The 115,343-nt window shown below is 35.7% G+C and carries 65 protein-coding genes (2 of these 65 cut by a window edge); 16 read left to right on the forward strand and 49 right to left on the reverse strand.

The annotated features are described in order from the left end of the window. The 4 genes from RC62_RS10755 to RC62_RS10770 form a co-directional block, all read right to left on the reverse strand. On the reverse strand, positions 1-521 hold the 5' portion of the coding sequence (locus tag RC62_RS10755) for a methionine ABC transporter permease MetI (RefSeq protein ID WP_055095226.1). The gene continues 133 nt to the left of window position 1, outside the view; 521 of the gene's 654 nt are visible here — the first part of the coding sequence; it begins with the start codon at positions 519-521; the stop codon falls past the left edge of the window. Then, positions 514-1,545 carry a methionine ABC transporter ATP-binding protein MetN gene (gene metN / locus RC62_RS10760; protein ID WP_055095418.1) on the reverse strand — a complete coding sequence of 344 codons (1,032 nt, stop codon included), beginning with the start codon at positions 1,543-1,545 and terminating at the stop codon, positions 514-516. The genes RC62_RS10755 and metN overlap by 8 nt, the downstream gene beginning before the upstream one ends. A gap of 564 nt (positions 1,546-2,109) precedes the next feature. Continuing rightward, positions 2,110-3,033: a PorP/SprF family type IX secretion system membrane protein gene (locus tag RC62_RS10765; protein ID WP_082421272.1), complete on the reverse strand. Its 924-nt coding sequence runs from the start codon at positions 3,031-3,033 to the stop codon at positions 2,110-2,112. 56 nt (positions 3,034-3,089) lie between these two features. Next, positions 3,090-11,153, reverse strand: coding sequence for an MBG domain-containing protein (locus RC62_RS10770; RefSeq protein ID WP_055095228.1), 8,064 nt, complete (start codon positions 11,151-11,153; stop codon positions 3,090-3,092). Positions 11,154-12,195: 1,042 nt separating this feature from the next. Between RC62_RS10770 and RC62_RS10775 the strand changes: the two genes are divergently transcribed. From RC62_RS10775 to RC62_RS10790, 4 genes are all read left to right on the forward strand, one after another. Further along, positions 12,196-13,674 (forward strand): ankyrin repeat domain-containing protein, encoded by a 1,479-nt coding sequence (locus tag RC62_RS10775; protein WP_055095229.1) that lies wholly within the window; start codon positions 12,196-12,198, stop codon positions 13,672-13,674. Positions 13,675-13,768: 94 nt separating this feature from the next. Further along, positions 13,769-14,251 (forward strand): DUF2271 domain-containing protein, encoded by a 483-nt coding sequence (locus RC62_RS10780; RefSeq protein ID WP_055095230.1) that lies wholly within the window; start codon positions 13,769-13,771, stop codon positions 14,249-14,251. A gap of 127 nt (positions 14,252-14,378) precedes the next feature. Continuing rightward, positions 14,379-16,568, forward strand: a complete 2,190-nt coding sequence (locus tag RC62_RS10785) for a PepSY domain-containing protein (protein WP_055095231.1) — start codon at positions 14,379-14,381, stop codon at positions 16,566-16,568. A 357-nt stretch (positions 16,569-16,925) separates the two neighbouring features. Then, positions 16,926-17,933, forward strand: a complete 1,008-nt coding sequence (locus tag RC62_RS10790; protein ID WP_055095232.1) for an FAD:protein FMN transferase — start codon at positions 16,926-16,928, stop codon at positions 17,931-17,933. Positions 17,934-17,952: 19 nt separating this feature from the next. Here RC62_RS10790 and RC62_RS10795 read toward each other — a convergent pair whose 3' ends face one another. Beyond that, on the reverse strand, positions 17,953-19,179 hold the full coding sequence (locus tag RC62_RS10795) for a DUF4272 domain-containing protein (RefSeq protein ID WP_055095233.1): 1,227 nt from the start codon (positions 19,177-19,179) through the stop codon (positions 17,953-17,955). Between the two features lie 122 nt (positions 19,180-19,301). On the opposite strand from RC62_RS10795, the gene RC62_RS10800 reads away from it, so the two are divergent. Next, positions 19,302-19,928: a hypothetical protein gene (locus RC62_RS10800; RefSeq protein ID WP_157472487.1), complete on the forward strand. Its 627-nt coding sequence runs from the start codon at positions 19,302-19,304 to the stop codon at positions 19,926-19,928. 68 nt (positions 19,929-19,996) lie between these two features. On the opposite strand, the gene RC62_RS10805 is transcribed toward RC62_RS10800, so the two are convergent. The 31 genes from RC62_RS10805 to RC62_RS10950 form a co-directional block, all read right to left on the reverse strand. Further along, a complete protein-coding gene (locus RC62_RS10805) occupies positions 19,997-22,423 on the reverse strand; it encodes a sugar-binding domain-containing protein (protein ID WP_055095235.1) in 2,427 nt (808 codons plus the stop codon). Positions 22,424-22,587: 164 nt separating this feature from the next. Continuing rightward, a complete protein-coding gene (locus RC62_RS10810; protein WP_055095236.1) occupies positions 22,588-26,118 on the reverse strand; it encodes a malectin domain-containing carbohydrate-binding protein in 3,531 nt (1,176 codons plus the stop codon). Between the two features lie 231 nt (positions 26,119-26,349). Then, positions 26,350-29,112, reverse strand: coding sequence for a glycoside hydrolase family 20 zincin-like fold domain-containing protein (locus RC62_RS10815; protein WP_245176813.1), 2,763 nt, complete (start codon positions 29,110-29,112; stop codon positions 26,350-26,352). A gap of 116 nt (positions 29,113-29,228) precedes the next feature. Then, positions 29,229-30,125, reverse strand: coding sequence for a sugar phosphate isomerase/epimerase family protein (locus tag RC62_RS10820; protein WP_055095237.1), 897 nt, complete (start codon positions 30,123-30,125; stop codon positions 29,229-29,231). A gap of 96 nt (positions 30,126-30,221) precedes the next feature. Beyond that, entirely contained in the window at positions 30,222-31,367 is a 1,146-nt protein-coding gene (locus RC62_RS10825; protein WP_055095238.1) for a sialidase family protein, read from the reverse strand. Between the two features lie 137 nt (positions 31,368-31,504). Then, positions 31,505-34,264 (reverse strand): glycoside hydrolase family 78 protein, encoded by a 2,760-nt coding sequence (locus RC62_RS10830; protein WP_055095239.1) that lies wholly within the window; start codon positions 34,262-34,264, stop codon positions 31,505-31,507. Positions 34,265-34,441: 177 nt separating this feature from the next. Further along, on the reverse strand, positions 34,442-36,010 hold the full coding sequence (locus RC62_RS10835) for an MGH1-like glycoside hydrolase domain-containing protein (protein ID WP_055095240.1): 1,569 nt from the start codon (positions 36,008-36,010) through the stop codon (positions 34,442-34,444). A gap of 171 nt (positions 36,011-36,181) precedes the next feature. Next, positions 36,182-38,647: a glycosyl hydrolase family 95 catalytic domain-containing protein gene (locus RC62_RS10840; protein WP_082421273.1), complete on the reverse strand. Its 2,466-nt coding sequence runs from the start codon at positions 38,645-38,647 to the stop codon at positions 36,182-36,184. A 183-nt stretch (positions 38,648-38,830) separates the two neighbouring features. After that, the gene (locus tag RC62_RS10845) at positions 38,831-40,252 is read right to left on the reverse strand and encodes an alpha/beta hydrolase family protein (RefSeq protein ID WP_245176814.1); all 1,422 of its coding nucleotides are present in this window, start codon (positions 40,250-40,252) and stop codon (positions 38,831-38,833) included. Between the two features lie 299 nt (positions 40,253-40,551). Then, a complete protein-coding gene (locus RC62_RS10850; protein WP_055095242.1) occupies positions 40,552-43,302 on the reverse strand; it encodes a glycoside hydrolase family 78 protein in 2,751 nt (916 codons plus the stop codon). Positions 43,303-43,462: 160 nt separating this feature from the next. Next, entirely contained in the window at positions 43,463-45,328 is a 1,866-nt protein-coding gene (locus tag RC62_RS10855) for an exo-alpha-sialidase (protein WP_055095243.1), read from the reverse strand. A gap of 187 nt (positions 45,329-45,515) precedes the next feature. Then, a complete protein-coding gene (locus tag RC62_RS10860) occupies positions 45,516-46,436 on the reverse strand; it encodes a glycoside hydrolase family 43 protein (RefSeq protein WP_055095244.1) in 921 nt (306 codons plus the stop codon). Between the two features lie 65 nt (positions 46,437-46,501). Further along, a complete protein-coding gene (locus RC62_RS10865) occupies positions 46,502-48,070 on the reverse strand; it encodes a glycoside hydrolase family 28 protein (RefSeq protein ID WP_055095245.1) in 1,569 nt (522 codons plus the stop codon). A 172-nt stretch (positions 48,071-48,242) separates the two neighbouring features. Beyond that, the gene (locus RC62_RS10870; protein ID WP_055095246.1) at positions 48,243-49,637 is read right to left on the reverse strand and encodes a glycoside hydrolase family 140 protein; all 1,395 of its coding nucleotides are present in this window, start codon (positions 49,635-49,637) and stop codon (positions 48,243-48,245) included. A gap of 132 nt (positions 49,638-49,769) precedes the next feature. After that, positions 49,770-52,931 carry a DUF6298 domain-containing protein gene (locus RC62_RS10875; protein WP_055095247.1) on the reverse strand — a complete coding sequence of 1,054 codons (3,162 nt, stop codon included), beginning with the start codon at positions 52,929-52,931 and terminating at the stop codon, positions 49,770-49,772. A 124-nt stretch (positions 52,932-53,055) separates the two neighbouring features. Continuing rightward, positions 53,056-54,765, reverse strand: coding sequence for a hypothetical protein (locus RC62_RS10880; protein WP_055095248.1), 1,710 nt, complete (start codon positions 54,763-54,765; stop codon positions 53,056-53,058). Between the two features lie 134 nt (positions 54,766-54,899). Continuing rightward, positions 54,900-55,571, reverse strand: a complete 672-nt coding sequence (locus tag RC62_RS10885; RefSeq protein WP_055095249.1) for a DUF3826 domain-containing protein — start codon at positions 55,569-55,571, stop codon at positions 54,900-54,902. Between the two features lie 115 nt (positions 55,572-55,686). After that, positions 55,687-57,390 (reverse strand): hypothetical protein, encoded by a 1,704-nt coding sequence (locus RC62_RS10890; RefSeq protein ID WP_055095250.1) that lies wholly within the window; start codon positions 57,388-57,390, stop codon positions 55,687-55,689. 104 nt (positions 57,391-57,494) lie between these two features. Then, on the reverse strand, positions 57,495-59,480 hold the full coding sequence (locus tag RC62_RS10895; protein ID WP_055095421.1) for a RagB/SusD family nutrient uptake outer membrane protein: 1,986 nt from the start codon (positions 59,478-59,480) through the stop codon (positions 57,495-57,497). 19 nt (positions 59,481-59,499) lie between these two features. Continuing rightward, positions 59,500-62,883, reverse strand: coding sequence for a SusC/RagA family TonB-linked outer membrane protein (locus RC62_RS10900; protein WP_055095251.1), 3,384 nt, complete (start codon positions 62,881-62,883; stop codon positions 59,500-59,502). A gap of 664 nt (positions 62,884-63,547) precedes the next feature. After that, positions 63,548-63,925 carry a pectinesterase family protein gene (locus RC62_RS23185; RefSeq protein WP_262494065.1) on the reverse strand — a complete coding sequence of 126 codons (378 nt, stop codon included), beginning with the start codon at positions 63,923-63,925 and terminating at the stop codon, positions 63,548-63,550. Next, on the reverse strand, positions 63,922-64,533 hold the full coding sequence (locus tag RC62_RS23190; RefSeq protein ID WP_262494066.1) for a pectinesterase family protein: 612 nt from the start codon (positions 64,531-64,533) through the stop codon (positions 63,922-63,924). Before RC62_RS23190 ends, RC62_RS23185 begins: the two co-directional genes overlap by 4 nt. A gap of 153 nt (positions 64,534-64,686) precedes the next feature. Beyond that, positions 64,687-66,708, reverse strand: coding sequence for a glycoside hydrolase family 127 protein (locus RC62_RS10910; protein WP_055095252.1), 2,022 nt, complete (start codon positions 66,706-66,708; stop codon positions 64,687-64,689). Between the two features lie 141 nt (positions 66,709-66,849). Beyond that, positions 66,850-69,303 (reverse strand): polysaccharide lyase family 1 protein, encoded by a 2,454-nt coding sequence (locus RC62_RS10915; RefSeq protein ID WP_055095253.1) that lies wholly within the window; start codon positions 69,301-69,303, stop codon positions 66,850-66,852. Between the two features lie 7 nt (positions 69,304-69,310). Then, entirely contained in the window at positions 69,311-71,641 is a 2,331-nt protein-coding gene (locus RC62_RS10920; RefSeq protein WP_055095254.1) for a DUF5703 domain-containing protein, read from the reverse strand. A gap of 185 nt (positions 71,642-71,826) precedes the next feature. Beyond that, entirely contained in the window at positions 71,827-73,260 is a 1,434-nt protein-coding gene (locus RC62_RS10925) for a sialate O-acetylesterase (protein ID WP_055095255.1), read from the reverse strand. Positions 73,261-73,497: 237 nt separating this feature from the next. After that, on the reverse strand, positions 73,498-76,953 hold the full coding sequence (locus tag RC62_RS10930) for a glycosyl hydrolase (protein ID WP_082421275.1): 3,456 nt from the start codon (positions 76,951-76,953) through the stop codon (positions 73,498-73,500). Positions 76,954-77,036: 83 nt separating this feature from the next. After that, entirely contained in the window at positions 77,037-80,381 is a 3,345-nt protein-coding gene (locus RC62_RS10935; RefSeq protein ID WP_245176815.1) for a glycoside hydrolase family 2 TIM barrel-domain containing protein, read from the reverse strand. Positions 80,382-80,718: 337 nt separating this feature from the next. Further along, positions 80,719-81,846, reverse strand: coding sequence for a glycosylase (locus RC62_RS10940; protein ID WP_055095256.1), 1,128 nt, complete (start codon positions 81,844-81,846; stop codon positions 80,719-80,721). Between the two features lie 226 nt (positions 81,847-82,072). After that, a complete protein-coding gene (locus RC62_RS10945) occupies positions 82,073-83,749 on the reverse strand; it encodes a hypothetical protein (protein WP_055095257.1) in 1,677 nt (558 codons plus the stop codon). Between the two features lie 167 nt (positions 83,750-83,916). Continuing rightward, positions 83,917-86,103 (reverse strand): family 78 glycoside hydrolase catalytic domain, encoded by a 2,187-nt coding sequence (locus tag RC62_RS10950; RefSeq protein ID WP_055095258.1) that lies wholly within the window; start codon positions 86,101-86,103, stop codon positions 83,917-83,919. A gap of 265 nt (positions 86,104-86,368) precedes the next feature. On the opposite strand from RC62_RS10950, the gene RC62_RS10955 reads away from it, so the two are divergent. Together RC62_RS10955 and RC62_RS10960 are read left to right on the forward strand one after the other, a co-directional pair. Then, positions 86,369-86,710 (forward strand): hypothetical protein, encoded by a 342-nt coding sequence (locus tag RC62_RS10955; protein WP_055095259.1) that lies wholly within the window; start codon positions 86,369-86,371, stop codon positions 86,708-86,710. A gap of 68 nt (positions 86,711-86,778) precedes the next feature. Continuing rightward, positions 86,779-87,246: an HAD domain-containing protein gene (locus RC62_RS10960; protein WP_055095260.1), complete on the forward strand. Its 468-nt coding sequence runs from the start codon at positions 86,779-86,781 to the stop codon at positions 87,244-87,246. 29 nt (positions 87,247-87,275) lie between these two features. On the opposite strand, the gene RC62_RS10965 is transcribed toward RC62_RS10960, so the two are convergent. Further along, the gene (locus tag RC62_RS10965; protein ID WP_055095261.1) at positions 87,276-87,506 is read right to left on the reverse strand and encodes a SymE family type I addiction module toxin; all 231 of its coding nucleotides are present in this window, start codon (positions 87,504-87,506) and stop codon (positions 87,276-87,278) included. Positions 87,507-87,669: 163 nt separating this feature from the next. On the opposite strand from RC62_RS10965, the gene RC62_RS10970 reads away from it, so the two are divergent. After that, positions 87,670-87,885, forward strand: a complete 216-nt coding sequence (locus tag RC62_RS10970) for a helix-turn-helix transcriptional regulator (RefSeq protein ID WP_055095262.1) — start codon at positions 87,670-87,672, stop codon at positions 87,883-87,885. Positions 87,886-88,017: 132 nt separating this feature from the next. Here the strand turns inward: RC62_RS10970 and RC62_RS10975 are convergent, their stop codons facing one another. From RC62_RS10975 to RC62_RS10985, 3 genes are all read right to left on the reverse strand, one after another. Beyond that, a complete protein-coding gene (locus RC62_RS10975) occupies positions 88,018-89,598 on the reverse strand; it encodes a sodium:solute symporter (protein ID WP_055095263.1) in 1,581 nt (526 codons plus the stop codon). Further along, a complete protein-coding gene (locus tag RC62_RS10980; RefSeq protein WP_055095264.1) occupies positions 89,595-90,659 on the reverse strand; it encodes a Gfo/Idh/MocA family protein in 1,065 nt (354 codons plus the stop codon). Before RC62_RS10980 ends, RC62_RS10975 begins: the two co-directional genes overlap by 4 nt. 151 nt (positions 90,660-90,810) lie before the next feature. Beyond that, positions 90,811-93,327: an L-rhamnose mutarotase gene (locus RC62_RS10985; RefSeq protein WP_055095265.1), complete on the reverse strand. Its 2,517-nt coding sequence runs from the start codon at positions 93,325-93,327 to the stop codon at positions 90,811-90,813. A 393-nt stretch (positions 93,328-93,720) separates the two neighbouring features. Here RC62_RS10985 and RC62_RS10990 point away from each other — a divergent pair, with 393 nt between their 5' ends. Further along, positions 93,721-95,409 carry a glycoside hydrolase family 28 protein gene (locus tag RC62_RS10990; RefSeq protein ID WP_055095266.1) on the forward strand — a complete coding sequence of 563 codons (1,689 nt, stop codon included), beginning with the start codon at positions 93,721-93,723 and terminating at the stop codon, positions 95,407-95,409. Between the two features lie 103 nt (positions 95,410-95,512). Here RC62_RS10990 and RC62_RS10995 read toward each other — a convergent pair whose 3' ends face one another. From RC62_RS10995 to RC62_RS11015, 5 genes are all read right to left on the reverse strand, one after another. Further along, positions 95,513-96,343 (reverse strand): amidohydrolase family protein, encoded by an 831-nt coding sequence (locus RC62_RS10995; RefSeq protein ID WP_055095267.1) that lies wholly within the window; start codon positions 96,341-96,343, stop codon positions 95,513-95,515. Between the two features lie 5 nt (positions 96,344-96,348). Next, positions 96,349-97,146, reverse strand: coding sequence for an SDR family oxidoreductase (locus RC62_RS11000; RefSeq protein WP_055095268.1), 798 nt, complete (start codon positions 97,144-97,146; stop codon positions 96,349-96,351). A gap of 152 nt (positions 97,147-97,298) precedes the next feature. Further along, a complete protein-coding gene (locus RC62_RS11005; protein WP_055095269.1) occupies positions 97,299-98,312 on the reverse strand; it encodes a zinc-binding alcohol dehydrogenase family protein in 1,014 nt (337 codons plus the stop codon). Between the two features lie 18 nt (positions 98,313-98,330). Further along, the gene (locus RC62_RS11010; protein WP_055095270.1) at positions 98,331-99,185 is read right to left on the reverse strand and encodes a fumarylacetoacetate hydrolase family protein; all 855 of its coding nucleotides are present in this window, start codon (positions 99,183-99,185) and stop codon (positions 98,331-98,333) included. A gap of 228 nt (positions 99,186-99,413) precedes the next feature. Continuing rightward, positions 99,414-100,178, reverse strand: coding sequence for an SDR family NAD(P)-dependent oxidoreductase (locus RC62_RS11015; RefSeq protein ID WP_055095271.1), 765 nt, complete (start codon positions 100,176-100,178; stop codon positions 99,414-99,416). Positions 100,179-100,514: 336 nt separating this feature from the next. On the opposite strand from RC62_RS11015, the gene RC62_RS11020 reads away from it, so the two are divergent. The 7 genes from RC62_RS11020 to fucP all read left to right on the forward strand — a co-directional run bounded on the left by RC62_RS11020 (position 100,515) and on the right by fucP (position 108,370). Beyond that, positions 100,515-101,663, forward strand: coding sequence for an ABC transporter substrate-binding protein (locus tag RC62_RS11020; protein ID WP_055095272.1), 1,149 nt, complete (start codon positions 100,515-100,517; stop codon positions 101,661-101,663). Beyond that, complete coding sequence (locus RC62_RS11025; RefSeq protein ID WP_055095273.1) at positions 101,660-102,808, forward strand: CaiB/BaiF CoA transferase family protein; 1,149 nt, start codon at positions 101,660-101,662, stop codon at positions 102,806-102,808. Before RC62_RS11020 ends, RC62_RS11025 begins: the two co-directional genes overlap by 4 nt. Then, the gene (locus tag RC62_RS11030) at positions 102,805-103,944 is read left to right on the forward strand and encodes a CaiB/BaiF CoA transferase family protein (RefSeq protein WP_055095274.1); all 1,140 of its coding nucleotides are present in this window, start codon (positions 102,805-102,807) and stop codon (positions 103,942-103,944) included. The genes RC62_RS11025 and RC62_RS11030 overlap by 4 nt, the downstream gene beginning before the upstream one ends. Next, positions 103,944-105,206 (forward strand): extracellular solute-binding protein, encoded by a 1,263-nt coding sequence (locus RC62_RS11035; RefSeq protein WP_055095275.1) that lies wholly within the window; start codon positions 103,944-103,946, stop codon positions 105,204-105,206. The genes RC62_RS11030 and RC62_RS11035 overlap by 1 nt, the downstream gene beginning before the upstream one ends. Before the next feature lie 35 nt (positions 105,207-105,241). Further along, entirely contained in the window at positions 105,242-106,309 is a 1,068-nt protein-coding gene (locus RC62_RS11040) for a Gfo/Idh/MocA family protein (RefSeq protein WP_055095276.1), read from the forward strand. A 169-nt stretch (positions 106,310-106,478) separates the two neighbouring features. Further along, a complete protein-coding gene (locus RC62_RS11045) occupies positions 106,479-106,922 on the forward strand; it encodes a MaoC/PaaZ C-terminal domain-containing protein (protein ID WP_055095277.1) in 444 nt (147 codons plus the stop codon). Positions 106,923-107,068: 146 nt separating this feature from the next. Continuing rightward, a complete protein-coding gene (gene fucP / locus RC62_RS11050) occupies positions 107,069-108,370 on the forward strand; it encodes an L-fucose:H+ symporter permease (protein WP_055095278.1) in 1,302 nt (433 codons plus the stop codon). 80 nt (positions 108,371-108,450) lie between these two features. Here the strand turns inward: fucP and RC62_RS11055 are convergent, their stop codons facing one another. From RC62_RS11055 to RC62_RS11070, 4 genes are all read right to left on the reverse strand, one after another. Then, positions 108,451-109,950, reverse strand: a complete 1,500-nt coding sequence (locus tag RC62_RS11055) for an aminotransferase class V-fold PLP-dependent enzyme (RefSeq protein ID WP_055095279.1) — start codon at positions 109,948-109,950, stop codon at positions 108,451-108,453. 24 nt (positions 109,951-109,974) lie between these two features. Next, positions 109,975-111,981 (reverse strand): protein-disulfide reductase DsbD family protein, encoded by a 2,007-nt coding sequence (locus RC62_RS11060; protein ID WP_055095280.1) that lies wholly within the window; start codon positions 111,979-111,981, stop codon positions 109,975-109,977. 251 nt (positions 111,982-112,232) lie between these two features. Beyond that, complete coding sequence (locus RC62_RS11065; RefSeq protein WP_055095424.1) at positions 112,233-115,019, reverse strand: M16 family metallopeptidase; 2,787 nt, start codon at positions 115,017-115,019, stop codon at positions 112,233-112,235. A 110-nt stretch (positions 115,020-115,129) separates the two neighbouring features. After that, positions 115,130-115,343 carry the 3' end of a TlpA disulfide reductase family protein gene (locus RC62_RS11070; RefSeq protein WP_055095281.1) on the reverse strand. 920 nt of this gene lie beyond the right edge of the window, so only the last 214 of its 1,134 coding nucleotides appear in the window; its start codon lies beyond the right edge, outside the window — the gene reads right to left on this strand; it ends in the stop codon at positions 115,130-115,132.

The raw sequence follows: 115,343 nt of genomic DNA on the forward strand, positions 1-115,343 counted from the left end.
TGTCCTAAACCACCAGCACCAACAGCACCACCCATTGCAGAATATCCTACAAGTGTAATTAATGTTATAGAAGCTGCGTTTATTAAAGATGGCAAAGCTTCCGGTAGCAATACTTTGTATACGATCTGGAAAGGTGTTGCACCCAAAGCTCTTGCTGCTTCGATTAATCCTGAAGGCAATCCTAAAAGACTATTTTCTACAAGTCTGGCAATAAATGGAGCGGCACCAATACTTAAAGGAACAAGTGCTGCACTTACACCAATAGAAGTTCCTACCAATGCACGTGTAAACGGAATCATCCAGACAATTAATATAATGAACGGAATTGAACGAAAAATATTCACCAAAACCGATAAAGTCCTGTTTAAAACCGGTTGATCCAGAATTTGATTTTTTCGGGTAAGAAAAAGCAAAATACCGGTTGGAAGTCCCAATACAAAACCAAAAAATCCCGAAACAAATGTCATCACGATGGTTTCCCAGGTTCCTTTTAATAATAAGTCAATAATTGAATCAGACATAACCTATAATTTCTGTTTTAATATGTTTAGAAATAAAATACTCAATTGCAGCTTCATAATTCTCGCGCTTTCCCGACAGTTCAATCAGCATAACGCCAAAATTTACATCTCCGGCCTGATCCATTTGTGCACTAACAATCTTAAAGTTAGTATCAAACAATCGCGAAACTTCAGAAATAACGGGCTCATTAACAGATTTTCCAGTCATTTCAAGTCTCAACAACGGATTTAAGCCTTCGCGATCTTCTTTTTGTAACCTTTCCTGATACACTCTTGGAATATCAAGATGAAGTGAAGACGCGATAAATTCTTTTGTTAATTCATGTTTAGGATCGGCAAAAATTTCGCCTACACTTCCCTGTTCTATCAGTTTTCCGTGGCTGATTACAGCAACCTCATCACAAATCGATTTCACAACTTCCATCTGGTGTGTGATCAAAAGAATCGTAATGTTCAAACGACGATTAATATCTTTTAATAAATTTAGGATAGATCTTGTAGTTGCCGGATCAAGCGCACTTGTAGCTTCGTCGCACAACAATACTTTTGGGTTATTTGCCAATGTTCTGGCAATGGCAACTCTTTGTTTTTGACCTCCTGAAAGGCTTGCAGGATAATCATTTGCTTTTTCAGCCAAACCTACCAATTGCAGTAATTCTAAAACACGAGTCTGAATATCTCCTTTTGGAACTCCAACAAGCTCCAACGGAAAAGCCACATTCTCAAAAACTGTACGTGATGAAAGCAAATTAAAATGCTGAAAAATCATTCCTATTTGTCTTCTTTCAATCGCAAGCTGTGCATTTGATAATTGTATCAAAGATTTTCCGTCAACGATAATTTCTCCTGAAGTTGGTCTTTCCAGCAAGTTTACACAACGAATTAAAGTACTTTTTCCAGCTCCCGAAGTTCCAATTACACCAAAGATTTTTCCAGGTGGAACTTTAAGCGAAACATCGGACAAAGCCGAAACAATTCGGTTTTTCTGATGAAAATTCTTGGTGACATTTTTTAGTTCAATCATTTTTTTATTCAAGTTAAGTCTGATATCTACAGACATAAATACTTAGCGGTTCTGAAATTGCCAAAATAAAATCAAAAAGCCTTTCATAAATATTGAAAGGCTTTAGAAATAAATAATTTTATTTTTATATATAAGCCAGTTTATACCATTGCATAGTTCCACAACAATTGTTGCAGCTATAATAATTGGTATTCTGGTTATTGTTTTTCATTGCTGCGGCAAATTTAAAGAGATAATTTGAATTTCAATGCAAAAAATCATAAACTTTTTTTACCCTATCAATCTAATAGACTGTTTTAGGCATTGGAGCTGTTTCCTGCTGTCTGCTGTATCTTTACTTGCTTAAAGAAAGCAAGCAAAGGATGCCGCTCCCATCAGGGCTATTGAACTAGTTTTTACAACAACTATTCTTTTTATAGACAAGCATTACAGATTTAAATATATTTTCGTGATAATCTTTTATAAAAAAAGCAAACCCTATAATAAATAGGGTTTGCTAATTCTCAAAAAAAAACCAAAGTGTTCAATAAAAATCCCAAGTCTTTTCTATAAATAACTAAACTACTATTCTAAAAATTTATAACGAAGTCCCAATTCAAAAACATCATTTGCGAAAGCACCTGAGTTGCCTATATAATTGGAATAAGACAAAAAGATTCCTAATTTTTCCAGTGAAATTCCAAAAGAACCTGAGATTACTTCATTAGTATGATACATAGCAGATATATTCATATGGTACTCCGGCATATTAAAATTTGTTCCTATATCTAATATATCCTTATATCCTCTGATACCTCTAAAAGCAACAAGAGGTTCAATATTAAAGTCGTTAATCCTGCTGGATACATACAACTTATAACTTATGGCAGAATAAAACACCTGATTGTCTATATATTTCCTTTCCCCATTATCATTATCAAAAAAAACATTGTTCAAATTTGGAACAGCAGCCTGAATGGTTAATAATTTTGAGGTATATGAAATACCAAAATCGCCATCTAAAGCTCCTCCTTCATCAAAATTCTGAACCGAAGGATCGTCAATATTACCATTAATCTTGCTTTTATCAAGAGATAAAAATCGGGCTCCAAGCGAAAGTCCGAAATTTATTTTTTGATCCTCTCCGTCAATTGGCAAATGATAGGCAAAAGTTCCCAAAATTCTTGAGTTGGTAATCAAACCTGCTCTGTCACTATTAAAATTAAGACCGTAAGCAAGTCTGCTATCCGGGTTATATTCTGCAGTTGCATACATTAGAACCGGATTTCCGGGCACCTGATTCCATTGTCTCTGGTACCCAATATTTAAGTTCACACCTTTATTTAACCCCGCCATCGCAGGATTTCCCAAATATTGATTTTGGTAATACATGGCTTCAAATTTGTTTAATTGTGCATTAGCCAAGTTTGTAAACAAGAATAGTACACTCAAAAACAAGATTGGCCTGATAGTCGATAATCTCATAAATATTTTTTTACTTGTATTCATATCTATATGGTTATGATATAACAATTTTATTATTTTAAACTTTTTAGCTCTGGATCTTAATCCCTGATCACGGTAATAAATCCTTTGATTTTAGGTAAATTATCTCCCAGATCAATTAGATAATAGTAAGTATCATTATTTAGCGGAGAACCACTGTAAGATCCATCCCATTCATTACTGTATGACTTTTTAGAATACACTATTCGACCCGCTCTGTCGTATACCGTCACAGTATTATTTGGGTACAAAACAATATCCTTAATTTCCCAGAAATCATTTTTTCCATCTCCATTTGGCGAGAGAATATTATTTGCTGTAACCTGATCCGGTGAAGCACCTTTATATACAGTAATAGTATAGGTTTGCTTTGTTACACCATCTTGAGCTGTAATTATTGTCTGAATGATATTCTCTCCTAATTTCAGCGCGATTGGCGTACTTTGAACTGAATTCGATACAGGTAATCCGTTTACAGTTATTTTAGATGCAGGATCCGTAACGGTTGGAGTAACTGTTATAGAATTTACATCATACTTAACAGCTGCACTATAATTATATACATCTGATTCGAATTCTGGATTTAATGTGCCTTCACTAATGGTTAAATCAGATAAAGAGGCCGTATCAGAACTTTCCCTTGTAACATTTAGAATGTATGTTTTGGTCGTTAAACCATCTTCTGAAGTTACTTTTATAGCTATTGTATTCAATCCTGCCAATAAAGGAACTGAAGTTATAGATCCGCCATTTGAAACTATAATTCCATTGATTGTTATTGTTGCCAAAGGATCATCAGACGTCACTGTTATTGTCTCTGTGTCAACATTACTTCCTACAGTTACATTATATAAAAGAACATCTGGTGAGAAAGCAGGAGTTAAAACTCCGTTATTAATAGTAAGACTTGCTAACTTAACATCGTTCGCAGATGTTACAGTCAACACTCCCGTAACATATATAATGCTGTAATTAGAATCTATCGCACCACTTGCTGTAATAGCATAAACCCCTACTGGACTTGTTGCATTTGCAATAGTAGAAATAGTTGGCGCAGTGGATAAACTTGTAACTGTATCCCCATTTACAAAACCATTATAACTTGCTGTTAACATAGGATTTGGCATGCCATAAGCTCTTGTTTTATTATCAGCCGTAATGGTCAAAGTTGCCTGGGTTACTGTTAAACTTCCCGCAACATAACTAATGATGTAATTGTTATTTACCGCTCCAATTGCCGTAATTGGGTATGTTCCCACAATGCTGGCATTATCCGCTGTTGTGGTGATTGTTGGCGGAGTCGTTAAACTCGTTGCCGTATCGCCGTTTACAAATCCCGCATAACTTGCCGTTAAAGTCGGATTTGCTGAACCATACGTTTTGGTTTGCGCATCGGCTGTAATGGTCAAAGTTGCCTGGGTTACCGTCAAACTTCCCGCAACATAACTGATGCTGTAATTGTCATTTACCGCTCCAGTTGCCGTGATTGGGTATGTTCCCACAATGCTGGCATTATCCGCGGTTGTGGTGATTGTTGGCGGAGTCGTTATACTCGCCGAAGTATCCCCGTTTACAAATCCAGCATAACTTGCAGTTAAGGTAGGATTTACCGATCCGTAAATTTTGGTTTGCGCATCGGCTGTAATGGTCAAAGTTGCCTGAGTTACTGTCAAGCTTCCCGCAACATAATTGATGATGTAATTATCATTCACCGCTCCTATTGCCATGATTGGATAGGTTCCCACAATACTGGCATTATCCGCGGTTGTGGTGATTGTTGGCGGAGTCGTTATACTCGCCGAAGTATCCCCATTTACAAATCCCGCATAACTTGCCGTTAAAGTCGGATTTGCTGAACCGTACGTTTTGGTTTGCGCATCGGCTGTAATGGTTAAAGTTGCCTGGGTTACCGTCAAACTTCCCGCAACATAACTGATGCTGTAATTGTCATTTACCGCTCCTGTTGCCGTGATTGGGTATGTTCCCACAATGCTGGTATTATCCGCTGTTGTGGTAATTGTTGGAGGAGTTGATAAACTTGCCGAAGTATCGCCGTTTACAAATCCTGCATAACTTGCCGTTAAAGTCGGGTTTGCTGATCCGTAGATTTTGGTTTGCACATCAGCCGTAATGGTCAAAGTTGCCTGAGTTACTGTCAAACTTCCTGCAACATAATTGATGATGTAATTATCATTCACCGCTCCTGTTGCCGTGATTGGATAGCTTCCCACAATACTGGCATTATCAGCTGTTGTGGTAATAGTTGGCAGAGTCGTTAAACTTGCCGAAGTATCACCATTTACAAATCCTGTATAACTTGCTGTTAAGATAGGATTCGCTGAACCGTAAGTTTTGGTTTGCGCATCTGCCGTGATGATCAAAGTTGCCTGTGTTACTGTCAAACTTCCTGCAACATAACTGATGATGTAATTGTCATTCACCGCTCCGATAGCCGTGATTGGATAACTTCCAACAATACTTGCATTATCTGCAGTTGTGGTAATAGTTGGCAGAGTCGTTAAACTTGCCGAAGTATCGCCGTTTACAAATCCTGCATAACTTGCCGTTAAGGTAGGGTTTGCTGATCCGTAAGTTTTGGTTTGCACATCGGCAGTGATGGTCAAAGTTGACTGGGTTACTGTCAAACTTCCCGCAACATAACTGATGATATAATTGTCATTTACCGCTCCAGTTGCCGTGATTGGATAGGTTCCCACAATGCTGGCATTATCCGCGGTTGTGGTGATTGTTGGCGGAGTCGTTAAACTCGCTGCTGTATCGCCGTTTACAAATCCCCCATAACTTCCCGTTAAAGTTGGGTTTGCTGATCCGTAAGTTTTGGTTTGTGCATCTGCCGTGATGGTCAAAGTTGCTGGATTAACAGTTAAAGTCCCATCAGTATATTCAATCGTATAATTTGCACTAACTGCACCACTTGCCGTTACGGGATACGTTCCAACTGGACTACTTTGAACAGCTGTCGTGGTAATTGTTGGCAAGGTTGTTAAACTGGTCTCTGTATCGCCGTTCACAAAACCAACATAACTAACTGTCAAAGCAGGATTTATATCTCCGTATATTTTATTTTGATTATTTGCAACAATCGTCAATAAAGTTGTAGCAGTTACAGTTAATGTTCCATCAATATGATTAATTATATAATTAGAATCTGTTGTTCCACTTACTGTAATTGGATATGTTCCAACAGAACTTGCCGCGGTAGCCGATGTGCTAATCGTTGTTTGCGTGGTTAAACTTGACACTGTATCTCCGTTTACAAATCCTGCATAACTTGCCGTTAAGGTAGGATTTGTATCTCCGTAAACTTTACTTTTATTGTCTGCTGTTACCGTCAAAGTTGCCTGGGTTACTATCAAACTTCCCGCAACATAATTGATAATGTAATTATCATTCACCGCTCCAAGTGCTGTGATTGGATAGGTTCCCACAATGCTGGTATTATCCGCGGTTGTGGTGATTGTTGGCGGAGTCGTTAAACTCGCTGCCGTATCCCCGTTTACAAATCCAGCATAACTTGCCGTTAAGGTAGGATTTACCGATCCGTAAATTTTGGTTTGCGCATCGGCTGTAATGGTCAAAGTTGCCTGTGTTACTGTTAAACTTCCCGCAACATAACTGATGATGTAATTATCATTCACCGCTCCAAGTGCCGTGATTGGATAACTTCCAACAATACTTGCATTATCCGCGGTTGTGGTAATAGTTGGCAGAGTGGTTAAACTTGCTGCCGTATCCCCGTTTACAAATCCAGTATAACTTGCCGTTAAGGTAGGGTTTGCTGATCCGTAGATTTTTGTTTGTGCATCTGCCGTAATGGTCAAAGTTGCCTGAGTTACTATTAAACTTCCCGCAACATAACTGATGATGTAATTATCATTTACCGCTCCTGTTGCCGTGATTGGATAGGTTCCCACAATACTTGCATTATACGCGGTTGTGGTGATTGTTGGCGGAGTCGTTAAACTTGTCGAAGTATCCCCATTTACAAATCCCGCATAACTTGCCGTTAAGGTAGGATTTACCGATCCGTAAGTTTTGGTTTGCGCATCTGCCGTGATGGTCAAAGTTGCCTGTGTTACTGTCAAACTTCCTGCAACATAACTGATGATGTAATTATCATTTACCGCACCAGTTGCCGTAATTGGATAGGTTCCCACAATGCTGCTATTATCCGCTGTTGTGGTAATTGTTGGCGGAGTCGTTAAACTTGTCGAAGTATCCCCATTTACAAATCCCGCATAACTTGCCGTTAAGGTAGGATTTGCTGATCCGTAAGTTTTGGTTTGCGCATCTGCCGTGATGATCAAAGTTGCCTGTGTTACTGTTAAACTTCCCGCAACATAGCTGATGATGTAATTATTATTCACCGCTCCTGTTGCCGTGATTGGATAGGTTCCCACAATACTGGCATTATCCGCGGTTGTGGTGATTGTTGGCGGAGTTGATAAACTTGCCACCGTATCGCCGTTTACAAATCCCGCATAACTTGCCGTTAAAGTCGGGTTTGCTGATCCGTAGATTTTTGTTTGTGCATCAGCCGTAATGGTCAAAGTTGCCTGAGTTACTGTTAAACTTCCCGCGACATAATTGATAATGTAATTATTATTCACCGCTCCTGTTACCGTGATTGGATAGGTTCCCACAATACTTGCATTATCCGCGGTTGTGGTGATTGTTGGCGGAGTTGATAAACTTGCTGCCGTATCGCCGTTTACAAATCCTGCATAACTTACCGTTAAGGTAGGATTTGCTGAACCGTAAGTTTTGGTTTGCGCATCGGCCGTGATGGTCAAAGTTGCCTGAGTTACTGTTAAACTTCCCGCAACATAATTGATGATGTAATTATCATTTACCGCTCCTGTTGCCGTGATTGGATAACTTCCCACAATGCTGGTATTATCTGCAGTTGTACTGATCGTTGGCACAGTGGTTAAACTTGCTGCCGTATCCCCATTTACAAATCCCGCATAACTTGCCGTTAAAGTTGGGTTTGCTGATCCGTAGGTTTTGGTTTGCGCATCTGCCGTAATGGTCAAAGTTGCCTGGGTTACTATCAAACTTCCTGCAACATAACTGATGATGTAATTGTCATTCACCGCTCCGATTGCCGTAATTGGATAACTTCCAACAATACTTGCATTATCCGCGGTTGTGGTGATTGTTGGCGGAGTTGATAAACTTGCTGCCGTATCGCCGTTTACAAATCCTGCATAACTTACCGTTAAGGTAGGATTTACCGATCCGTAAGTTTTGATTTGCGCATCGGCTGTGATGGTCAAAGTTGCCTGAGTTACTGTTAAACTTCCCGCAACATAACTGATGATGTAATTGTTATTTACCGCTCCGATTGCCGTGATTGGGTATGTTCCCACAATACTGGCATTATCTGCGGTTGTGGTGATTGTTGGCGGAGTCGTTAAACTCGCTGCCGTATCGCCGTTTACAAATCCTGCATAACTTGCTGTTAAGGTTGGGTTTGCTGATCCGTAAGTTTTGGTTTGCGCATCGGCGGTGATGGTCAAAGTTGCCTGGGTTACTGTCAAACTTCCTGCAACATAACTGATGATGTAATTGTCATTTACCGCTCCTGTTGCCGTGATTGGATAGGTCCCCACAATACTAGCATTATCCGCGGTTGTGGTGATTGTTGGTGGAGTCGTTAAACTTGCTGCCGTATCCCCGTTTACAAATCCTGCATAACTTGCCGTTAAGGTAGGATTTACCGATCCGTAGATTTTGGTTTGCGCATCTGCCGTGATGGTCAAATTCGCTTTGTTAACTGTACTTAAAACTGTGGGCAAATTAATTGTTGTGGCACTATTACTAGTCAAAACTATATCTCCTGAATAATCTCCTGCCGGAATTGTTCCTTTTAATCGAATGTAAACTGGTGTATCTATAATAGTTCCTGCTCCTCCTATTGTAATACTGTTCGTAAAAGTAGTATCATCACTACTTACTTCAAATCCTGAAGGTGCTGCAATTAAAATCCCTTCGAACATATCAGTACCTGAAACATTAAAAGGAGCAGATAATGATGATGTTCCATAAATAGTGGTTAGTGCCTGTAAAGTACCGCTTGTTATAATTGTTGGCGGTGCAGTTCTGTTTACCGTTACCGTATAAGTTTCTATTGTCGTTCCATCCTGAGCTGTTACAACTGTAGTAATAACATTTGGTCCAACTGCCAAAGCAATGGCTGTTGAAGGATTTCCGCTTATAACTGCCAAACCATTTACAGTAATAGTTGCATTAGTATCTGTAGCTACAGGCGTAACAGTTAAACTTGTAATGGCATTGGCTACAGTAGCTGTATAACTTGTGGTACCACTCGCAAAAGCAGGGTCTAAAGTACCTTCACTTATATTTAAATTATTTAATGTAGCAATATTATTAAGGGTGGTAACTCCTGACGGATTTCCTGTACTTAATTCAGACAGATAGATTTCACTTCCCGATAGACCATTGTATTCAGCTGTCATAACCTGATATGTTGTAGCAGGAGTCAAACCAGTTATATTAACTGTTGTTCCAGTACCATTATAAATACAATACCAGCCTGTTGTACCAATTTGACTTCCCGAACCAAAAACAGTATTTGATGTATAAGTTGTAAAATCTATCGGCGCTGCACTGCCATTTATACCCTCATACATAAACACAGCTCTTGAAGAACCATTACCATTTAACCAACTTGCGGTTGTTGTAGTTCCTGTTGTTCCCGAAAAAACAACATTTGTTGCCTGAACTGAAGGAGCTGATAGTGTTTGAAAAGTAAATACAGCGCCTGTTGAAAAATCAACATTATTAAATGAAACCTTATCTCCAGAAAGAGATACTGCGTTGTATTTTACGACACTTCCTCCACTAAAATCACCTGTACCTGTTGGATCGACTAATAATACATAATCATTGGCATTTTGTCCCGAATAAGTTAAGCCATTAATATCATAACTTAATGTTACGGTTCCAGGATTTCCTGAACTTTGAATTTTCCATATTCTTTGTACTCTTTTCGTTGGACTACCTGTTACAATAACGTTTGCTTCTGTAAGTGTAGCTGCGTCATGACCAATCAGTAAAAACCCATTATTAACTAATGAGGATGGGTTAGTAATTATAATATTTCCTTTTCCTGCTTGTCCCGTACCATCACCACTTCCATTATTGGTACTATTAGATTGCACTTGTAATAATCCTGACAAATCATCCTGTGCAATTCCAAATACATCATTATGATAAACACTATTTGCAGTTGCATCCCAAACCACATTTCCGGCACTATCAAGATAATTACCCTGTTTATGTATACCATATTTTATGGATAGGTAAGATTCTATACTTGCTGCTGTTGTACCCGTAATTAGTGAAGGATACATTATTATCTCAGCTATATTACCTCTCCATTGTTCGTTTCCAGAATTTACGAAAGAACCTATTCTTCCACTATTTGTTGCGAGTAATGTATTCCATGTTACTTGACTGGCAGTTCCAACTGAGGTTCCAGCATCAAAATAAGATATTGTTGGTGCACTATAAGTAATAGTAGCCAATTTTGGCACATTGGCAGCCCAGAAAGCCGTAGAAGATTGTGTACCACTACCAAAAATACTTAAATACAAAGGTGTTGCATTTAATAATTTTCCAACATTAAAAGAGCGTGAAGGATTACCCGTTCCATAACCATATATCCAGCTATTACCTGTTTGTGTATTAGTAGAAGTCCCCACTATAAATAAAGAACGGGCACTATTTGCTGCAGGAAAATTGTTTGTTGGTGCAATCAAATAATTACTTCCTGAGAAAGTAAGAGATTGATTAAAATTGATACTATTAGAAGTATAAGCTGGCTGACTAGCTGCTGTAACTTGTACCGCATCATTCAAATTTCCGCTAGAATCACTCCATTGTGCTACATTGTTTGCATTTAGACTAATGCCAGCGTTTGCTTTATACCACATAACCTCTCCCGAAACTCCTCCTGGACTTTGAGCAATTCCATGAAAGGGAAATGCTAAAATAATAATCCAAAGAAAAATAGAAAAAAGTTGTATTTGTTTAAAAGAAATCGAAATAGAAGGAAAAGTAGATATTCTAATCATGCTAAATAATTTTAAAAGTTTCAAAAAATCACATATCAGATCTTAAATATTAAATTTAATACATAACAATTTTTATTGAGTTTAGTCCTGTTATTTATTGTTTTCATTTACAAAATAAAACACGGCACTCATAAAACAATTAATACTAAATGGTCACATTTAAGAATAAATATTATATGATAATCATTATTAATATTTTACTATGTCAAATATTATTGTTAATCGATTTTGTTTCTTACCACGATACGTTTTAAAACTAACAGTTTAAGACATTTTATAAGGTTTATGTTTTAGACGTATACTCTGGATATCAATTACCTCAAAAGACAATTGTTTTTTATTCATTTTTAAAATCAATAATTATTAAATGCCTTTTTATAGAGTCCGTTTTTGTATACAATAATTTTATTCGAATAATTTTAGGCAAATTTTGTTATCTCAACTGAGATGCTTTTGAGGCACAAACAAAATAAGTTATGATAAAGAGGAAAGATTTTAAATCTTATATAAGTAAAAACAAGTACGACCCTAAAATATTGATTATCATAAAATAAAGATAGATCAATTAGTATCTGCTCTATTATTCTTATTGTTTCATTCTATAACTTGCACCAATTTTAGAAGTTTAAAATCATCTTATTTTTCTTATAAATCAGAATATTACTTTAACCATACTCCAGAAAATTTAACAAAACCATCTTAAGGTTTAGTGTGAGAATAGACCTTACAAGATCTTTTGTATAAAAGAGACGTATTTATTTAAAACATTCCTTTAAAAATATTTAAAGAGGAATTTATGTTATGATTTAATTCATAAAAAATGGCGGAATGAACCTTTAAAATGGAAATTGCAACATACAAATTGATCTTAAAATCTTAAAATTGGATTAAAAATGCCGTTTCACCCTTAAATAAAATTGATTTACTCATATTAATTTTTACATTTGCGTTATTTTTATTTGTTCTAAATAGCTTTGAATTATAAGCCGCTTCTAGTAAATAAAATAACCTTAAACGAATTTAAAACAGTAAACACCTTAATATGAAAAAGAATATTTTTATCTCTTTTGCATTAGCCGCTACTTTATTTGTTAGTGCCCAACAAAAAAATACTTTACTAGAACAATCTTTTTGGAAAACTGCACCGGATGTCACCACAGTCAAAACAGAAATTGCAAAGGGAAATAATCCTTCAGAAGCTAATGCAAATGCTTTTGATGTTACCACAATTGCTATTAATAATGATGCTCCTCTGGCAAGTATACAATTTTTACTGGACCAACCCGGAAATCCGGTTACAAAATCCACACATGACAATCGTATCTATTTGCATTGGGCAGCATACAAAGGAAATATTGAATTGACCCAATATTTGATTTCCAAAGGTTCAGATGTTAATCTTGAAGACAGTCACGGAACTACTCCGCTTGCTTTTGCTGCCGCTAACGGACAAACGAATCCAGCACTTTATGAGCTTTTTTTCAAAGCAGGAATCGATCCGAAGAAAAAATATAATGATGGCGCGAATCTATTATTAATGGCTATTCCGTCAGACAAAGATCTTGTGTTAACAGATTATCTTACTACAAAAGGATTATCTCTTAAAGATGTTGACAATAACGGAAGTACTGCATTTGATTATGCGGCAAGAACAGGAAATATTGCGCTATTAAAAAAATTATTAGACAAAAAAGTAAAATATACAGACAATGCACTTCTTATTGCAAGCCAGGGAAACCGCAGAGAAACAACTTCGCTTGAAGCCTACAAATTTCTAGTTGAAGAAGTAAAAATAAAAGCAACAACTACAAATAAATCAGGAGAAAACGTATTTCATTTCCTGGCTACAAAACCAAATCAGAAAGACATTATTGCTTATTTTCTGGCAAAAGGTGTTGATGTAAATAAGATTGATAAAGAAGGAAATACTCCTTTTATGATTGCTGCCGGTGCCAGAGAAAATGGTGCGTTAGAACAATTATTGGCAACCGCTAAAAATATTAATCTTCAAAATACAAAAGGAGAATCAGCTTTGACAATTGCTGTAAAATCAGGAACTCCAGAAGCAGTTTCGGCACTTTTAGCAAAAGGCGCAGATGTTAAAGTAACCGATAAAGACGGTAACAATTTAGGCGTTTATTTAGTACAGTCTTTCAGACCTGGACCAAAACAAGAATCTTTTGACGCTAAAGTAAAACTTCTACAGGAAAAAGGATTAAATCTTGCAGCTGCACAAAAAGATGGTAATACTTTATACCATTTCGCAATCGCTAAAAATGATCTTAATCTGGTAAAAAAATTAGCCAGCCTGAACATCGATATAAATGCTAAAAACAAAGATGGTATGACTGCTTTGCACAAAGCTGCAATGATTGCAAAAGATGATTCGATATTAAAATACCTGGTTGCACTTGGTGCTAAAAAAGACATCAATACAGAATTTGACGAAAGTGCTTATGCATTAGCAAAAGAAAATGAATCATTAACTAAAAACAATGTTTCTGTTGAGTTTTTAAAATAGTTTTTTAATTATTTGCAAAAGGCTGAAGAACGAAAATCTAAAAATCCAATAACCAACAGTTCAAAATTCACAATTTATAATCCACAATTCACACATGAAATCAATATTCAAAATACTATTTACATTCACATTAATTTGTTTAATCTCTTTTCAGGCAAATGCTCAGGCAAGCAAATACAAATGTATGCTGCAAATGGCCAATTATATGGGAGAAGGCGCTTACATCGTAGTTTCATTAATCAACCCGAATGGTGAGTACGAAAAAACCCTTTATGTAATGGGTGATGATAAAAAATGGTACAAATCATTGAAAGAATGGAATAAATTTCAAACGTCGAAACCAGCTGATATCAGTGCCAGAACCGGTGCATCAGTTACTGGTGGAGATCGCAGCATTACAACCATAGAAATTGATGATTCTAAAATTAATAAAGGATATAAATTAAGATTTGAATCTGCTGTAGAAGATCAGAAATATTATGTAAGTGATATTGAAATCCCTCTTACAACGCAAGGACTGGCTGACAAAACAGAAGGTAAAGGGTACATTAGATATGTAAGATTAAATAAGATTTAACAAATCGACCTATAGCTTAGTCAAAGTTGCCACAGATTAAAAAGATTTTTATACAATACCAAAAAGATGTAAGAATATTTTAATCTGTGGCAAAAAACCGCAATTACATTTCAATAGATTACACTCCATGACTCTTTCCTTTTGGCGTTACACACACTTAGCCCTGGCTTTGTTTTCTTCTTTATTCTTAATCGCAGCATCTGTAACAGGTATTATTCTCGCAGTCGATGCCATGCAGGAAAAAACGCTTCCGTACAAAACGGCTGATTTTGATAAAATAACGCTGGCACAAACTTTAACTGTAGTAAAGAAAACTTATCCTGAAATAACTGAATTAAGTGTAGATCACAATCAATTTGTAACCCTTCAGGCAATTGATGAAGACGGTAATGATATCAATGCTTATATAAATCCTAAAACTGGCAAACAATTAGGTAAACCAATAAAAAAAAGTGAATTTATTCAATGGGTTACCGGATTTCATCGTTCTTTATTTCTGCATGAAACCGGACGATTCGTTGTTGGTGTGATCTCTTTTTTATTACTACTGATTGCTCTTTCGGGTTTTGCTTTGGTCCTGAACAGACAAAAAGGAATCCGTAATTTTTTCTCGAAAGTAATCAAAGAATATTTTGCCCAGTATTATCATGTTGTATTAGGAAAACTAGCTTTGATTCCAATTCTTATTATTGCTCTTACAGGAACTTATTTATCTCTGGAAAGATTTAATTTTTTCATGGAAAAAAATAACAAGCAAAAGGAAAAAACAGAGATTGTAAAGCCTTCAAAAAACAAAACCGTTTCTGTATTTACCACTACCCTATTAGCAGATGCAAAGAAAATTGAATTCCCTTTTACAGATGATCCCGAAGAATATTATATCATTCAGCTAAAAGACCGTGAAATCGAAGTTAATCAGGTTACAGGCGCTGTTGTTACAGAAAAACGCGCTCCAATGACGGGTCAGTTGTCTGATTTGAGTCTTAATCTTCATACCGGACGAACAAATGCAATTTGGGCTTTTATACTTGCAATTGCTGCTGTAAATATTCTCTTTTTTATTTATTCCGGTTTTGCGATTACTTTAAAACGAAGATCAAGCCGAATCAAAAATAAATTCAAAGCCGGCGAAAGTGAATTTATACTTTTAGCAGGTTCTGAAAACGGAAGCACATTAAGATTTGCAAATGCCATCCTGAAACAATTAATTGGTGACGGTAAAAAAGCTTTTCTTTATGAATTGAATAGTTTTACTGTTTTCCCAAAAGCACAACATATTATCGTTTTTTCCTCAACGCACGGATTAGGTGATGCTCCGTTTAACGGAAGTAAATTTTTATCTCTTCTAAATAAAAATCCACAACAACAAAAAATCCATTATTCTGTAGTGGGATTTGGTTCAAAAGCCTATCCTGATTTTTGTGAATTTGCTTTTGAAATTGACAAGCAATTAGCCAGTCAAAATTGGGCAGAACGCCTTTTAGAAGTACAGACAGTAAACGACAAATCGGCTGCTGAATTTGTAGAATGGATAAAATTATGGAGCAAAGAAACCGCAATTCCATTATCAACAACACCATCTTTGTACAATCATGTTCCTAAAGGTTTACAAAAACTGATGGTTTTAGATAAAACAATTGTCTCTGAGAACGAACAGACTTTTATATTGACTTTGAGAGCAAATATGCGAGCTAAATTCAATTCAGGTGATTTACTGGCCATTTATCCTGCAAACGACACCAGAGAACGCCTCTACTCTATCGGGAAACATTCCGGAAATATACAATTGGTAGTAAAATTGCATCCAAACGGATTAGGTTCTCAATTTCTAAATAACCTAATTCCGGGAAATACAATCAAAGCAAGAATCATCAACAATAAAGCATTTCATTTTCCTGAAAAAGCACCAAAAACAGCCTTAATCTCAAACGGAACGGGAATCGCTCCTTTTCTTGGGATGATTGAGCAAAATAAAACCAAATCTGAAACGCATTTATATGCGGGATTCAGAATGGAAACAGAAACGGTTTCTGGATACAAAAAGTTCACCGAGGAAATGATCCGTAAACAAAAATTACATAGTTTTCATCTGGCGCTGTCACGCGAAGCAGAACATTTTTATGTAATGGATTTAATCAAACGTGATACTGATTTCTTTATCGATTTATTACAACATGGAGGTGTCATCATGATTTGTGGTTCGCTTGCCATGCAAAAAGATGTTGAAGCAATTTTGGATAATTTATGTCAGGAAAAGAAAATGAAAAGTATTTCTGAATATAAAAATAATGGTCAGATATTGACTGATTGTTATTAGGGTTGAATTTTAGATTTTAGATCATAGAATATAGAATTAAGATTATAGATTTAGGATTGTCTAAATAAAGAACTTAGTTTTGATTTGTCATTCCGAGGAACTAGGAATCTCCGCAAGTAGCTCCACACTGAAAAGCGCCGATCTTTGTCATTTCGACCAGAGGGAGAAATCACACGAGTAATTCGACAAAGAATGGCGAATATAGCAACGGAGATTCTTACGGAGATTCCTAGTTCCTCGGAATGACAATATTAAGCTGATAAAATCCGTTTTAATCTGTGTTTTCGCAAAGCGAATCCGCGTCATCCGCGTTCTATATTGTCGCAAACAGTATTACAACAAGTAAAATAATCTTTCATGAATAAATCAATCCCATATAAACTCCTATTTCTCTCCATATTAATATCTGGATTATCCGGCAAAGCACAAGTTTTGCGAAAAAGAACCACTTTGCTTATGGGCGGACGTTTTGATATTACAATCGTCGCCAAAGATTCTCTTGCCGCAGAACAAAATATCGATGAAGTTATCGCAGAAATTACCCGAATTGAGAATCTAATATCCGACTGGAAACCAGACTCGCAAGTATCACAAGTAAATCAGAATGCGGGAATTAAACCCATAAAAGTCGATCGTGAAGTTTTTGAACTTACCCAAAGAGCCATACAATTTTCTAAAGCTACAAATGGCGGCTTTGATGTAAGTTTTGCCGCAATGGACAGAATCTGGAAATTTGACGGATCAATGACCGAAATGCCTTCGGCGGAAGCCATACAAAAATCTGTAGAAAAAGTAGGGTATAAAAACATCATTTTAGACTCTGTTCAGTCAACGATTTTTCTAAAATTAAAAGGAATGAAAATTGGTTTTGGCGCTTTGGGCGAAGGATATGCAACAGATAAATGCCGAAACATAATGCTCGCCAAAGGTATTAAAGCCGGAATTGTAAACGGTTCCGGAGATATGACCGCCTGGGGAAAACAACCCAACGGAAAAGACTGGAATATTGGTATGACCAATCCGTTTCATCCCGATACTCTATTTGCAGTAGTACCGCTAAATAATGGCGCTGTTACTACTTCGGGAAGTTATGAAAAGTTTGTTGTTTTTAATGGTAAACGATATTCACATATCATAAATCCTGCAACAGGTTATCCCGCAACAGGATTATGCAGTGTGTCTGTTTTTGGCCCAAATGCAGAAACAGCAAATGCTTTAAGCACTTCATTAATGGTTTTAGGGCGAAAAGAAGGTCTTATTCTGCTAGAAAAATATCCGCAGTACAGTTGCCTTATGATTACCGATAATGGTAAAATCGTGAAATCAAAAAACTTTAAAATCACGAAATTTAAGGCAAAACTGTAAAACTTTTCTCTTTTAAATCTTAGGTATCACAAGTAATATAATCCCAATCCTGCTCCATATAATTTATAAGCCAGTTTAAGGCATATTGTCTTTCATAAACAATTCCCGGATTAATCGCTTCCATTTCCCTGCCATTAATTCTTTCATCAACACAAGCCCAATTAAACCTGTAGTACAAATCATTGGCATCTAAAATTTCACTTTTAGATCGTATTGCTGTTATCGAATCAATAAAAATATTAGGGTCTTTATCCTCACCAACCGGATAATCATCAGGATCTATGTTTTCGATATCACAAAACTCATTAGGAAAATCTAGTGTATCAATTTTATTCAAAGCCCACATTAAAACCCAGATACCCTCACATTTCCAGCTTTCGTTTGCCTTTTTGTCATCTGTAGGATTTGCCAGGAATTCCTTTTCTTTTTCGGTCGTAAACTCCCAAAGCTTATAATTTTGTAAATAATCTGTAGCTTCTTCCGGCGAAATACTATTAAATGCAACTAAATTCACTACCGCCAAAATGCTAACTCTTTGCGCAATTTCTTTTGGAGTCCTTAAAGTCGTCTCACTTTCAGATTCTATACAAGGTAAGTTTCTGTTGATTTTGATGTTATGAGTCTCCAGAATTTTTTCGTTATTCTCTTTTCTCTCCATTTGATCCTCTGTCAGTTCACTTTGATCTCCATCAAAATAAATAGAATTGATTTTTACATCTAAGTTTTCAATTTCACAATTTCCTTCTGTGTCAATAATCAAATCTAAGTTTTTATCCAGAAAATGTTGTCCATTAGATTTACTGATCACAGTATCCGGCTGTACAAATAAAACAGCATCAAGCTCGTTTGCTATATTTTTTAGGATTGATTTTAGATCTTTTACTTCTCCCTTTTCCTGAGTAATCGTAAACTCACAATTTAAGGTAAGTATTTTTTGAAGAAATAAATCTTTGACTTTCTCATTTACAGTTGGCAGCGAATCTACAAAACCATAAAGCCCTTTTAGATTTGCCGTTAAGGCTGAATCATCAATTTCAGGGATTTGATAAGAAGGTATGGCGCGTTCCCGATAAGAGATTACTAGTTTTTGTGCAGCACTTAAAATTCCTTCTTTAATTTCTAATTCGATGATATCAGATTCATCATCATCTTTTACGTTTGAAATTTTTGCATTGGTAATATTGGACTGAAGTATTTCTTTTATTCTTTCAAGACCTAATTGGTGTGAATAAATGGTACAAATCATTTTACGGCTTTTAAATATTATCTATGCTAATATAAGATTAATTCTATAAAAAATGCAAACATAATATTTACATTCTGAAATGTATTTGTGTCTTTTTAAATTAATTCTCTACTTTTACTTTCATGCAAAATATACTATCCCGAACAAATTACATGAAAAAATTAGTGCTTTACACAGTTGTGATTCTTGCTTTTTGCAATTGCCAAAACAAAAAAGAAACAAAGAACATAAATCCTGAGAACATTAAAGATATCAACCAAATTGTTGAAGCAATCATAATCCAGGACAGTTTAAAGGTTTTTTCAAAAAGTGAAGATTCTATTATGTTTTGCAGTGAACTTAGAAAACTCAATATATATATTCCGCCAAGTAATAATCCTGACTATATACTAATTCCCAGATTAGATGGCATGTACATTACTCAATTAATACCTGGTATTATAAAAGGAATTACTTTTTTCTCCTCTAAGGATTCTTTGCATTTGTTAGACCAAAATTCAAATCCAGAAAAGTTGCGTATCGAAAAAAATATAATTACTAAATTGAATAGTACAACAATTGAAAAGATTAAAATAAGACGTAAAAACAAAAAAAGATCAAGATTTTATGAGATGACAATTCCTGTTTTTTCTGTTGATCGAAAATGCGCTTACGTCCAATTAGATTATCAATGCGGTGGTTTATGCGGAAGTGGACAAGCTATATATCTAAAAAAAATAAAAGGGAAATGGCAAAACTGGATTGGCTAATACATAAAACAAACCATATAAGTTATATAAGATGATTTAAGTTTTTATCTTATATGGTTCAAAAAACTTCACTGCACTTTTACTTCAATTACAGAGGGCTGTAAACTTCCAGTTTTTGCTTTCAACTGAATGTTTTCTTTCCTTCCATTCGACTGAATAATCGCAATACATTTGCCATTAAATAATTTACAGGAATTGGCTTTAAAAGAATCCAGATTCGCCTGATAACCATTATCAACACCAACAAGTTTTCCTCCGCCGATAACTTCAAAATTAATTAAATCATCAGCATTCGGAAGTAAGTTACCATCTTTATCTACAATAGAAACTGCAACATAAACCAAATCATAAGTATCATTTTTGAAAATCGTTTTATCTGCTTTCAAATCTATTTTAGACGCTTCTCCCGCAGTATGAATTTCTTTTTCGAGAACCACTTTCCCGTTTTTTCTGGAAATTGCTTTTAGCGCTCCCGGTTCAAATTTTACGCGCCATGAAATATGTAAATCATCATTTTGTTTGGCTTTTTTACCAAGAGATTTTCCGTTTAAGAATAATTCTACTTCATCTGCATTATTATAGTATGCCCAAACATCAACTTCCTGACCCGGTTTCCAGTTCCAATGCGGAAAAATATACAACACCGGTTTAGTTGTCCATTCGCTTTGATACATATAATACACATCTTTAGGAAATCCGGCTAAATCGATGATTCCAAAATAAGAACTTCTCGCGGGATAAGGATATGGATCCGGTTCGCCAATATAATCAAAACCTGTCCAGATAAAAGTTCCCGCCATGAAATCCTGTTTTTTGATGGTTTTCCAATTTTCCTCATGTGTTGCGCCCCAATATGATTTTACCTGATCGTAAGCCGAAACTGTCCAATCTGCATTTCCGTCAAACGGAGCATTGTGTTTTGGAGGCCACGCTTTAATTCCATCTGGAAAATCATAATGTCCGCGCGTTTCCAATGCCGAAACACTCTCTGAAGCCAGTATTTTTTGTCCTTTAAAACGTTCCGGAAAATCCTTATAATCTTCATGTTTATAATTAAACCCTAAAAGATCCAAAGCTCCCGATTGATAAATAAAATTTTTCTCTATAACATTCTCCGTCAAAGCCGAAGTTACCGGACGCGTTATATCCAGAGATTTTACAATTTTTGCCAATTCTCTTGTAATCGCAATTCCCGTACTGTCAAATTGTTCCCTGATTTCGTTGCCAATACTCCACATCATTACAGATGGATGATTTCGATCTCTTAATATAAAATCTTCTAAATCTTTTTTGTGCCACTCGTCCCAGTCTTTATGATAATCATTCGTCACTTTTTTCTTTTTCCAGACATCAAAAGCTTCATCCTGAACGATAAACCCCATTTCATCACACAATTGCATCATTTCTAAAGAATGCGGGTTATGTGACATTCTAATCGCATTCGCTCCCATTTCTTTTAGTAAAACTAATTTTCTTTTTACGGCATGAATATTTTCTACAGCGCCAAGAGCACCATTATCGTGATGCAGACAAACACCTAATATTTTGGTTGGTTTTCCGTTTAATGAAAATCCTTTTTCAGCATCAAAACTAAAGAAACGGAACCCAAGCGGAGTTTCATAATGATCTGCTATCTTAGATTTCTCATAAATTGTGGTTACCACTTTATACAAATACGGATTTTCTGTACTCCATAATTTTGGCTTACTTAAAGTTAAATCATGAATCTTTTTTTCAGAAGTTTTCACTCCTATTTTTTCTGTCGAACTAAAATTAGCAACTTCAATATTATCTGCATTCAAAATTGAAGTAACCAGCTTAAATTCTTTTGCCGTATCATTGTCATTATCAATGGTAACTTCTACATGTATTTTTGATTTTTCTGTCGAAACTTCAGGAGTTGTTACATAAGTTCCCCATTTTGCCACGTGCAATTTATTGCTGGCAACTAAACGCACATTCCTGTAAATTCCGGAACCTGTGTACCATCTTGAATTGGGCTGTGCATCATTATCAACTTTTACGGCAATATTATTTTCTTTTCCAAAATTCAGATATTTTGATAAATCATAACCAAAAGAAATATAACCATTTGGTCGCCTTCCCAGTAAATGCCCATTTATAAAAACTTCACTATTCTTGAAAACACCATCAAATTCAATAGAAACACTCTTATTTTTCCAATTTGCAGGAACCGTAAACACTTTACGATACCAGCCTTTTCCTGCCGGCAAAAAACCTTGCGCCTGTTTTGTTGGATTCTCTTTATTAAAAGCACCTTCGATACTCCAATCATGAGGCAACTGAACCGTTCTCCAATCTTTTGCATTAAAACCAGACTGAATTGCCATGGGATAATCTCCTAATTTGAAGCTCCAGTTTTTATTAAAATCCTCTACGATTCTGACTTGTTTTCCTTGGGGAAAAGACGCTGCCCAGAATAATAATAGTATCGCAATTGCGGTATTTTGTAAAATGTTTTTATGTTTAATCATTACAATTATTTTTTATTCTTTTCTAGTTTACGCAACATTTTGTAGAGACGCACTGCTGTGCGTCTAACATACAGTATGGATAATTGGACGCAGACGCACTGCTGTGCGTCTCTACAATAAAAACCTTTGTCCCTTTGTTGCTCTGAACCTTTGCACCTTTATCATCACTGAAACTCAAAATTATCCAATAATAATCCTTTCAGATCTTCTGCTTCTAATGTGATTTTATACGTTCCGGCATTGATATATCCGCCGGAAGTTGTATTTAACACCTTCCATTTTTCTGCCGAAGGAAAGAATTCAATACTATCATTTCGCATTAAAATTCCGTAAGCGTCTTCCATTTTGAATTTTACTTTTAACGGGCTTTCATTCCGATTCATAAAACGAAAACGCATCAGATAGATTCCGGCAACTCCCGGTTTCACTTCAAACTCAATTGTGTTATTTGTCTTTTTTGTAAACTCAATATAATCTGCTTTCTTAAAATTTCGTCTTTCAATTCCTATTCCCGTTGTTTTGGTATTTTCTGCTTCAATAACAACTACAGGTCTTGAATCATCTTTTTCGCCCATATCATAGTTTGGAACTACAATTACAGACCCTAAAAATTCTGACTGATCAAAAGAAATTTTATCTCCTTTTTTTACTTTTTTAGAAAAAATATTAAATGTTGTGTTTTTACTGTTTTTTGCAATTTCTTCTGATTTTTTATATTCCGATAACCAGCCCGTTGTTTTATTTTCTTTCTGATCTGTAAGAATATAAATATCAGAATCTTCTTTGACGGTAAACGAACCCGAAGTTTTTGACTGAGACGAAAACTGCAAATAATCAGCTCCAAAAACCTCCGATGGTAATTGTGTAAAAACAATTTCTGAATCTGAATATTGCTTTGAATTAATATCCAGCCACGATCTGGTTTTAACAGAAATATAATTACCTGAATTTAAAACCAGGTTCTGAATATTTTTTGGTGATTCATTTACCGGTTTCACATTTTTGTCTTTAGTTGAAATGGCAATCGCAGCTATAATCGCCTGTCCAGCTTTTACATTTGGAAATGAAATATTAATTGAACCATTTTGGCTTTTTACCACAAATGTTTTCTTCAGAGCTTTATCGTGTCCAACTTCTGACCAAATATCTAAATCTTTCAAAACTGTGTTATTGTTGATTGCAACATCAAACAAGCGCCAGCCTTTGCAATCTAATCCACCTCCGGTTCCGTACCAGGGTTCTGCAAAATAGAGTTCGACCAGATATTCGCCATCGGGTGCAGGAAATTCATAACTTAGTTTATCAACTCCATATCTGAAACTTTGAAATAATTCAGGATCTTTTGTACCTGTTATCGGGTCAAAAGTACTGCGCTGACTGGCATAAAAATCCGGCAGTTTTTCAAATTTATCTGTCCATGACAATGATCCCCACGTATTTTGACCACTTTTATGCGTATCTGCCAACCAGTTTTTTCCATCTGAATCTGTGAACTCAGAACCTCCGCAATTGACTCTGTAAATATAATTATATCCTTTTTTAGGTTCTAAAATATCCGATTTATCCGTGTATAATGTCTTTAAATTTGGTGCTTTTGCAAGTGTATTCAGTACAATATAATCTTTGGCTACAGCCACACCATTTACACAACCCACAGCATATAAAACATTATACTGAATATTGACATTATTCCATTGAAAATGATTTCCTAAACCCGGATTTTTTAATTTGCCTAAAGAGATTTTATTTACATCGTTAAACAGTTCTACTTCATCACAATTAGAGTAAATATCGATGCCGCTTTTTATTCCTGCCGCATCCCAACGGCTTGGCCACGTGTGCGAAACAATATAAACCATAGGATTTGTTTTGTTCGAAACATAATTGGCGCGGTACATATAATATGCGTCAAGAGGTTCTCCCCAAATGGTAAAAAGTCCTTTGTAATTTACCGGACCAACTTTGTCGATATCCCTAAAACCCTCACCATTTTGAACGCGTCCCGGGTTTTCATGCGATGCAAAAAGCCAATTGAATTGTCCTGCAATTTTATCTTTTACAGATTCGGCCTCACGGACTTTGATTTCCATTAATTGCGAAAATCTGTTTTCGCTCAGGATTCCTTTTTGGTCAAACTCGCCTTCTGTGTGTAAATCTGCTGTTCGCCACGCACCATATTCTCCGTTTAGCAGTTGCGTGCTCATTTCGAGATGATATTTTAAAGGATCACCGCCATATGTTCCGGACCAGTTTTGAACCACATTCCAATCTGTTCCTTCACCTCCGTTACAAGTGGTTACGATGCGTTGCGAAGCAGAAATGGGATCCATTTCGCGAATGATTTTAGTACATTCTTCAGCAAATTCTTTTGGGATAGTGCTTTCATTCTGCAATCCCCACATCACGACAGAAGGGCTGTTTCTGCGTTCTTTGATCCATTCGCGCAATAAGGTTTTAAAATTCTCCTTAAACTCCGGTGTATCATACCAAATATGTGCTGAAAACTGGCTCCAAAACAAGATTCCGTTTTCATCCAGTTCTTTTTGGTACAGTAAATTATGAGGTTGATGCGCTTCTCTGAATGCATTGAATCCCGCTGCTTTTATCTGCTCGATCCTGGAATGAATCTGCTCGTTTGAAAACGAATGACTGTTGCCTATTAAATGTTCATATTCGCAGGTTCCGTTGATAAATAAAGGTTCGTCATTGATATAAAACCTATTGTCTTTTCCGTCTCTGCTTATGGGCCAGCTTACCCAACGAATTCCGTAAGGCGTTTTTAGTTCGTCTATTTTCTTTCCGTTTTCATAAACCGCTGTTACCAATTGATACAAATACGGATGGGATGGTGACCACAATTTTGGCTGTGTTATTTGAGGAAGTGATTGGGCGATTTCCCTGGTTTCTCCTGCGGCATTTTTAACGTCACTTTTTACTGTAACTACTTTTTTTCCTGAAGCATCAAAAAGGATATTTTCGAGGGTTAAATTTCGGTTTGAGTTGCCGTAATTTTTGATTTGGGTTGTAATATTCAGAATAGCGCTTTTTTTAGAAGTCGAAGGATCATTCCAGATATGAACGCCAAAAGGTTCTATGCGAACTTCATTAGTAATCACTAAAGAAACCGGCCTGAAAATCCCCATTGGCTGTGAACCTTCAGAAAATCCCCATTCTCCGGAACATCCTCCGCAAACCCATGGAAGATCTGCAATAAAAGAGGGATGCGCAGCTTTGACAACGATATTGTTTTCTTTTTCGAAAGTCACAAACGGAGTAATATCTACTGTAAATGTGGTTCTGCCGCCTTTATGTTCACCAGCTTTCTTGCCGTTTACCCAAACGGTTGCATATGAATTTACTCCTTCGAAATAAAGAAAAAATCGTTTTCCTTTAGTCGATTTATCCAGTTTAATTGATTTTTGATACCAGGCAGTTCCGTGCAAATTACCATGTTTGGTTCTCCTGAAACCATAATACTGATCCCAGTTGTGCGGCACATTTACTTGCTGCCATTTTGCACCAATTTTTGGATTGTTTACAAAATCTTCTTCTTTTGCAGGAAGCGTCTCCAGAACAGTAGTTGCCCAAGATGAGTTCAGCGAAACTTCTTTACGAAATTCCGCTGACCCTTTATTGCTTTGACTCCAAACAAAGCAACTACTTAAATAAAAAATAAAAAAAACTATTTTCTTCATATCTTTTTACTTAAACCATATAAGTGATATAAGGTAATTAAGCTTTAACTTTTTGTATTTTATTCCTTCAATTACACCTGACAGTCCCGAAGCCTCTGGATTAAAATCCTGTCAGGTCAAAATTAACAACGAGTTCGCGTGAGGGATTGAGGCGGTATCCTTTTATGAAGCTTTAGCGAAATAAAAGATATAGCCGAAAGCCCGACCCGAAGGGACACGCCCAAAATATCATTAATAAAACAACCAGTCTATTGCACCTTTTTCTCCTGCATCGATATAACCAACATCGCGTGGGGTTATGGTTTGATTTGCATCTGTAAAACCTAAAATTAAAACTCTTCCTTTGCCTAAATCCAGTTTATTTTCTCCCGGTTCAAAAGTATAGGTATGAATATTAACTCTTGGTAATTCCTTAAGGTTCATGGCACTTGCCAAAATAACTTCGGCCTGACCGTTTGCATTTCCGGCAGCATCAGTTTCTAAACTTGGCGGAAATAAAAACCTCTTCTGATCTGAATTAAAATAACCTACAACCAATTTTACGGCTTTTGTATTTTTAAATTTCAAATGAGTTCCATTCTCATTTTGTGCAATTTCATCGAATGCAATTCCTTTCAGGTTTTGCAATTCAGGTGCTACTTTTATAAGTTCAGAAATTGGTGTTCCGTATACTTTTGTTCCGTTTTTTACAGCGTAAGTTCCTTTGCTTTCACTTAATAAAGTTACTTCTGCTGGTTGCCACGGTTTGCCTTCTTTGGTTTCTATTTTACCATCTTTAGATGATTTCAATAATTCTAAATTTCGTTTAAAGTTAACCAATTCACGTTCGTAGTGCGGTAATAATTCTTTCCAGGTTTTGTTATTTCCATCATCACCGCCAATCGGGATTCGGCGTTGAGCAGTTTGCATACTATTAGCATAGAAATAAGTGTCTTTTGTTAAATTTACTAAAAGCTCATAATATTCGATACTTTTTTCTAAATGCGGCAGCGCTTTATCAAGATCAGCAATATCATTAGAATAACTGTATCTGAGCACCAACAACGCTGTTTTTACTTTTTCTGAAAAGAAATCCGCAAAAGCCTTATAAGCATGAATATCGTTTTTAAGGCGCAAAAACTCTTCTTTGTCTTTGGTTACTTTTGACTCTGCTTTATCAATGGCGCTAACAGCCAGTCGGCCATGTTCTGTAATTTCTGCAATAATCTGAGTTGGAAGTTCACCTGAATGCGGCTCGAGATTCCACTCTTTTTTTGCATATTCCAAAAGAAGTTCGCCAGCAGGTCCGCACGATTCATGAAACCCGGGATAAACACGCCATTTTGATGGATTTACCAACTGGCTTTCGAACATTCCTAATAATAAGGTCTGACGGTTTCCTTCGGTAATTCCAAAACGTCTTAAGGTTTTTGGAGCGATTTCTCCCGTTTCTTCGTAGGCTTTTAAAATGTTATTTGCTGCCTCTGAATCTGTTCCGTATTTAGCTGCTAAATCTTTGTCCCAGAATTTAACCTCTTCATTTCGGTCTCGTTTACTGTCCCAAGCATATCTTGCCCAGGCTTTGTACCAGATCCAGTCACGGTCCATCTCCAGAATTCGTTCACCAGTTTTGGTTTTATCAGCAGAGTAAGGCCAGTCCCAATACGATGCCTGAGGATATAAATGTAAAGCATTTGCTCCGTGTACGCTATGCATGGCTTTAACCGTTTTCTGGATAAAATCAGGCGAACCGTATCTAAAAGGTTCCAGATTTGCGAGAATATGAACATTCTCAATATGAATAGATTTCAAGGCACTTAACTGTTTATGAGTTTCTCCCCAAGGTCCTCCGGGTGTGTAAGTTGTTAACGATTCTCCGGTATATTTACTTTCTGTATACAGGTTTTTATACAATGGCAGCGATTTTTCCATAACCAAAGGGCCATCAGTATCATGCGAACGCAAAATAATTGGCGGTTCATCTGTTCTTCCTAATGCTTTTAATCCGTCCTGAACTCCCGGAATAATGGTTTTGGTAAACCATTCTACGTCATCATCAATTGTATTTATGGCTTCGCCAAGGCAAACCAGCAATCCTACATTTGGATATTTTTCTATAAATGCTGCAATAGACTTTCTCGTATAATCAGAAAGTAACGGAGTTATTGGTCTGGATCGATCCTGCGTTTTAATGTTATAATGTTCTGCAAAAGGTTTAGAAACAATAATATTGTAAAACATCTGAATCACCCAGATTCCTCTTTTATTCGCTTCTTCAGTCAGGAATTTATAGATTTCTTCATTTTTTTTGAAATCTTCTTCGCTTACTTCCAACGCAAACGGATAATCTTTTAGTTTTACCAAAGACGCAAATGGATGCCCGTTCCATAAATACAAAGAGTTCATTCTATTATCGACCATCATATCCAAATACTTCGTCCATAGTTTTTTATCATAAAACCAAGGAAAAGTTTCAGGCGTATACGGATATTCGTAAACGTCCCTGCCCGGAAGATATGTCGTTTTCTGCATTCCGATACAAGCGCCTCTCAAAACCATTTCCGGACTGTCTTCGATATTGATTTCTGACGGGATTAAACCTGAAGCCTTAATACGATCTGCCAGTTCCATTGCACCATATAATACTCCTGATGCATCAGTTCCTTCTATATATATGATATTTTTTTGAGTCCGAATTTGAAAACCTTCTTTTTTGATGAGTTTACTATCATCGATTTTAGCAGTTTTTGAATGTTGTTTCCAAAAATCAGTTCCTTTTTCGCCAATAACAATTACTTTATCTTTTGCATTTTTAGTGATTTTATCAGAAGAAGTTACTTTAAAACCTTTTGTAGATAACGTTGCTGATAATTTTTCAGCTCCAAACTGAGCTCTCGGCGATTTTGCATCATTAACAATAGTGACATTTTGCGCTGTTGCGAAAGTGGTATAAAAGCCTAAAAAAAGTAAAGTAAAATATTTCATTGTATTGTGATTTATTGAATCAAATTTCATAAAATTTGTCATTTAGACGAAGGAGAGATCACACTAGAAACTCCGTACAGAAAAGCCAATCTTTGTCGCGTTACGCATGTGATCCCTCGTTCCTCGGGATGACAAAAATGCGGGTATTAATTCTGAAAAATCTTTTTTAAGTAAGCCACATTTGCCCCGTAATTTGCTTTTACATTATGTACTTGTGTTACGTCACGGGAACGTTCTACAATTAACCAGCCACTCCATTTCATTTCGTCGAGTGCATTTTTAATTTTTGGCATATCGATCGCAGTGTCATTTTCTAACCAGACTTTATCTGTATTCGAAGCATGAATTTGCCCTAAATACTTTTTACCTAAAATCTTTAATTCTGAAACGATATCTCTTCCGTTATCCACCGCATTTGCAAAATTGAACGAACTTTTAATATATTTTGAACCAATTTCTTCCAATAGCTTTTTCTCTTCGGTGGCGTTCAATGAAGTTTCAATTGCGATAATTCCGCCTATTTTGCCCACTTGTTTTCCTGCCCATTTTAATCTTTCGATTATTACAGGGCGCAATTCCGGATTTTTAACCAAATCACTTTCTGTTCCCAGAGGTAAATAAGCCACTTTTACTTTCATGTCTTTCATTGCTTTTACACAATCATCAATCATAGGTACGATAGTTTCTCTTTTTGCAAAAGACTGCGCATAAAATCCGGACATGGCGATAGAACTGATTCCCACGTTCAATTCTTTTGATTTATCAAGAAATTTTTGTCTCTCAGCGGGATCTCCTAATTTACTGTCAAAAGTAGGTCTGTTCCCTAAACCTCCCATATCAAGTTCTATTCCGTCAGCTTTTATTTCTGCTGCTAATCCAAAAGAGCCTAATTTTTGTCTTTTTAAGATCATCCAGTCGCAAACCGCAACTTTATATTGCTGCTTTTTATTAGACGACTGAGCTGTTGCACAACTATTGAAGACTCCTGCCAAAACAACTATGAAAAGTATAGCCGTTAATTTTATAAAAATTTTATTGCTCATTGTTGTGTGTGTTTTTTAGCCACAAATTGCACAAATTTTCACGAATTAATATTAAAAAAATTAGTGTAAATTCGTGAAATTCGTGGCAAACTTTTCTTATTCTTCTTCAGCTTTTACAGCCGTTACGACTTTATTTTCGTCCCCTGGCCAGATTCCGTTTTTGATTGGGAGTGTTTTTAATTTACTTGGATCGATTTTCACATATTTCAGTTTTTCCCTTCTCCACGTGTAAACGATATGTACCATTCCGTCAGAACTCTGAATCATGGATGGATAAGAATATTGGCTAATTTTTGAATCCTCTAAAACTAATGCTGCATTCCAGTGAATTCCATCTTTGGAAACTGAAACATTCAAAGGTGTTCTTGGGCCTTTTGCCTCTGTTCCCGGAGGAAGAACATGGTTGTAAACCAATAAATGTCTTCCGTCTTTTAGAGTTACGGCATCAGTTCCTGAGTTATTATTTGGCAAACCGATCAATTCTACATCTGACCAGGTTTTTCCGTTGTCTTTAGAAAATGTACTAAAAATAGCTCTGTTTCTCGTTCTTCCAATTGCCTGAATACGGCCATCTTTGTGGAATAAAATACTAGGCTGGATTGCGTTTATTTTCTGTTTTCCTCTTGGTAACGTGTCGCCCATGATCCATGTTTTTCCAAAATCAGGCGTGCTTTCCATTCGAAGTCTCCACCCGTCGCCTTCGATACTTGACGGACATAATAAAGTTCCGTTGCTTAATAAAACCGGCTTATTTTTGATTGGCCCTAAGAAACCATCAGGCATTTTTTGTGCCTCAGACCATGTTTTTCCGTTATCAGATGAAGTTCTGATTACGCCCCACCATTCAGATGGTTTAGGTCCTATTTTATAGAAAAGCATTAAGTCTCCACCCGGAATTTGATACAAAACCGGATTCCATGTTGGTAATCTCGGGCCTTCTTTCATTACTCCATCAGCAACTTTAGTGGCTTCGTTCCATTTATCACTTCCTTTTGGTTTGATGCTTACATAGATGCAAACGTCAGGGTGTCTTTCGTGAGTTCCGCCAAACCAGGATGAAACTAAATCTCCATTTGAAGCTTCGACAATCGTAACAGCGTGGCAAGAAGGATATGGTGCTTTATCATAAATAAATTCATCAACTAAAATACCTTCTTTCCAGGTCTTATTCTGTAAAGTAGGTTTACAGCTCACAAAAAGCAAAACCCCAAATAAGACAAATGTTAACTTTATTACCTTCATTCTTAATTTTATTATGAATTAAAATTTTTGATTTTAAATGCATTCCTAATAATTTTTAATGCAAAATTATTTATTAAGTGTAAAAATAACACTAAAAAACTAAAGATGTATCCTGTACTATCCCGAATTATTTAAAATTAACGTTTAACACGTATCGCATAAGAACCTGAGGGCAATGTCAAGACTTGTTTATTGTTTTCTGTTTGATAAGATATTTCTGTTTGATTGAGCTTTTTATCATTCAAAACTATATCTGAAGCATTTGTAGCTGGTAAATATACTTTTGCAACAGTATTGGCAGGAATGGTAATAATCCATTGCAAATTATTTTTAGATTTTTTCCAATTGCTTTTTATAGTTCCATAAATAGATTCATATGAAGCATTTACAAAAGTTAGTCCCGTTTCGAAATCAGGTTTCATAATGATTTCCTTAAAACCCGGAGTTTCAGGATTACTTTTGATTCCGGCAATATTTTCATAATACCAAATCAGCAAATCGCCTAATAACATAACATGGTTTTGAGAATTCATTTTAGGATCGGCGGTATTTCCGTTCCATAATTCCCAAATTGTTGTCGCACCATTTTTAGCCATATAACCCCAACTTGGGTAAGTATCATTTGATGCCAGTTTATAGCTCAGATCCGGTCGGCCGTATTCAGATAATGTTCGCATCAAAAACTGCGTTCCTATAACTCCCGTGCTTATATGACCTTTGTACGTTACTTCGACTTCGTGTATAATCGCATCAAATACTTTAGCTTCCAGATTTTCAGGAACCATCCCAAATGCCAGCGGAAGCAAATTTGCCGTTACCGTATTGTTTGCATAATTATTTTTTCCTGCATTGAAAAACTTTGCATTAAAAGCCATTTTTATCCTTCCGGAAAGTGAATCATAATATTTTATATCCTCAGGGTTTGTTCCATTTATAGTGGCAAATTTTTTCATTTTTTGCAGTAAATGGTAATAAAATGCACTGGCAATTAATTCTCCATTGGTAGTTCTTGCCGAATCTTTAGAGTGAATTAATTCCAGTGATTCCGGCGGAACGCACCAATCACCATATTTGTCTTTGGTCATTAAATCCTTAACCAAATAATTCTGTTCCATATAAACCACCCATTTTTTCATGGACGGATAATGTTTTTCAATCACTTTTTTATCGCCAAATTGCTGATATAGCATATCTGCAACGGTAATATAAGTTCCCGGCCAAGTCACATTATCTCCGTAATAGCGCCAGAAAGCCGGTGCAACATCCGGAATTCCGCCATCTGCTGTTTGAGCATTTTTAATATCATCCAGCCATTTGGCATACAAAGTCTGATTATCAAATAAAAAGCTTTCTCCATATGCACCCGTCGTGCGATCGCCTAACCACGGCTGACGTTCATTACGCTGCGGACAATCGATTGGCATTCCTTTATAATTGCCTCTGATCCCCCAATATGCATTCTTAAAAATCTGGTTCATCGTGGCATCAGATGATTCAAAAGTTCCAATGGTTTTAATATCGTCATAAACCACTTTTCCAACAAAATTATCTACAGTAGGTTTGGCAGTATATCCTGAAACTTCTACAAATCTAAATCCGTGAAATATAAAAGTAGGTTCCCAAATTTCTTCACCTTCGCCTTTTAAAGTATAAACATCAGTGGTTCTGGCATCGCGCAAATTTTCGATATATAATGATCCGTCTGCTTGCAATGATTCGGCAAATTTCAAGGTTATTTTCTCCCCGCTTTTTCCTTTTACTTTCAATTGTAACCAGCCTACCATATTCTGTCCCATATCCAGAATATAGGTTCCTTTAGGCGTTTGTTTGATAGAAATAGGTTTTACTTCGCCCATAATTTTCATATTCGGCGTCATTTGCGCTTCATAAAAACCTCCCGGTTCCTGAACATATTCAGCAGCCAACCACTTTTTATCATCAAAATTGATCATATTCCAATTTTTCATTTCCTTACGGGCATCATATTCTTCCCCATCATATTCATTGTTCGATAAAATAGGCCCGTTTGTAGTGATTTTCCAGGTATCATCTGTTCTAATGATTTCTTTACTTCCATCTGTATATTCTACAAACAGCTGTAAAGCCATTTTTGGGTAACCAAAAGTTTTAATTTTATAGGGTTTATAATCCTGACGCATGGTAAAAAAACGTCCGTTTCCTAAAATTGTTCCCAGCATATTTTTACCTTCCTTAAGTTCAGAAGTCACATCAAAAACATTGTATTTTACGTTCTTGGTGTAATCTGTAGGAACAGGCGCCAAAACCTGATCGCCAATTTTATTTCCGTTAATGTATAACTCGTACAAACCCATGCCCATGATATAAACCTTAGCATTTTTGATTTGCTTTTTTAAGTTGATTTCTTTTCGAAGATATCTGGCAGACAATTTAGAATACTGAGAAATACTGTCTCCTGCCGAAGCTTTTTCATACCCAATCCATCGAGTCGATTTCCAATCGGCATAATTCAGGATTCCCATACTAAAATGAGACTCATTTCCAGATTTAATCTCTCCTTTATTGGTGTAAACAATCACTTTCCAAAACGCGTTTTGACGATTTTCCAGTCGTTTTCCTTTATAAATAATATGTACGGATTCATTACTTTCAACTTTCCCGCTATTCCATAAATCTGCTTTATCCAAGTTCAGATTCTCTAAAGTCGAAGCCACAATAATCTGATATCCCGTTTGCCTTACATCATTAATATCCGATTGGATCTGCCAGCTTAATCTTGGCTGAACCACATCAATTCCTTCAGGATTGTTTAGCATTTCGCATTGCAGGTTTGTAATACTTATTTTATTCTGGGCTTTCGCCGAAAATGAAATCAAGGTTATGATGATGAATGTTGTATGTAAAAAAAACTTTTTCATGAGTTGTGTTTATTATTTTTTCATTTTTGTCACCAGCCCAGTTTGTCATCCCGAGGAACGAGGGATCGCACACGCAGCTTGACAAAGATTGTCGATTTAGTTTGCGGAGTTTCTTGTGTGATCCTTCCTCCGTCAGGATGACAAACTATCCGAGATGAAAAACTGGTCGCCCAATCTTTACTCAGAAACCAATCTCTCCAATTTCTCAGAAACTGCAATTTCTTTTCCGTTTTTAAAGATCCTGAAACCTTTTCCTTTATGGTATTTTTCTCCGGTTTTATCCCAAAGAATCGCAATAATATTGCCGTGATACAACACGTTATCCAAGCAAAACCAATTCCATTTATCTTGTGGAATCAGCGGGTTTACTTCAATCTTTTCATCAGCTCTTGGTCTCAAACCCACTAATCCCGTAATCATCAGATCATTAAAAGTGGAATGATTATAATAACGGCTTCGTTCTCTGTCGCCCATTAACCAATATCCTGTTGTTTCATCCAGATATTCTCCCAAATAGGGTTTTCCTCTGTAATATTGTGATTGCACATACAAATCCATTTGTTTGAAATAATCTGTTTTTGCAACGAAATTCTGGTCGTAATTATTGAGCACATTTGCCAATGCAGTCAATGTCTGTGAACTTGCAAATGGCCAAATTGCACCATCCCATTCACAAGTTCCTGTTCCGTGTGTTCTAAAACGCGGACTTCTGCGTTCAGCAGTTGTTAACCCAAACGGAGCCGAGAAACCTTTTTCATCCTTAATTTGTTCCCACGCTTTTTCGAAACCCTTGTCTTTTTGAGGCAGATTAAAATACCACGGAATAAAACCTATTGCTTCACGAACTTGTGCTAAAGTATCTTTTTCTGTAAACGTTTCAAAGAATTCACTTTTGGGGTTCCATAATTTTGTTTCTACCAATTTTTGCAAAGTATCAGCTTTTGCTTCAAAATAATTTTCCTGACTTGTATCGCCTTTTATTTTTGCGATATTAGCCAAAGCTTTTGCATTTCCAAACATATAACTGTTAATTGTTGGGCGCGCATTTCTAAATTTTCTTGCACCGCTTAGCGATTCTTCCATTCCGTCCTTTACATCAAACTGCCAGAACAACCCATCTTTTCGTTTTCTATCGCCTTCCCAGGCTGCATATTCTGCAATGAGATCCGGATACATATCCAATAAAAATTTATCATCTTTATTCACCAGATAACGATTGTACAAAGCGTCCGCTGTCCAACTGCTAAAGGTTCTGAGCTTTTTCATTGGCTTGCCGTCATTTCCCCTAAACCATAAATGAACATCCTGCTCTATATATTCCGGATTGTGAATCCATCTGAACTCGTTGATATGATGTCCCAAAGCACAACTGATCATATTGTATTTGTCAGCATAAGAACGGTCTACCAAAAACTCCGTAATCGCATAACCCTGAGGTGTTTTTTTGATATGTTTTCTCGCACTCCACCATCTGAAATAATAAATCTCCTCAAAATTCTGCTGCGGACATTCAAACAACGGAATATTCTTTTCCATCCATGCCCATGCACTATCATTCGGGATCGCAAATTTTAAATTCTCATCTTCCATCGTATTGAAATAATCAACATAATGCTTGAAGTTTTTTTCCTTTAAAATAGCCGATTTCCCCTGATTTGATTGACCTGAACCTGATTTGCAACTTACGTTTAAAGTTGAAATCAAGATTATAAAAACGATTATTTTGTATTTAAAATGGTGTAACATGTTATAATTATTTTAAAAATTCTTTGGACGTGTCCCTGCGGGTCGTGCTGTACGTTCCCGCTTTTTTTTGTCCGGCAGAAAAAGCCTCTCAAAAAAAGAGCTCCACTTCCATCACTCACGCAAGAGGCCAATCTGTGTTTTCATCTCCTAACAGGTCTAATTGCATTGATCTTAATTCCCATAAAAAGTATACGTCTGCCCTGCTTTCATTGCAACATCATATTCATTATATTTTGGCAGCACAACTTTCTTCAAATTTGCTTTATCTGATATGATTGGTTTCTTTACTTCAACATCATAAAACAGCGAATTTGTATTTTTTCCTTTTGCTTTTTTTATTGAAATTCCTTTATCCGCTTTTAAACTGTTTTCTAATTTCAATCGACAGTTTCCTCCCAGTTTAGAATAAATTCTTAAAGTAGAAATTTTATTGTTTTTCCAGCTCATATCAATTACAAAACCTCCTCTTGCCACCAGACCTTTTATGCTTCCGTCTTTCCAGACACTTGGTAAAGCAGGTAATAAATGAATTGCATCTTCCTGGCTTTGCATCAGCATTTCGGCAATTCCGGCGGTGCATCCAAAATTTCCGTCAATCTGAAACGGTTGGTGTGCATCAAGCATATTCGGATATGTTCCGCCTCCTTTTCTTTGTTCTGCGGTAACTAAATGCAACTGGTCTTGTAATAATTTATAAGCATGGTCACCATCTAACAAGCGTGCCCATAAATTGACTTTCCACCCCATAGACCAGCCCGTAGATTCATCTCCTCTGTAGTTTAATGAGTTCTTGGCTGCTTCAAACAATTCAGGGTTTTTTATTGGCGAAATCTGAATACTTGGAAACAAGCCATACAAATGAGAAACGTGTCTGTGTTTGTCTTCAGGATTGTCCCAATCGTCCTGCCATTCCTGTAACTGACTGTGTTTTCCCACTTTCATGGGAGGCATTTTAGCTAAAGCTTCACTTATTCTTTTACTGTAAGCTTCATCCGGCGAAACAATTTTTGAAGCTTTAATTACATTCGTAAAAAGATCGAAAACCAGTTGATTATCCATCGTTGTTCCGGAAGCAATTGTTGCTTTCCCGGTTCCTCCGGCATGTGTATTTTCAGGTGAACTTGAAGGAACTACAACCAGATAGCCTGTATTAGGATCTATAACCATAAAATCCAAAAAGAAATCAGCAGCGCCTTTTATCACCGGATAAATCTCTTTTAAATAATTTTTATTACCGGTATATAAATATCTTTCCCATAAATCCTGACTTACCCACGCGCCTCCTGTAGGCCACATTCCGGATGCGGCATAATCTACCGGTGCTGTAACACGCCAGATATCAGTATTATGATGCAAAACCCAACCATTTGCATTGTACATCATTTTTGCTGTTTCGGCTCCGGTAACGCTTAACTCTTTTGCCATTTGAATAAATGGTTCATGCATTTCAGAAAGATTGGTTACTTCTGCAGGCCAGTAATTCATCTCGGCATTTATGTTTGTGGTATATTTACTATCCCACGGCGGTGTTACCATGTCGTTCCAGATTCCTTGTAAATTAGCAGGCTGACCACCTGGTTGTGAACTTGAAATTAAAAGATAACGACCAAACTGAAAATATAAACTCGCCAACTGTGGATCGAATTGTTTAGAGAAATCCCTGATTCTTTCGTTTGTTGGTTTTCCAGCCGCTTCATTGGTTCCTAAATCAAAAGAAACCCTATTGAAGAACTTCTGATAATAAGCAATATGATCTTTCTTGATAGTGGCAAAATCTTTTGTTTCGGCTTTAGCCAAATATCCTTTACTTTTTGCAATTTCATCTTCTGTAATATCCTTGTAATTTTTGAAGTTGGTTGCAATCGAAATATAAAGTGTTACTTCATCAGCTTTATCAATGCTGATGATTCCGTTACTTGCCGACACTTCTCCACCTTTATTTTTTGCGGTTAATCTTCCCTGAAATTTGACTTTTCCTTTTACTCCTTCAAAAGTACTTCCAATTCCCGAAAGCAAAATTTGATCACCTTCGGTACCTGAAACGGTTTTATCAAGCGGGCTATTCATAAAAACATTACAAGTTATTTGTCCTGGCTGATTTGCAGAAAGTTTTACTACGATAACCTGATCTGAAAATGAGGTTAAAATTTCTCTTGTAAATTCTATACCATTAACGGTATATTTTACTTTTGCTGTTGCGTTTTCAACATCTAAATCTCGGTAATAGTTCGAGTATTTTTGATGTCCGGGAAATGAGATATAAACACTTCCAAAAGTTTGATACGGCATTCCGTCATTGGTTTGCGACATGATATCCTGCGTAGCCAATTCCTGCGCTTCATCAAACTTTCCGTCAAAAACTAATTGTCGAACAATGGGTAAAGCTTTTATGGATTTGTTGTGCGCATTACTATTTGGAGAACCTGCCCAAATTGTTTCTTCGTTCAATTGCAAACGCTCCACCGCCGGATCCCCAAAAACCATTGCACCTAAACGTCCGTTACCTAAAGGCAAAGCTTCGTTCCAGATTGCAGCAGGTTTATCGTACCAGAGTTTTAATTTGTTGTTAGTTTGCGCTATTGCTGCAAACGAAAAAAGTCCAACACAAATCGCCGTAATTTTAATTTTTAATCTCATGCTTATATTTTTTTTTCGCCACGAATTACTCTAATTTATCTTTGCCTTAATTTTCAAATTTATTTTCTCAATCTTTAAAAATGTGTCAAATCTGCGTGAAAAAATTACTCTCGCAGATTTAGGAGATTATGGAGATAAAAAAATCAATTCGTGCTAATTAGTGAAATTAGTGGCAAACTTTTTTTACTTCTTAACCTCATAAATCTTATTATTCTTCTCTCCAAACATTTCATATAGTTTGTTGATGTCTTTCAATGCATTTTTAGGCAAATTTTCAGCTTTATTCCCAAAGACATATAATTTATCGTAAGGTTCTATTACACAAGTCGATTCGTCTATTTCGCCCTTTTCGTTCTTAACTTTATTCAAATCCAAACCTAAATATTTTGCCATAAATGGATACAATGCCATACGTTTTGAAACTCCAAAATCATGACCTTCTTTAGCAAAATGAGCGTTTTCGACTAAATCTTTTTTTCCGTACAATTCATAAGTTCTCTGGATAAAAGGAAATTCTAATTCCGGAACTGCTAATGTCCAGTCTTTTCCGTCTGAGACAATCAATTGCGGTTTTGGCGCCATCATAGCAGAGATTTCCGCATTATTGGTTCCGTTTCCGCAAAGGTGAATTCCGCGCCCGCTTTCGCACGGACAACCGCCAGAGAAATGAGATGAAACCATTACAACCGGAGCCGAAACCGTGATTCTATCATCCAAAGCTGCCAAAAACATAGTGTGAGATCCGCCGCCGGAACCTCCGGTAACGCCAACTCTCGAAATATCGGCATATTTAGTCGTTGCCAAATAATCCAATAATCGAATTCCGCTTAAAACCTGAACTGTCGAAGCAATACTGTTTCTGTGTGTTTCTTCCGGAAACTGCAGCAACGATTCTCCCCACGCAAACAAATCATAACTGACAACGATTGCACCCATTTTTGCCATAATAGCACAACGATATTGTTCGTCTTTTCTATATCTTCCGTCGCCAAAATGTCCGTCCGGTGTTAAGATTATTGGCGCTTTTTTGTTTAAAGGATAAGGTTTGTAAATCGATCCCGTAGCATAAACTCCAGGTAAAATTTCTAAACCTATATTTTCAATACTGTAATCTTTGTAGATTCTTTTTGGCGTTAAAATAGGTTTCGATTTTGGCATTGGCGGTGCTTTCTCTAAACCAAAAGACGTTATCATACACGCTTTAATTTCTTTTTTACGTGCTTCCCATTCTGCTGTATTCGAATATAAAGTCGTTAAATATTGTAAACGTTCTTTTCCTTTATCAACAGAAACTTTATGATTTTCATATTTTCTAATGATATAAGTTCCATCAGGCTGTTTAAAATACATCAGCTCAAACGGCGCCAGGATATTCGTTAACGAAATGGCCAGATTTCCCGGTTCAATTCTCCAATCGGCATAATCCAGTTCTTTTCCTTTCAATAAACCTCTGTCGTCATTGATCGTAACATGAAAAGCTGTTTCGATCTTTTTTAAGGTTTCTGAAACGGGTTTTCTGAAATTTTCGTCAGAAGTTATTTGTGCATTTGAAATTGTCAATGCAAAAAGTGAGATTACTATTGTAAGTATGTTTTTTATTTTCATAATTTTTAAATGTATAAACTAAAATTGAACGCTGATGACGCGGATTTACTTCGTAAAAACGCGGATAAAAATGGATTTTTAATTTGTTTTTATTTTTTGAATTGCATCCAGCTAAAGCTGAAGGAAAAATAATTTGACTTTATAATTAGACTTTAGCCGAAATTAATATTTGGCTAAAGCCTTGTGACTTTTATACTTTTAAATCTCCAGCTAAAGCTGGAGCCTATTCAATTTTATATTAATTTAAAAATCCGTTTTGATCCGCGTCTTCGCTTTAGCGAATCCGTATCATCCGCGTTCTATATTTTACATTCTATTGTATATTTTCCTGATCCTAATATTAAATTTTGTGTTATTTTTCCATTCACTTTTATTTCTGAATCTTTAGCAATTGGTAATTTTATTGTTGCTGATGTATTCGCGGGAATTTCTACTTTTAAGATTAATTTTCCATCTTTCTTTTCCCATTCAGAAACGATTTTTCCGTAAATAGATTGATACGTTGCTTTTACAAAAGTCATATCGCCCACAATTTCCGGCTGAATATAAAAATGCCTGAATCCCGGATTTTGATCGTCAGGGACAATTCCGGCTAAACTTTGGTAAAACCATTCTTCAATTTGTCCCATCATAAAATGATTCCATGAGTTTCCTTTTCTGGGATCCCATTGTTCCGTTAAAGTCGTCAGGCCAAATTTTATCTGAAAACCATAACCCGGAGCATCATAATGGTTGTTCATTTTATACATCATTTCGTTTTCGCCATTTCGCGCCAATGCCTGAAATAAATAACGATTCCCTACATCGCCTGTGCTTAATCTGTCTCCTTTTGCTTTTATATCTTTCAGTAAATTATCCATAACCGCAGCTTTATATTGCGGTTCTACAATATCCATAAAAACCGGAACAGCATTACTAAACTGACTGCCAGTACCATATTGTTTGGTTTCCGAATTAAAAAATTCCTTATTAAAAGCATTTTTTATATCTGAAGTCAGGGTTTCATATTTAGAGATATCAGCTGTTTTGTTCAACAACTTTGCTGCTTTTGCTACCAAATTCGCTCCATAAAAATAATGAGAAGTTGCTGAAAGTGCAATTGGACTATTTTTAGAATATCCCGCTGCATGTGTTCCATAATCATACCAATCGCCCAATCCGTGTGAAACGATATGATTTGTTGCTTTTGTGCCTAAATAATCCACATATTTTTTCATCACCGGATAATATTTTTCGATTAATGAAGCATCTCCATAATATTCATAATACATCCATGGCAAAATAACGCCCGTTACGCCCCATTCAGGAGAATCTGTAAAATCACCGCCAAAAACCACATACTCAGGAACTATTGTAGGAATCAGACCATTTTCTCTTTGCGAATCAGAGATATTTTGCATTACTGCAGGAATAAAACTTTCCAAATTATAATTGAACATTAATCCGGGACCGTTTAGATGAATTTCTTCTAACCAGCCTAATTTTTCACGTTGTGGACAATCGGTAAAAACACTCTGAAAATTACTTTTTATAGCGTTGTTAATCAGTTCGTGTGTTCTGTTGAAAATTTCATTAGAAGATGTAAAAGTTCCTGCTTCTCCTGCAGAATTATAAATGAAATTAGATTTTAAATCTACCAATGTTGGCAGGTTTTCGTCTTTCGTTTCTTTATAATTAATATTCTCGATCTGAACATATTGAAAACCATAATAACTAAATTTTGGCTGCCATTCTTCTACACCTTCTCCTTTTAAGGTATAATCATAATAATACGGTTTTCCGGATCTTCCCTGACCAATGGTTCCGTCATCATTTAAACCTTCGCCAACCCAAACCCGAACAGTCTGGCCTTTCTTTCCTTTTACTTTTATGGTGGTAAATCCCGAAAGATTTTGCCCCATATTAAAAACATAAAAATGAGGTTTAAGTTCTTTTGCAGAAGCAACATTATATTGTTTCTGAATTGTAATTGGTGGCGCAGTCTGAGCTTTCAGAGTTCCTTTTGGCGCTTCCTGAATAACAATCTTCGGCCAAGCCGAATCATTAAAGCCAGGTTTGTTCCACCCTTTTTGTTCTAAATTGGCATTATAATCTTCTCCGCCAAAAATGCTGTTATATATAATAGGACTTTTAGTGTATTTCCAGGTTTCATCAGATTTTATAATCTCCTCAGAACCGTCTTTATAAACGACTTTCATCTTAAAAAATAAAGTTGGCGGACCAAAACTTACGTAGAATTTTGAATAGCGTTCTGCAAGTGTATTATACATACCGTTTCCTAAAAGTACGCCAATTACATTTTCACCTTTTTGTAATTCCTTACCGTTTAGTTCGTAGGTATTATAATTAACTGTTTTATCATAATCTGTCCATAGAGGCGCAAATTCACTGTTTCCTGTTTTATTGCCGTTAATCGTTAATTCATAATGTCCTAATCCTGAAATATAAACTACGGCTTCCTTGATTTCTTTTGTAATTGTAAAAGGTTTTCGAAGCATAATACTTCTTCGGGACAATGAATCTGACGCATTAATTAAGGCTTCTTTTTTCTCTTTTTTGAAAGTTGCTGTATGGTAATTTCTTCCTTCAGGCAAATGGCTATTCGCTTTTGTAATCGCTCCAATCCAGATTGGGTTTAAAGCAGATTCTAAAGGTGCAATTCTAAAAAAAGCCACATTACTCCACTTAGAAACTTTATTTTTTTGATCCCATATTTTTACTTTCCAGAAGTATTTGGTTTCTGTTTTTAGTGGGCTTCCGCCGAAAATAATTTGTAGATTTTTATCAGACTTTACTTTTTTACTATCCCAGATATCCGCTTCGTTTTTCTTTAGTTTTTCTTCAGATGATGCTATTAAAATTTGATATGCGGTTTGGGAAATGTTATTTTCTTTAGAAATTAACTGCCAGCTTAATCTGGGTTGATTCTGAACAACTGCCAACGGATTTTTGGTCATTTCTGTCGTTAAATGCGTAGCAGAAATTTGTCCATTCGAAATGAAAGTTGCCAGAAGACAGATTAGGAATAATATGTTTTTTAAATTTTTCATTTCTTTATGTTGAAATTGGAACGCGGATGACACGGATTTACTTCGTAAAGACGCGGATAAAAACAGATTTTTTTTCTTCACTCTGTTGAATTAAGTATTTAAAAACCCGTGTAAATCTGCGTCTTCGCTTTAGCGAATCCGCGTCATCTGTGCTCTATTTTTATAGCTTTTTAGTAATCAACGACTGAATATTAAATACCGCTTCCGGGATTAATTTTCCGGTTTGAGGCAGATCGTCATAATCATCTGTGTCCGGCGCCGTATCCGGATTTGGCGAATATCTTTGTTCGCCTGTACGGAACATAATTCGCTCAAAACCATCTACGGGAGCATAAAATATCCTGGTTGATTCTTTTTCGTCATTTACTTTTATGGTGTACGAACGTGTTTTAACGTTTAATTTCAATGTTACTTTATATTCTTTTCCGGCTTCGTATTTTGCAATAGTATTAGAACGGGCGCCAGTCTTTGTTTTTAATTGTCCGTCTGAGTCAAAAGTTAGTCTGACAGCCGGTAATCCTTGTTTATTTTGAAATTCAACCTGTAATAAACCGTGATTGTTTTGTTCCGGTTTAACGGTAAAAGTAACTTCCATTTTTTCTGCAAACGGAACAACACGTTCTGCACGTGAATAATCAAAATAATCCTGATCCCTTAAAGTCAGCCATTTTTTACCGTCATTTTTCTTTTCTATTTTGGTAGAAGCCCAGGACAAATCATATGTATTCCATAATTTTAATTCTTGTTCGTCAGGCAGATTATTAAAAATATCATTTACATCTTCACTAACGGTACTTACAACGGGAACAGGAATCGATGCGACCCAAATATCTTCTTTGTTTACACTGTAGCTTACCCAAAGTTTTCCATCAGGAGGTATTCCGTCACCTTCTGAAATTCCGCGCACATATTGTGGTCCGGCAGATTTGTAATTTCCACCATAACGCATTGGACTAATTTCACCGTGAACTAATAGCAAGTCTTTGTAATTCAATCCATCATCACTTGTTGAAATAGCCAAAGGCCAACGATATTCTGACGGATTATAAACGGTTGCATATCGGTTATCAGATGTTTTTTGTCCCCAGATTTTTGCGTTACTATTTACAAAACCGGGAGCACGAACCGGCATATATTGCCATGATTTTCCGCCATCTTTGCTTATCGATGTTAAAGCATGTTTCCATAAACCTACTACGTCTCCGTTTGGTAAATGATAAGAACTTAATGCTTTATAGGGCTTTTTAAGCGGAATTAATTCATCATCGCGATCAGCTTCTTCAACCCATTGTTGTAATACCAACGGATCTGAAAGGATTTCTTCGCATGCTTTTTTTAATCCTTTGTCTTTTGCCTGCGTATAAAAAGGAAAAACCGACTTTGATTTGTCCCATGTTTTATTGTATCTGATAAAATAAATTTCACCAAAGCTTCCGTCTTTTTTTATTTCACGAATCACACGCCCAATTCCTTTTCCGTCATTTGGATCGTCTTTTTCATCCATCGCAATTCCGTAATACGCCAAAGCAAATAATCGTTTGTCTTTTGAAGTATAAAATCCCATTCTTTGGTGCATAATCGCATCCAGATTTTTGGCAACACCTTCTACACCTTCTTTCTTCCATCCGTCAGGAATGTGATAAATAGGAAAAATTACTTTTGGCATTTTCCATGTCACACCATCTTTTGAAGTCATAATCAATGTTTGACTTGGCGGAATATGTTCTCCTGCAGGATCACTCAGGTATTGAAGATAAAAAGTATCATTAAAATACGCCATTGTGGGTTGGTGGTTGTATGTCCAGCCAAAACCATCTGCTTTTTCAGGATGTTCACGACTTGCACGCATAATTTGTGTTGCATGAACACCAACTGCCGGACTTAACTGACCATGATGATAATCGACATTTGAAAGTGTTTTACCAACATAACGCACGGTATCATTCTGTGCGTTTACAGCACTACAAGTCAATAGAATTGCTGTTGTGGTTATGATATTGGTTTTTATGTTTTGTAAAGTAATCATTGTTTTTATTTTTTGTTTCACGCAGATTTAAAAAGATTTTAGCTGATGGACGCAGATAATTTTAAAAAAACTAATCTCCTTCTATTTGATACAAACTAAAATTAAAATGTGTTATATCTGTTTTAATCAATTTAAATCTGCTTGAAAAAAAAATACTCTCGCAGATCTAGCAGATTAGGCAGATTTTTTATTTGTTTCTTTTTATTAATCCTTTTAAAACCTCTTCTGATATTGTAGTGATCGTTCCGTGTTTGTGTCCTTCCGGAAGACTTATTTTTGAGGAAACATCCTCAAAATGTACAAAATCTGATGTGCTTAAAGCTTTGTAATTTTTTGAACCGTAATTGTCATAATACAACAGCCAATTTTTGCCCACTTTTACCACCGTTGGTCCTTCTGATAAATATTCTGTCAATGGCTCTGAACTTTTATTGAATGGTCCTAAAGGTGATTTGCCAAAAGCTACTTTTATGTTGCGCATGGGTCTTGTATTATCCTTTAAAACCAAAACATAATCTTTCTTGCCTTTTTTTACAATCACACAATCTATGACGCTGAAACCCGGTTCATAATATAATTTGGCTTCAGAGAATGTTTTAAAATCTTTTGTAGTTACATAATACATTCTGTGATTATTTTTCTCTTCTTCTACTCCTTTTTCAAATCGAAACGGAATTGTTGAAGCCCAGATAATAATGTATTCTTTTTTTACATCGTCATAAAAAATTTCCGGGGCCCAAACATTTACAACATCGGGTTCGTTTTTCATAACGGGAATATATTCTTGTTTTGACCAATGCATCAAATCTTTAGAACTCGCATATCCAAAACCGTTTCCACCCTTCCAATCTGTTGTCCAAACCATGTGATAGGTATTGTCTTCGCCTTTTGCAATAGAGGGATCGCGCATGATTTTGCTAGCGCCAATTTCAGGTTTCAAAAATGATCCTTCAAGCCCTTTCCAGTTATAACCGTCTTCGCTATAGGCCAGATACAAACCTTCGGTCGCAGGTTCTCTAAACGACGTAAAAAGGTAAATCTCTTTCTTTTTCTGCGAATAATTAATCGCAAAAACAAAAAGTGCTATGATGATGAATATTTTTTTCATATTGAATTCCGTTTAGTCTTTTTGGTCAAAGTTTTAAAGTTTGACAAAGATGTCACATCCGTTTTTTATTCTGTAATGGCTTTTTTATCCAGATCTTTTCCTTTTTTAACTGTTGTTGTTACGTTGTTAAAAACATTATTTTTCAGAAAAATATTCTTTGTTTCTTTTCCATCGGCTTCGATAAAAATATCAGTCGCATTAAACGGAAAGTTATTATTAATCATCATATTCGAAACGTTCTCCAACTTAATTACCGGAATTCCTTTTACCGGTGTTGAAGAACCTATATTGTCTAAAATAATATTTTTAGAATCTGATATTTTAAAAGAAGAACCTATTGAGGCATTTACTTTTACATCATGAAATTCAACATCTGTTGCTGTGTTTACAGTAAAACCTTCTTTACCATCCATATTGATATTAGAGAAAGTAATGTTTTGAATTGGCATTTCTGTGATTCCCAGAATTTGTCCTGCTTTGTTAACATTCGAACCCGTAATATTACTCATATGAATATTTCTGAAAACAGGGGTTTTTTCAGTTACGGGTTCTACTTTGGTGTCTTTATCATAAAAAAGACTCAATACAATTGCTTCTTCCTTAATGTTTTTCATTACAATATTATCCACACGAATATCTTCTACCACACCGCCACGACCGCGAGCTGCTTTTATACGGATTCCGCGATCTGTTCCGTCAAAAACACAGTTTGAAATGGTCACTTTTTTGATTCCGCCAGACATTTCACTTCCAATTACAACTCCGCCATGACCGCTTAACATTGTACAATTGGTAATTGTGACATTCTCTGTTGGTCTTGCATATTTACGACCGTCTTCATCTCTGCCGGATTTGATTGTAATACAATCATCGCCAACACTAATATGACAATTAGAAATGTGAACATTTTTACATGACGAAGGATTAATTCCGTCTGTGTTTGGTGAATGCGGATTAAAAATTGTGATTCCTGTTATAGTAACATTATCACAAAACTCAGGATTAATGGTCCAGAATGGAGAGTTTTGAAAAGTAACACCTTCGATCAAAATATTTTTACAACCATATGCCTGAAAAAAAGAAGGTCTGAAAAACTTTTTATCAATCGTTCTTTTATAATAATCAGAATATATGATTCCCTGATTTTGTTCGTCCCACATTTTTTGATATTTCGTTAGCGGAATTGGTCCTTTTGCGGTTTCGATTCGGTATACTTCATTCCACCATGCTTTTCCTTGTCCGTCGATTACACCTCTTCCTTTTATGGTAATATTCTCAGCATCTTTTGCATAAAATAATGGTGAAAAAGATTTCATTACCAATCCTTCATAACGCATTTCTACATAAGGCAAATAATCATCAAAGTTGTCTGAAAATTTTAATAATGCCCCTGAATCTAAATGAATCGTAATGTTGCTTTTTAGTTTTAAAGCTCCTGTTAGATATTCTCCGGCAGGAAAAAAAATCGTTCCTCCACCATTTTTAGAAGCTTTTTCTATCGCATTCTGGATAGCTTCGGTACATTTTATTCCTTTGTTATTTCCTCCTTCGTTTAAGATATTCAGCCAGCCATCATTTGCGAAAGCGGTGTTGAATCCTGTTATGAAACAGAGTATGATTATGATGTTTTTCATTGTTGTTGTTTTTTATTTTGTCATCCTGACGGAGGAAGGATCACACTAGAAACTCGACAAAGATTGGCGATTCAGTTTGCGGAGTTTCTAGTGCGATTCCTCGTTCCTCGGAATGACAAGATTGCGATTAGACCTTATAGTTTTAAAAACCTGTAAGTTCTTTCGTTGTTTATTACTTCGACCTTAAAATTAAAACCCAGTCATTTCCATCTTTTTTATCTCCTGATGGCTGAAATTCTTTAGTACCTTTATTTTCAATTATTCCAATTTTTGTCTCTTTTCCGTTTCTTGGATTGTACCAGCTTGCGGTTACATTGTCACCGGAAATTTTTGCCATGTTTACAGCAATTTTTCTACCAGTATAGGTGTAAATTAGTGCATAATTATTGGCTCTTGTAGCGATTAGATAATCGTATTTTTCTCCTTGATTGGCAATTAAAGATTGATCCGGAACTCTCTCTAAATAAGGAAAATCCAACAATAGTTTTTTAATATACACCATTTGTTTTGCTCCTGATGCATTAATTGCATTTGTCCATAATTCTTTATTTCCGTAAGCCGGTTTATCGCCTTTTCTAAACATTTGCATTACGGCATTATGTCCGTAAGTATATCCTGCTGCTCCTGCAAAAACAGACCAATATCCGTAACGTCTTACATCGTTATCTGTCCATTTTGGTTGTAAAGTATCGTGTAAGCCATGCGGGATTCCTTCGTATGATGGCTCTCCGTCAAGTGTTGGTTTTGTAGGTTTTAAAGTTAAATCTCTCTGAACAAATTTGTAATTGTCTTCTTTAAACGAATTTTTTAAAGTATCCTGATCGTATCTTCTGTGACCGGACTGAAACATATTAAAATCAAGCCACGCTGCATTGTGATAATTCTCAGAGGAATCTGTTCTTCCAAAAGGATGAAATGTTACTAATTGATCCGGATTATTTGTTTTTAAGGTACTTCCTATAGCATTCCAGATGTCCATGAATTCGTTTCCATGTGTATCTCCTCCGTTCAGCCAGATAATATTAGTTCTGTTTTTATATCGATTTGCTAAAAACTTAGCATATTCTGTTGCTTGTTCTTTACTTACTTTATTGCCTTTTGAAACGTTTGTTCCCCAAACCGGAACCATTGCAACGTAGATTCCGTTTTTCTGTGCCACATCTAAAGTATAATCTACGTGGTCCCAATAATCATATTCTTGCGGATTCTTAAAATTATTTCCTGCTGTAATCAATGGTTTAGAAACATCTTCACTAATCAAGGCCATATCACCATAAACATTGGTCACATTCAAGGTATGTAAAACCATAACCTGAACGACGTTGAATCCTTTATCTTTTCTGTCTTTAAAATATTTATCTACGCCAGCTCTGTCTAATTTTCCAAATGTCAGCCAGCCTGTATCTCCTAACCAAAAAAATGGCTTTTCATCTCCGGTTACGAAATAATGCTGGTTTTTTGAAACTTTAAGCTGAGGCAGGTTTTTAGATTGTGAATATCCAATTTGTGCTAATAATAGCAAAAGGCTTATAAAAAATACATTGTAATATTTTGGCTTATGAATCATTTTATTATTATTTGAATTATGTTTTTATGGGCCACGGGTTTAACGGGTTATTTTTTCTCTCGCAGATCTTGCAGATTGAGCAGATTTAATTTTTCATCTGTTCAAATCTGTTTAATTTGTGTCATCTGCGGGCTAATTTTTTTTCACTATAAAAAGTACTTTTTCTTTTATTTCAGCTTGTGGAATTGTTATTTGTTTTCCTCCGCCAATATTTGCTTTCTTCGTTAAAATTCCTGTTGATGTGCTAATTTCATATACTTCGAAAGTTCCTTTGATATTAGAAAGATCAATTGAAATTTCCTGTGCTTTTTTAGTATAAAAAAGATAGCTTTTTCCTTTATTTTCCAGTTTCCAAAGATTATCTGAAAACGTATTGCCGCTAACCAGTTTCATTTCGCTTAAAGCGGAATAAAATACAGGAAGTTCAACTTTTGGAATATTTGGTAAAGAAGCTCCTGCCATCAACGCTGGCCATCCAAATCTTGAAGACCCGTCTGTTGAATATAAAATTACTTTTTCAGGATATTTTTCGCGATATTCCCTAACGGCACGATACACCTGATCGTCAGTTTCTTTTCCTGTTTTTAGTTTTCTGGCGTGTTGTCTTGGAGCCAGATTTACTCCGCCTTGCGGTGCATAAGCAGTTCCGTCTTCTTTATAATACCAGTAACGAATGTCTATTAAGTCAACAGTTTTAATTCTTTTGGCATCGTTTAAAATAGCATCCTGAACATCTTTTGTAGCACTTAAGCCTATGATTCCGTTTTTATGGTTTTCGTCTTTCCATTTTTGGGCTTCATCAAGCCAGAATTCCATAAAATGAAGCGGACCTGTATATTCAGCACTTGTTAACTGAATTACATTGCTGTTTTCCTGAAAATTCTCCAGCGATTTTCTAATGAAACTTTGGTGTAATTTTCTTCTTTCTACATTTGTAATATCATAAAACTGCTCTGCCATAAAAATACGTTTATCTCCAGCATAAGGCGGCGGTTCAGGGAAACCTGTATTGTTTATATTATTTGCAGAACGCCATGGTGAACTTGCCCAATGTGCTCCGGCTTCTAAAATATTATGCTGAAAATATTGCTGATTGATCAATAATTGTCCGTTTGGTTCTGCCAGCTCAGCAAAACGAGCCAGACGGTTCCAATACCAATCGTTGTATTTTGTTAAATCGTATTTGCTTAAATGGTCCCATGCCAAATCTTTTCCGCTTCTGGCAAAAGGCTGTTCGTAAAACGGCGGCCAAACATCATCATCGATACGGCGAACACGTTCATGATCATCCATTCTGCGGTCGTACCACAAACCATAATTATGCTCAAGGGCAACTATATTATTTGCAGTTAAATAATCTACTGTTTCCTCTATTTTATCCGTGAGTCCTACTCCGGTTCTTCCGGGAACAAATCGTGTAATATGAGGAGTTGATTTTTTAACGTCGTTGTCTAAAAGGCTTCCGCGCCACCATGCGACATTGGTTTCTTTTCCGGCGATTAGTTTTCCTTCAAAAGTTAATAATCCGTTTTCGATCTTTACTTTCGAAGTATTTACACTCGATTTATTCTGATCACTAATCTTTAAATCATTGGCATTTTTAAGCCCTGAACTATTCGTGTTTATTGGGTTTGATTGTGAAACTTCTGCAATCCATTCCGGTAAACTTTTTGCGGTTGTAACTGAATTTTTAGTCAATTCTGCTGCAACTTCAATACTTGGACTTGAAGAAGGTTCAGAACCTAAATCGTAAATAAACGGTTGAACAGGAAGTTTTCCTAACCTGTTTTCTAATTGTGCATAAAATAAACTTCTTGGGTTAATGTGCCCATTTACATCTTTCCAATGTCCGTTTCCTGCAAATTGTCCCCAAACTCCAAACGCCCAGTTTTGCGCAGTTTGCGGACTGTAACATTCTATTTTTGATGCTGATGACTCCCAAATTACACTGTTTGCAGCAGTCCATCCTGCACCTCTTCCGTTTTGTTCTCTGTTATTGTAGCTTAACGCTTTTCCGTCGATGTTGGCAATATCAAATAAAACTCCTGTTGCCCAACTTCCAATTGCTCCGCTATTTTCAAAAGGCAAATGCGATTCGCATTGTACAAACACATTTGGTCCTGTGGTTCCAAAACCTCCAACAGCAAAGTCATGATAACCAAACTCTGAATAACAGCGCTGAAAAAGAGTTTGCTGTCCTTCTGTATAAAAAGTATGTCTTCTAAAAGAGGCAATTTCAGAAACGGGTTCTGTTGCGATACAATCTTCAACGGTAATTTGCTGCGAAGTTTTTAGAACTGTAACTGCCCCGCCTGCAAAATGTTTAAAATTAACTTGTTTAACCCAGGCATTTCGGGCATTTTCAATACTTATAGCTTGCCAGCGATGCTGTTCATCTTTTAAATTTGATGCATTATAAGTTGATTTTATCAAAATATTTTCGATTCCTATTTGCTCAATTCTTCCTAACCAGGAATATACAGTTACTTTTGAAGTTCCAAAAACATCATCAAGAGACATCGTTAAGGGTGCATTTAAAGTAACTTCATTTCCGCTTATTTGAGTTACAACTCTATTCCAGGTCATATCCCAATCTCCTTTTTTCCAGCCAATCCAGGAGGTTTCTCCTCCAAAATCCTGCATGTTTAATTCTTTGATAAAATTGTCTGTCAAAGGTTTACTGATTTCTATTTCATCAGAAACTTTTAATTTAGACGTATTTTTTAATTGAATTTTCTGAGTTCCAAGTGGTGTATAAGCCGTATTGAATTCAAATGTATCTTTATAAACTTTATCATCAAGACCTAAAATTCGTACCAGAGCTTCTCGTTCTAATCCTGTTCCCAAAAGAATTGTTCCGGTTTCTGTATTTCCGCTTCCTCTTAAAACAACGCCTGATTTTTTAATATATAAAGTTCCGCTGATTTTAAAAATCCCTTTGTCTAAAAGTACTGCTCCGCGAAAACCAGATTTATCAGGCTTAAGATTACTTACATAATCAATCGCATTCTGTATTTTTTGAGTGGCATCTTGTTCTTGTTTTGGAACAAAAATTTTATTTTCCGGATTCGGAATTGCTTTTTCAGAATTCATATATCCTGCAAAAGAAAAATCAGGAATTTGGTTTCCTAAATTATCAGCCGTAAAAGAAAGTTTCCCTTCTTTTGTTTTGATAATATCCGGGAAATTATTTTGTGCTGTTCCTGTATTAATACTTAAAAGCATCGCAAAAGCAGACAAAATTATTTTATCTTTTTGAAGAGAAATTATATTTTTTAGTTGAGTAAAATTCATTTTACTTTTAGCTTTTTCAAATTTTAGAATATAGAAAATAGAGTACAGAATATAGATCTTTTCAAAGCTAATCTATTTTTTTTTACTGTCTATTTTCTATATTCTTTATTCTATTCTGTAATTTTTACTGCAATAATCCCTTTGATAATTTCGCCAATGTATCCGTATTATTTTCCGGTTTTGTCCAGTCTGTTTTAGATTTTGGATCAATTCCGTTAAAATACTTTTCGATGTTGGTATATCCGTCTCCGTTTGAATCCTTATTTGCATCTGAAGCATCATTTGGATTTAATCCGAATTTTTTCTCCCATGCATCCGGAATTCCGTCATTATCAGAATCTTTATAGGCTTTTCCTTTATAAACAGGATAACCGCCAACTTGGTCCGGATGGGTTATAATTCCTTTTTTATAGGAATCTGCCGGTAATCTTCTTTTGATAAATTCTTTGCCAATTGCGTTTTCCAATCCATCTTTAGCTTCAATTTTTCCTGTACGAACTTGTTTGATAATTCTTTCGTCTACAATATCTCGTTTTGGTAAAGTTGCCCCAACATTATTTAGTACAAATTCATACGCTTCTTCTGCCTTCATGATCGTAATCTTTGGCATAGAAAAAGGTTTTGATTGCTTAATTAGTTCTAAATACGATTTGGTTTCTGCTTCCGGAAGATCTTCTAATTGTACACCGCCGTTCCAGTTATCAACTGTAACTTCAGGAGATCCCTGAATATAATTTCCTGCAACATAAGCTCTTCCGTATGTTTTGGGTGTCATATATCCTGATTCTGGTTTTAAAATCCTGTATCGAATAGGCTGATCTGAAGGTGTAATTGGACCGGGTTTAAAATAATTATTGATGATATTAAACATCGAACGATAATCTCCTCCGTCAAGAGAACGGTTCCACCAATTGAAGATGACATTATTTACAAAATTAAAATCTCCGTACATCCCTATAGAAGCATTTCTGGAAATATTATCTGCCCATAAATTTCTCATGAAAGTACTGTTTAATCCGCCAATAGTACTGCCAAAAGCATGATTGTAAGTATCTAATCCTTCAGATGAAATGGTATTTTGAATGGTAATGTTACATGCAGGCAATTTCTCTAATTTTGATTTGTCATTGGCTTGAAATTGATGTCTGTATAACGAAATATTTTCGTCTAATCCCCAGCTTACAGAGCAATGATCTACAATAATATTCCCTATTGGGTTTCCGCCCAGTGCATCGTCTCTTCTGGTTACTTCTGTTGCTCCTCTGCGAAAACGCATATGCCTGATAATGACGTCATGTGTATCGATTTCTAAAGTTTCTCCTGCAATACAAATTCCGTCACCCGGAGCTGTCTGTCCTGCAATAGTAACGTAAGGCGCACGCATACTGATTCTCTTTTTTAACTGAATAATTCCCGAAACGTTAAATACAATTGTTCTTGCTCCAACAGCTTCACAAGCCTCACGAAAAGTTCCTTTACCGCTGTCTTCTAAACTGGTGACCACAAATATTTTTCCGCCTCTTCCTCCCTGAGTAAATGCTCCTCCGCCTTCGGCACCGGGAAATGCAGGGATATCTGCCCAAACAAAATCTTTTGGATAAGATGCCCAAGGCAAATAAGGTTTTCCTTGTTTTGCTTCGGCCTGAATAATACTATAATTGGAAGTCCAGATTTCGTTTAACCTTTTCTCTTCATCGGCCAATAATGCATCGGCTTTTTCCTGAAGTGGTTTTGGAATTTGAGGATATTGGGCATATGCTGATGAAAAAACAGAACAGAAGGAAAATGCAATTAATGTTCGTTTCAAAATGCTGTGTGTGGAATTATTTTGCATGAGAGTTGATATGTAAAGTTTTATGGTTTTCAGTCGCAGTCTCCGTTTTCAGTCTCCTTATACATTGAAAACTGAAACTGCGACTGAAAACTCCCTAACAGATTTTTAAAACCAATTAGTCCTAAAATTAGAATTTATTCTTTCGTTTTATTCTTTTCTCTTTCTTCAAGACGTTTATGCCAATCGGCACTTTCTTTGTTTAGATCGTAACCTTCTTTTGATAAATAATTATTGATTCTTCCTTTGTATTTCCCAAACCAACCGTGTTTTTCTTTAGATGATCCTCCATCCATAGCATGTTCTCTGGCTTCTACTAAGGCTTTATAAATATAATCTTTTTGTGCTGCTGTTAAATTTGGCAACATGTCGTTGTAACCTGCAACCGTAATTGGCAAAACACCATAAGTCATTCCGTCTTTCACTTCGGTAATTTTATCTTCAGTCAGTTGTTTTCCCAACTTTTTAAGATAAGCTTTATGCAGTTTATCGATTGATTGATCTGCTTTTGACTTTAGTTTATCGATGCTTTCATTTTGCTTTTCTTTGTCTAAAGCAGTGTCTTCTTTTATTTTTTTGATTTCGGCATCTCTCCCATCCTGAATTTCGCTTAGATCCCTAAATTGCTGTGCAACGATGTCTATAACAGCTTTTTCTTTCTCTGGATTTTTCAATCCTAATTTATCGACAATTTTAGCAGCTCTTTCGTTGGTTACTTTGATGTATTCCGGATCTAAATGCTGTTGTGCAATACTGGTAAAAAATACCAAAAGCATCATCAAAACACTTGCTTTTTTTATTGACTTCATTTTAATAAAATTATGAATTACAATGTTATTTTTTAAAATCTGTTAGATCTACAAAATCTGTATGCTAATTTTTTCTCGCAGATTTAACAGATTTTTTTTCTGAATTATTTCTAAACTATTCTTGTAAAGACTTTGTTAGCGTCTCGTGATTGTTGTTTAGATCTTTCCAGTCGGTTTTTTGGTTTGGATCTGTACCGTTTAAATATTCTTCAATATTAGAATATCCGTCGTTATCTGAGTCTGTTTTAGCATCTGAAGGGTCATTTGGATTTAATCCGTTTTTCTTTTCCCATTTATCCGGCATTCCATCTTTATCTGTGTCTACATAAGGTTTTCCTTTGTATTCAGGATATCCGCCAACTTGAGAAATATCTGTAATGATTCCTTGCTTATAAGAATCCATTGGTAAACGTCTGTGTTCGAATTGATAAAATGTTTTTTTCTCTAATCCTTTTGCATATTCAGGAACTCCAGTTTTAACGGTTCTTACGATTCTTTCGTCTACTTTATCTCTGATTGGTAAAGTGGCACCTACGTTTTTAAGTACAAAATCATACGATTCCTGTGCTGTCATGAATTTATTGAACCATGGCATTGGAAATGGTCTGTCACTTTTCATTTTAGCAAAATAATCTTTGGCATCGTCATAGTTCATTAACTCGCCTTTTTTATTCTCGATCTGAATTCCGCCATCCCAGTTGTCTTTTGTTACTTTATCATTATTGTTTACTACGTTTCCGTTTACATACGCTCTTCCAAAAACCATATAAGGTAATTTACTTCTTCCTGATTCCGGTTTTAAAATTCTGTAGCTAATTGGCTGTGTCAAATCTGTAACAGGACCCGGTTTATAAAAGTTATTGATAATGTTGTAGTTTGCAGTATAATCGCCGCCATCTGTTGATCTGTTGTACCAGTTGAAAACGACATTATTTACAAAATTGAAAATTCCGTTCCATCCAATTGAAGGATTTCTACCGGCATTATTAGCCCACATATTTCTAACAAATGCACAATTTTCTCCTCCTAAAGTACTTCCAAAAGCATGATTGTAAGTGTCTAAAGCTTCTCCAAACAAACTGTTTTGGATGGTAATATTTACCGTTGGTTTTTTCTCATCCGGATATCCTGCACCAGGACTGTACATATGTCTGTAAATGGACATATTCTCGTCTAATCCCCAAGTTGCAGAAACGTGGTCGATCATAATATTTCCAACAGGATTTCCTCCAATAGCGTCATCGCGACGGCCTACGAAAGTTTCGCCACGACGAAAACGCATATGTCTGATAATTACATCGTGAGTATCAATCCATACAGATTCTCCCGCAATACAAATTCCGTCTCCCGGAGCTGTTTGTCCGGCAATGGTAATGTAAGGGGCACGAATAATTAGCGGACTTTTGATTTTGATAATTCCGGCAACATTAAATACTACTATTCTTGCTCCTCCTTTTTCGCAGGCTTCACGTAAAGTTCCCGGTCCTCTGTCTTCCAGACTTGTAACGGTGTACACGTTTCCGCCACGGCCTCCGTATGTAAACATTCCTCCTCCTTCGGCTCCGGGGAAAGCTGGAATTTCTGCCTGAGGTAAATCATTTGGTCTTGATGCCCACGGAATGTATGGCTTACCATGTCTGGCTTCTTCTTCGATAATTACAAGTGCTTTTTCCCAGGCTTCGTCAGAAAGTCTTGAAGCTTCTTCTTTAATTGCCTTTTCTTGTGCCTGAACTTCAGCACTTAGCTTTGGATATTGAGCGAAACACTCGAAATTTCCCACGACAACCAGAAATAGAATAGATAATACGGAATTTTTCATGTTAATTTTTAATTATGGTAATTCTTTTTAAACAAATCACCTGTATTTTTAGAAATACAGGTGATCGTTTTTTATGTTTTAATAAATCATTTTTGTGGCCAAAACTATTCTTGGTAGTTAAAAGTTCCGCTACCGCCATTAGCATCGTTCCAGCCTATGGTTTGTAATAACCAGGTATTTTGAGTTAAGGCTGTAGCATTTAATCCGCTTATGTAATAATTTGGATTAAATTTAATTTTAACTGCAGCGCCATTAAAATTATCCAAAGCAGTAACTAAAGGCGTACGTACAAAATTATTATTATAAAAAGTAGCCAAAGTTATCAATTGTGCCTGGAAATTAGTTGCATCAGGATCAGCTACAACTGCTGCACGAGCTGCTGCCGTTATAGGATCTGTTTTTTCCGATGCTGCTGTATTTTTGTATTGTAAAAAGTTTCCTGTACGTTGTGTTCCGTTTATAGGTGCTAAACCTAATTTACTAACTGTACCACCGGTAATTCCAGGAAGTGTAGCATTATCATAAAGCATCCAACGCTGTACATCCCAATAACGTTTTCCTTCGTATGCAAGCTCAACTCTACGCTCATATAGTACAGCTTCGATAGCAGCATATTTATCTGCCAAAGTACCAATTCCGTAATTATTTGCAGACGGAATTCCAACACGGTTTCTAATTCTACCTAAATAAGCCAAAGTGTTACCTGTTTGTCCCAAAGCTGCATAACATTCAGCAATATTTAATAAAAGCTCAGCATAACGATATTCAAAAATATCAGTTCCTGAATATTGGTAATTGGTTGCATTTGTAGCGGTTAAGTTTGTCATTTTTCGAACAAAAGCAGTACTTGATGCCGAACTGTTTCCATCAGCAAAACCAATTTTACTTGCACCGTCTACCCAGCGGTATGTCCATAAAGCTGCTGTAGTATTTTCTTTATATGCCCATCTCACTCCGGAGAAAGCAAATGTTCTGTAAAATCTTGGATCACGATTTACAAAGAAAGTAAAATCATTATATCCGTTAGCTGCTGTAGGTCTTCTTCCATCTGCCAAAGGGAATAAATCGATCATTTCTTTTGGGGCAGGAGTTCCTCCTCCTGATCCACCCTGCCCTTGTAAACGAATTGCTTTTTCCCAAGAGTTGTTTGTCGTTTGGGCCGTATTACCCGGACCACAAAATTGTACTGTGATTGCTTCCGGACAGAAAGCATTATCTACAAGAAACATTTGCTCCCATTGTTTTGCATTGCTTCCTACTAATCCGTAACCATCTGCTGTTAGTTGAGCTTCTGCTGCCAATCCTGCTTTTAGAGCGGCATCCCAACGGTCATTAGAACCATCCCAGTTTTTATTGAATAACGGGCTTGCATAAGTTAATAATACGCGGGCTTTTTGTGCTAAAGCGGCTCCTTTTGTAACACGTCCGTAATTTGACCCTGCAGATGCCCATGTTCTCGGCAATAAACTTGCAGCCATGTCAAAATCTTTTACGATTTGTTCTACTACTTCAGAAACTTTTGCTCTTGGTAATTGAATTTCAGGATTGTCTGCTGCTGCTGCCTGAACTGTCGTTACAAGCGGAACACCTCCATAAGTACGCATTAAATCAAAATATTGCAAAGCACGTAAATAATACATTTGTCCTTTTGCCTGATCGCGAAATGTTTTATCAAGGATGGCACCTTTTATATCAATATCTTCAAGTAAATTATTACATTCCCTAATTCTGTTATAAGGATGATTTAATATCCCTGTTCCAATTTTAACACCATAATAACCACTGGCATCTGCTGCATTGATTAATGTTTTGTTTGGATTGATTAGATCTTGTGTACCTCCCAACTCTTCAGTAAGTCTTGAATTTGTATCTGTATATGATCCTACCAATGTCGCTATTGGTGATTTATAAGCACTAAAAAATTCATAATACTGATTGTCTACATATGCTTGTGTACGTTCCTGACTTTGATAGAAGGTATCATCATAAGAACCGTAATTCTTTTTGTCTTCCAGAAAGTCATCGCTACATGAAGCACCTAAAAGTATTGTAAGTGCTAATGTTATATATATATTAAATTTTGTTTTCATAATTGTCATCGAATTTTAATTAGAATGATATGTTGAAATTAAACGACCATGTTCTAAGCGTAGGATACCCTACAGAAGAATTGTCATACATATTGCGATAATGATTTGGATATGGGTTGTATAAGTCCCAAAGATTATTACCTGTTATTCCTAATGTTATGTTTGCGATTTTAGTATCAGCAAAAACTTTTTTAGGTATGTCGTATCCAATACTTAAATTTCGAACGAAACAACGGAAAGTGTTCAATTGCCAGAAATCAGACGGGCTTGAAATATTAGACCATTGTGCCAGGTTAGGATATTTTCCGTTAGGATTATCAGCTCCGTACATATCATTCCAGAATGTTTCATGCGACCACATACTTGCTGCAGTAGAAGTTCCTTGTTGTACTAAGTCTACAAATGTAGCACCTCCCCATGAAGTTGAAATTTGAGTTCTTAAGTAAAATCCTTTAGCTTTAAATCCTAAGTTTGTAGTAAATCCATAAGTTCTGCTGCTATTTGCTAATTTCACATAATCATTCTCTTTCATGATCTGACCATCTGGTGCTCCTAAACTTCCGTCAGGATTAAGTTGTCCTGCAACATCCTGATAAGCCAAAGATCCTTTTGAAATTCCTGAAGCCGTATTGATGTCGAAATATCTTGGTACAGTACCTGCTGCTGTTGCACGCTCTGTTAAATAAGCCCAGTAATTGGCAATATCTGCATCTGTGCGTAAAATACCATCACCTGTAGAAGTCCCTTTCCAGGTTGCAAATCCCCAAACAGGATTAAATCCTATTGATTGTCCTTCTCTAACAGCATTATTAGACGGAGCTACAACTGCCTGAGTTGGGTATTTTTTAACTTCATTATCTGCATAGCTAAAGTTAATACCTATATCATAACTAACATCACTTTTTATTTTATCACTCCAGTTTAGGCTAAACTCAGCTCCCCATGCATCAACTGCAGCATAGTTTTGTTCCGCAAATGCTCCTCCAATAGAAATTGGCACACCTGCAGCACTACTCATGTCAGTTAACATATTAGTAGTTTTGTCATAATAAAAATCTGCTGTAAAATTTAATCTGTTTTTAAGCACATTAAAATCAAAACCAAGGTTGTTTTTTACAGTTGTATCCCATGTAGCATCTCTGTTTGGATTTACTCTAGGTGTTAAACCTGAAGCATTTGTCCCTCCATTTCCTCCAAATTGGAAACCTTTATCAACGATAACATCATAAAATTGAACCCATTTCCAAGGCTGAAGGTTGTCTTTTCCTGTTTTACCAATAGAGTAACGAACTTTAAAGAAGTCAACCCAGGCTAAATTTCTTGAGAACCATTCTTCTTTAGAAATTACCCAACCCAATTGAAGCGATGGAAAATATCCCCAGTAATGTTCCGGAGCAAACTTTGTAGAAGCATCGCTACGAAAAAGAAATTGTGCTAAATATTTTGATTTATAACTATAATTAATACGTCCAAAATAAGACAGTGTCCCTCCTTCTACTTTAGATGCAAGACTGTTTGATTGGTTTAAAGTTCCTGCTGTAGCTGCACTTCCTAAATAATCTTTAGAGGTGTTTTCGAATGCTAAACGAGTAGTCGTATTATAGATCTCAGATGCTTCACCACCAACCATTGCACCAATTTGGTGATTTCCAAATGTCCTGTCGTAATTGATCATAAAGTCACCCTGAGTACTTTTACTGTCACTATTGTTATAGTAAACTCTTGAGTTTCTTACGTTAGTTTCTAAAAGATAATCACCTTGAGGGTTTGTATTAAGATTATAGAAGCTAGGATCAGCTGCACTTAAAAGATGGTTGTCTTGTGTTTCATAATTTCTAATTCTTACCAAATCATAAGGTAATTGAATTTGTTCTGTGTAGTTTGAACTTTGAGTTCTTGAATACGTAACTTTAGCAGAAAGTCCTTTTACTGCTGCTACTTTATAATTCAACGAAGCATTAACGTTAGTTGAGTTATCATCACTTATTTGATGTGAACCATTGTTTAAATTAGCAAAGTAATTCCATCCTGCAATTGTATTATTAGCATTTGCACTTCCTAAGTTTTTGTTTGAATTAGGAAATGGTGATACATAATATTGCTGACCTCCAATAGTTGTCTGCCATGGCACGTGTTGCGGCATGTGCAGCAAGAAACCATAATCAGCTTGTTCTCCACCAGCTGCCGATGCAAAACTACCATCACTAATATTGGCAGATGCTTTACTAAAAGTTTTATCAGTAGTTCCTGAAGTTCCTGAAATAGAAGCAGAAAGTTCTAAGTTTTTTGCAATTTTTGCATTAAGTCCTGTACGATAGTTCCATTTATCATACTTTTGATATCCTAAATTTGCATCCTGAGTAAAATAAGTTGCTCCGGCAAAATAAGTGATATCTTCACCTCCACCACTTACATTAAAAGAATGTTTTTGTTGAATAGCCGGTTTCCAAGCCTCTTTTAACCAATTATTATTCAAACCTTTCATTTGCTCCAATTCAGCAGCAGAATATAATTTGGTTGTTTCAATATTTGGCGTTTGATTGGTCAGGAATCTATTGCTGAAAACTCCAAACTCGTATGCATTCATTACTTTACTATGGCTTACAGCATCATTAACAGCAAATTGACTATTATAAGAGAATTTTGCTTTACCTGCTTTTCCTCTTTTTGTTTTTACAACAATGGCTCCTTGTGAAGCACGAGCTCCATAAATTGCGGCCGAAGCATCTTTTAAAACCGTAATACTTTCGATTTCAGAAGGATCTAATCTATTAAATTGCTCTAATGTTGGTTTACCATTTGTTGGGTCAACCTGAATCATATCATCAATGATTACTAAAGGTATAGTTGAATTTCCATCTTTAGAAAAACCAAAAGACTGACGGATCTGAATGCTTGAAGCATCTCCCGGACGTCCTGAACCTCCCGAAACAGAAAGCCCCGGAACCAATCCTTTTAAAGCATCAGATAAATTAGCTACAGGTAAATCCATCAAATCATCAGGCTTAATAGTAGCAATTGCTCCTGTAATCTCTTTTTTTCTTTGAGTACCGTAACCTACAACTACGATATTTTCGAGTTGATTAGAATCTTCTGTTAGTTTTGTACTCACAATAGTACGACCGTTTAATGGTACTTCTGATTTTCTCATTCCAATGAAAGAAAAAACTAAAGTTGCCCCGCTTTTTACTTTAATTGTATACTGTCCATTAAAATCTGTCGTGACTGTGTTTTTTGTAGATTTTTCAGTTACGTTAACTCCGGGTAATTGACCTCCTAGATTGTCAGTAACAGTTCCCGTTACAGTTACAGTAGTGTAAGTGACTGTGTTTTGAGCATAACTCATCACCGTCATCATGGTAAACAAAAGAAAACTACATCTCTTTATAAGTGCTTGTTTCATAAATGTTTTTTTTGGTTAGGTTAGTAATTGTTAGTGTTAGTCATGTTTAATATGCTTTCAATCTAATAAACAAAATGAAAAGTAATCTTAAAGTATTTATTAAATGTTAAAAACACATTTATTAATTTTGAACCAAAAATATAACGATTGCGTATTACAACCGTCCTGTAGTATCCTGCTTCAATACTATTATGCCAAAAAATTACACTTAAAAAAACAATATTAATAAAAAAATTAAAGAAAAAATGTATGTATCAGAAAAAATGAAGAATAAGTTTGACTATTATCCAATACAAAAAGTACTTTTATCTAAAAAGAAGAAAAAAAAACAGTAAAAGCAATTATACGTTATTTAATTCGTAAAATTGATTTAGTTGAAGCTTGATAACGAAATGATTAAAGAATATATTTCGCAAATATATACTTACGACTTTTTGCCAAAATCCCACTTAAAATTGTATAAAAAACCTACAACATCCCTTAAAAATATTGGCCTGAACTTGCTGTGGATCGTAGAAAAAAAAATTGTTTTTTAAACGTAATTTCTGACCAATAAATTTCAATGGACATTTTATTACATAAAAAAAACAAAATTTTGTTTAACCCTTGAAGGAACAGTGGTTCTTAAAGAAAAATAATTCTATAAAACAACAATTCTTTATGGTCATTTATTCGGATCCCATCCATTTAAAACTAAATCTCTGTCGTATTTCTTACTATCTGACTTTTTAAGCTGATGTGACCATGAAACTCTTTTCGATACGTTTTTTGCACTTTGACCTTTGCTGGCATATTCTGCATAATAAGCGGTTTTATCCTTGTCAGGAAATCTTGTATCAATCCACTCATTCCATCCTTCAGGTATGATATGCGAACCTATATCTGTATTTATAAAAACAGTTTGTGCATACGGTCTCCATGGTCTTCCTAAAAAAACTTTATCAACAGTATTATCTTTGGCTGTAAGTTTGCAATCTGTAAAAACAAAACCATATGCCTGATCTTTAGGAGTTGAAGCTGCTGTAATATAAGAATTAGTCAAACTTTCGATTGTGCAATTATAAAATAAGCTGTCGCGGCACCAAAAATAAAATCGGTTGTACCATTTATAAAACAATTTTCAAAATAAGTACGAACATTGCCCTCTGATAAATAAAGTGTATCCTGATTTCCCAGTATATTACAGTTTTTTACAATTACCCTATCACTTTTTATATGCAAGGCAACTGCCTGTCCTACTCTTCCAGCCGTATTTTCGACAGTAAGATTTTCGAGTGTGCAATCGTTTGCCTGAATCAAAAAAGAATAAGATGTTGAAGTCCCAAACGCTGTTTTTCCTGAAGTGTCTGTTTCTCTAAGCGGTTTTCCAGAATAATCATTAAAGGAAATAACGCTTTTATTTCTATCTGATCCTTTTAGTGTAATGAATGTTTTAGTTGACGGAATAACCAATTTCTCTGTATAAATTCCGGGTTTAATAGTGATAACAACACGTATAACGGAGTTATCCTTTACATTGTTTATGGCTTCCTGAATAGTTTTAAAATCTCCGGAACCATCTTTTGCAACGGTTAATGCCAACTTATTATCGATAGTTTGTGCTGATAAAAAAGCAGTTATTAATAAAAATGAAGTTAAAATGTATTTCATGAATTTTAAATTAAGTAATAAAAAAGGTTTTTTGTAATCTTGACGAAGGAAAGATCGCACTCGAAACTCCGCAAGAAAAAACTCTAATCTTTGTCGAGCTGCTTTTGAGGATTTCTCGTTCCTCGAAATGACAAACTATGTGGCAAAAATTCTTTAATGTGACATCCAAACAGTCATTTCGCCTTTGCCTTTATTTCCCCACGCAAAATACGGAATCAATTTTACAGTAATCTCTTTTTCATCTTTAGCCGAAATAGGTTTGTAAAGTATTTGGTTCCAGGAATTGTTAGCCGCAATTGTAGAACTTGCTTCAATGGTTAATAATTTTCTATTTCTTAATTCGATAAAATCTGTTTTGAATTTTGAATTCAGGTTTAAAATCACATCGTTTACACTTGTATTTGCAGGAAGTTGATCCGACTCTAAACAATAAACCAAAGGGCCTCTTTTTACCGCAACCTGATTTTTAACTTCTTCTACCAAAGGATTGGCTTCCATTAATTCTACGGGCATTGGAATATTCAGTTCGATAACATCTCCCTTTTTCCATTTTTGTTCCAGTTTAAAATAGGTTCCTGAAAAGATTTTATCATAGATTTTAGAATTATTTACAGAAACTTCGGCACCACTGCTCCATCCCGGAATTCTTAAAAAGAAAGCCTGATTGTCTTTTGGTGCTTTTAATATTTTCAGGATAATTTTTCCATCCCAGGGATAATTACTTTGTTGTTCAACTTCAAGCGATTCTCCGCTTAGAGTTTCAGTATTCAAATGGTTACTTCCGTATAAATTTACAAACAAACCTTCTTTCGAAAGATTGTAAGCATAATTTCCAACTTCGGCAACTGTCCTGGTTACATTTGGCGCACAGCAATTTGATAATTTAATATATCCTTCGCGTTCATTGCCCCATCTTTGCTGAAAAGGCAAATCATCAGATACATTAAGCGGATTGTTGTAACAAAATTTCTCCCCTTCTAAGTCTACGCCGGAAAGCACACTATTATACAACGCTAACTCAACAATATCAGCATATTTTGCTTCTCCCGTTATTTGCAGCATTCTCCAATTCCACAATACATTGCCAATATTTGCACAGGTTTCTGTATGCGCAGTAGCATTTGGCAATTGAAACGGACGCCCGTATGCTTGATGAATTTTTTGAACCACAGTAGGATCATATGAAGTTCCGTCCGGAGAAACCCCATCATACAAAGCGCCGCAAGCTCCGGTAATGTACATTTTTCGATACGCTACATCATTCCAGATAGATTCCAGATTGTCCAGTAATTTTTTTTCTCCGGTTTCTGCATACAAATCGGCAACACCGGCATACAAATAATTGGCTCTTACCGCGTGCCCCATTGCTGTTGTTTGCTGTCTAAACGGAATTCTGTCCTGATTATCATCGGTTCCGTCACTTGTGGTTCCTCTAATATCGATCAGGTTATTGGCGAGTTCTAAATATTTTGGATTTTTGGTTGTTCGGTACATTTCGACAATTCCCATATAATGAGACGGACAAATGGCATTTCGAGCCAATTCCGGTGATGCTTTTTTATAGAAATCATATAAATAATCCGCAACACCTTTTGCAATATTCAGGAAATTAGTTTTTCCTGTAGCACGATAATGAATACAGGCTGCAGTCATCAAATGCCCCATATTGTATTTCTCGAATCCCAACTGTTTTTTTACTTCTTCAGGGCCTAAAGTTCCCCAGCGCTCATCTATTAAAACAGGAGTATGAATATACCCGTCCTTGCGTTGTACTCTCGCAAAAAGCGAAATGGCTTTATCCATTTCTATATCCAGTTTTTTATCTTTTGTTACTGCATAAGTGGCCGCCATACCTTCAAAAATTTTATAAAAATCACCATCATGAAAAGAAGGTCCGCTAAATTTTCCTTTCATTAAACCTGCCGCAATTTCAAAATTTTTATAGGCATGTGAAACGGAATCATTATGATACAAATTCCACATGTAAGGCAAAGTATTTTTTGTTTCTACATCAAATTGTTCTTTCCAGAAACCATTCGTCCAATGTACATCTTCAAGGCCAACACTTTGTAGTTTTGAATATGGACTTTGAGAATTTGCAACCAAGCCTTTATTCTGTGCCATAAAAGCACTCGAAAAAAGCAAAGCTAAAAGTATAATGATATTATTTTTCATTTGATATTAATTTTATCTGCGTGAGAAAAAAATTAGCTCGCAGATTTAGCAGATTTGGCAGATTTTTTTTATTTGTTTTGGATTAAATTAAAATCTACAATGATCTGCATAAATCTTTTTAAATCTGCGTGAAACCTTTTTCTATTTTACGAAGAAATTTATCGTTCTGTTCATCGAATCTCCATCGGCATCTTTTACGGTTAACACAAAAGAAGCAAATCCGGGTTCTATAGCTGTAAAGTCAATGTCTTTTCCTTTTAGAATTACTTTTCCGTTTTTTAGATCCGAGAAAGTATAGACCGGTTTATTCTCATATCCTTTGAAATAATCCTGAGCCGAAAAAGATATTTTTTCACCGGAATTTACAAAATAATGAGGCGTTGACAACCAGTCTAAATAATGGTCTAGTTGCGTAAATCCGTCTTTATCTGTATCTGAATTAGCATCAGAGAAATCCCCGGTTTTAGAATTTTCATTTAAGCCAAAAGCTTTTTCCCACCAGTTTGGCAATCCGTCATGATCTGTGTCCCAATCTGCCGGACGTGTTTCTGTTGCAAAATTTGGCCATCCTCCTGCATCTTGTTCGTTATCGATCATTCCGCCTAAGCCGCTTTTGCTTCCTTTATAAGTATAGGTTCCTTTTAGGGTTTCATCAACAATTCGATTATCGTGTTTGTCAAAAAATGGCTGATTGGCACCAACATCCGAAAGTACATTTTTATAAGCCGCCTGAGCAGATTGTGTTGCTACGAATGATTCAAAAAACGGTTTATCTACAAAAGTCTCATACTCGACTATTTCTTTATTTGTTACCGTCATTTTTCTACCTTTTTCCTGAGATTTCTCATCAAAATAACCCGGCATTACATTTCCATTAAAATAGTAACGCTGCATTCCTTTCCCAACTCCTTCATGTTGCGCATTTAAGGCAACAAAAATTCCTGTTGAAGCTCCCGGTTTATAAAAATTATTTACAAAATTTACTTCGTTTGCTCCGCCGTCAGTTGTGCGGTGTCCCCAGTTATAAACCACATTATTTGTAATATCTACTTTACCTGAATAATAACCATCTCCGTTCAAACCACCGCCAATACTCCAGTTTCGTCCATAATTATGGGCCAGTAAATTATGATGAAAACTACCAATATCACCGCCAATTGTTGCTGCATAACCATGCATTTTTCCTGCTTCGTATTTATCATGTCCAGCAACATTTAAGGCCTCAGAAATTAAAGTTCGCTGTAATGTGATATGATGTGCACCACGAGAACTAAACGATTCGTCAATAGTCCAGCTTATAGAACAATGATCGATTATACTGTAATTTGCTCCCGTTAATCCCATTCCGTCATAAGTAGTTCCGCCACCAATTCTAACTTTCAAAAAACGAACAACACCATCATTTCCTGTAAGTCCAATTGGCGCTCTGCTAATCGTAATTCCTTCTCCCGGTGCGGTTTGACCTGCGATCGTAATATAAGGTTGATTTACTACCAATCTCGAAGCCAGTTTAATATTTCCTGATACATTAAACACAATCGTTCTTGGACCAATTTGCTGGTTTACCGCGTCACGCAAACTTCCAGGACCATCATCGTTTAAATTCGTTACTTCCAGAACTTTTCCACCTCTTCCACCTACTGCAAAACGTCCATAACCTTCGGCTCCCGGAAAAGCCAATTGTGCCGGTTTAAACGACCAGACATTTCCTAAAGTTACTTCGCCTTTTGCATCGACTTCATCAATGCGCCAGTAATAAGTTGAACCACTGTATAAATCTGCAACAGGAAAAGTATTATTGGTTAATTTGCCTTTAAATTCTTTTGAAGCATCAGTTGCATTTGTGACCGCAGTTGAATCTTCTCCAAAATACAATTTATGTGCAACGGCCTTTTTTGAAGCGTCCCATTTGAGTACTGTAGTTTTATCTGCCACGACAACATGTTCATCTCTGTTTTTTGGCTCAGGAGAACGTGCCTGATTCATTAAGTTGGGCGTATCGATCTCAAAACCATTGATTACAATTTGTTTGATAATATCCGGATTTGTTGTGGGATCAATTTCAAAACGAATAATTACATCTTTAGCTTTTACAGCATTAAAAGTAATATAAGCCATCGCTGCATCTATTTTGGCATTTGCTCTTTGACTCGCGTTTACGGTTTCCTGCAGTTTTCCGTTTACATAAATTTTGATTGGCGAGAATGTCTTTCCGGTAATTACATCAAAAGCATTGTGAAACGTTAAAAGTGTATGTTTTCCTGCTTTTAATCCGCTTATTTTTAATTCCAGATTTTCAGCTGTTACTAATCCATCGCTTCCTAATCGATTATAGTGTGGCGCACTCATTCCTACTTTATACCATTTTGAGGTAAAGTTTCCTTTCAGTTTAAAGGTTACTTTATTAAATGATTTCTCGGCTTCTTTTGCTTCATTAATGACCCACGATTCATAGCTCGGGTCATGAACTTCTTCTAATCTTCTTTGAAAAAAGTCAAAATCGACTTTTACGATTTGCTTTTCAGCGGATTGTGCTTGTCCGTTTGCAGCAAAAAGTAATGCTAATGCAAAAGAACTAAATAATTTTTTGGTCATGTTTTCTTTAATTTTGTTTTATTTTTTCTCCTTCTGATACATTCAGAAGATTGATTATATCTTTTTTTCTTTCTTCTGGAATTACTTTCAAAACTTTCAATTTGCCATTTATAAGTTCTGCTTCCACAGTTGTATTTTGCTTTGCATGTAATTTAAAATGCACATTCCAATCTTTTGGCCAGGCCGGAAAAAGATAAATTTTTCCATCTGCTTCCTGCAAAAGCATTTCCTGCATGCCAATCATTCCGGATCCGCCCCAATTATGATCAGGAACCCAATCGAAACCCGGACCCCAAAATGCAGGAAATCTTCGGTCAGAATTGCTCATTTTTAAAGTATTATATTTTGCTGTTTCATTGGTTAAACCCAATCGGGCCGAGAAAATATTATCTTGTTTCCAACCTGCATGACTTCTAAATTTTATAGCATGCGTATCGTATTTCCATGTATTTAGAGCGGTTTCTAAATCTGGTTTCCCAATGCCGTAAATTCCCCAAGGATAAACCGGATACAATTGCGGAACCTCAGAATTATTGACTCTTTCCCACGATTTTGCCGGAACTAATACTTTATGATTTTCGATTTGCCCAAAATTTAAAGGCGGAATTCTAGTCTCAAAACCTTTTAAATATTCTAATTCTTCTTTTGATAATTGTTCTGAAGAAAGGTTTAAAAGATTCTCTGTAATTACTTTTAAAGCCGAAATCGTACTATTTGAATTATAAGTCATCTTATACGTTTCGGCACCTGAACCCGGATATAAAACTAATTTTCCATTTCCGTCCAAAGCTTTTCTGCCTCTTTGTTTAGCGAGATATTGATAATGTTCATCAAAAAACCGAAGACAGCTTATGATAAACGAATTGTATTTCCGTATGTCTTCTCCGGCATATTCCTTTTGCTGCAGCATCATTTGGCAAAACTCAAAAACCGTGTCCCATTCATATTCCAGCCACGCATTATATTCCATTCCCGGATCATAATCTGCCGGACGCTTCCAGTCATATTCAGCAGGATTTGGCAAACCAAAATTCTCTAATTGTTCTGTAAATGATGCTCCGTTATGATTCCAATACACTTTGCTTCTTAATTCCGCGTTTTTTTGAAGACTCAGATAATAATCCAACTGTGATTTCATCATATCAAAATCACCGCTTTTTACCATCGGAAAATAAACCAATCGCTGATTTTGAGCCGTCATCGTTCCTCCGCCCCAATTCCTGAAATCAGGTGTAAAATTTAAATCCGGATTCGTAAAAACAGGATCAACAGTAAAAAGTCCGCCGTTGAATTTTGTTGGATATTTTCCGTATGCATTACAGCCTAACATATAACGGAATAACTGATAATTTTGCCCCATTTGATACACCGAATCTTTCTCAATCGATTGATTTTTTTGGGTAAAAATAAAACTGCGGTTCCAGAAATCATTCCACCATTTTATCGTCTTTTTTTCTGCTTGTTTTGAAATGTTTTTATTTGCCGAAATTTGATTTTTCAGATCATTATTCCAAACATCAAAATCAGATTGACTTATATTTAAATAAAGTGCCAAAGCGTGATTTTTAGAAGGTTTTATGCTCGAAAGGTTAAATCCTCTAAAATCTGTATTTTGATACGTTCCTGTATAAGTTCCATTTGGTTTTAGATTATTTCCGGTCATAAATCCACCAAAAGTCAGATTTGCCAAAGGATTCAGCATTTGATCTTTTACCGATTCCAATTTTTGCTGTTTTACCGCAACATCGAAAACAGTATTTTCTCTATTTCTATGGTAGAATTTTACACCGTTGTTTTCAAACGAAACAGAATCTTTATAAGTAATAATTTCTCCTTGTGGTGCCCATTTATACGAATTGGCATTGTTTGCTTTTCCTTTGGATTCTCTGTTTTTATAACGCCAGCTTTCATAAGAAGCCGTCATTTGCAATGCTGTTTTACTTTCTAAATCCAAATGAATAATAGGTTTAAAAACATCTACCCAAAGCTTGATTTTAGTATTATTTTGAGCAATCGAAATATATCCGTCTTTCAGTTTCAATTCCTGATGAAAACCGTCATTATCCTTAAACGGATTTGGAGATAAAGTCACTTTTATACGGCCTAATTTCAGTAAAGTATTATGTTCATCAAAAGTACCGCTTCTAGAAAAATAAAAATACAAATCTCCTTTTTCAACCCAGACATTCAAACCAATATCACCGCCACCCAAAGGCATGGATTCTGATGCATTATTGCTTTGCGTATTCCAGATCTGATTGTAGTTTTCTAGCACAGGAATTTGCGCTTTAGCATAAAGCGTAATGAAGAAAAAGAATATGTAAATTGTATTTTTCAAGTTTTTTATTTTTCTGTTTTTTATTCTTCCAGCTTGTCATCCCGAGGAACGAAGAATTTTCGCAAGTAGCTCCTCAATCAAAATCGCTAATCTTTGTCGACGCTGTAAACGAAGATCCCTCGTTCCTCGGGATGACAAACTATACGTCAATTCACAATTTACAATTCATAATTAACAATTATAAACTACCATTCATCCGTTCTAAACGAAGAAACCGGCAAACCGCCTGCGCTAAACAATTCTGCTTTGGCGAAATTTTTCCATAAATAACGTACAGCAACTGGCTTTGTCACTTTATCTGAAGTCAGAACTACTGATTTCCTTCTGACTACGGTTTTGGCCGGATAAAAAACTTTATCTTCTCCTGCTATTTCAAAACCTAAAACTTCTTTATCATAAGAGGTAATTCCGTTGGCAACGTCATCAAAAGAAACGGTTACCGAACCGTCTTTTATTTCCATCGATTTATATTTCGGGCTTTCAAATTCGAAACCTTCGATTCCGTATGTTTTGGCTAAAGCCTGAAAAGCCAATCTATTTCCTCCTTTTTCCTTATCCATTGGGTGAATGTTATTTTCTTCGCCAACATCCATCAAAACTGCCATTCCTGAATTCGGAATTTCCTTTGAAGCTTTCAATTGTGCTTCTCTTAAATAAGCCGAATTATACTTTTCTAAATAATCTTTTGGGTGAAATGAGGCATAATTAAATGGTGCTATCTGAGCATAATAAAAAGGGAAATCGCCTTGTTTCCAAAGTGTTCTCCAACTACTTACCATTTTCTTCATTAAGTCTTTGTATTCAGAAGCTCTTTCGTAATTTGATTCTCCCTGATACCAGATACATCCTTTGATTCCGTAACCAATTACAGGCGAAAGCATTCCGTTGAATAAAGTTGTTGCAACACGATTGGGATCTTTTGCCAAATCCTCTTTTGTGGTTGGAATTTTAGCACTTGTAAAATCTTTCAGCATTTCCTGATTCATCCAGGCTTCCATACTTGAGCCTCCGTATGAAACATGAATTAATCCCACCGGAACATCTAAAACCTCCTGTAAAAGAGAACCAAAATACCAGGCTGTTGCACTAAAATTTGAAGCCGATTTTGGTGAAGCAACTTCCCATTTTCCTTCAAAATCTTCTAAAGGTTCTAAAACTGTAGCTCTTGGAATCGTAATTAAACGAATGTTTTTATTGGTCGATTTTACAATGATTTCATTTCCGTTTTTTACAGGCTGCCCCTGAAAACCTTTCAAAGGCATTTCCATATTCGATTGTCCGGAACATAGCCAGACTTCACCAATCAATACATTTTTGATAATGACTTTTTCTGTTCCTTCAGCAACTTCAATCGTAAAAGGTCCGCCAAATGATGGCGTTTTTAATTCCGTTTTCCATTTACCGGAATTGTCTGCTTTTACCTTGTAGGTTTTAGAATCCCATGATGTTTTTATCAGGAGATTCGCATTCTTCTCAGCCCAGCCCCAAATTGGCGCGTTCGACTTTTGCTGTAGCATCATATTGTCTGTAAACAATGCCGGTAATTTGATTTTTGCATTGATTTGAATGCTTGCGAAAAGCAAAATCATTAATGTAAAAGCGCATTTAATATTTTTCATGTTTAATCATTATTTTTTGCCACAGATTAAATGATTATCTGGATTTTTAATCTGTAGCATATTTTCCTTTATTTTTTGAATTGCCTTAGTAATTATATTTTGGCTAAAGCCAATAACACACCAATCTTTACATCCAGCTAAAGCCGAAACCTATTCATCTATTCTCTTTTCCATTTTCCAAAAAACTTTCATCCTTCATCTAACTTCTTTCATCTTACCTCTTTCATTTTACCTCTTTCATTTTACCTCTTTCACAAGAACAACCGGCCCTAATAAACCCGCTTTCAACAACTGTTCTCCCTCCAAACGAAATGGCGCTGTTGTCCAGGTTAATCGTTCTTCTTTTGGTAATTTCTCATCCCCAATTAATCGGTTTGCCCAGGTATTTGTAATTTTTATTTCTATTGTATTTTTTCCTTTTTTTAATGCCTCAGAAACATCAACTTTATATGGAAATGTCCAAAGCGTTCCGCAATCTTTACCGTTGATAATTACTTCGGCAATATTGGCAATCGTTCCTAAATCCAGCCAGATTTTATCTGTTGATTTACCTTTCCAGTTCAGTTCTTTTTTATAAACAGTTGTTCCTGAATAATATTTAATATGATCATTTTCTGAAGTACTCCAGTCGAAAAGTTTATCTGTTTTCACCACTTCTTTCGGACCTTTAAATTCCGGATCAAACTGCAAATCCCAGTTTTCATCTAAAGTTTGAAGTGTTTCAAATTCAGTACCTTTTTGAACTCCTTTTGCGACAATCTCTTTTGTTTCTTCTTTAAAAATGACAAAACCGGATTCATTTGAATCTAAAGTTACAGATACAATTGTTCGTCCGTTTTCAATTTTCCAATTTGCTAAAGCAGTAGTTTTGTCCGTAACCGGATTATACCATTCCGGAATTTTTCCAGCAACTCTAAACGAAACATCAAATTGTCTTTTTACTGAATTTTGATTGGAAATAAAGTAAATATCTTCTGTTGGAGATTTGCGATGTGTCCACGCTAAAGTTTCCGAATCGGCTCTGTTTAATTTCGGAAAATAAACATCTTGCTGAATTCCAATTGAAGTAAAATCATTTGCTAAATACGGCAATTTGATTACCGTTCCTTTTTCTATTTTCCATGAAGATGCGTTCCCTTTATTATCCCAGATTTCATCAAGAACATTTTTCCATTTTTTTTGATCTACTTCTGATTGAATTCCGGGTTGCAAATCCGGTTTTTCGTCAATAAAAACAGTTGCTCCGTCTTTTATCAGTTGTAACATTTTTTCGGCTACAGCCAAAGAAATCATTTTATTGGGTGCCATTTTATGACTTCCCGGAAACAATAAAGCTCCGTATTCAATACTATTGCTAAAAATTACTTTTCCGTTTTCAACTTTAGCGTTATTTAACAATACATCAGCATTAAAAGAATCGTATTGATAACCATTCATCGCATTTATCCATTGTGATAAATCAGTAGAATTTTTAGTAGAACTTACTTCTTTCGGAATTTTAATGCTTGGCTGACCTTCATTTTTTAATCGGATAGCTTCGCTTTCAATTCTTTCTTTTCCAAAAACATTCGGAATAAAAGGCAACAATCGATCCGGAAGAACGGAGCGCGACGGTAAATCTTCTCCAATAAAAACCGCCAGATCAATTACAGGTTTCCCTTTTTGCAATTGAAACTGCACTCGCTGGCAATAATCAACCCATGCTTTTCCGGGTTTCCACCAGGTTTGATCTCTCTGAAAATAAGATCCAACACCGTCTAATGTCATTCCGGGTTTACGATCTGTCCACGGATTGTGTACAAAAACATGATAGAAAAAGCGGTTGATTCCCAGTGCATAATTTCTGTCAGCCAAAGTTTTTAGATTCCCCGGATGTTCATCCCAATCCATTTTTAATTCTGTAAAAGCTTCAGCCTGAATAATGTCTTTTCCGTAAATATGTCCTCCTGAAATAGCGTCAAGCATGTCATTTGGTTTATCATGAGTGGGACTTTTAAGCCAAAATTCCCCACTTGGATAATCGATATGTTTAAAATGTAAAAGTCCGTCACTCATCATGGTTGGCGCCACATTCTCTGAGCTAAATTTTACATTTGCTTTTTTAGCTTCGTCTGCCATCGTTGCGAAAAAATTATCACAAACCAATTCTGCAATAGTTTTTCTTATATCATAAAGTACTTTCTCTGAAGTTTGAATATCGTTTACAGGAATTCCCGCCATGACTGGCAAATAGTCTACAATATCATATCCTCTGCGTGTTTTAAACTCGTTTCTAAAGACAGGCGACCAGTTTTGACTTCCACATTCCCAGCTATCTATATGCAGTATTTTTACCACTTTTGAAGCCAGTTCAGGTCCTGCAACTCTCAACATTTCACCAAACCAGTGATCCAATTGAAAACGAACCGCTACGGGATTAAATTTATCCACTTCTAATCCTCTTCCTGCGCCTGCAGTTGCATTTTCATGTCCTGTAGAAGTATATCCAAAACGAATAATACGCCAATTTCCTTTTACAGAAGTTTTCCAGTTTAAAACTCCTTTTTCATCCACAAACTTTGAAATATTAATCATTTTTGATAGATCAATACAATCAGCTTTACTGATTTCCCGTTCAGTTATTTGCGGGCTTAAACGCCAGATTGCTCCAGATTTTCCCTGATAATTATCTATTAAAGGCTCGTTTGATAATAAAATTTTAGCCACTTTTAATCCTTGATTCCATTTTGCGGGATCCAGGTCTTCTGCTCCCGGTTCTGTGCCTTCAGGATCATAAACAAATCTGAAATATTTAGCTTTTGTCGGGATAATACTGTGCGTATAAAAGGCATCAACATCTTGCCAACCGTGACGAGGAGTAGTTAATCTGCCAAGACTTTTAAAATTCTTTCCATCGTCGCTCACTTCAATAATTAAACGATGTGCCTGAAAGTTATTTCCTTTGGTTTCTATCTGAATCGATTTGCATAAAAACGGCTGATCAAATTCGTATTGTATCCAGCCTTTTTCTTTCAATCTAAATTGATCGTCTTTGTTCCTGTCGCTTAAAAATGAAGCATCAAAATCAGCAATTGTCGACGTGATTTTAGGACGATTTTCGTTTGATGTTATATAAATTTCTTTTACCGGAATTGCAAAAGCGTCAATATCTTTATAATAATCCTTATAATGATTTGGGGTTGGTAATTGCAGGTTTTTAAAGTTATTTCCGTTTACTGTTATATCAGCCCAAACCACTTTTTGCATCGACATTTCGGGCGTTATCCATGGTCCTCCGGCAACAGCAAAACCATCAGCGGGATGAAACGCAATTTTTACACCTAATCGATCCGCTTCTGTCAAAGCCCAACGCACCAAGTTCCAAAATTCCTTACTCAGTTGCAAAACAGGCGGATTCATCAATGGTGGATTTGCAGGTCCTTTGATCGTCATTAAATATGCTCCGCCAATTCCGGCCTGTTTCATGGCTTCAAGATCAGCCGTGATGCCTTCTTTAGAATATGCACTTTGCATCCAATACCAATAAACCCAAGGTCTGGAGGATTCTATTAAAGGCTGAAACAAGGTGTTTTCTTTTTTATGGATTTCCTGTGCGGAAGTTATTCCCACAAAAAGCAACAATGCAGTCGAAAGTCTGAAAGTCAAAAGTCGAAAGTAAATTGCAAAAAGAAAAGATTGTTTTTTGTTAGGCATTATTCTTGTTTTTTATCATTATTTATCAAACTCGACAGTCCCGAAGGTTGTGAATAAAACTTGTCGGGTTTAGTAAGAGTAACTTAATATTTAAATTTCTTTAAACTGTCTTCCAGACCATTTTTAGATTCTTGGAAGGGAACCAAATAAAAACTATACTTATAATCTCCTGATTTTATTTGATGTTGCTCTAAAGGCTGTGCAACCGAAGTCCAGCTGTCGTTTCCTCCTACTCCCATCTGAATCAAATCGATATTTACCGTTAAAAAACCGGGATCCTTAAGATCAAAAGTATGTTTAGCAGCACTTAAATTTTCTTGTGTGTAAGGCCAGGCGCTCATGCTTAGATTTTTCTCTTCTTTAAAAACCAATAAACCTTCATTTTTTTGAGGTGTTGTAAAAGCCATCCATCTTACTTCTGTTCTGTTTCCGTTTTCCTGGGGTTTTACATAGTGCTCGATAAAATCATTAATTGGTAAAGAATATTTCCCTACAAATGACCCGAAGCTTCTATCGATATAATTCTCTAATTCGCCTTTTCCGTACCACGAAATCTGATCGAATTTTCTTTGTACGCCCATTTGCATTCCGATTTTTGGAATATTGGGTAATTTATTGGTAGCGTTCAAACTATAATCAACTTTGATTACTCCGTTTTCACTGATTTTATAAGCTACGGTTACTTTTGCACTGTCTTTTATAACTTCATACTCACTTGTAATTATGGTTCCGTCAATTCCAATTGCCATTTTTGTACTTAATACTTTAGGTTTTGCCTGATACCACGGTTTCAAAACCTTATGCGACTTCCATCCTCGTTTGTCATTGTCTGTAAGTGGTCTGACAAAATTAGGCAAGAGCGGAGAAAAAATCTGTTCTTCGCCATTGAAAACATACGAATTCAATGCTCCGTTTGCTTTGCTGATATTGATCTCGAAAGTTTTTCCTTTTATTTTAAAGTCTGTATCTGTTTCTGTGGTTTTATATTTAGGATCTTTTGAGTTTTTAAAATCAATTTCGACATCTTTCTTTTTCAATAAAAACTGATCTTCTGCTACAACGTAACCTTTAGAAGCCCAAAGCTCTTCTTTAGAAAGCTGGAATTCGATATTCAGAAAATATTCGGCATCCTTTTTTAATTTAGGCAAATATTGTTTTACATCCAAAATGAAAGATTGTCCGGCTTCTAAATTGAAAGGTTTTAAAATTTGCGTTTTGATTACATTTCCGTTTTCTAATATTTTCAAAACAGGAATATACGCAGCTAAAGATTTTACTGCCTGGCGATTTTTAATTTCTAATTGAAAACCGTCTTTTAAAGTACTTGTTGCGGGTTGGTAAATCCACTTATTCTCATAAATAGAACCTTTTGGTTTTCCGTTTGAATCAACAATTCCTTTTGTATTGAAATTTCCGTCATGGTATTTTTCTCCAAAATCTCCACCGTGAGCAAAAAATTCCTGACCCGTTGCAGAATCTTTTTTCAATAATCCCTGATCTTTAAATTCCCAGATACAACCGCCAATAACTCTTGGAAGCGAACGAAATTCATCCCATAATTCTTTTAAATTTCCAACCGAATTTCCCATTGCATGAGAATATTCCACAAAAATAATTGGTCGTGTATCTTTCTTTTGATCTACCAAAAATTTAGGCGTAAATACTCCCGGATAAAATCTACTTACCATATCTACATAAGGTTCATCCTGCGGATTTTCGAATCTGTAAGCATGATCGATTGTTTTGGGATATCTTGGATCAAGGGGATCAATATAGCCGTCTAACCTCGGATTTCCCTGTGCCGGTTCGTAATGCACGGGACGCGTAATGTCAAAATCATGAACCCAACCTGCCATTGCAGCGTGATTTGGACCTTTTCCTCCTTCGTTACCCAAACTCCAAAAAACTACCGACGGATGATTTTTATCTCGTTCTACCATTCTGGTCATACGCTCTAAATAAGCGTTTGTCCATTTTGGGTCGTTGCTTAATTTACCACCAATTCCGTGTGTTTCCTGATTGGCTTCGTCCATAACCATGATTCCGTATTGGTCGCATAAATCATAAAAATATGGATCATTAGGATAATGGCTGGTTCGTATAAAATTGAAATTAAACTTTTTAATCGTTGTAATATCTTCTTTTATATCTTCTCTTGTAACGGCTTTCCCGCGAGTTGGGTGCTGATCGTGACGATTTACTCCATATACATAGGTTTCTTTTCCGTTAATGAGCATTTTACCGTTGTCTTTCGAAAATTCTATGGATCTAAAACCAACTTTACAGCTTTTAACTTCTGTGATGTTTCCGTTTGGATCTTTTATCGACATTACCAAAGTGTACAAATTAGGCTCTTCTGAACTCCATTTTTTCGGATTACTGATATTTTCCTTGAACATTCCAAAACGCACATTATCTAAACGCGGATAACTTTCGTTGATCATGTCAATAACGGGTTTTTGAAGTGGTTCTTTGAATAAAGCCACATTATCAGCATCGTATAATTGTGCCTGAAACGTATAATCTTTGATTTTTTCACCTGTAAGATTTTCTACTTTTGGTCTCAGTTGAAACGAAGCATCTTTATATTGTTTGTCTAACTTGGTTTGATAAAAAAAATCCTGAATGCGTAACTTTGGCTCAGCCATAATAAAAACTTCACGCTGAATCCCGCTTACGCGCCAATGATCCTGATCTTCCAGATATGAACCGTCTGTCCAGCGAATTACCTGAACCGAAACTACATTTTCTCCTTCTTTTAAATATGGCGTAATATCAAATTCTGATGGTAGAAAACTATCCTCTCCATAACCCAAAAATTCTCCGTTAAGCCAAACCTGAAATCCAGAACTTACAGCTCCAAAATGCAGGGTTACAGTCATATCTTTCCAATTCTCCGGAACGGTAAAACTGCGTTGATATGAACCTACACCATTGTAATCTTTAGGAATATAAGGCGGATTTATTGGTCTGAACGGATAAACGGCACTTTTGTAAATTGGAATATCATATCCTTTTAATTCCCAGTTTGACGGTACTTCGATTTTATCCCAACCATTTACTTTTCCTTTATAAAAATCTTTAGAAGCTTCTTTAAGATTGGATGCATATTTAAAATTCCAATCTCCGGTCAGCATTTTCAAACGGCTTTTTGTTCTGTCACCTTTTAATGCATCTTCAATGTTTGTATACGAATATGCCGTTGCTCTTGATGGTTGTCTGTTTATACTTGTAACCGTAGGATCTTCCCACGGAGCAAACTCATATTTTTTGTGCAATTCAGGAATTCCAGCAGGTTCACCCGTAACAGATTGGGCGTGGCTGTTAATTGTTAGAAGTAAAATAATAGACAAAAAGTTGAAAGTCGAAAGTCGAAAGTTCAAAAATTGACGAATATATATTGACATTGGTTTTATATTGTTATTCATTATTGTCTAATTATATTGTGTAGTCCCTACGGGACAAATTTATTTTACGAATATTATTTTTTTTCTACCAATATTAAATTCCTAACAGAATATCTCGTAGAGATTAAATATTGGTAATAAAAACGTCTCACTATCAAAATCTCACGTAGGAACTACATCTTTAATCACTGATTACTGAGACTGAAAACTGAATACTATTTCTTTTTCTACCAATATTAAATTCCTAACGGAATATCTCGTAGAGATTAAATATTGGTAACAAAAAACGTCTCTCTATCAAAATGTCCCGTAGGGACTACATCTTTAATCACTGATTACTGAGACTGAAAACTGAATACTATTTCTTTTTCTCCGGCGGTGCCACAAAATTCGTTTCACTTTTACCTAAATCTTTAGACGTTGCTACAGCAATTCCTCTTTGTTCTGCTTTGTTTACTGCACAGTAAAAATGATAAACTACACCATCATGTTTTACAACAAATGATTTATGCGCAAACATATCGTCATAAGGTTCAGATGATTTGATTAAATCTTCGCCTTTCCAGTCGTTCCAGTTTACTAAATCATTCGAAACGGCAAAACGGTTAAATGCACCTTGATTCCAACCCGTCCAGAAAGCTCCAAAATAGAACATTACCCACGTATCATTAATACGTTGAATATAGGCATCTCCTGAGATTCCTTTATTATGATTGATTAACGGTTTATTTCCATAACGTTTCCATTCTTTCATATCATCTGATACTGCCATAGCAATACGCTCTGCGCCTTTAGCAGGATTTATACTATCTCCACGCGCATTGTAATACATTATAAAATTGTGTCCTGTCAATTTATCCTTATCACGAATCACACTATTTTTATACATCGTACTATTATCCCACCATCTGGCGTCTTTGTCTTTTGGAGATAAAACCGGTTTCTCTAATCTTTCAAACTCATGTGCTTTTGTTGGAGATTCTTTCGTATAAGCCATTCCTATGGATAAAATTCCGGCTTCGTAACCTTTGCTGTCTCCGCCAAAATAACTCATCCAGTATTTATCATCGTATTTTTTCCATTCATAGCTTCCGCCCCAGGTTGGGTCTTGCAGTGAAATATATCCTGCTTTTTGGTTCACATCCCAATGTTGTTCATTTTCTGAGAAAGACATTACTTTACCCAAATGTTTCCAATGCAATAAATCGTTACTTTCCGCAAGCCATGTTTCGTAACCACGTCCTCCGTAGATTAGATATGTCATGAACCATTTTCCATCTTTTCTAAACACGCTTGGGCAATCCATTTTATAAGAGTTGTCAGTTGGCACCATTACCAAACCGTATTTGTAAGGCGTTTTTACTTCGTTGTAAATCTCCTGCATTACGGTTTCGTTGATTTCTCTTTTCTTGTATTTTATTGTTGCACAACTTGTAATTAATAAAGCTGTAATTGCAATTAAGAGATATTTCGTTTTGATTTTCATTTTCTAATTTTAATTATAAATGCGATTTTTTGACGCGGATTAAACGGATTTACTTTGTAAAAACGCGGATAAAAACGGATTTTATTTTGCTTCTATTTTTTCCTGTATCTCTTGGTTGCATCTTTATTTAAGTTTAAACTTTGACAAAGATTAAGCAGGTTTAAAATAAAAAAATCCGCGCAAATCTGCGTCTTTACGAAGTAAATCCGCGTCATCTGCGTTCTATTTATTTCATTTCTAATAATCGGGATTCCATCACATCTTTGTTTAATTTTACTTTTACCATTCCCATTGGGTGAAATCTTTTCTTGAGATCAATTGCTGCGTAAACAATGGTGTATACATCATTTCCTTCTGGAATTAAACATAAGGGTGTTCTCATAATATCCCACCATTTATCGACTTTTGTTTCTATTGGAAGATATCGTGCTTCACTCCAATTTTTTCCATCTTTTGATACTGAATATGCTATCATATTTGGTAAATGATGTCCCCAACCGTCCGGACCTCCATCAAAAATGGCAATATATAAACCATTAGGAAGCTGGCTCACAATTGGATTCTCTACAAAAAAAGGATGCATCGTTTTAATTGGGTTGCTGCCGTCTTTAATTCGTGACCACGGACCTTCTAAAGTTTTTGATTCGGCTAAGCCAACAAACCATCCTTTTCCTGATTTCTTAGGATAATCTGCCCAGGAATTAAACGGATAAGCTCCACTGTAAAAACCAAAGTATTTATCGCCCACCTTATATGGGAAAAAGGATGCAACTCCCTGTCTTCCTTCCCAAGGTTCAGAGTCTAATCCGGGTTCTATGATGATACCCATATCTTTGTATGGACCACCAATTCCGTCGATTCCGTCAACGGTTGATTCGCATCGCCAGATTCTGCCAAAAGAATGATTGGGTTCTATAGTTTTACTAACCGTATAAGCCAAATAATAGCCGTACCATTTGTTTGCCTTTTCGTTAAAAACCGGCATATACGACCAAATTGCGGCACGGCGATCATTCATTGGGTTATCATCTTCGGTTATGGCATAAGTTCCGCTTGCCTGATATATTGTCGATTCTCTTTTCCAGTGAATTGCATCTTTACTTGTCCAGTGACCGATTCTGGTTTTGACGCGATCATAATAATAATCAACTCCTTTTTCTCCCGCTCTTTCTGTTGGAAACATATGATACGTATCGCCTGCTTTTACTACGCGACCGCCTTCAAAACCTCCCTGAATCCCTTCGGTTCCAGGCATTCCTTCGTCTACAACCGCTTTGTTTTCTCCACCAATAATTTCGAAAAGTGGTTTTTCATCTGAAAATCCTTCTACTATAAAAGTCGGATTCCACAGTTTTCCATCTGGAAGTGCTGCGTTTCTAAAATCAAGTTTTTCAGTATTTTTTACAACTCCTAAAATCGCAAACAATCCTTTTCCCGGATTTATGGTTTGAGTTCCTTTTGCATAAGAAACTGCATAAACATTTACCGGAGGCAAACCTGTTATCGTTAATCCGTTTTCGAGAATCAGTTTTGAGTTTTGAAGTTTATCTGATGGAAGATATTCAGGATTATTCTCTTGAAAAACACCAATTAAAACCTGAACCGGCTCTTTAAATTTTAATTTTAAAGGCGAATTTATTCCCTTTTTATATTGATCTAAAGGAAGTTCAAGACCTGTTAATCCTTGTAATTCCGGAGCTAAACGAACAACATTATGTTTACTTCCTGAAAAAACATGTGCATATTGTGTCGTTTTGAAGGTTTTGTAATTATTTACAACTTCAAAAGAAGCTGGTTTCCATGCCGAATTTTGTGCCATAACAGAAAACTGAAATAACAGTAAAGACAGTGTTAGAAAAACTGTGCTTGATTTAAAATTGTATTTTGTATTTTTTGAAAACATTGTTTTTTTATTTTTTGTTTTTTTGTCATTTCGACCGAAGGGAGAAATCGCACTAGAAATTCCGCAATTATAATCGACAATCTTTGTGGTTACGAGTGTGATTTCTCCTGCGTCGAAATGACAAAAATAGCGTTACAAACTATGTACTAATAACTAAGAAATAAAACTTAAATCGCTTTATAACTTATTTTATATTCCACATTTGGTTTTACAATCAACTGATATTTATTTTTTGCTAATTCTGTAATGGTTCCAGAGTTTGTTTTAGGTTTACTGGTACTTTCAAAAACCAATTTTCCTTCTCCTTCGGCAGCTTTTACTTTGATTTCTTTGGTACTGCAATACAATTCTACTTCGCCGTTTGTTGTTGGTACTTTTCCTTGCATCCATTGTAAACCGCCAAGATTTGGCTTAATTTCATATTCTGAATATCCCGGAGATGTTGGTTTTATACCTAAATAATATTTTCCCAATAAATAAATTGGGCTAGAACCCCAGGCATGGCAAAGACTTTTCCCATAAGGGCGTCCATACATCGCTAAATGTTCTGTTCCTTTTTTGGTCGGATTGTATTCTTCCCAAAAAGATGTTGCGCCTTCATTTAGCATTCCGCCCCAATACTCTTTCATTTCTTTCAACACATAATCCTGCTCGCCCATAGCACACAACGCTTCCAACTCGTAAAAACGCATGTATGGTGTTGTGATTTTAAGAATATCATCATTAAGCAAGACCTTCTTTTTTATACTTTGTTTTTGTTCTTCATTAAAATAATTGAAAAAAATGCCGAACATATTAGCGTATCTGGTTACAATATTTTGAACTTTCCCATCTATACGTTGGTGTTTCATAATATTTTCTTTTTTATCCCAAAACACATCAAATAATTTTGTTTTTAAATCATCTGCTAATTTTTGATACTGTTTTTGGTCTTCATTTTCACCAGCAATTTTAGCACTAACTGCCATGGCTTCCAGACTTCTCGCTAAAAGCATTTGCTCAAAACTAACCTCTCCGGTTTTTGGTAATCCGTCTGCCCAGTCAATAAAAACCCAATCGCCTTCTAATGGTTCAAGGAATCCGTTTGTGTTTCTTCTTTTTAAGCAGAACTCCATAAGTGATTTCATTCGTGGATAAAAAGTTTTAATAAATTTCGTATCGCCCGTGTGTAAATAGTAATCGTAAACACCTACAAACCAATACAGCGAATAATCCATTATGATATTAATATGAGCAGTCACAGGCTCTTTACCTCGAAGAGCCAACAAAGTTCGTTCTACAGAAGCCGAATCAAAGAATAAATAATAATTCATTAAATAACTTTGATAAGCATCGCCGGACCAAACCCAACGGTCACGTTTAATCCCGTCTATAAAAAATTCACGAGAGGTTAAATGCATCGTATAAGCCGACACATCCCAAATTTTATTTAATTGTTCATCCGAAGATTTGAATGCGCCACGATAGTCTAATGGCAAATATTCATAAAGCATCGAAATAGAATCGTATTTCACCCCTGCATCTGCTTGTACCTGAACATAGCGGAATGCTTTCGACGCATTATGTGTGTAGGTTTCAGGCTGGTTTCCATCAAAAGATAAATGATCCAGAGTTTCACATCTGGCAGAATCCAGCGCTTCCTCACGAGATTCACCATAATAAAGTGCTACTTTACCTTTTCCTTTTAAACCGTGAATTTTAATATAACCAAAAGTTTCTTTACCAAAATCTACTAACTCACCAGTTCCTGTTTTTTCTGTTTTTTTTGCGTTCAAAGGTTTAGTTGTTAGTTTAAAACCTGAAGGTTTATTCTCTGGTGAATAAAAATTCCAGGAACCAACAGGCACCCATGGTGTGCCTGATTGTTGTGCTTTTCCGGATTCATCAATCCAAAGTTTATCTTCATTTGTAACCTTCCAGGATGCGTCAGATTTAACATACTTACCATCAATATAAATAGCCGGCAACACTTCCTGATTATAGACTTTAAAAGAAATTTTGTGTTTCCCGGCAGGAATTTTTATTGATTTTGGCTGCCCATAAACCTGAACACCATCTAAAAGTAATTGAAAAGATCCTTCTGAATAGATTTTTGCCTCGTCTGGTTCCGGAATATCTACTTCTGTTTGAAAAGTTACCAAGGAATACGGACTGTAATATTGCCAAAGTGGTGGAAATACTGCTTCGCGTTCTGTGCGTCTTACCTGCATTTTATTGCTTAACCAAACCTCAAAATCACCTGGGTACCAGATCCATGTCGCTTCTTTTGGTTTTTCCTGAGCAAAGAGAAAAACAGAAGGATATAAAACAATACAAAAAAACAGGAATCTTAAAATGGAAAATCGCTTATGCATATTAATTTATTTTGGGACTAAAGATAAGTGTTATTTTTACATTTCACAACCTGTAGTGTCCTGTTTAACATCTATATTTAACTTAAATAATATATTCACAATAATTTTACTCCTATTTTTTTATCTAATTCATTAAAATTTAGTTGATTTTTATTCAAATAGATAAAGTGTTGTCAGATTTATCATTCATTAGATATGGGTTTTATTGTAAAAATAATACTACTTTTTAAATCATTTGATTGAAAAGTTTTTATAATATTGTTGAATGATTGAAATTACATATGAACAAGTTAAAGAATTTCTTCTTGAAACAGAATTTAGCCATCAACCGGGACAAATAGAAATTAGCTTTCCTATTTTAAGAAGAATTCACAGAAGATTACAACAAGGAAATTCTTTTAATGCAATAAAAATAAGAAATGGTAGAATTGTAGACGGTCATCACAGATATATATGTCATCAATTATTGAATATTATTCCTGAAACCATTATAGGTGGTGCAAATAGTAGTCAGATTAAATTTACCTGGAAAGAGATCAATCTTACCAGAGATGATTATGATGATGCTGACACTAGACGATTATTTGCAGAACGTTATGATAAATAATACGTTAGAAAGTAAACTAACTAAATATATATGTAGTATATGTACTAAAAAAGAGATACTTTTGTGTTATGTTAATTTTACTAGACATAGATGGTGTAATGGTTCCTACTACTTCTTGGAAACCAACAGAGATATTATCTGATGGATTTGCTAATTTTAGTATGAAAGCTGTAAGCAATCTCCAAACTATTATAAATAGTACTGGAGCAAATGTTCTATTAACAACATCTCATAAATCAAGATATAGCAACTCTGAGTGGGAAAAAATATTTAAAACAAGAGGAATTATAGCTAATATTGATTCACTAGAACCAAACGATGACAATTTGAATAGAAAGGAAGAAATACTTCGTTGGTTTAATAAAACTAGTATTTCAGAAAGTTTTGTCATTTTAGACGATGATAAATCATTAAATGGTTTACCTGAAAACATTAGAAATAAAGCTATTGTCACAAGTGGAACTCTAGGTATAACAAGTGAAGAAGCAGAAGTTGCAATTGATATTTTAAGAAATAAAGAATCTATTTCAGCTTAAAACCAATTATATTATAAATTGAAGCCTCCTTATTTGGAGGCTTTTTTTGTTTTATTTATGTTCGTTTCAATTTCTTTATTGACTGTGATTATAATTATATTTTTCTCGTGTCGAATTGTTACAAATCCTCCGCATTCGAAACCAATATCTTTGAGCCACTTTCCACAAAGTCGGATTTCAGGGAACACAACATTCTTTCTGGTTGACCTTGCAAAAGACTTTCGATGTATTTTTAGTTGTCGTTTTTCTAATTGTTTCATTTTATTTTTATTTCGATGAAACAAAAATAGTAAATATTTTACTACAAATTATAATTTTATCAAATTAAATTATAACCTTATAGCACTTTTGAGTAATAATATTATACTTTTTATTATATTTAAAATACATCATATTTGCATAAAAAAGCAATAAATCAACATTATGTCGAAACTTAAGTTAAATAGAATTAAGGTTGTTTTAGTTGAAAATAATAGAAGTAATAAGGAATTAGCCAAACATTTAGGTAAAACTGTATCGACTGTTTCGCGTTGGTGTACAAATGAATATCAGCCTTCTATTGAAACTCTTTATGAAATTTCTAAATATTTGAAGGTTGATATTCGGGAATTGCTGGTTTCTACTGAAAAAAGAGCATAAAAATTATGTCTTTCTTTGCGGAGTTACTTAATGAGATTTCTCCTCCGTCGGAATGACAAATAGTACGTAAAAAACAAAAGACTGTCTATAAAGACAGTCTTTTGTTTTTATTAGAATTGTTTATCTGTTCTTTTAATTCCCATTAAAAATAAAATACAACCATAAAATCACCAATCCCAATAAAGCAAATAAAAACTTCACTTTCTTACTAGTCTTAGGAATATCAGCTTCATCAGAAAAATTAACTTCCGGAGATTTATCAACCAACGAAATAATAATTGCCGAAACCAATAAAATCACAAAAATGTAAAATGAGATCAATAAAAAGTGAGGCCAAATCGTGTAAACATCGGCAGGGAAAATCCATAAATATAAAATCCCAACAAACAAACTAAAAGCAGAACCCCAGGAAAGTGTTGCATTTACAGCTTTTTTGGTCGTGCGTTTCCAGAAAATACTCAGCAAGAAAACTACAGATAATGATGGTGCTAAAAAGCCCAAAACTGCCTGAAAAATATTGAATAAATTTTGTCCTTTTATATTATCAATTGCAACAGCAATTAAAATCGCAAACAAACATCCGGCTGCAATGGTGATTCTTCCTATTTTAATCTGATCTTTTATAGTAGCGGTTGGATTGATTTTCTTTACATAAATATCATTGGTAAAAACGGTGCTTAATGCATTTAGCGACGAACCAATTGTTCCTACCAAAACCGCAATCATTACACAAATAACCAAACCGTTCATTCCGCTTGGAAATAAATTTGTAACCATTGTCATATAAGCCAAATCTGAGTTTTTGCCTAATTCCGGATATAATGCATAACACAAAATTCCGGGTAAAATAAACAACGGCAAAGCCATAACTTTTAGCCAGCCAATAAAGTTAACACCCAATTGTCCTTGCTCCAGATTCTTTGCTCCCAAAACACTCTGCACCATCGATTGATCTGTACAGAAAAAAGCAACTGCGGCAACTGGATATCCCAATAAAATTGCTGGCCACGGATAATGCGCATCGTTTGCAGGCTGCACTAAATTCCAGAAATTAGAAGGTGTTTTTGCAATTAAAACGTCAATGCCACCTAATTTTTGTAATCCTAAATATGATAAAGTAAGCGAAACAACAATCAACAAAATCATCTGAAAAACATTGACTTTGGCAATCGCTTTTAATCCTCCGGCAAAAGTAAAAATTCCCGAAAAAATTACTAAAACGGTTACACTTTGCCACATTGGGATTCCCAAAATCTGACGCACTAAAACGCCTCCGCTAAATAATCCTAAAGACAACCAGCTTACCAAAATTTTGACTAAAGCATACCAAGCCAGAATATTTTGTGTTGAGTCGCCATAACGTTTTCCCATATATTCCGGCATTGTACTTACTTTGCTCGCAATATATCGTGGTGCAAAAACCATTGCCAAAAGCAGTAAAAAAACAAAAGCATACCACTCAAAATTTCCGGCTACAATTCCGGTTGCGTAACCAATACTCGCAAAAGCCAATAGCGATGAAGGTCCCACATTTGTACCCCACATATTAAACCCAATGCTGTACCAGTTTAGTGAATTTCCGGCCAGAAAAAGTGTTTCGTTTTTCTTGCTTTGCTTCACGCTTACCACCCAGCCAATGATTAACAAAGCCACCAGATAAACGGCAACAATTATAAAATCAAGCGTCGTTAATTTTTCGTAGATGCTGTTCATAGTCCGTATTCGTTAAGAATATCAGCAATTTTTACTGGCATTCCGGTTTGCAATGATTTATCCATTGCCTGCAATAAAGCAACGGTTCCTATGCCTTCTTCCATGTTGGGATAAGCTTCAAAATTGAGTTCGATGCTGTCTACAAAATATTCCAGATAGTTTTGATATTCTCCGGCGTGATGGCTTTGTCCTTCAAAACGGAAATAATGTTTCAAGGTAGAATCTCCCCATGTTATCACTTTTTCTTCGCCGGTTTTGTCTGTAATAGCATAACGCAATTCATGATAATCTGCCTGACTTGCGCCTTCGGTCGCTCTTAAAATTGTGCTCATTCCGCTGTCACGTTGTGAAGGTTGTGTTGGCGAAGTATAAACGCCGCTTACTCTTGCGATTCTTCCATCTGTTGCTTTAAAGATAAAATGCATCGTATCTTCATTTTTTAAACCCGCTGCACTTCCATTACTGCTGATCATTCCGTAACCCATAACTTCCTGAATATTGGGCAAATACCATCTAATAAAATCTACAGGGTGACTTAATCCTCCGTACAGCCATTTAAAAGATTGCAACAATGACCATTCTTTCTTTAAAAACCATCTATGATCTGCATGATATTGTGCTTCGATTGTAATTAAATCTCCTATTAATCCTTCTTCAAAATCAGCTCTTTGTCTTTTTGCAGGTTCAAAAAATCGGGAACTTTGACCTATAAAAACTTTCTTTCCGGTTGTTTTACTAAGTTCTAATAGTTCCCTTGCGTCTGACAGATCATCGATAAAAGGTTTCGTACAAACAACATGTTTCCCGTGCAGTAAAGCTTGTTTTACATGCTGTGCGTGAAGATGATCCGGTGTATAAATGGCAATAATATCAATTGACGAATCGTTTAACAAATCATCATAATTGGTGGTGTACGAATGAAAATCGAATTCTTTTGCACGCTGTTTACACAATTCTTCGTTTCGGTCGCATACTTTTACGAGTTCTAATTTTGAACTTTCGGTAGCGGCAGACATCGTGCTTCGTCCTTCTCCGAGTCCCAGAATGGCTATTTTTAACATGGATATATTATTTTAGATTTTTGAGTTTAGATTTTAGATTTTTTCCGAAATCATCTTTGAGGCTAGTTTTTTTTTACGCAGATTAAGCAGATCGAGCAGATTTTCTTTCTTCTTAATTCTCTAATAAATTCTTTCTTCTTGTCTCTTTCTTCTATTTTTTCTCCTCTACAGTAACTTTATTCAAGAAAATCCAGGTTTCATCCGGCTTTGCACCTTCGATTCCGGTTTGGTATTTTTTCATTAAAGCGTTCCATTCGTCTACACGCGGATTATTTTGGGTTGTTTTGGGATTTAGTTTATCCAGATTTTCTCCTTTTGGAATACTGATTATTAAAATCAATTGCCTGTCTTTTTTGAAAACCTGTAATTGCTGGAAATCGGCATTGCAGAAACCTTTGGCTACTTCTGGCCATTTTTCGAATTGTGTTTTATGATAATCCACGTATTCTTTTTGCAGTTTTTCATCAGAAGGAAGATTAGCTGTCAAAACAACATTTTCCCAATCCGATGCTGGTTTGGAGTCTTTACATCTTTCAAAGTTTTGGAAATCGTAAACCAAATCTTCATAGATTTTAATTTCTAAAGAAGGAAAAGCGCCCGCCAGTTTTCGTTTGGTTCTTTCCGGCTGATTCATTTTGCCATAAACTACCAAATGATTTTTCCATTGGTACAATTCCTGTCCCACAATTCTAAATCCTGTCAAAGTCGATTTGATTTTTTCGATATCAAAATCAGAACCTATCAATTCGATCGCATACGGTTTTGGCATTTCCTGCAATCCCCATTTTTCATCGATTACAACTTCTTTTTCCAGATCTTTATAAGGTATTCTAATTCCAGCTGCATCCTTAATTTTAGAACTTACATACGGATCGTTATTTTCCCATATATTCCCTTTTGGTCCATTATGATTTTTAAGGATTTTTTTTTCGGCAATCCAGTTGTTTTTTATCGTAAAACCTTCACTTCCTTCATCGGTATACAAATACAACCATAAAAATGGATCGTGCGCATACGGACTGTTATATACTTTATCGATATAATTTTCTTCTATCTGACTGTTTGGCTGTGACGAAAGGGTATAAATCCCGGAAACATCGTGTAAATGTTTGGCATAATGGTGAATTTTATTCGCCAGAATTTTGTTGTTTTCCATTACATTTTTAGTGTGCGTCCAGCCCCAGCCCATTGCGATTCCTGAATATGAAACATCTGAAATTTCGTTGTGTTCAATTGTAATATTTTTTACAAAACCAGCGCTGATACCCAACGTTCCCCAATCTTCATTGGTGACATTGGTAATTAAATTATCTGAGATTATTTCATTCGAACAAACTTCTCTCTCATCTTTTACAACTAATGGCAAATGGGCTTCAAAAGCTTCTTCAGAGAAAACTCCAACATTTATTGCGCTTCCGCCAATGTCTTTAAATAAATTTCCTTTGATGATATTGTGATGTGTTCCTTTATTTAAATCTAATCCTGTTGAAGATAAATGTTCAAAACGGCACGATTCGAACTGAAGATTATTCGAATAATTTACTTCAACAGCTGCACAAGGTCTTCCTACCCAAGCCTGATTTTCTAAACTTGCCTGATTTGGAGTTCCCGGAACTTTTAATTTATAAGCATCTAATAAATACAAACCTGACTGCAGCGGAACGTGACCTTGCTGCGAAGGACGAAGCCAGTTGCTGTATTGAAACGAAATTCCTTTAAATCTAAAATCATGAACAGGAGAATCTACAGTTCCTTTTATTTCCAGTAAATTTTCTAAAACCGGAATTGTTACTTTAGCCAAATTCATGTCTTCACCAACTCTTGGAATATAATAGATTTTAGCATTTTTTTTATCCAGATACCATTCTCCGGGTTCATTGAGCATCGAAATTCCGTTGTTTAAATAGAAGGCAGAATTCCCATTGTTTTTAGAAATCCACGGTGCCGGCCAGGGATGTTCGCTTTGAATACGGCTTTCTGGCTGCTCAAACGAAAGTCTGGCGCTGTCTTTTTGTACTTCGATATTTTTGATTCGAAGATTGGCAATCGACCACCATTGTACAATAAACATTTCCATTCCGGGCTCAAACTTAATCGATTTATCCTTAAACGGAATCCAACAGGTTTCTGTCGCAGCATCCCAAGATAAAATGCGATCCATAATGTTTCCGGACGTACTTTTAGCTCTTACGGCTTTTTTGTCATTTACCCATAATTGTCTGTAATTAATAAGTTCACCCGCTTTTTTAGGAGCATCAGCAATCCAGACATTTGACTTTTTGATGCCGTTTACAATCGTCGCTTTTTTCCAGTTTTTTATTTCTAATCCACCGCTTATTATTGATTTTGCATTTATATCTGATTGTATTGTGGTTGGACTTTCAGGTGTTCCAGAATCTTCAGGTCTTACAAATAAAGGTTCATTTAAATAGTACGTTCCGTTCATTACTATAATCTGAATTCCGTCTTTTATAGAAGGATCTTTTAATCTACGAAGTTCTCTGGCTTTTCGCATTGCCATTTGTACCGTAGCCAGAGGATTAGATTTTGTCCCGTTGTTTGTATCATCACCATTTGGAGAAACCCAAATTTCAGCAGCATTCGCAGAAAAAATGGTACAAATGATCACAAAAACAGTCAGTAACTTATTGAAAGATTTTAAACGCATTATTTTTAACTTTTTTTGGTAGTAAAATTATTGAGGACATAATTTAAAGTAATAAAAAAATTACATCCTAAACTATTTTAACATTTATCTTAAATATATGGCACAATTTAAAAGAACCCAAAAATAAAAGCATCCTGTACCCTCCTGTAATTGTAGAAATCAGGATAAAAAATACAGATTCATAACTTTTAACTTTTCTTTTGTGGCAAACAATCAACTTAATTAAGTTTTTATAATATTTTTTTATAGATTTGTGTAATCGATTACATTTATATTTATTTGTTTAACTGCATTCTTTTTTTTCTTTATCAATAAAAAAACAAGGATGAATAAACAGATTTAGCAAATAAAGTTTTCTATTACTACTAAACTATTAACCATAATTCAACAAGAATGAAAACGAATCCTATTCACCTTTTACGCTTTGCTGTGGCAATCCTGATTGCAAGTTGTTCGCAAAATAGTATGGCCCAAAATTCAAAGTCTTATGACACTTATAAAAACATTGAATTTAAAATGGCAAAAGTCAAAGAGCCTGTAATTCCAAAAAATAGTGTAAACATTAAAGATTTTGGTGCCGTAAATGGCGGGTACGTTTTAAATACAAAGGCTTTCGCCGATGCTATAGATGCGGTTTCGAAAAAAGGCGGAGGAAAAGTAATTATTCCTCCCGGAATCTGGCTTACAGGTCCAATTATCCTAAAAAGCAATCTGGAACTTCATGCCGAAACCGGGGCTTTAATCAAATTTTCGCCAGACAAAAGTTTATACCCAATTATAGAAACGAGTTTTGAAGGCCTAAACACCTGGCGTTGCATCTCTCCTATTTATGGTAAAAATCTAGAGAACATCGCTTTTACAGGAAATGGTGTTTGGGATGGTTCAGGCGAAGTTTGGAGACAAGTAAAAAAGAGCAAATTAACTGATAGCCAATGGAAAAAGTTCGTTTCTTCCGGAGGTGTTTTAAACGATAAAAAAGACAGTTGGTATCCATCAGAAGTTTTTATGAATGCTTCTAAAGGTGCAGATCAAAATGTACGTCCGGACTTAAAAACAAAAGAAGAATTTGAAAAAATCCACGACTTTTTACGTCCGGTATTAGTGAGTATTCAAAACAGTAAAAGAGTATTGTTTGACGGACCTGTTTTCCAGAATTCACCAGCATGGAATATTCATCCCTTAATGGTCGAGGATTTAATTGTTCGTAATGTTACAGTTCGTAATCCGTGGTATTCTCAAAACGGTGATGGTCTGGATGTGGAGTCCTGTAAAAATGTAATCATCGAAAACTCCAGTTTTGATGTAGGCGACGATGCGATTTGTATTAAATCAGGAAAAGATAAAGATGGTCGTGAAAGAGGTGTTCCGTGCGAAAATATTATCGTAAAAAACAATATCGTTTATCACGGACACGGCGGCGTTACGGTGGGAAGTGAAATGTCAGGCGGAGTAAAAAACCTGCATGTATCAAACTGTACTTTTATGGGTACAGATGTTGGTCTTCGTTTTAAAAGTAACCGCGGACGTGGCGGTGTGGTAGAAAACATTTATATCTCTGATATTTTTATGACTGATATTCCGTCTCAGGCAATATCTTTTAATTTGTATTACGGAGGAAAATCTATTGCAGAAACCCTTGAAGAAGGTGGAGATAAAATCATTAATAAAGCAATGCCTGTAACGGTAGAAACGCCACAGTTTAAAAACATTTCGATCAAAAATATTACTATTCATGGCGCACAACAAGCAGTATTTTTACAAGGTTTGCCTGAAATGAATTTAGAGAATATCGAAATCTCAAACTTAACGGTAAAAGCCGAAAAAGGATTCTCGATTATTGATGCCAACGGAATCAAAATCAGCAATGCAAAGCTGGATATTGAAGCAAGCAATGTATTCGAAATTTATAATGCTAAAAACCTGTCTCTAAAAAACATAGAATTTAATTCTACATCAGCAAAAGCAGTTTCTGTAAATGGTGAAGCTTCTCAGAATATTGAATTTGTTTCTTCTCCTGCAGTAGATTTTTCTAAAAGAACAACTGTTGGCGAAACAGTGCCTAAAGGTGCTGTTAAGTTTTAGATTCTTAGATTCTTAGATTGTAAAAAAGCAGGCTGTCCAAAAATGGACAGCCTGCTTTTTTTATATCTTTAACTTAAATTAAATTGACATACTTTGAGATTTTTTATAAATTATAAAAAGAACTTGTATTCTCAGACCAAATCTTATTTTGATTTTTGGTTGATAATTGAGAGATATAATCTTCAAGAGTCTTTACTACTTCTGAGTAATTTGAAGCGACATTAAGAACGGGCCAATCTGATCCGAACATTAATTTATGGGTTGGAAAATTTTCAAAAATTACATCCAGATACGGTTTTAAATCGTCAGGTTTCCAATTATTCCAATTGGCTTCTGTGACCATTCCGGAAATTTTACAGCTTACATTCTCATATTTTGCAATTTCTTCAATTCCTTTTTTCCAGGAAACAATATCACCTGATTTTATATCCGGTTTTGCAATATGATCGATCACAAAAGGCTGATTCTGAAAATGTTTTACCAAATCTATTGCAGCAGGTAACTGGCGATGAAAAATAAGAATATCATATGTGTAACCGAATTGTTTTAAAGCAGAAATTCCTTTACGAAAATCTTCCCTGAACATAAAATCATCCGCTTCACCCTGAACAACATGTCGAAATCCTTTTATCTTTTTATGATTCGAAAAATATTCTAATCGTTCTGTTATATTTTCATTTCTTAAATCAACCCAGCCGACAATTCCTTTTATAAAATCATTTTTTGGTGCTAATTCTAACAGAAAATTTGTTTCATCTTCAGACTGGCTTGCCTGAACAGCAACGCAACCTGAAAATTGATTTTGCTGCAGTAAAGGCAAAAGATCTTCGGGCAAAAAATCCTTTTGAATTTTTTGCATCGATTCATCAATCCAACTGTCTCTTACAGGATCGAATTTCCAAAAATGCTGATGTGAATCAATACGATTACTCATCTTTATTAATTTACATCACTAATTAAGGCACGATCCAGATGCACGTAACCGCCATCAACAAAAACAAATTGTCCTGTTGTGTGCGACGAACGATTAGAAATAATAAAAAGGGAAGTATCTGCAATTTCTTCCGTTTTGGTCATTCTGCTTTCAAACGGAATACTTTTGTTTATTTTCTTTAAAACAGTTTCACCATCCGGTAATGTTTTAATCCAGTCTTCGTATGCCGGAGTGTAACTTTCTGCAATAATAATCGCATTCGAACGAATCCCAAACTGAACTAAATCTACTGCCCATTCTCTGGTCAATCCTAAAACACCGCCTTTTGCAGCAGCGTAACCAGAAGTTCCGCCCTGACCTGTTAGAGCAACTTTTGAACCAATATTCAGGATATTCCCTTTTGATTCTTTTAAGTACGGAAGCGCATATTTTGTCAATAAAAAATAGCTCACTACATTTAGTTTCAAGGAATCCATAAATTGTTCGTAAGTAGCATCTAAACCTGCGCCATCATTTACTCCTACATTGTTTATTACAGCATCGATTCTGCCATATTTTGCAATGATCTTTTTTACCGCGTTTTCTATTTCAACAGGATCAGTAACATCTGTTTTGACAAATAAGGAATCTATATCTCTTTTTTGAAGTTCTTCGGCATAATCAAAACCTCTGTCATTTCTGTCAACAAGAACCGGAATTGCTCCTTCTTCTGCCAGTCTTTTTATAATTGTTTCTCCAATACTGCCTACTTTGCCTGCCGAACCCGACACAACAACTATTTTACCTTTTAAATTTAAATCCATTTTTTTATTATGTTAGAAGTAATTTGTAAAATGTGAAATGTAGATTGCGATATATGATTTTTAAGATGTAAAATGAATATTATATAACTTAGCTTTTACTAAATTTTTCACAACAGAATTCACATATCACATTTTACATTTTACTAATAATTTTATTCTATTTCTATTAACGCTTTTATGACGTTATTTTTCGGATCAATTAATTGCCCAAAATCGTTAATCATTTCTGAAAAACTGGTTCTGTGCGTGATGTATTTTTTAGGATCTATTTTTCCGTTTTTAAGACATTCCATCACATATTCAAAATCCTGAATTGTAGCATTTCTACTGCTCATCAAAGTAGATTCTCTTTTATGAAAATCAGGATGACTAAAGGTTAATTCTCCTTTTTGAAGTCCGACCAAAACAAATCTTCCGCCATGCGAAATGTAATTAAAAGCATCATTCATGACATTTCTGTTTCCTGTTGCATCAATTACCACATTTGCCATATCGCCATTGGTGATTTCAGCCAGTTTTGCGGTTACATTTTCATTTAACGGATTTATCGTTGCATCGGCATGCAATTCGTTTTTACAAAAACCCAATCGGTACTCGTTGATATCCATTACAATAACTTTTGCTCCTGCAATTTTAGCAAACTGGATTAATCCAATCCCAATTGGCCCTGCTCCCATCACCAGAACGGTATCATTTGGTCCAACAGCAGCTCTTCTTACTCCGTGCGCAGCAATTGCAAGTGGTTCAACCAAGGCCAGTTGATCATAATCTAATCCCTGACCGTGAAGTAAATATTGCTCCGGAATAGTAACATATTCCGCCATTCCGCCATCAATATGAACTCCAAAAACTTTGATATTTACACAACAATTCGTTAAGCCGTTTCTGCACGCCACACATTTTCCACAATTGAAATACGGAATAAAAGTTACCTTATCTCCCGGCGCAAAACCTTTAGCATTTCCTTTAATGTATTCTGCAGCAAGTTCATGTCCTAAAATTCTTGGATACTCAAAATAAGGCTGAGTTCCGCCAAAAGCATGAATATCAGTCCCACAGATTCCAATTCTTTTTATTTTTAGTAATACTTCGCCCTCTTTTGGTTCCGGTATTTCTTTTTCTTTTAATTTGAATTCCTGGGGTTTTTCACAAACAATAAATTTCATCTTCAATTTTATTTTGGATTACTTTTTATATTCAACCGCAGTTTGTTTACTAGTACCCAAACCTTCAATTCCAAGCTCTACGACATCACCTGCTTTTAGGTAAATTGGATCCGGTTTAATTCCTAATCCAACTCCCGGAGGCGTTCCTGTGCTAATGATATCACCCGGAAGCAATGTCATGAACTGACTTAGATAATGTAATAAGTATGGAATTTTAAAAACCAGATTTAAAGTATTACTGTCTTGATATTTTTTACCATTCACAGTAAGCCACATTGACAAATTATCAACATCTTTTACTTCATCTTTCGTTGCCAAAAAGGGTCCAAGAGGTGCAAACGTATCGCATCCTTTTCCTTTTGCCCATTGTCCGCCGCGTTCGATCTGAAATTCTCTTTCGCTGTAATCATTCAATAAAGCGTAACCCGCAACATAGTCAAGAGCTTCTGCTTCCTCGACATAACTTGCTTTTTTACCTACAACAAATGCCAACTCTACTTCCCAGTCTGTTTTTACACTGTTTTTTGGTATAATCACATCATCATCAGGACCACATAAAGAAGTCGTCGATTTAAAAAAGATGATAGGTTCTGTTGGGATTGGTGCACCGGTTTCTTTGCAGTGATCTACATAATTCAATCCAATACATATTATTTTAGAAGGTCTCGATACTGGAGATCCTAAACGTACATTTGCGTCAACTTCTGCTAAAGTTGGATTACTCTCTAATGCTTTTTGTAATTTTTCAAGACCATTTTCTTCAAAAAAACTTTCGTTAAAGTCTGAAACAATTGATGAAACATCATATCTTTTTTCACCTATTAAAACTCCTGGTTTTTCTTTTCCGATTTCTCCAAAACGTATTAATTTCATATTTTTCTTTTTTTAGTGGCTAAGTGGCTAAGGTTCTAAGTTGCTAAGTCTTCTTGACGTTTAGTCAACTGAAAAATCTTAGTAACTCAAAACCTCAGTACCTTTATTTAATTATTTATTTTAAAATTATTGATTGCTATCCAGTAGAAATGAGGACTAATTTTCCAGTCTAAAAAAACTTAGTAACTTAGCATCTCAGTCCCGAGGCTTCGGGATAACATCTTTTTCTTAGTTATTTAACTTGATAAATCCTCCATCGATTGGGTAATCGCTTCCTGTAATAAATCCAGCTTCGTCGCTGCATAAATACAAAGCAAGCGCTGCGATTTCGTCTGGTTTTCCCATTCTGCCAATAGGTTGTGATTGTGAAAGTTTTTCGAACATTTCAGCTTCTTTTCCGGCATAGTTTTTCGAAATAAAACCATCTACAAATGGTGTATGAACTCTCGCAGGTGAAATAGAATTACAACGGATATTTTCGTTTATATAATCTTTTGCAACAGATAAAGTCATTGCCATCACAGCACCTTTTGCAGTTGAATAAGCAAATCGATCCGGAATACCAACCCATGCCGCAATCGAAGCCATATTAAGGATTACGCCGCCTTTTGAAAGTCGGAATTGCGGAATTGCAGCAAACAAACAGTTGTAAACTCCTTTTACGTTTACCTCCATCACGCGATCAAAATCAGATTCCGGTGTTGTGTCTACTTTACCCACATGAGCAATTCCGGCATTATTAATCAGGATATGAATATTGCCAATTGCTTCAAATGTTGCAGTAACCTCTTTTTGGTTTGCCACATTACAGGCATGTGAAAAAACATTTCCACCTAATTTTTTAATATCCTCTACCGCTTCCTGAGCACTCTCAAGCGTTAAATCTATAATGTGTACTTCTGCTCCCTGTTTGGCAAACAGCGTTGCAATAGCTCTTCCAATTCCGCTGCCGCCTCCCGTTACGACAGCTTTTTTATTTTGTAATGAAAACATTTTTTATAATTATTAAGTCTTTATTTAACATTATACCCTAAAATTCTGCGTGTAAATTAATAAATGTAAAAAACACAATTACAAATGTAATTTTTAATCTCAATATACTGAGAAATATTTTCTTTATTTCCTCTAAAAATAATCATAGTTTAATATATTATAACATTTTTTATGTCATTTGTAAAAAAACAAGACCGTAGATTCATATACTGCAAAAAATGACTGTTAATAAATGAAACATTTATTGCTCAATTCAATCTTATTTATATTTTTGTAATTGTATTTTTTACATTTATTATTTTAAGAATACAATTATCACCAATAAAACATCGAAAAATGACAATATTAAAAGGGATAACCTGGAATCACACAAGAGGTTTATTGCCAATGGTCGCTACAGCACAGCGTTTTACAGAATTAAATCCAAATATTGAAATCACTTGGGAGAAAAGAAGTTTACAGGAATTTGCAGATGCATCGATTGAAGATCTTGCCAAAAGATTTGATTTATTAGTTATCGATCATCCATGGACAGGTTTTGGAGCGCATACAAATGCGATCCTCCCACTCTCTGACCATCTTTCTACAGAATATATAAAAGATCAGGAATCAAATACAGTTGGCCGTTCTTACGGAAGTTATGTTTTTAGCCACAAACTTTGGGCATTGCCTATTGATGCGGCGACTCCGGTTGCAGCGGCGCGACTGGATATTTTAGAAAAACAAGGCTTAAAAGTGCCTCAGACTTATGAGGATTTATTGGTTCTAGCTAAAAAAGGACTCGTTGCTTTTGCAGGAATTCCGGTTGATGTTCTGATGAGTTTTTATATGTATTGCTGTAGTTTGGGCGAAGCTCCCTTTCAGTCTGATGAAAAAGTAATCTCGGTTGAAACCGGAAAAAAGGCGTTACAACTCTTTAGAGAATTGGCGCAATTAATTGATCCTGAAAATTTTAACAGAAACCCGATTCAGGTTTATGAAGCTATGGTCAATTCTGATAAAATTGCCTACTGCCCTTTTGCTTACGGATATTCTAATTATTCTAGAACAGGTTACAGTAAAAACCTGCTTCATTTTTATGATTTAGTCCGTTTGAATAATAATCCAATGATTAGTTCGCTTGGCGGAACCGGATTAGCGGTTTCTTCGTTTAGCAAACATATTCCCGAAGCCATTAAATATGCTGAGTTTACGGGATCGTCGCAAGTTCAGCAAAATATATTTGCTGATAATGGCGGACAACCCGGACATTTACAAGCCTGGAAAAGCAACCGAATCAATGCACTAACTCATGATTATTTCAAGAATACTTTGCCTGCTTTAGAACGTGCTTTTTTACGTCCCAGATATTCCGGACATATGTATTTTCAGGATCATGCGGGCGATATCGTTCGTGATTATCTGATGAATGGCGGAAATGAAGAATTGGTTTTAGAAGTCCTGAATTCGCTTTATGCGAAATCCCTAAACCTGCAAACAACATGAGACCATTAGAAGGATTAGTTGTATTAGAATTCTGCCAGTTTTTGGCCGGTCCTTCAGCGGGATTAAAATTGGCTGATTTAGGCGCAAGAGTCATAAAAATTGAACGCCCGATAAAAGGTGAAGCTTGCAGGCAATTGAGTATAAAAGATCTTTTTGTCGATGACAGCAGTTTGCTATTTCATACTATAAACAGAAATAAGGAATCTTTTGCCGCTGATCTTAAAAATCCGGAAGATCTGATTTTGATAAAAAAACTAATTGCTCAGGCTGATATTATGACGCACAATTTCAGACCCGGAGTGATGGATAAAATTGGTCTGGATTTTAATGAAACGCTGGCAATTAATCCTAAAATAATCTACGGAACCATTACTGGTTACGGCAATATTGGTCCGTGGGCAAAAAAACCAGGACAGGATTTATTGCTGCAATCTTTATCAGGACTAAGTTGGTTAACCGGTCGTAAAAGTCAGGAACCGGTTCCTTTTGGTCTGGCTGTAGCCGATTTAATGTGCGGAAATCATTTTGTACAGGGAATTTTAGCGGCTTTACTCAAAAGAGCCAAAACCGGAAAAGGTATTTTGGTCGAAGTAAGTTTACTCGAATCGGTTTTGGATGTGCAATTTGAAGCCATTACTTCGTTCTTAAATGATGGCGGTCAATTGCCTCAAAGAGGAGATATTAAAGGAAGTGCACATGCTTTTTTAAGTGCTCCGTACGGTGTTTATCAAACTAAAGACGGTTATATTTCTTTAGCAATGGGCGATTTGCTTTTTATAGGAAATACACTCGGCGTTGATTTGAAACAATATAGTGACAAGCATCTTTGGTTTGAAAAAAGAGATGAAATCAGGGCAATATTAGCCAATAAACTAATTACCCAAACTGCAGATTACTGGATAACATTACTGCAGAAAGAAGGTATTTGGTGCGGTAAAGTTTTCGATTATGAAGAACTGAACAACCAGCCTTTTGTAAACGAATTGCAACTGAAACAAACCGTTAAAAATTCTGATGGAGAAACTTTAATTACAACCCGAAGCCCAATTCAGCTTGACGGAAAAATTTTAGCAAGCACAAAAGCGGCACCTAAAGTTGGAGAAGACAATTCAAGAATACACGAACAATTTTTAAACAACGCATGAAACCATTAGAAGATTATTTAATAGTAGATTTTAGCCAGTTTCTTTCCGGTCCTTCAGCGAGTTTAAGACTGGCTGATTTGGGTGCGCGTGTCATAAAAATTGAGAAACCCGGAACAGGCGATATCTGCAGGACTTTATATACATCTGATTTGATTATGAATGGCGAATCTTCGGTTTTTCATACGATTAACAGAAATAAGGAATCATTTGCAATTGATTTTAAGCAACCAGATGAACTTGAAAAATTAAAAAAATTATTGGCTAAAGCCGATGTCGTGATGCATAATTTCAGACCCGGGGTTATGGAGCGAATCGGTTTGAGTTATGAGGCGGTAAAAGCCATAAATCCAACGGTGGTTTATGCTTCGATTTCCGGTTTTGGCGATCATCCGGATTTAAAAGATTTACCGGGACAAGATTTACTACTGCAATCTTTAACGGCTTTGACCTGGTTAAGCGGCAATCAGGACGATGGTCCGGTACCAATGGGTTTGTCAATTGTCGATATGTTGGCAGGCGCACATTTGGCTCAGGGAATATTGGCTGCATTATATCGAAAGGCAACTCATACTATTGGCGCTTCGGTTCAGGTGAGTATGTTAGAATCTGCTTTCGATTTTCAGTTCGAAACCATAACAACTTATTTTAATGATGGCGGCGAATTGCCTGTTCGAACCAAAACCAATAATGCACATGCTTATTTGGGCGCGCCATACGGAATTTACAAAACCAAAAACGGTTATTTAGCTCTTGCAATGGGATCTATTCCGGTTTTGGCTTCGCTTTTAAAATGTGATGCTCTTTTGGCATATCCGGAAAATAAATTCAGCTTACGAGATGAAATCAAGAATATTCTCGCTTTGCATTTGCAAACTGAAAATACTGATTTTTGGCTGAATATTTTAGAACCTGCAGACATTTGGTGCGCCGGGGTTTTAAATTATCAGCAGCTTTTTGCCGAGGAAGGTTTTAAGGTTTTAGATTTTATGCAGGAAGTTCAAATGATCGATGGTTACTCCTATAAAACCACCAGATGTCCTATTAAAATAGACGGTGAATATTTTACTTCAGATAAAGGTTCTCCCAAATTAGGACAGGATAATGAGAAGATTATTAAAGAATTTATACTAATCTAATGGAAAAAATAAGAATAGCTGTCCGCAAATTTGATCCTTTCGAAATTACGCTGCAAAAGCTATGGGATTTATTTTGCCTGAAATACAATATTGCTGTCGAAGCAGAAATGGTTCCGCTGGAATTACATGACCTTTATGAAGAAACAATTACCAATAAAGGTTTAAAAAACGGCAAATGGGATATTGCACATATCAACACCGATTGGATATTTGACGCTGTAAACGAAAAAGCGGTGCTGGACCTAACCTCTCTTATTAATCAAAATCCACCGCAGGATTATCCAGAAGGCTGGCATCAATCCTTATTGAATTTACAGCAAATAAAAAACGGTACTTATGGTTTGCCTTTTCATGATGGACCTGAATGTTTGATTTTTAGAACGGATTTATTTGAAGATGATAATGAGAAAGAAAATTTTAAAAAACAATTTGGCTATGAACTTCAGCCTCCAAAAACCTGGACAGAATTTACTCAGATAGCACAATTTTTCAATCGTCCCGAAGAAAACTTGTATGGTTGTGTTTTTGCCAATTTCCCTGACGGACACAATATGGTTTTTGATTTTTGCCTGCAACTCTGGACTCGTGGCGGGTCATTATTAAACGATCAAAATCAAATTAATATCAATCATAATCAAGCAATTGAGGCTTTGGATTTTTACAGGACTATTGTAAATAATAAAGATGCAATTCACCCCAAATCGAAAAATTTTGGTTCTGTAGAAGCCGGAATGGCTTTCGCCGAAGGACAAGCCGCAATGGCAATCAACTGGTTTGGATTTGCCTCGATGTGCGAAGTAATCGACGAATCGAAAGTAAAAGGGAAAGTCGATATTACAGAACTTCCTTCAGATCCTAATCATAAAACCGCTTCGCTCAATGTTTATTGGCTTTATACAATTGGCATAGGAAGCAAAAATAAAGCACTGGCTTATGATTTTTTACGATTTGCTACCAGTGTAAAAAGTGATAAACTATTAACAAAAGAAGGCGGAATAGGCTGTAGAAAATCGACTTGGAACGATCCTGAAATCAATGACATTATTCCGTTTTACCATAAACTCGAAATGCTGCACGAAAATGCCCTGACTTTGCCTCAAACGCCAATCTGGCCTAAAGTTGCAGCATTAATAGATCAAATGGTTTTAAAGGCGATTGAAAGTAATATTTCGTCTCAAAAACTAATCGAAGAAACTCAGCATAACATTGAAAATTTGACTCTTAAACAAAGTTTCTGCCAGGACAAAAACTTAGCAACTTAGACACTTAGCAGCTTAGAAACTATAAACAAAAAAACATGAATATTCCATATAAACCTAAATTACCGGAAACGAACCAACCCATTATCATTATTGGTGCAAGCGGCATTGTAAAAGATGCCCATTTGCCTGCTTATCAAATGGCTGGTTTTACTGTTTTTGGGATCACAAACAGAACAATTTCAAAAGCGCACGATCTGGCAAAACAATTTAAAATCGCACATGTTTTTGAAAACGTGGCTGATGCAGTAAAAAATGCACCATCAAATGCTGTGTACGATATTACGGTTCTACCCGATCAATACATCGAAATTCTGGAGCAATTACCTGACGGAGCCGCAGTTCTGATTCAGAAACCTATGGGAAATGATCTTGCTCAGGCACGTGAAATCGTCGCGGTTTGCGAACGTAAAAATCTGGTTGCAGCAATTAATTTCCAATTGCGTTTTGCCTCTTTTGTTAGTGCAGCACGCTATATGATCGATCAGGGAATTATTGGCGAATTGTATGATTTTGAATTTAAGGTTACGGTAAACACGCCTTGGGAATTGTTTCCATTGATTAAGGAACACCCCAGATTAGAAATTCTTTTTCATAGTGTTCACTATATCGATTGCATTAGGTCGTTTTTAGGAAATCCGAAAAGTGTGATGGCAAAAACAGCCAAACACCCGCTAAAAAAATTATCATCCTGCCGTTCTACAATCATTTTAGATTATGGAGAAGACAAACATGTTGTAATCAATACGAATCACGATCATCATTTTGGACCTAAACACGAGGAAAGTTACATTAAATGGGAAGGAACAAAAGGAGCGGTCAAAGCAAAAATGGGTTTATTAATGAATTATCCTGACGGTTTGCCGGATGAATTTGAATATGCTTTACTCAACGAAAAAGGTGAATATGAATGGAAAAAAATCGAACTTGAAGGTTCATGGTTTCCCGAAGCTTTTATAGGAACAATGTCAAACCTGATGCGCTTCAAGGAAGGTTCTGACACCAAATTACTGGCAAGTGTTCAGGATGTTCTGGACACTATGAAAGTCGTCGAAGCCTGTTATATCAGCAATAAAAACGGAGGGGTTTCTCTTAGCGAATTATAATTTAGAAGCAAGAAGTAAGATGATAAAATGCATTATGTAAAGATTTTTAAAACGATAGTAATACACAGTAAAACAAACAGACATCGAATATCTTCATTTCACATTTAGCCATAACTTAAAATCTTGCTTCTTGCTTCTAACATCTAAACTTTTATCAAACTAAAAATATATGTATTTCAAATCAACATTTTTTGAGGATTATCAAATTGGTGATAAGCGCGTCACTTTTGGGCGAACGATTACCGAAACAGATTTTGTGGTTCATGCCGGGCATACGGGAGATTTTTTTCCGCATCATATGGATGAGGAATGGTGCAAAACACAACCTTTCGGACAGCGTATTGCACACGGAACAATGGTTTTTAGTATCGGAATTGGTTTAACAGCATCTGAAATTAATCCTGAAGCATTTTCTAAAGGATATGATCGTATGCGATTTGTAAAACCAGTGCATATTGGTGACACGATTCATTCTGAAATTACAATCTCAGAAAAAGGAGAAGCCAAAAAACCCGATATGGGAACTGTAACAGAACATGTAGAAATCATCAATCAAAAAGGTGAAGTCGTTCTTGTTTGTGATCACTTACTCTTGGTTAAAAAAAATCTTTGATTTTTTTTGAGGTACAAAGGCCCAAAGTTTCAAAGGGACAGAGGTTTCTCACTTTGAACATAAAAACCAAAACCTTTGAGCCTTTGTCGCTTTGAACCTTTGCCGCTCTGAACCTCTGAACCTATTAACAAAAAAACTATCTAACTATGCAAATAACCAACCAAATCGGCGATCAACACGAAGTCGCTTCCGAAACAGGCTCAGGCAAAAAATACCTTTTGCCCTTTATATTAATCACCAGTTTATTTTTCCTATGGGGAATGGCGCATGGTCTTGACGGTATTTTGATTCCGCATTTAAAGAAAGCATGCCAGCTCAACAACAGACAATCCACATTAATCGATACTTCGATCTTTTTTGCCTATTTTATAATGGCAATTCCGGCGGGAATCATAATCAAAAAAATTGGCTATAAAAACAGTATTATCACTGGTTTATTGGTCTTTGCAGCGGGAGCATTTTTATTTGTACCGGCAGCAAATACCAGAACTTACGAGCTTTTTTTACTGGCATTGTTTATTATTGGCTGTGGATTAACAATTCTTGAAACGAGCGCTAATCCTTATGCAGCAATTTTAGGGCCTCCGGAATCTTCTTCGACAAGATTGAATTTAGCCGCTTCTTTTAATGGTTTGGCTGTAACTCTGGCTCCTTTACTTGGAGGAGTTTTTATACTTTCTGGCGTTAATCATACGCCGGAGCAATTAGCTTCAATGCCTGATGCTACAAGAGCTGCTTATTTATTGGAGGAAGCTTCGACTGTAAAATTGCCTTATATTATTCTGGGAAGCATATTGGTTTTAGTAGCAGTTGTATTTTATTTTATGCATTTGCCTTCTATGAAATCCCAGGAAACTGAAAATGAAGCAAAACCCGGATTTTTTTCTGTCCTGAAATTTTCGCATTTAAGCTGGGCTGTTGTGGCACAATTTTTTTATGTTGGTGCACAAGTTTGCATCACCAGTTTTTTTGTACGAATAGCACAAAAAGAAGCTGGATTAGATGAAAAAACTGCGGCTTATTATCTTGGTATTTATGGCTTTTTGTTTATGATGGGACGATTTAGCGGAACCTTTTTTCTAAAATTTGTTAAGGATTACATTTTGCTTTCTATCTATTGTATCATCAGCGTTTTGCTTTGTTTAGTGGCAATTTACGGATCCGGTATTTATATTATTTATGCGCTTGGCGGAATCGGATTTTTTATGTCGATTATGTTTCCTACGATCTTTTCATTAGGATTAACAGGTTTAAAATCGAATACTGAAACTGGTTCTTCGTGGTTGGTTATGTCAATTGTTGGCGGCGCAATACTTCCGTACGGAATGGGAACTTTGATCGATATGAAACATGATGATATTCAATCCGGATATATTATTCCGTTGTTGTGTTTTGTTATTATTTTATCTTTTGGTTTGTACGGACACAAAGTAAAGGCCGTGAAATAATTTCATTTTAAAAAATAAAAAAAGGTTTGAATCAGATAATTTTGATTCAAACCTTTTTTATTATAATTTGGTTTAGAAACTTAGTCCAGAAAAAACCATTCTTTCACATCTTCGGCAATTGTTTCTTTGTTTACAATGCTTTCAAACTCATTATTTATTGGATTATAACGATAAGCTTCCTGCCATTTTTCGTAGTTCAAAGCTACTTTTTGTATCGCATCACAAATAAACAATAATTCCTGGGTTGTCATTGTTGGATGAAGTGAAACCCGAACCCAGCCTGGCTTATTGCTTAGGTTTTTATTCAGAATTTCGTTTGTCATCTCGACTGATTGTTTTTCATTAATATCAAACAAATAATGTGCGTATGTACTTGCGCAGGACCATCCGCCACGAACCTGAATCCCGAAACGATCGTTTAAAAGTCTGACAATTAAATTATAATGAATATTTTCAATCGTAAAAGAAACACAGCCAATTCTCTCCGTATTTAAATCTCCCAAAATAGATAATCCTTTTATTTTTTGAAGTTCAGAAAAACAAATTTCAAGCAATTCATTTTCTCTGTTTTTCATGTTTTCGATTCCCATTTGGTTTTTCAGTTCCAGACATAAAGCTGTTCGCATGACTTGTAAAAAACCCGGAGTTCCGCCATCTTCTTTTACTTCTATAGCATCGCTGTAATGGTAACCTCCCCAGGGATTGGTACATTTTACATTTCCTCCGCCGGGATTATCGGGAAAGTTTGATTGGTATAATTTTTCATTAAAAACCAAAATCCCACAGGTTCCCGGACCTCCAAGAAATTTATGAGGCGAAAAGAAAATTGCATCCAATTGTTCTTCAGTATCTTCCGGATGCATATTTATAGCAACATAAGGCGCTGAAGCTGCAAAATCTACAAAACATACCCCATTATTTTGATGCATGATTTTAGCCAGTTTATGATATGGCGTAATGATTCCGTTTACATTGGAACATGCTGTAAACGAGCCAATCTTCAAAGCTCTGTTTGCATATTTTTTAAGTTCTTCTGACAATATTTCGGGATCAGCCAGATTATTTTCATCGGGAGGTAAAACCACCACATCTGCAATGGTTTCATACCACGGAACCTGATTAGAGTGATGCTCCATATGTGTGATAAAAACCACTGGTCTTTCATTATCAAAATTTGGTTTTATATTGTAAATATTATCTTTTGATCGCAAACCCATAATGCGCTGCAACTTCGATAAAGCGGCTGTCATTCCGGTTCCGGTTGCTACAAGGCAATCGTGCTCATTTGCATTCACGTGTTTTTTAATCAGGTCGCGTGCATGCTGATACGCATAAGTTGAAGCTTTACCGGTTTCGCTTGAAAACGAATGGGTGTTGGCAATCATTGGCCCAATTTTAGAAAGCATAATATCTTCTAAAGGAGCATATAATCTTCCGCTGGCAATCCAATCTGCATATATTAGTTTTTGTTTCCCGTATGTGGATTCGAAACTGTGATTTACTCCAATAGTATTTTCCCTGAACTTAGAAAAATAGCGCTCTAATTGTGTCTGTTCCTTTTTATTCAGAATAGCATTCATTATTTTTATCTTTTAAAAAACAGCTTATTTTTTGAAATTTTTGATTCCTGTATTCAACCAGTCATAATAGTTTTCGATATCAGGATTATATGCTGAAGGTTGGGTTAAATTATTGCTGTTATGATCTACAATTACATAAAATGGCTGTGCGTTTGCTTTATAGGTTTTAATCTGTAAATCGCTCCACTTATTACCAATTGTTTTGATTTTTTTGCCAGTGGTTTCTGAGACATATTGTTCACTTTCCGGCAATTCTTTTTTATCATCAACATAAAGCGAAATCAAAACCAAATCATTTTTTAAAACTCCTAAAACCTTAGCATCTGACCAAACGAGTTCTTCCATTTTTCTGCAATTTACGCAGGCATATCCTGTAAAATCCAATAAAACCGGTTTTCCTGCTTTTTTAGCAAATTCCATTCCTTTTTTGTAATCATGAAAAGTAACGATATTCTGAGGGCCAAATTCAGCTCCTTCCGGTAAAATAGTTTTTGTTTCGCCTGAATTTTTAGAAGCTCCAAATCCGTCAGGTGATTCGCTGTAATGCATTGGTGGCGGGAATCCGCTGATTAATTTTAGAGGTGCACCAAAAAGTCCGGGAATCAGATAAATTGTAAAACTAAGAACAAGAAGTCCAAAAATCAACCGTCCTACCGAAATATGATTGAGCGGAGAATCGTGTGGCAAGGTAATTTTTCCAAATAAATAAAGTGCCAGAACTGCAAAAACGGCAATCCAGATAGTTAAGAAAACTTCTCTTTCGAGCCAATGCAATTGCAAAACAAGATCAGCATTTGATAAAAATTTGAAAGCTAAAGCTAATTCTAAAAAGCCTAAAACTACTTTTACGGTATTTAGCCATCCGCCTGATTTGGGCAACGCATTCAGCCAACCCGGAAAAGCGGCAAATAACGAGAATGGTAAAGCGATGGCGATCGAAAATCCTAACATTCCCACAATTGGTGCAATTCCGCCTTTTGAAGCCGCTTCGACCAATAAAGTCCCTACAATAGGTCCCGTACAAGAAAATGACACAATGGCTAAAGCCAAGGCCATAAAGAAAATCCCAATCAGTCCTCCTCTATCGGCTTGTGAATCGACTTTATTGGCAAGGGAATTCGGCAGCATGATTTCAAACGCCCCTAAAAAAGAACACGCAAAAACAACCAGTAAAACAAAGAATATCAGGTTAAACCAAACATTTGTAGAAAGTGCATTCAGGGAATCTGCACCAAAAACCGCGGTTACAATTGAGCCCAGTAAAACGTAGATAATCACAATTGAGAATCCGTAAATCAAAGCATTTTTGATTCCGGCTGCTTTGGTTTTGCTTTGTTTGGTAAAATAACTCACGGTCATTGGGATCATCGGGAAAACACAAGGTGTTAGCAAAGCAGCAAAACCGGATAAAAAGGCAATTATAAAAATGCTGATTAATCCTCTTGATTTATTTTTTTCAGAATGATTTACAACTGCTTTTTCTGTTGATTTATCTATGTTTTCTGCTGCTTTTTCTACTTTTTGAACAGAGTCTCCTTTAGCAAAATCAGCAGTAGCTTTGGCGGAAGCCAACTTTTTAGCATTCGGGATTTTAAAGGATAATTCTTCAGATGATGGCGGCAAGCAATTGCTGTCATCGCAAACCATAAATTCTACTTCGGCCGCGATATTCACAATTTCATCTGATGTAAATTTTATCTTCTGCGCAAAAACAGCTTTACCTTCAAAATATTTAATTTTCATGTCGAAGATTTTATCGACGGTTTCGTGTCCTTTATCTTCTGTTGTTTTTCCGATTAATTCGAATTTTTTCGGGTTGTTTTTAAATGTAAAAGCGGTTGGAGATGGTCCGCCTTCTTCAATATATTGTCCGTATAAATGCCAGCCGGATTGTATTATGGCCTGGGCTTTCAGGATATATTCTTTATCTGATATTTTTTCGACAGCTGTTGTCCATTTTACCGGATTGTACATTTGCCCAAATATGCTGCAACTTAATAGCAACATAAAGGTTATTATGATATTTTTCATTGGTTTACAGGTTTGATATTTTGGAAAAAAAGAGCTGTTGGCAAACAGCTCTTTTAGGGTCTTTCTTAGAAAATTGCTTACTAATTCAGTTTCTAATATGAAAAAAATGAAAGACTACTATTAAAATTGTTGGTTGTTGGATTACGATAACTTTGTCAAGGTTTTGATTTTTTTTTTAAAGTTTACTATTAGTATATATTCGCAATCATTGTCATTTCGAGGAACAACCTCAGTATAACCTTTACTTTCTCTTATTGCAAAGGTTTGCCATCTTTATCAAGTGAACCCGCTTTTATAACAATCATTTTGTCCAGCTGAATGTATTTTTTGATGGCATCATTGACTTGTTGCAAGGTTACTTTTTCGATATCCTTTGGGTATTGTTCGATATAATCCGGTTGTAGACCTCTTTCTATAAAACTTAAAATTGTTCTTGCCATTCCGCTTGTGGTCGACATTCCAACTTTAAAGCTTCCTATTAAATTGGTTTTCTTGTTTTCGAGTTCTTCTGTCGTAATACCGTCTTTTACCCATTTATCAATTTGAACCATTGTGGCGTCTAATCCTTTTTGAAATAAAGTTGGATTAAATGAAGCATTTACCATCCAGTAACCGCCAGTGTAGATATTACCACCCATTCCGGATGAAATACTGTATGTTAAACCATCATTATCACGAACGGTTTGCATCAAACGTCCGGCAAAACCGGCGCCTAAAGTATAATTTGCAATGTAAAACGGAATATAATCAGCATCGGCTCTTTTTAAACCTGTGTATTGGCCAATGAATAATTCGGCACTTGGTTTTTCAGCAATTGTAATGACTTCGGTTTTTGAAGGTGACTTTATGGCTTCTTCAAACTTCATATTTTCTACAACTCCGCCATTCCAGTTTTTGAATGATTTTTTTAAAGAGGCATTTAAATTAGCGTCTTCTGTATCTCCCACAATTACCAGATGCATAGATATGGGACCAAAATATTTTTTATGAAAAGCTTTAACTTCTTCTAATGTTGCATTCTTAATATTAGCAATATTATCTTCTGAGCTTAAACTGTAATTAGGATTTGCTTTTGGATAAATGGCTTGTGATAAAGCAATGTTTCCTCTATTGCCCGGATCGTTTAAACTTTGTTGTATGTTTCCTGTAAATTGCTGTTTTAGACTTTCAAATTCTTTTGCATCAAACAACGGATTCCTTAATTCTTCTGCTAATAATGCAATAACCTGATCCAGATCTTTTTTCAGGCATTTAAATCCAATATTTATTTTAAAAGTCGACGCATTTACGTTTAGGTTTACGCCTAATTTTTGCAGTTTTTCAGAGAATTTAAATTTATCATTCAGCGTTGTTCCTTTTGATAACATCGTTGCTGTCAGGGACGGAATCATGCTGTTTTTTGTTTCGTTTGCGTAGTTACCTAATGAAATACTTGCTGAAACTGTCACAAAATCCTTAGCTGAAGTTTTGACAGAAACAACATCAATTCCTGCTACTTTTTCTCTTTTGTATGTCGAAGGTGTTTTTTCTATTCGGTTTTCTGCTGCAATTTCTGTCGCATTATTTATTTGTTCTAATGCGATGTTTGCAGATTCTTCATGATTGTGTTCGTGTTTGGGATCTCTATAATAAAAAGGTCCGTTTTGAGGCATAAAATTATTGGCTTGAGCCGAATCTTTATTTTGTGCTCCTGCTTGTTTAGGAATAAAATATGCCGTTGTACTTTGATCCTCTACTAAATATTTTTGCGCTACACGCAAAACATCAGCCGGAGTAACTTTTTTTAATCTGTCAACACCCGTTATATAATCTGTCCAGTCACCGGCTGCAATGGCTTCGTTAAGTTCAGATGCGATAACTCCTGAACCGTCACGGGCTAAAATAGTTTGTGCGCTAATTTTTGCCACAACACGATTTACCTCATCCTGAGTAACGCCCTCTTTCTGGATTTTAGCGACAACTTCGCTTATTTTAGCATCAATATCTTCGTGTTTTGAGGTTGTTGGAAAACCAACTCCAATAGTAAAAAGTCCCACTTCTTTAAAATTTGTGGCATTTGCAAACGTATAAATTCCCAAACGGGTATCTACAAAAGTTTTGTTTAATATCGCTGATGGTCCTGCACCTATTATTTCACCTAAAATATTCAAAGCAGGCAAATCTTCGTGTAAAGCTCCCGGAATTTTATAGGCTTTATTTACAACGCCCAGCTCTCCCGGTTTTTTTACTACAATTTTACGAGGTCCGTATTGTTGTGGCTCTTCGGTATAAGGCTGTGGCATTGGTTTTGGTGCTTTTGTAATTTTACCAAAATATTGCTCGATTAATTCGAATACATTCTCTTTTTTAAAATCTCCAATAATGGTTAAAGTTGCATTATCCGGCCAATAATAAGTATTGTAGAAATTGCGCAATACTTCGATTGGTGCTTTCTCGATGTCAGATTTCCATCCAATTGTAGAATGATGATAAGGATGCGCAATATATGCCGAAGCCCAGATTTCTTTATCCAGTAAACTATTCGGGTCGTTTTCGCCACGCTCGAATTCGTTACGTACTACGGTCATTTCAGCTTCTTTATCTTCTTTTAACAGTAAAGAATTTCTCATTCTGTCCGCTTCGATCTGGAGCGCCAGTGCGATTTTATCACTTGGCAGTGTTTCAAAATAATTCGTTCGGTCATACCAGGTTGTCGCATTCAGTTGTGCTCCGGTATTTTGAAGAACATCTGTAATTGTTTTTCCGTTTTTCTTGTTGAAAGTTGGTGTTCCTTTAAACATTAAATGTTCTAAAAGATGGGTTGATCCGGTGTTTCCTAAAACTTCATGTTTAGAACCTACACGATATACAATTTGTACGGTTGCAACGGGTGAAGCATTGTCCTGCAAAAGCAAAACATTCATACCGTTTGGCTGATACAAATACTCTTCGATACCGCCTAACTCTTTTATCTTCTTAAAGTTAACGGATTTATTCTGTGCTGAAACAAGTGTACAGAATGCTAATGAGCAATAGCTCAGAAAGATATATTTTTTCATTTTTATATTATGATTTTTATAGTTACCGTTTTCAGTTTTCAGTCGCAGTCTCAGTGAAAACTGCAAACTGAGACTGAGACTGCGGCTGAAAACTGTGACCGAAAACTTTTTTACGATTTACTAAAAATTTCTTTCAATTTAGATTGAAGTTCTGCTTCTCTAAGGTTTTTAGCAATGATTTTTCCGTCTGGTCCAATTAGGTAATTGGTTGGTACTAATTTTACGCCATATAGAGTTGCAACTTCATTTTGCCATCCTTTTAAATCTGAAACGTGTGTCCAGGTTAATCCGTCTTTTTCGATTGCTTTTTCCCAAAGTTTCTTT

Source organism: Flavobacterium aquidurense (assembly GCF_001404985.1).
Taxonomy (GTDB): Bacteria; Bacteroidota; Bacteroidia; order Flavobacteriales; family Flavobacteriaceae; genus Flavobacterium; species Flavobacterium aquidurense_B.

Coding starts and splice junctions, on each gene's coding strand:
- metN (WP_055095418.1), bottom strand. CDS start 1,545: ATGATTGAACTAAAAAATGTCACCAAGAATTTTCATCAGAAAAACCGA.
- RC62_RS10765 (WP_082421272.1), bottom strand. CDS start 3,033: ATGAATACAAGTAAAAAAATATTTATGAGATTATCGACTATCAGGCCA.
- RC62_RS10770 (WP_055095228.1), bottom strand. CDS start 11,153: ATGATTAGAATATCTACTTTTCCTTCTATTTCGATTTCTTTTAAACAA.
- RC62_RS10775 (WP_055095229.1), top strand. CDS start 12,196: ATGAAAAAGAATATTTTTATCTCTTTTGCATTAGCCGCTACTTTATTT.
- RC62_RS10780 (WP_055095230.1), top strand. CDS start 13,769: ATGAAATCAATATTCAAAATACTATTTACATTCACATTAATTTGTTTA.
- RC62_RS10785 (WP_055095231.1), top strand. CDS start 14,379: ATGACTCTTTCCTTTTGGCGTTACACACACTTAGCCCTGGCTTTGTTT.
- RC62_RS10790 (WP_055095232.1), top strand. CDS start 16,926: ATGAATAAATCAATCCCATATAAACTCCTATTTCTCTCCATATTAATA.
- RC62_RS10795 (WP_055095233.1), bottom strand. CDS start 19,179: ATGATTTGTACCATTTATTCACACCAATTAGGTCTTGAAAGAATAAAA.
- RC62_RS10800 (WP_157472487.1), top strand. CDS start 19,302: ATGCAAAATATACTATCCCGAACAAATTACATGAAAAAATTAGTGCTT.
- RC62_RS10805 (WP_055095235.1), bottom strand. CDS start 22,423: ATGATTAAACATAAAAACATTTTACAAAATACCGCAATTGCGATACTA.
- RC62_RS10810 (WP_055095236.1), bottom strand. CDS start 26,118: ATGAAGAAAATAGTTTTTTTTATTTTTTATTTAAGTAGTTGCTTTGTT.
- RC62_RS10815 (WP_245176813.1), bottom strand. CDS start 29,112: ATGAAATTTGATTCAATAAATCACAATACAATGAAATATTTTACTTTA.
- RC62_RS10820 (WP_055095237.1), bottom strand. CDS start 30,125: ATGAGCAATAAAATTTTTATAAAATTAACGGCTATACTTTTCATAGTT.
- RC62_RS10825 (WP_055095238.1), bottom strand. CDS start 31,367: ATGAAGGTAATAAAGTTAACATTTGTCTTATTTGGGGTTTTGCTTTTT.
- RC62_RS10830 (WP_055095239.1), bottom strand. CDS start 34,264: ATGAAAAAGTTTTTTTTACATACAACATTCATCATCATAACCTTGATT.
- RC62_RS10835 (WP_055095240.1), bottom strand. CDS start 36,010: ATGTTACACCATTTTAAATACAAAATAATCGTTTTTATAATCTTGATT.
- RC62_RS10840 (WP_082421273.1), bottom strand. CDS start 38,647: ATGAGATTAAAAATTAAAATTACGGCGATTTGTGTTGGACTTTTTTCG.
- RC62_RS10845 (WP_245176814.1), bottom strand. CDS start 40,252: ATGAAAATAAAAAACATACTTACAATAGTAATCTCACTTTTTGCATTG.
- RC62_RS10850 (WP_055095242.1), bottom strand. CDS start 43,302: ATGAAAAATTTAAAAAACATATTATTCCTAATCTGTCTTCTGGCAACT.
- RC62_RS10855 (WP_055095243.1), bottom strand. CDS start 45,328: ATGATTACTTTACAAAACATAAAAACCAATATCATAACCACAACAGCA.
- RC62_RS10860 (WP_055095244.1), bottom strand. CDS start 46,436: ATGAAAAAAATATTCATCATCATAGCACTTTTTGTTTTTGCGATTAAT.
- RC62_RS10865 (WP_055095245.1), bottom strand. CDS start 48,070: ATGAAAAACATCATAATCATACTCTGTTTCATAACAGGATTCAACACC.
- RC62_RS10870 (WP_055095246.1), bottom strand. CDS start 49,637: ATGATTCATAAGCCAAAATATTACAATGTATTTTTTATAAGCCTTTTG.
- RC62_RS10875 (WP_055095247.1), bottom strand. CDS start 52,931: ATGAATTTTACTCAACTAAAAAATATAATTTCTCTTCAAAAAGATAAA.
- RC62_RS10880 (WP_055095248.1), bottom strand. CDS start 54,765: ATGCAAAATAATTCCACACACAGCATTTTGAAACGAACATTAATTGCA.
- RC62_RS10885 (WP_055095249.1), bottom strand. CDS start 55,571: ATGAAGTCAATAAAAAAAGCAAGTGTTTTGATGATGCTTTTGGTATTT.
- RC62_RS10890 (WP_055095250.1), bottom strand. CDS start 57,390: ATGAAAAATTCCGTATTATCTATTCTATTTCTGGTTGTCGTGGGAAAT.
- RC62_RS10895 (WP_055095421.1), bottom strand. CDS start 59,480: ATGAAAACAAAATTTAATATATATATAACATTAGCACTTACAATACTT.
- RC62_RS10900 (WP_055095251.1), bottom strand. CDS start 62,883: ATGAAACAAGCACTTATAAAGAGATGTAGTTTTCTTTTGTTTACCATG.
- RC62_RS23190 (WP_262494066.1), bottom strand. CDS start 64,533: ATGAAATACATTTTAACTTCATTTTTATTAATAACTGCTTTTTTATCA.
- RC62_RS10910 (WP_055095252.1), bottom strand. CDS start 66,708: ATGAAAAATAATATCATTATACTTTTAGCTTTGCTTTTTTCGAGTGCT.
- RC62_RS10915 (WP_055095253.1), bottom strand. CDS start 69,303: ATGACCAAAAAATTATTTAGTTCTTTTGCATTAGCATTACTTTTTGCT.
- RC62_RS10925 (WP_055095255.1), bottom strand. CDS start 73,260: ATGAAAAATATTAAATGCGCTTTTACATTAATGATTTTGCTTTTCGCA.
- RC62_RS10930 (WP_082421275.1), bottom strand. CDS start 76,953: ATGCCTAACAAAAAACAATCTTTTCTTTTTGCAATTTACTTTCGACTT.
- RC62_RS10935 (WP_245176815.1), bottom strand. CDS start 80,381: ATGAATAACAATATAAAACCAATGTCAATATATATTCGTCAATTTTTG.
- RC62_RS10940 (WP_055095256.1), bottom strand. CDS start 81,846: ATGAAAATCAAAACGAAATATCTCTTAATTGCAATTACAGCTTTATTA.
- RC62_RS10945 (WP_055095257.1), bottom strand. CDS start 83,749: ATGTTTTCAAAAAATACAAAATACAATTTTAAATCAAGCACAGTTTTT.
- RC62_RS10950 (WP_055095258.1), bottom strand. CDS start 86,103: ATGCATAAGCGATTTTCCATTTTAAGATTCCTGTTTTTTTGTATTGTT.
- RC62_RS10955 (WP_055095259.1), top strand. CDS start 86,369: ATGATTGAAATTACATATGAACAAGTTAAAGAATTTCTTCTTGAAACA.
- RC62_RS10960 (WP_055095260.1), top strand. CDS start 86,779: ATGTTAATTTTACTAGACATAGATGGTGTAATGGTTCCTACTACTTCT.
- RC62_RS10965 (WP_055095261.1), bottom strand. CDS start 87,506: ATGAAACAATTAGAAAAACGACAACTAAAAATACATCGAAAGTCTTTT.
- RC62_RS10970 (WP_055095262.1), top strand. CDS start 87,670: ATGTCGAAACTTAAGTTAAATAGAATTAAGGTTGTTTTAGTTGAAAAT.
- RC62_RS10975 (WP_055095263.1), bottom strand. CDS start 89,598: ATGAACAGCATCTACGAAAAATTAACGACGCTTGATTTTATAATTGTT.
- RC62_RS10980 (WP_055095264.1), bottom strand. CDS start 90,659: ATGTTAAAAATAGCCATTCTGGGACTCGGAGAAGGACGAAGCACGATG.
- RC62_RS10985 (WP_055095265.1), bottom strand. CDS start 93,327: ATGCGTTTAAAATCTTTCAATAAGTTACTGACTGTTTTTGTGATCATT.
- RC62_RS10990 (WP_055095266.1), top strand. CDS start 93,721: ATGAAAACGAATCCTATTCACCTTTTACGCTTTGCTGTGGCAATCCTG.
- RC62_RS10995 (WP_055095267.1), bottom strand. CDS start 96,343: ATGAGTAATCGTATTGATTCACATCAGCATTTTTGGAAATTCGATCCT.
- RC62_RS11000 (WP_055095268.1), bottom strand. CDS start 97,146: ATGGATTTAAATTTAAAAGGTAAAATAGTTGTTGTGTCGGGTTCGGCA.
- RC62_RS11005 (WP_055095269.1), bottom strand. CDS start 98,312: ATGAAATTTATTGTTTGTGAAAAACCCCAGGAATTCAAATTAAAAGAA.
- RC62_RS11010 (WP_055095270.1), bottom strand. CDS start 99,185: ATGAAATTAATACGTTTTGGAGAAATCGGAAAAGAAAAACCAGGAGTT.
- RC62_RS11015 (WP_055095271.1), bottom strand. CDS start 100,178: ATGTTTTCATTACAAAATAAAAAAGCTGTCGTAACGGGAGGCGGCAGC.
- RC62_RS11020 (WP_055095272.1), top strand. CDS start 100,515: ATGACAATATTAAAAGGGATAACCTGGAATCACACAAGAGGTTTATTG.
- RC62_RS11025 (WP_055095273.1), top strand. CDS start 101,660: ATGAGACCATTAGAAGGATTAGTTGTATTAGAATTCTGCCAGTTTTTG.
- RC62_RS11030 (WP_055095274.1), top strand. CDS start 102,805: ATGAAACCATTAGAAGATTATTTAATAGTAGATTTTAGCCAGTTTCTT.
- RC62_RS11035 (WP_055095275.1), top strand. CDS start 103,944: ATGGAAAAAATAAGAATAGCTGTCCGCAAATTTGATCCTTTCGAAATT.
- RC62_RS11040 (WP_055095276.1), top strand. CDS start 105,242: ATGAATATTCCATATAAACCTAAATTACCGGAAACGAACCAACCCATT.
- RC62_RS11045 (WP_055095277.1), top strand. CDS start 106,479: ATGTATTTCAAATCAACATTTTTTGAGGATTATCAAATTGGTGATAAG.
- fucP (WP_055095278.1), top strand. CDS start 107,069: ATGCAAATAACCAACCAAATCGGCGATCAACACGAAGTCGCTTCCGAA.
- RC62_RS11055 (WP_055095279.1), bottom strand. CDS start 109,950: ATGAATGCTATTCTGAATAAAAAGGAACAGACACAATTAGAGCGCTAT.
- RC62_RS11060 (WP_055095280.1), bottom strand. CDS start 111,981: ATGAAAAATATCATAATAACCTTTATGTTGCTATTAAGTTGCAGCATA.
- RC62_RS11065 (WP_055095424.1), bottom strand. CDS start 115,019: ATGAAAAAATATATCTTTCTGAGCTATTGCTCATTAGCATTCTGTACA.